A 113497-nucleotide genomic window follows, 5' to 3' on the forward strand; every position below is an offset into this window, starting at 1 on the left:
GCGAACCACTCCGCGCTCAGCACCGCGAACGGGTCGTCCAGCAGCGCCCGCCGCCCGGTGAGCCGCCCGAACGTGAACGCGGTGCCGTAGCGCACCAGGCGGGCCAGGTCGTAGGGGGAGTGGTTGGCGCGCAGCTCGGCCAGCCACCGGTAGCGCAGCGCCGCCGTGTCGCGGAAGGCGGGCAGCCAGGAGGCGGAGTTGGAGTCGCAGATGTACTGGAACCGGTGCGTCACCTGAGCGGCGAGCACGCCGGGACAGCGGCCCGGCGGGTGCTGGGGGTTGAGCGGCTCGTTGACGTAGATCAGCTCGCCGCCGGCGGCCAGCATCCGGCCGGTCCAGCTCGTGCCGCTGCGCGGCAGCCCGGTCACCAGCACGGTCATGCGGTCCGCCGCGGCAGCGAGCCGCGCAGCGCGGGCAGGGTGTGGCGGCCGAACGGGTGCAGGCCGTAGCGGCGGTGCAGCTGCCACAGCGGCAGCAGGTTCTTCACCAGCATCCCGCCCGACCAGCCGGCGACCGCACCGAGAGCGCCGTACGCCGGAATGAGCGCCAGGTCGAGCAGCACCGTGCAGGCGATGGCGGCCAGCAGGTTGAGCAGGCTGATGCCGGTGTGGCCTGCGGCGGTCAGCACGACGTCCACCATGCCGCAGGCCGTCGCCACCATCATCGTGGCGGCCAGGACGAGCGCGATGGGGGCGGCGGCGCCGTACGCGGGGCCGAACGCGCGCAGCAGCCACGGCGCGAGCCCCGCGTACGCGAGCCAGAGCGGCCAGGTGAGCACGACGAGCCACGCGGTGGCGGCCTGGTACAGCTCGCGCGCCCGCTCCCGCTCACCGTCGGCCAGCGCTCTGACCAGCCCCGCCTGTACGGCCTGCGCCAGCCCCTGGTTGGCGAGCTGCCCGACGACCTTGACCCGGGTCGCGGCGGTGTAGACGGCGGCAGGCGCGGGCCCGGCGAGCAGCGCCACGATCACGATGTCCACCCGCTGGAAGACCGCCTGGATGGCGCCCGCGAGCGAGCGCGGCGCGGTGTGCCGCCACAGGTCGCGCGCGGTTCCCGGCAGGTAAGGAGTCCACTCCACCCGCCTGCGCAGCCAGAGGGCCGCGACGACCAGCACCGGCACGTACGGCGCCGCCCACGCCGGCAGCAGCCACCAGCCACCGGCCCCGGCGAGCGCGGCGGCGGACACCAGCACGAGCTGCCCCCCGGGCACGAGCAGCCCGTCGAGCAGCACGGTGGGCCGTACGGACCCGAACCCGCGCCCGGCGGCGAGCAGCACGTCGGCGGCCACGATCACGGGCAGCAGCCCGGCGGCGGGCCCGAGCCGGGGGAACAGCACGATCCCGGCCGCCACCGCCACGACCAGGCAGGGCAGCACGGCGGCCCTGATGTAGCCGGAGATGCCGCGATAGTCGTAGGACCTGGCGCGGGCGATGAAGTAGATGAGCCCGTTGCCGGCGTCGAGCTTGGCGATGCCGGCGGCCATCAGCGCCAGCGCGGTCGCGGTGAAGAACGCGCCCGCCTCGGCCGCCGGGTAGGTCCTGGTCACCACGATCACGAGCACGACCTGCGCCACCGCGCCGAAGGCCGCGCCGGACAGCCCCGCGAGGCCCCTGCGGACGATCACCGCCGCCATGAGGGCTCACCGTCCAGCCAGCGGACGAGCCGCGCGTCGTAGGGCTCGAAGTGGTCGCGCAGCCTCGCCGCCGGCGCGCGGGGCACCGGGCGCGGCAGCGAGCGCCGGTTGTACCGCTCGAACACGGGATAGCCGAGGTGCGGCAGGCCGAGGAACTCCAGCACCCGGTCGTAGGCGGTCTCCGGCTCGGCGAAGAAGCGGTGGCTGTCGAGCACGAGTATGCGGTCGCGGCCGAACAGCGGCTCAAGCCGGTCGAGCTGGTCGGCGTAGCGGCCCCTGGCCAGGTAGGCGTGGTGGCGGTGGGAGTGGTGCAGCGCGTGCGGCGAGGCGCGCAGCCGCTCCTCCGCGCCGGCCAGCCGGCCCTCCTCCAGCTCCAGCGCGTGCTCGAAGTGGGATTCCGTCTCGAAGCCCCTGGCCAGCTCGTGGGCGTGGGCGGAGCAGGCGCGTTCGACGGGGTCGCGGACGAGCACGATCAGCTTGACGCCGGGCAGGTCGGCGGCGATGCGCTGGCCCGCCAGGGGGTGGAACAGGTAGTAGGGGGAGGATTCGTACGCCTGGGGGCGGTGGCCGTACCGGTGGGTGAGCAGCGCGGCGCCCACCCGCAGCGGGAAGTGCCCCTGGTACCAGGGCATGCCGCGCCAGTAGGCCACGTCGAAGTAGTGGACCCCCTTGTGCAGCACGGGTTTGAGCAGCAGCGGATGCTGGGCCAAGGCCCGGTAGAGCGAGGTCGTGCCGCACCGCTGCGCGCCCGCGATCAGGAACGACGGCAGCACGCGGGCGCCCGAGGTGAACCGTCCGGTGACCCGCGACAGCGACAGGACCGAGCGCTTCGTCGTCCTCATGAGAGCAGCTCCTCGTGATCGACGGCCGGGTTGAGCCACGACTGCGGCGGGCCGAGCGGCGTGTGGCCGTCGGCGGCGTGCCGGTCGGCCAGCGCGATGAGGTAACGCAGCGCCGTTTGCCTGGCCGTGGCCGCCGACAGGCCCAGGGGGGCGAGCAGGCGTACGGACTGCGCGACGCAGGCTCTGGCCGCGACCGGCGGGCGCATCCCGCGCAGGGCCCGGTGGAAGAAGTGGTGCAGCAGGTCGAAGCCGAGCGGGACGCCGGTCTCGTAGCGCTCCCAATCCCAGACCAGCAGCCGCCCGCCGGGGCCGCGGCACAGGTTCCAGGGGGCGAGGTCGCCGTGCCAGGCCGGGCGGTTCGCGCCGGTGGCGGCGATCTCCTTGACCGCCTCGAGCAGCAGCGGCGCGGGCACCCGGCCGCGGCGCACCGGCAGCGGCGACAGGGCGAGCACGGACAGCCCGCGCCAGTCGCCGTGGTGCAGCACCTCGGGCACGGTGACCGTGCGCAGGGGGAGCACGGCCAGCCTGCGCAGGGCCGCGGCCTCGGCGGCGACGAGCCGGCGGGCGCGGTCGGTGTCGCCGATCTTGACGAACGCCAGCCGCCGTCCGTCCGCGCGGGCCTCCAGGATGGGCTTGCGGTTGGCGCGGCGCGCGGGACGTACGTGGAGCACGGTCTCGACCGGACGCCCGAACACCTCGCTCAGGTGGGCCGCGATCGACCCCTCGACCGGCACCTGCACCCGCGACCCGAGGTGCCACCAGCGGCGCGGCGCCAGCCTGCGCGGCACGGCGGCGTGGGGCAGCACGGTGTACGGGCGGGGCGAGCCCGGGCCCGGATACAGCAGGCGCACGGTCTCGGCGAGATACCCGAGCCGCACCGCGGCGTCGCTCATGACGTTCCCCCGGCCGGTTGCGCGTTCCGCCACAGAAGGGCGAAGGAGATGAGATAGAGGCTGAGCGGCGTGACGAGCCCGTCGTAGACGAACATGTAGAGCAGCACGAACCCCATCACGAGCACCCCGCCGAGCCCGATCGGGCTGCGGTCGCGCCAGTGGCGGCGGATCGCGCCGAGGAAGAACGTCACATAGAGCGCGGCCCCCGTGAACCCCTGCGTGATGACGAGCAGCCAGAGCTGCCCGTCGCTGCCGAGCGGGGGGTGCCCGCAGGTGCGGCACCAGCCGGTCTTGCCGGTGGTGATCGAGCGGTGGCTGCCCGTGGCGTTGCGGGTGTTGCCGTAGCCGATCACGGGGGAGTGGGTGGCCGCGGCGAGGGTCGCGCTCACCGTGAAGGCCCTGATGTCGTTGGAGTGGGGCCGGTCGAGCCGCTGGGCGAACAGCGGCGCGAGCGGGCTGAGCAGGAACGCCAGCGCCCCGGCCGCGACCGCCGCGCACAGCGCCGCCCTGGTGCGGCCGCCCACCCGTACGATCAGGTAGAGCACGGCCAGCCCGAGCCCGATCCACAGCCCCCGGTTGAGCGAGTAGACGATGGGCACGGCCGCCAGCGCCACCACGACGGCCACGAAGACCTTGTGCCGCGCCCGCCCGTAGACCCACCACCCGACCACGAACCACACCAGCAGCACCGACGCGTTGCTGCCCCAGGCGTTGGCCCACTCGTACGGCGCCTCCGGCCTGGGCAGCGAGAACCCGAGCACCTTCTGGGTCTGCGCGGCCGTCGGGTGGATGAGGTTGCGCACGAACGGGTTTTCGCCGATCCACTCGGGCAGCAGCAGCTCGACCGGCGAGGTGAACGCGAATCCGGGGTGGAGCAGGCCGAGCAGCCCGCCCGCGACGGTGGTGACGAACAGCACCCCCAGCATGCGGACGAGCCGGAGCTGGGGCAGCTCGCGCTCGGTGAGGTTGCCGAGGTAGAGCACCATGATGAGGACCGCGCAGTAGAGCGCGAGCCGCATGCCGTAGCCGATCAGCCGGCCCGCCCCGAACTCGCCGTACGTGCCGGGCGGCGACTCGCCCAGCATCAGGCCGCTGATCAGGTAACCGGCGAGGAGCAGCAGCCACAGCCCGAACCCGCGCGGCACCTTGACGGGCCGCCGCCGCCACAGCAGCACCGCCATGGGCACGGCCAGCACCACGACCGACAGCCCGCCGAACCCGAGCGCCCACCAGAGCGGGTAGCCGACCAGCAGCGCCGCGATGGGCCACGCGGGTCCGATCACGTCGGCCGGCCCGGCCGCCGCTGGTGCAGCGCGTGCAGGGGGCTCGTCTCGTCCTGCGGGCTCTGGGCGAGCCGCAGCTCGCCGGTCGCGACGAGCTTGCCGAGCGAGGCGGGCGGATGCGGCTCCAGCAGCGGGACGAACGAGGGGACGGCGTCGGTGGCGGTCACGACGCCGATGACCGGCACCTCGTGGCGGGCCAGCCGGCGCGTGGCCGCCGCCACGTCGTCCGAGGTGACCTGGCCTAGCCCCACGAGCAGCACGGCGGCGTCGGCCCTGGACAGGTCGCGGACGTCGGAGCCGTCGAGCACGACCAGCGGCGCGCTCACGGCCAGCGGCTCGGCGAGCGAGGAGGCGTAGAGGTCGGCGGGCAGCGACCTGACCAGCAGCCGCTTGCCGGGGCAGGTGGCGACGAGCGCGCTCGCCAGGTCGTGCAGCACCCCGTGCTCGCGCGGTCCTGACAGGTCGCCGAGCACGGGCAGGCCGGTGAGCCTTTCGACGTCGGCGGGCGTGCGCAGGCGGGTGTCGAGGCGGTCGCGGGCGTAGGCGGCGGCCGAGCCGGCCAGCAGGCCGAGCATGAGGCCGGTGCCGAGGAAGAGGGGCAGGCTGGGGGAGCTGGGCGCGGCGGGCGGCACGGGGCGGCTGATGATCGAGCCGGGGGTGACGGCGACCGTGCGCAGGGCGTCGTACCTGACGGCCAGGCCGGCCGCCTGCCGGTTGAGCACGCCTTGACGCTGGACGGCGATCGCGTGCTCGGGGCTGCCTTTGGGCAGCGCGGCGACCTGCTTGATCACCCGGTCGATGCCGGCGTTGACGTGCTTGAGCTTGCTCAGCACCGCCTCCTGCTGCTTGGCCATGGCGGTCAGCGCGCTCTCGCGGCGGTTGGCGAGGTAGGCCTCGGCGTACGCGGCCGAGCGCGCCGCCGCGCCGTCGGGGTCGGCGGCGGTCACCGACAGCAGCAGCACCGAGGAGTTGGGCGGCACGGCCACCTCGACCGGCTCGACGGCGTCGACGCCGAGCGTGCGGGCGGCCCGCGCGGCGACCACCGACGACTGGGCGACCTGGGCCTCGGTGTCGAGGTTGAGCGCCTCGCGCTGGCGGCCGGTCACCTGGTTGGCCGGTTCGCCGATGCCGAGCGGATGGACGAGCACCTGCGTGGTGGCGGTGTAGGCGGCGGGGACGAGCCGCAGCAGCGCCAGCGCGGCCGTGCCGCCGACGACGACGCAGCCCACGAGGGTCAGCCACCGCCTGCGCAGCAGCGAGAGGTGGGCGTCCAGGTCGGTGCCGGAGCTCATGGGGGATGGTCTCCTGAATGTGTACGTTGCGTGGCCGCCTGGCGCCATCGCGTCACCGCCGAAGTGGTGCGCCCACTATAGGGCGGAGGGTGATCACTCCGGATCAATACTTCAAGATTTTTCCTGGATAAGCCGCCGAAGAAATGCCGCGAAAAGGCGATATTTCGGTATTTAAGGAGTGGGCCTTTACCCGCCACGAGCTGGGCAGACTCTCACACTGGCTGAAGTTCCAGGAATGACATGGCAAGGTTCAGGTGTGAGAGCCGGGAGTCGTTCGACGAAGGGGTTGGAAGGCTTTGCAGCTACGGGGAATTTCACGACAAGCAACGTCCGGCGGCACTCTGGTGGCTTTGGCGGCGGCGCTGACCGCCTGCTCCACCGCCGCGGGCTCGCTGGTCCCGGCGCCGGTTCAAGCCCCCGCGGCCAAGCAGGCGGCGGGCTCGCCCGCCTGCACGGCCACCTCCAAGCTGATCCCGTCCTGCGGCGCCTGGTGGGGCATGGCGCCCGAGGTGTTCACCGGGGTGCCGATCGAGCAGGCGCTGCACGGCGCCGAGCTGCGCATGGGCGCGGCGGCCGACGTGCTGCACGTCTATCACCGCGAGCGCGAGCTGTTCCCCACGCCCGCTGAGGTCAGGCTGGCGCGCGACCCCGCGAGGCCGCGGCTGCTCATGGTCAACTGGAAGCCGTCGTTCGACCACACCTGGGCGCAGATCGCCGCGGGCAGGCTCGACCGCAGGATCGACCGGCTGGCCGCCCACATCAGGCGCACGTTCCCCGAGCGGTTCTTCCTCACTCTGCACCACGAGCCGGAGAACGACGTCGACGCCCGATCGGGCTCCGGCATGCAGGCCACCGACTACGCCGCCATGTTCCGCCACGTCGTGCTGCGGCTGCGGCAGCAGGGCGTGCGCAACGCGGTGGTGGTCATGACGTACATGGGGGCGCCCAACTGGGCGGCCAAGCCGTGGTTCGAGGACCTCTACCCGGGCGACGACGTGGTCGACTGGGTGGCGATGGACCCGTACGCCGACGACCGGGTGCAGGACTTCGACGGGCTCGTCAACAAGACCCGCAAGGAATATCCGGAATGGCCGGGCTTCTACCGGTGGATGCAGGCCCGCTTCCCCGGCAAGCCGGTCATGGTGGCGGAGTGGGGCGTGTTCGAGCGCTCGTACGACCGCTCGTTCAAGCGCACGTTCTACGAGACCGTGCTGCGCCAGATCAAGCGCTACCCGCAGATCAAGGCGCTGCTCTACTTCGACTCGCCGCAGGCGCCGCGCGGCGACACCAGCTTCGACTCCGACAGCAGCGCCGACAAGGCGTTCACCCGCCTGGCACGCGACCCCTACTTCCGCTCGACGCCCGTGCCCCGGCCCTGAGAGGGCTCAGCGCACCCAGCCCCCGCTCCTGACCGTGTCGAGCACGCGGGAGACGGCCGCGTCGATCGACAGGTGGGTCGTGTCGATCACCAGGTCGGCGTCGTCGGGCTCCTCGTAGGGGTCGGAGACGCCGGTGAACTCGGGGATCAGACCGGCGCGCGCCTTGGCGTAGAGGCCCTTGCGGTCGCGCCGCTCACACTCCTCCAGCGGCGTGGCGACGTGGACGAGCAGGAAGTCGGCGCCCACCGACTCGACCATCTCCCGCACCTCGTCGCGGGTCGCCGCGTAGGGGGCGATCGGCGCGCAGATGGCCAGGCCGCCGTGCCGGGCCGCCTCGGCGGCGACGAAGCCGATGCGCCGGATGTTGAGGTCGCGGTCGGCCTTGGAGAACGTCAGGCCCTTCGACAGCAGCTGCCGCACGACGTCGCCGTCGAGGTAGGTGACCGTGCGGCTGCCCAGCTCAAGCAGCGCGTCGCGCAGGCCGCGGGCGATCGTGGACTTGCCCGAGCCCGACAGGCCGGTGAAGAAGACGACCAGCCCGCGGCGGTGGGGCGGGCCTGGGATGCGCACGGGGTCGGGGCCCGCGAGGTGCTCGGCGGCGCCATAGGAGGTGGCGACGTGTTCGCGCAGCTCCAGGTCGATCTCCGGCTCGTCGCGCGGCGCCAGCGGCACGGGGACGACCAGCGTGCCCGCGGGCAGCTGCTCCTTGGCGCGCAGCGCGGCGCGCACGACGGCGGGCCCCGCCTCGCCGTACGCGAGCGGCAGCAGCAGGATCGCCGCGTCGAGCTCCTTGGCGGTGGCCGTCACCTCCGACAGGTCGTCGAGCGGCCCCCGCATCGTGACAGCCAGCGCGGGCCGCCCGCCGAGCTCGTCCTTGACCTGGGCGGGAGTGCGCCGCAGCCGGGCGAACGGGCCGTGCTCGGGCGTGCCGAGCGCCTTGACCGGGCCCGAGGTCAGCCCGTCGGGCTCGTGGCCGGTCACGGTGAGCGCCGCCAGCGGCAGCCCCTCGGGGTCGAGGAGGGTGACCTCGTCGCCGGGGGACAGGTGGGCGTGGACATGGAGGGTCACGGGCGCGGGCCACGGGGTGCCGTCGGCCAGCGTGCCGCGCTCGTGCACGGTGTGCAGGTCGTCGTGGCCCAGGAACCCCGTCAGAGGCTCGTACGCGCCCGACAACAGGAGCTCAAGGTCGGCCAGCTCGCGCCGGTCGGGGGTCCACTCCACGATCTGCATCCCAACTGTTCGAGTGTGCACGGTCGCTACCAGTGTGCCGCTCCGCGGCACCTGTCACGACCGTCAGATGAGGCGGGCGAAGTGGTGCTGAGGCTTTCTGATCACCATGGTGATCTCGTCGTGGGAGGCGGGGAAGCGGCCGCTGGTCAGCTTGGACACCAGCGCCACCGCGGCGGCCCCCGGCCGGCGGGCGCGCGCGGGCCCGCTGGTCGTGCGCTCTTCGTCGGTGATCATCAGGCCCCTGCTCAGGCAGAACGCGTGCAGGCCGTCGCTGGAGGCGAGCGGCTCGTACACGGCGGGCAGCGGCCCTGGCGTGCCGGGGCGGACGACGGCCCGCCACAGCAGCCGGCGCAGCCAGCCCGGCGTGACGCGGTCGAGCAGGCCGTAGGCCGAGCGGCGGTCGCGGACCCGCAGCAGCACCAGCCCGCCGGGCCGCAGCGACTGCAGCAGCCGGTCGAACACCAGCTCCGCGTGGCGTACGCGCTCCAGCAGGAACGACAGCTGGATCACGTCGAAGCCGCGCGGCGGCAGCGGCACCGAGCGCAGGTCGCCGAGAGAGTAGGAGACCAGGTCGGCCCGCTCCTCCACCACCCTCCTGACCGCGGGCAGGTCCTCGTCGGCTCCCATGGCCCTGGTCTCGATGTGGTCGAGCACCAGCGGCTCGTCGTGGGCGCACCCGGCGACCAGGACGTCGAGCCGCCGGATCGGCTGCCCGGCGCAGTGCTCGCGGAGCCGCTGACCGAAGAGGTCGCCTCTCTGGGCGACCGATCGCACCTCAGACATGTCACCTACAGTAATCAACCGAGTGGAATCAGTTAGGCATTTCCCTGCTAGCGTCCTGGCCCGTGAGCGATCAGGTTTACGTGGGGAACGCGGGTGCGGACGCGGCCCTCGACCGGGGATGGCTGCTCGGTCACTTCAAACCCCCGGGCGACCCAAGACACAGCGAGGACGTCGAGATCAAGTGGGGTGTCCACGAGGCCGGCGAGGAGCGGGCCGCCTGGGTCGAGGGCGAGGTGCGCACCGCGCTGCTGGTGCTCATCGACGGCAGGTTCCGGGTCGAGCTGCCCGGCCGCAGCGTGCTGCTGGCCGAGCCGGGCGACTATGTGGTGTGGGGCAAGGGCGTCGGCCACTCGTGGCGGGCCGAGGCGCCGTCCACGGTCCTCACCGTACGCTGGCCCTCCGTGCCTGGTTACCGCGTCGGCTGAGCTTTCACGGCGAGTAGGCTTGTCACGAACCCCCGCGACCTGACCCGGCCGGGGGTAGTCGTGTTGCCGTCGTGGGGCTGTGGACGTATCTGATGAGTCTTTCCGGGCTACTTGACCTTGTTCGCGCCGACCCGAAGCTGACCGCCGCTCTCGAAGAGGGCGGCGATGTGGCGCTGATCGCGCCGTCCGCGCTGCGGCCCTTCGGGGTGGCCGCGCTGGCCGGGCACGACCAGCGCACCGTGCTCGCGGTGACCGCCACGGGGCGCGAGGCGGAAGATCTGGCGGCCGCGCTCACCAGCCTGGTCGAGCCCGCGTCTGTGGCGGTGTTCCCGGCGTGGGAGACGCTGCCGCACGAGCGGCTCTCGCCGCGCAGCGACACCGTGGGCCAGCGGCTCGCGGTGCTGCGCAGGCTGGCCCACCCGGTCAAGGGCGACGCCGCCGCCGGGCCGCTCAGCGTGGTCGTCGCGCCGGTGCGCGCGTTGCTGCAGCCCATCGTGAAGGGGCTCGGCGACCTGGAGCCCATCAGGTTGCGGGCCGGCGACGAGGCCGACCTCGACGAGGTGGTGCGCAACCTGGTCGACAACGGCTACCACCGGGTCGACATGGTGGAGCGGCGCGGCGAGGTGGCCGTGCGCGGCGGGCTGCTCGACGTGTTCCCGCCCACCGAGGAGCATCCGCTGCGGCTGGAGTTCTGGGGCGACACGGTCGAGGAGATCCGCTGGTTCAAGGTGGCCGACCAGCGCTCGCTCGAGGCGGCCGAGGAGGGGCTGTTCGCGCCGCCGTGCCGTGAGCTGCTGCTCACCGGCCAGGTGCGGGCCAGGGCGCGGGAGCTGGCCGAGGAACATCCGGCGCTGGCCGAGGTGCTCGACCAGCTCGCCGACGGCACCCCCGTCGAGGGCATGGAGGCGTTCGCGCCCGTGCTGGCCGGGGAGATGGACCTGCTGCTCGACCACCTGCCCGTCAGGTCCGCGGTGTTCGTGTGCGATCCCGAGCGGATCAGGGGGCGGGCGGAGGAGCTCGTACGCACCTCGCAGGAGTTCCTCGAAGCCTCCTGGATCAACGCGGCGGCCGGCGGCGAGGCCCCGATCGACCTCGGCGCGGCCGCGTTCCGCTCGCTGGAGGAGATCCGCGAGCACGCCGACGCGCTCGGCCTGCCGTGGTGGACGATGGCGCCGTTCGGCTCCGGCGTCGAGCTCGACGCCCACGACTCCGAGGCCTACCGCGGCGACACCGCCAAGGCGCTGGCCGACATCAAGAGCTGGCTGGCCGACGACAAGGCCGTGGTGCTGCTCAGCGAGGGCCACGGCCCGGCCGAGCGCATGGTCGAGCTGCTCAAGGGCGTCGACGTCCCGGCCAGGCTGCGGCGCTACCTCGACAAGGCGCCGGAGCCGAAGGTCGTCCACGTCTCGACCGGCCTCATCGAGCACGGCTTCATCACCCCGGGGCTCGCCGTCCTGACCCACCTCGACCTGGTCGGCCAGAAGGCGTCCACCAAGGACATGCGGCGCCTGCCCTCCCGCCGCCGCAACATGGTCGACCCGCTCCAGCTCAAGGTCGGCGACCACGTCGTGCACGAGCAGCACGGCGTCGGCCGCTACGTCGAGATGGTGCAGCGCACGGTCCAGGGCGCGACCCGCGAATACCTGGTCATCGAATACGCCAAGGGCGACCGCCTCTACGTCCCCACCGACCAGCTCGACGAGGTCACCCGCTACGTCGGCGGCGAGGCGCCCACGCTCAACCGCATGGGCGGCGCCGACTGGGCCAAGGCCAAGTCGCGGGCGAAGAAGGCGGTCAAGGAGATCGCCGGCGAGCTGATCAGGCTCTACTCCGCCCGCATGGCCTCGCCGGGCCACGCGTTCGGCGCCGACACGCCGTGGCAGCGCGAGATGGAGGACGCCTTCCCGTACGCCGAGACGGGCGACCAGCTGGAGGCCATCGACGAGGTCAAGCGCGACATGGAGCGCGGCGTCCCGATGGACCGGCTGATCTGCGGCGACGTCGGCTACGGCAAGACCGAGATCGCGGTGCGCGCGGCGTTCAAGGCCGTCCAGGACGGCAAGCAGGTCGCGGTGCTGGTGCCCACGACGCTGCTGGTGCAGCAGCACATGTCCACCTTCGCCGAGCGCTTCTCCAGCTTCCCCGTCGAGATCAGGCCGATCTCCCGCTTCCAGACCGACGGCGAGGTCAAGGGCACCCTCGACGGGCTCAGGACCGGCGCCGTCGACGTGGTCATCGGCACCCACCGGCTGCTCAGCCCCGAGGTCAGGTTCAAGGACCTCGGGCTCATCATCATCGACGAGGAGCAGCGCTTCGGCGTCGAGCACAAAGAGGCGATGAAGCACCTGCGCACCCAGGTCGACGTGCTGGCGATGTCCGCCACGCCGATCCCGCGCACGCTGGAGATGGGGCTGACCGGCATCCGCGAGATGTCCACGATCCTCACCCCGCCGGAGGAGCGGCACCCGATCCTCACGTTCGTGGGGCCGTACGAGGAGAAGCAGATCGCCGCGGCGATCCGGCGCGAGCTGATGCGCGACGGCCAGATCTTCTTCGTGCACAACCGGGTGGCCTCGATCAACCGCGTCGCCGCGCGGCTGCGCGAGCTGGTGCCCGAGGCGCGCATCGCGGTGGCGCACGGGCAGATGAACGAGCACCAGCTCGAGAAGATCATGGTCGGGTTCTGGGAGCGCGAGTACGACCTGCTCGTCTCGACCACGATCGTCGAGTCGGGGCTCGACGTGCCCAACGCCAACACGCTCATCGTGGACAGGGCCGACAATTACGGCCTGTCGCAGCTCCACCAGCTGCGCGGGCGCGTCGGGCGGGGCAGGGAGCGCGGCTACGCCTACTTCCTCTACCCGCCGGAGAAGCCGCTGACCGAGACCGCCCACGAGCGGCTGGCCACGATCTCGCAGCACACCGAGATGGGCGCCGGCATGTACGTCGCCATGAAGGACCTGGAGATCCGCGGCGCCGGCAACGTGCTGGGCGCCGAGCAGTCGGGCTTCATCGCGGGCGTCGGCTTCGACCTGTACGTCCGCCTCATGGCCGAGGCCGTGCAGGAGCAGAAGGCCAAGCTGTCGGGCGCCGAGGTGCAGGAGGAGCAGCAGGACGTCAAGGTCGAGCTGCCGATCAACGCCCACATCCCGCACGACTACGTCACCTCGGAGCGGCTGCGGCTGGAGGCGTACAAGCGCATCGCGGCCATCGCCGCCCCGATCGACATCGAGGAGGTGCGCGCCGAGCTGACCGACCGCTACGGCAAGCCGCCCGCGGAGGTCGAGAACCTGCTGGAGGTGGCGCGGTTCCGCATCAAGGCGCGCGCGGCCGGGCTCACCGACGTCACGCTGCAGGGTCAGAACATCAAGTTCGGCCCCGCGAGGCTCAAGGAGTCGCAGCAGGTGCGCCTCGACCGGCTCTACAAGAAGGCGATATACAAGCAGGCCGCGGAGACGCTGCTGGTGCCGGTGCCCAAGACCAAGCCGCTGGGCGGGCAGCCGTTGCGCGATCTCGACCTGCTCAAATGGTGTGGTGACCTGGTCGAGGCCATGTTCCTCGAACCCGCCCGGGTAAGCTAGCGGCGGTTTTCTGGTCGGAAGGGACGTACGTGAAGTCGATACGAGTGGCTGTGGCCGCCGCGGCGGCCGCCGTGGCACTGTCCGCCTGCTCCTCGCCCATGCAGGCCGGGGCCGCGGCCGTGGTGGGCAACGAGCGCATCTCCATGAACAAGCTCAGCGATGACACCCAGGCCTACGTGGCCGCGCTCAAGCGCGCCCAGCTGGACGAGTCCGCGCTCGGCGTGCCGGCCACCCAGGCCGTGCTGCAGCGGCTGGTCAACGTGAGCGTGTCCAAGCAGCTCATGGCGCGCCACAACGTGCAGGTCACCGAGAGCGAGGTGGACGCCGTGCTCAAGGAGCCGGGCCAGTACCAGTCCGCCGAGGTCAACCTGCTGGCCAACGCCGTCGCGCCGACCGACGCCCGCGACTACGGCCGGGCCATGGTGGGCCTGTCGAAGCTGCAGCAGCAGTTCGGCCAGGCCGGGCAGGAGAAGCTGCTGCAGGAGTTCAACTCCATCAAGCCGGTCTTCAACCCGCGCTACGGCCAGCTCAACCAGCAGCGCTCGCAGGAGAACCCGGCGCTGTTCGTCGACACCGGCAGGTTCGGCAAGGCCACCCAGCAGGCGCCCCAGGCGCAGGGCTGACCGTGCCGCTGATCGTCGTCACCACCTCGCCCAGGGTCGCGCCGGGCCTGCTGAGCCATCAGGCGTGGCAGGCGCTGCGCTCCGGTCCGGTGCTGACCGGCGCGGCCGACCACCCGCACCTGCCCTATCTCGCCGACGCCGGCATCGAGGCCGAGGTCGTCGAGCCCGACCCGGCGGCGCTCGCGCGGCGGGCCGCCGCCGAGACCGTGGTGTGGCTGGCCGAGCACGACGGCGAGGACTTCATGCGGGCCGTCGGCCACGCCGCGCTCTCGCTCGACGAGCCGCCGGTCATCGAGGTGGTGCCCGGCTCCTACGACCTGCCGGGCGCGCGGGTGCTCGACCTGGTGGCGGTGATGGACCGGCTGCGCACCGAGTGCCCGTGGGATCGCAAGCAGACGCACGAGTCGCTGGTGCCGTACCTGCTCGAAGAGGCGTACGAGGTGCTCGAGACGATCGAGCAGGGCGACTATCCTGCGCTGCGCGAGGAGCTGGGCGACCTGCTGCTGCAGGTGGTCTTCCACGCGCGGGTGGCGGGCGACTTCGACATCGACGACGTGGCGGCCGGCATCGTGGAGAAGCTGGTCAGGCGGCACCCCCACGTGTTCGGGTCCGTACGCGCCGAGAGCGCCGACGAGGTCAACGCCAACTGGGAGGCGATCAAGGCGGCCGAGCGGGCGGCCAAGGGCACCGAGTCGGTGCTCGACGGGGTGCCGATGGGGCAGCCCGCCCTGTCGCTCGCGGCCCAGCTGGTGCGCAGGGCCGAGCGGGCGGGTGCGCCCGAGTCGCTGTCGGCGGCGGTCGGCCAGGGGGTGGCCAGGGAGCTGTTCGACCTCGTCAGGCGGGCGGCCGAGGCCGGGCTGGACGCCGAGGCGGAGCTGCGGAGCGCGGCGCGGGCGTACCGCGACCGGGTGCGGGCCTGGGAGTCGTCGGGCTGAGCTGGGCGGCCATGACCTGGAAGCCTGCGCGGGGCAGCCGTACCGATAGGCTCTGATGGCATATCACCTTTCGATTTAGGAGCGCATCCCGTGGCTACCATCGAGGTCGTATACGCTCGCGAGATCCTCGACTCCCGGGGCAACCCGACGGTCGAGGTCGAGGTCGTTCTCGACGACGGCAGCACCGGCCGGGCGGCCGTGCCGAGCGGGGCGTCCACCGGCCAGTTCGAGGCGGTCGAGCTGCGCGACGGCGGCAAGCGTTACGGCGGCAAGGGCGTGGAGAAGGCCGTCCTGGCGGTGACCGATGAGATCCAGGAGGAGATCAGCGGGATCGAGGCCGAGGACCAGCGGATCATCGACCAGATCATGATCGACCTGGACCGCACGCCCAACAAGGCGAAGCTCGGCGCCAACGCCATCCTGGGCGTGTCGCTGGCCGTGGCCAAGGCCGCCGCCGACAGCGCCGACCTGCCGCTCTTCCGCTACCTCGGCGGCCCCAACGCCCACGTGCTGCCCGTGCCGATGATGAACATCCTCAACGGCGGCGCCCACGCCGACACCAACGTGGACATCCAGGAGTTCATGATCGCGCCGATCGGCGCCGAGTCGTTCCGCGAGGCGGTGCGCATGGGCACCGAGGTCTACCACGCGCTCAAGAGCGTGCTGAAGGAGAAGGGCTACGCCACGGGCCTGGGCGACGAGGGCGGCTTCGCGCCCAACCTGCCCTCCAACCGCGACGCGCTCGACCTCATCCTGGTCGCCATCGAGCGGGCCGGCTACGTGCCGGGCGAGGACATCGCGCTGGCGCTCGACGTGGCCGCCACCGAGTTCCACAAGGACGGCGTCTACACGATCGACGGCAAGGGCCTGTCGGCGCAGGAGCTCATCGCCTTCTACGAGGACCTGGTCGACAACTACCCGCTCGTCTCCATCGAGGACCCGCTCGACGAGGAGGACTGGGAGGGCTGGAAGGCCATCACCGCCTCGATCGGCGGCAAGGTGCAGCTCGTCGGCGACGACCTGTTCGTCACCAACCCCGAGCGGCTCGAGCGCGGCATCACCGAGGGCGCGGCCAACGCCCTGCTGGTCAAGGTCAACCAGATCGGCACGCTGTCGGAGACGCTCGACGCGGTCGACCTGGCCCACCGCAGCGGCTACCGCTGCATGATGAGCCACCGCTCCGGCGAGACCGAGGACACGACGATCGCCGACCTCGCGGTCGCGGTCAACTGCGGCCAGATCAAGACCGGCGCTCCCGCGCGCTCCGACCGGGTGGCGAAGTACAACCAGCTGCTGCGCATCGAGGAGCTGCTCGACGACGCCGCCCGTTACGCGGGTCGCGCGGCGTTCCCGCGTTTCCGGCGCTAGTTTCGAGTACGGCTCGCGGCACCCCGATTTCTCCGGCCGCGAGCCGCACTTGAGGGGGTGTGCAGCAAGTGGCGAAGAGACCGCAGCTCACCGGGCGGGCGGCCATCCTGGCCGTCGTGGTGTGCGCGATCGCGATGAGCCTGGCCTACCCTGTCCGCGAATACATCAGCCTTCGCCGCAGCATCTCGGAGCTGCGCGCGGAGAAGGCCAGGGTCGAGGCCGAGAAGCAGGCGTTGCTGGCCCGCGACAGGCAGAGCGACGACCCCAACTGGATCAAGAAGACGGCCAAGGAGCGGCTGCACTACTGCGGGCCAGGCGAGAAGTGCTACGTGGTGATGGAGCCCGAGCAGGGCAGGGCTCAGGCGGCGGTCAAGCAGCCTGCGCAGGTGCCGCCGTGGTACGAGACGCTGTGGGAGTCGGTGCAGGCCGCCGACAAGGGCACGGGCCGCAGGGCCGTCACGGGGCAGCAGGACGTGCCCGACGAGCAGCCCTCGGAAAAGCCCACTGAGCGGCCGACCAAGCAGCCGACCGGGCAGCCCACGAAGCAGCCCACGAAAGAGCCGACGAAACAGCCGACCGGGCAGCCGACCGGGCAGCCGAGCAGCGAACCGACGAAGCAGCCGAGCGGCGGGTCGGTGACAGGAAGGGAACGTGTTGGACAGTAAGGACGTCGAGGCCGTCGAGCAGCAGCTCGGACGGCCGCCCAGAGGGTTGCGCGCGGTCGCGCACCGCTGCCCGTGCGGCAACCCCGACGTGGTGGAGACCGCTCCGCGGTTGCCCGACGGCTCGCCCTTCCCGACCCTTTACTATCTGACCTGTCCCAAGGCGGCCTCGGCCATCGGCACGCTCGAAGGCTCCGGCCTGATGCGGGAGATGCAGGCCAGGCTGGCGACCGAGCCGGAGCTGGCGGCGGCCTACCAGGCGGCTCACGAGGACTACGTGGCCAGGCGCGACCAGGCGGCCCGCGAGGAGGGCCTGACGCCGCTGCCGCGTGACATGCAGAGCACGGGCGGGATGCCGGAGCGGGTCAAGTGCCTGCACGCGCTCGTGGCCCACGAGCTGGCGGTGCCCGGGAGCAACCCGTTCGGCAGGGAGGCGCTGGACGCACTCCCCGACTGGTGGAGTGACGGACCATGCGTGTAGCCGCCATCGACTGTGGCACCAACTCCGTACGCCTGCTCATCGCCGACCTCGGCGACGACACGCTGACCGACGTCGAGCGGCGGATGGAGATCGTCCGGCTGGGCCAGGGCGTCGACCGCACCGGCAGGCTGGCGTCCGAGGCGCTGGAGCGCACGTTCGCGCGGATGAGCGAATACCAGGAGCTCATCGAGCGCCACGGCGCCGTCGCGACGCGCGTGGTGGCGACGAGCGCGACCCGCGACGCGGCCAACCGGCAGGAGTTCGTGACCGGCGTGCGGAAGATCTTCGGGGTGGAGCCCGAGGTGGTGACGGGCGCCGAGGAGGCCGAGCTGTCGTTCACCGGCGCCACCAGGGGCCTTTCCCGGCTGTCGCCGGAGACCGAGGTGGCGCGCGGCCCGCTCGCGCCCTACCTGGTGGTGGACATCGGCGGCGGCTCGACGGAGTTCGTGGTCGGCTCCGTGCATGCGGAGGGCTCGCTGTCGGTCGACATCGGCTGCGTACGGCTGACCGAGCGGCACCTGCGCGACGCCGGCGACCCGCCGTCGGCGCCGGCGCTGGAGGCCGTGGTGGCCGACATCGAGGCCGCGCTCGACCGGGTCGAGGCCGAGGTGCCGGTGCACCGGGCGAAGACGCTGGTCGGCCTCGCCGGCTCGGTGACGACGGTGTCGGGCATCGCGCAGGACCTGCCTTACTACGACCCGGCGCGCATCCACCATTCGGTCATTTCGGCCGAGCAGGTGCACGAGGTGACGCGGCGGCTGCTCGCGATGACCCATGGTGAACGCGCGCAGGTGCCGGTGATGCATCCGGGCCGGGTGGACGTGATCGGGGCCGGCGCTCTCATTCTGGACCGTATCGTCCGTCGTTTCGCGTTTTCGCAGGTCGTCGTGAGTGAGCACGACATCCTCGACGGAATGGCATGGTCGCTAGCGCGATAGCTGAAGAAATCCGGACATTTCATAATCCGCGATCGTGTTGAGCGTGCGATCAGTATTGTGCTTAGGTAAAGGGGCATTACGGGGGCTTTGCCATATCGCCGTGCGCGAAAGGCGCAGGCTTGGCGACCGTTCCCGAGCGCGTCTCTTCCCTCACGGAATGGAGCACTCTCACATGATGTCTGTTGGGTTAGCCCGTAAGGCCGCTGCGTTCGGCGCCTCGACCGCGGCACTGGCGGCGCTGGCCGCGGGCCTGGTCGCCGGGCCCGCCCAGGCGGCCACGGCCGCCAAGCCCGCGTCCAAGGCGAAGGTCTCGGCCACCACGCCGAAGGCCGCGCCCGGCGCCTACGAGGGGTCCTGCCCGGTCAAGGTCAACTTCTCGGCCAAGATCAAGGTCCCGGTCAAGGGCTCCACCAAGGTGGCCTACCGCTGGCTGCACGGCGACGGCTCCAAGAGCAAGGTCAAGACCGTCACGGTCAAGGGCAAGGGCACCAAGACCGTCACGGTCAAGCAGTCCATCACCTTCACCGAGGACGTCAAGAAGGGCTGGGAGGCCGTCCAGGTCCTCGGCCCGAAGAAGGTCACGTCCAAGAAGGGCTACTTCTCGGTCAACTGCCAGTCGCTGAAGGAGGTCGAGCGCACGCATCTCGACCCCACCATCAGCGCCCGCGCGTGGGCCAGCCCGAGCTCCTACGCCGGTCGCTGCGCCCCTGGCGCCAGCATCGGCTTCACCGGCGTGATCAGCTCCTCGCGCCCGGCCTGGGTGCGTTACCGCTGGGTGCTCAACGGTGACGCCGTCGACTACGGCAAGATCAAGGTCCGCGACTCGCGGAAGGTCGGCTTCAGCATCTCCCCGCGTCACAGCCAGCGTGGCTGGGCGCAGCTGCAGGTCCTGAGCCCCGACAGCGCGTCGTCCAACCGGGCCTACTACAAGGTCTGGTGCAAGGACTACGAGGCTCCGAAGCCGCGTACCAAGGTCTCCGCCTCCGCCCACGCCATGACCGGCACCGACTGCACGGTCAAGGCCACCGGCGCCATCACCTCCACGGGTGCCGGCCGGGTCACCTACCGCTGGTCGCTCAACGGCCGGACGGTCAGTGACGGCCAGACCTACTTCGGCCGCAACGGTGGCACCATCGTCGTTCCCGGGTTCTCCACCGCGCTGAGTGGCCACGCCACCAAGGGCGGCGTGGTGACGCTGTCGATCACCGGCCCGGACAACAGCGACTCCTCCAGCGACCGCTACGCGCCCTGCAGGCCGGAGCCCAAGCCGACGACGACCCCGTCGCCGAAGAACGCCGAGCCCGAGCCCGGCCCCACCTTCGGGGACGCGCTCTGACGAGCACGGCACGGACGCTTCTGGTCTGACCACGGCGCTCCACTGATCGGCTGAACCGGGCGGCACCTTCGGGAGCCGCCCGGTTTTTCCGTTTGCCACTACTGTGCATTGCACACTACTGTGTGACGCGTGGACAGCAGCCAGCTTCTCAAGGGCGTGCTCGACCTGGCCGTCCTGGCCGTGCTCGACGAGCGTGACGGCTACGGCTACGACGTCGTACGCAGGCTCAGGGAGGCCGGTCTCGACGAGGTCGGCGACGCCTCCGTCTACGGCACCCTGCGCCGCCTGTTCAAAGCGGGCGCGCTGACCTCGTACGTGGTGGCCTCCGACGAGGGGCCGCACCGCAAGTACTACGGGCTCAACGACACCGGCCGGCGCCTGTACGCCGACTCCGCCAAGACCTGGGCCTCCTTCTCGGCCACCATGGCAGCCCTGCTCAAGGAGGAACGAGCTTGACATCCTCCCCCTCGTCAACGAGGGGATTCCCACGGTCGCCCGTGAGGGTTCCTGCTTCATGGCCGGTCGCCCGTCCGAGAGGACTCTCGTTGAGGTCTTACACCCGCTCCACAGGCGTTTCAGCTCTCCGCCGGCCCGGCGGCGAGCACGTTCCTGGCCGCGTTGACGTCACGGTCGTGGACCGCGCCGCAGGCGATAGAGGCGGTACTTGTAGGCCCGCTTCACCACCTGCGCCACGCCTCACTTCGGCCGCCCCCGTCCCGCTCCGCAGGAGTCCGATTCCTCCCCCGCCTGAAGGCGGGGGTTTCCACGGAGGTATCTGATGACCCCCGACCAGTACGCACAGGCCGTACGCGAGGCCCTGGCCGGCCATCCCGACAGGGAGGAGCTGCTGGAGGACCTAGACGACCACCTGGCGGAGATCGCCGCCGAGTCGGAGCTGCCGCTCGACACCAGGCTCGGCCCGCCGGAGGCGTACGCGGCGGAGCTTTCCGCCGCCTACGGGGCGAGCGGCGTCAGGCGCGGCCCCACGCTCCTGAGCCGGGCCCGCGCCGCCCTGCTGCGCACCGGTTCGAGCAGCGGCCTCGCGGGCTTCCTGCGCGAGCTGAGGCCCGGCTGGTGGGTGCTGCGCGGCTACGCCCTGGGCATGCTCGCCACCCTCATGCTGGCGAGCGAGGCCAGGCTCGTCCCCGCGAACCCGCCCGACTGGGCGCTCGTGGTGCTCGCGATCGTCGCCTCGGTCTGGCTCGGCCGGCGGCCACGGGGGCGCTCCGTCGTGCTGACCGCAGTGGCCGCGAACGCGCTGGCCGCCATGGCGCTGCTCGCGGGCTTCGCGGGGGCGGGCGCCGACCCGTCGCCGCAGGTCCAGACGGCCGCGAACGTGATGCTGGTGGGCGGCGGCACCGCCGAGGGGGTGGCCAACCTGCGGCCGTACGCCAAGGACGGCACCCCGCTGACCGACGTCTACCTCTACGACCAGGACGGCAAGCCGTTCACCACCCGGCCTGAGTCCTTCGGCTTCGAGATCGACAGGTCGTGCGGCGAGCCGGTGCGCAACCGCTACCCGCTGCCGCTGATCGACCGGCGGGAGAGCGCCGGGGCGGCCACGGCGACGCCGTCCGCCTGCCCCGCCGAGGGCGCCGCGGACCCGAGCGCCACGCCGGAGCCCAAGCGCTCCGAGTGATCGGGCACCATCGGTGTCATGAGCTTCGTACCTCCTGGCACCGGCTGGCCCGGCGACCCGGCGACCGCTGACACGCCGGTCGCCCTCGACCCCGCCGACGTGAAACGCATCGCCGCCGCCGGCGGCACGATCGAGGAGCTCACGGCCGCGCAGTCCGTCTGCCGCGCCTGCCCCCGCCTGGTCGAGTGGCGCGAGGAGGTCGCGCGGACGAAGCGGCGGGCGTTCGCGGACGAGACGTACTGGGGCCGTCCCGTCCCCGGATGGGGAGACGAGCGGCCGCGGATCCTGCTGGTCGGGCTGGCCCCGGCGGCCCACGGAGGCAACAGGACGGGCCGCATCTTCACCGGCGACCGCAGCGGCGACTGGCTGTTCGCCTCGCTCCACCGGTGCGGCCTCGCCGCACAGGAGACCAGCACGTACGCCGGCGACGGCCAGCGGCTGATCGGCACCCGCGTGCTGGCGTCGGTGCGCTGCGCGCCGCCGGCCAACAAGCCGACCCCGCAGGAGAAGGCCACCTGCTTCCCGTGGATGTCCAGGGAGATCGCGCTGGTCGCGGGGACCGTGCGGGTGGTCGTGGCGCTCGGCGGCTACGCCTGGCAGGCCATGTGGCCGGCGCTCAAGGAGGCGGGCTACGAGCTGCCGCGCAGCCGCCCGCCGTTCGGTCACGGGGTGGAGGTGGAGGTCGGGCACGGCGGCTCGCCCGTCACGCTCATGGGCTGTTACCACCCCAGCCAGCAGAACACCTTCACCGGCCGCGTCACCGCCCAGATGCTGGACGACGTCTTCTCCAGGGCCAGGTCGCTGGCGGTGTGACGCGTCCCACCACCCCTCGGCTGGCTTCTTTGAGAGCCCTTGACGTAAGCTTGTGAATGCTTTCACAAGCACTCTCCACGAGGGATGGGGCCTCAGGATGAACAAGCACATTGTGATCGTCGGCGGCGGCTACGTCGGCCTCTACACAGCGCTCAGGCTGCAGCGCAAGCTCCGGGGCGAGCTGCGCGGCGGCGAAGCCCGCATCACGATCATCGACCCCCAGTCCTACATGACCTACCAGCCGTTCCTGCCGGAGGCGGCGGCGGGCAACCTCTCGCCGCGCCACATGGTGGCCCCGCTGCGGCGGGTCCTGCCCAAGGTGCACATCCTGAACGGCATCGTGACCAAGGTCGACCACGCCGGGCGCGTCGTCACCTTCCAGCCGGCCGAGGGCGAGCCGCGCGAGATCGCGTACGACGTGATCGTGATGGCCGCCGGGTCGATCTCCCGCACGCTGCCCATCCCCGGGCTCACCGACATCGGCATCGGCTTCAAGACGGTCGGCGAGGCGATCGCGCTGCGCAACCGGGTGCTCCACCTGCTCGACGTGGCCGAGTCGACCGAGGACCCCGAGGTGCGGCGCAGGGCGCTGACGTTCGTGGTGGTCGGGGCCGGCTTCGCGGGCGTCGAGGCGCTGGCCGAGCTGGAGGACATGGCCAAGCACTCGACCCGCTACTACCGCAACATCAAGCCGTCCGACATCCGCTGGGTGCTCGTCGAGGCGACGAACCGGGTGCTGCCCGAGGTCGGGCCCGAGATGGGCCGGTGGACGCTGGAGCAGCTGCGCGAGCGCGGCATCGAGGTCAAGCTCGACACCCGGCTCGAGTCCTGCGTGGGCGGCCACGTGGTGCTGTCGGACGGCACCGAGTTCGACGCCGAGACGCTCGTCTGGACGGCCGGCGTCAAGCCCAGCCCGGTGGTCAACGACAGCGACCTGCCGCTCGACGAGCGCGGCCGGATCAAGACCACGGCCATGCTCACCGTGGCGGGCTCGCCCGGCGCGTTCGCGGCGGGCGACGCCGCGGGGGTGCCCGACGTGACCAACCCCGGCCAGTACTGCGCGCCCAACGCCCAGCACGCCGTCCGCCAGGCGAAGGTGCTGGCCGACAACATCGTCCGCCACCTCCGCGGCGAGGAACTGGTCGATTACCGCCACAAGTACGTCGGATCGGTCGCCGGGCTCGGCCTGCATCAGGGCGTGGCCAATGTCTATGGCGTCAAGCTTCGCGGATTCCCTGCGTGGTTCATGCACCGCACCTACCATCTGTCGCGGGTGCCGACGCTGAACCGCAAGGTCCGTGTGGTCGTCGACTGGACTCTGGCTCTGTTCTTCAAGCGAGAGACGATCTCTCTGGGAGAGATGGAGCACCCCCGCGACGGCTTCAGGGCGGCGGTGGCGACGACTCGCCGCTAGCTCGGGTACGGCAGCGCCCCGGCGATCCATGCGCCGGGGCGTTCTCGGCGCCCATGGAGCAAGCGGAAGGGGTGCCACGGGTGGGTCTGTCAGCGGTGACCGTGCTGGGCGTCGACCGGCCAGGCGTGATCGCCGCGGTAACCGGGTCGCTCGCCGACTGCGGGGTGAACATCCAGGACTCGACCATGACGTTGCTGGGCGGGCACGTCGCGATGATGCTCTTGGTCTCGGGCGACCTCGATCCCGCCGAGCTGACCAAACGGGTGGGTGCTCCCGATCTCGTGGTCACCGCCTCGGCGATCGCCGCCCGCCGCCACTTCTGCGGCGGCTACGGCGGCGGGCTGGGCTACGTGCTGACCGTGCACGGCCCCGACCGTCCCGGCATCGTCTCCGCCGTCAGCGCCGTGCTGGCCGAGGACGGCGGCAACATCACCGGCATGAGCACGCGGCTCACCGGCCGCCTGTACGTGCTCATCGCGGACGTCGAGCTGCCGAAGGACGTCGACGTGGCCGCGCTCATGCGCAGGCTCGCGGCCGTCGGCGCGAGCCTCGACTCCGACATCACCTTCCGTCCCGTCGAACCGGACCTGTTGTGAACCGGCGGGGCCCGAGGCCGGCCGGCACCGTGCGGGACGTGCTCGGCGCTCCGCATCCCGTCCTGTCCGCCGTGGCGGAGCCCGTGGACCCGGGCGACCCCGAGGTGGTGGCCGCCGCGGCCGATCTGCTGGCGACCCTGCGCCGCACGCCCGCCACGACCGGGCTGGCGGCCCCTCAGATCGGCCTCAGCTGGCGACTGATCGCCTTTGACGCCGCTCGCCACCCCAGGAGTCGTTCCTGGGCCGGAGAGACCGTCCTCGTCAATCCCAGGCTCGCGGGGGCGGCCGATTGGGACGAGGGGCGTGAGGGGTGCGCGTCGATCCCCGGGCTGACCGCCGACGTACGGCGAGCGACGCGTATCACCGTACATGGGCATTTGCCAGGATCCGGGGAGACCGTCACCATCGAAGCGGATGCCGTGGAAGCTCGCTGCATTCAGCACCAACTGGACCATCTAGACGGTCTACTCTTCTTGGACAGAGTCCCTGGAGCGCTATCACTTCACCGCAAGCTTCACACTTGTGACGCTTGATGCGAAGTTGTGCTCCTCGGAAGCATGGTCTGTTTCGTATGATTGCGGCGCCCCCGTAGCCCAATGGCAGAGGCAAACCCCTTAAAAGGGTTGACGTGCGGGTTCGAATCCCGCCGGGGGCACTTGCCATCTCCATTGACTCCAGGTCTCTGACCTGGAGGTTTACCGCCATCGCGAGACAGACCATCACTACGGTGTTACCGGCCGATATCGAGTTGTTATCGAGTTTGTCCTGTCACCGTGTGATCACTGCTGGTGGATACCCGGCCACGCGGACGCCGAGCGGCCCCGCCGCCGGTCCTGACCTCCGGTGCGTACGGACCGCCCGACCGCCGCTGTTTGCCCGTCCGAAAAGTTTTCGCCGGCTCCCCGACATTGACAGGCTCCGGGTTTTCTGCTTTCTCCGCGCATTGCGGAGATTCCTTTCTGTGAATGCCTGACTACGCCTGACAACCGCCCTTTCCCGCGGCTGAAAGGGGCCATACTCTTCCCCTGGGCGCATCGGCGCACGTCGATGCCCTGCCGGAGGCCGCCCGCGGGCAATTCGCGACCGCGGGAACTCCGGGGCGGGCCGGATCGTTGTGAACGCAGCCGACATCCCGTATGAACATCCATATGAGCGTCAGTTGACCAAGGTGGCGGCGCGCACCGTAGGCTCGTCGTCACAGGAGGCAGCGATGGAGAGCAAGAACCCCGTATTCAGCAGGTCGCGGCAGCAGGCCGCGGCGGGCTGGGCCGGTCCCACCCCGTCACCCGACCAGTTGCAGAACATGTACGACGCGCCGTCGTACGCACCACCGTCCCGGCCGGCATACCGGACCATGACGCTCGACGACGTCGTGGTCCGAGGGTTCCTGACCCTCGGCGCGCTGGTCGTCGCCGCCGCCGCGGCCTGGATCCTCGACGTCCCCCCGATGGTCGCCATCGGCGCGGCGATCGTCGCGCTGGTCCTCGGCCTGATCGCCTCGTTCACCCAGAGCACCAACCCGGCGCTCATCCTGGCGTACGCGGTGTTCGAGGGCGTCTTCCTCGGCAAGATCAGCTCTGTCTTCGAAGGCATGATCAGCGGCATCGTGCTGCAGGCGGTGCTGGGCACGGCGTTCGCGTTCGGCGCGGTGCTGACCGTCTACGCGCTGCGCATCGTCCGCGTGACACCCAAGCTGGTGAAGTTCACCGTCGCGGCCGGTCTCGCCGCGCTCGGCCTGGTCCTGGTCAACCTGGTCATGGGCATCTGGGTCGACGGCGGCCTGGGCCTGCGCACCGACAGCCCGCTCGGCTGGATCTTCAGCATCGCCATGATCCTGCTCGGCTGCTTCTTCCTGCTGCTCGACTTCGACTCGATCGAGCAGGGCGTCAAGCAGGGCGCGCCGGAGAAGTTCGCCTGGCAGTGCGCCTTCGGCCTCACGCTGAGCCTGGTGTGGATCTACCTGGAGGTGCTGCGGTTCATCAGCTACTTCACCAGTAGCGACTGACCTGCTGCCACCGTCTCGTGAAGGGCTCCGCCGGACCGGCGGGGCCCTTTCGCTCTGCGACGGAAAATCTACCTGCCGTCACAAAATGATGCCGGGCTGAGGGCTTGCCATTCGCACGTCCGTGTTGCAGTGTCAAGCAAAGGACCTTAATCCGCGGAGGTGCCCATGTCCTTGAACCACTCACCGGAGACGCAGACAAAGCTCATCGCAAGGGTCCCGACCATCACGGGACGCGAACTCCCAGAGTGGTTCCAAGCCATCGACAACGGCCCGAGCTTCCTGAGGTGCGACGAACGGGCCAACTGGCTCGCCGACGAGCACGGGCTGACCCACGGCTACGCCGCCGCGATCGTACACGAGCACGAGCGGCACCGCCGTAACCGCATGGGCTTCATCTAAGCCCAACCGCCACGCGCCCGTGCCTCAAGCGCGGGCGCGTCATCATGAGGGCATGGATCTCAACAAGGCCCTCGGTTTCCTCCGCGATCACCACCACGCCGTCCTGCTGACCCGGCACCGCGATGGGCGCCCGCAGATGTCGCCGGTCACGGCAGGCGTGCAGGGTGACCACGTCGTGATCAGCACCCGCGAGACCGCGGCCAAGGTGCGCAACGCGCTGCGCGACCCCCACGTGTCGCTGTGCGTCTTCACCGACCGCTTCTTCGGGGAGTGGATCCAGGTCGACGGCACCGCCGAGATCGTCCACCTGCCCGAGGCGATGGAGCCGCTGATCACCTACTACCGCGACATCTCGGGCGAGCACCCCGATTGGGATGATTACCGCGCCGCCATGGAACGCGAGCGCCGCGTCCTCATGCGCATCACCCCGGTCCACGCCGGCCCCGACCGCCACGGCTGAGGCCGCGCGCCGGGAGGTGTCCCCGGTCGCGCGGCCCGCACTGAGGTCGCGCGCCGGGAGGCGTCCCGGTCGCGCGGCCCGCACGCTCAGCTCAGGCGCTCGATGACCATGGCCATGCCCTGGCCGCCGCCCACGCACATCGTCTCCAGGCCGATGCTCTTGTCGTGGTGCTGGAGGCCGTTGATCAGCGTCGAGGTGATGCGCGCGCCGGTCATGCCGAACGGGTGGCCCACCGCGATGGCGCCGCCGTTGACGTTGAGCCGGTCGATGTCGATGCCCAGCTCCCGGTACGACGGGATGACCTGCGCGGCGAACGCCTCGTTGATCTCCACCAGGTCGATGTCGTCGATCGACATGCCGGCCCTGGCCAGCGCCTGCTTCGACGCCTCCACGGGGCCGAGGCCCATGATCTCGGGCGACAGGCCGGTCACGCCGGTCGAGACGATCCTGGCCAGCGGCGTGATGCCCAGTTCGGCGGCCTTGACGTCGCTCATGATGACGACCGCCGCGGCGCCGTCGTTGAGCGGGCAGCAGTTGCCGGCGGTGACCGTGCCGTCGGGGCGGAAGACGGGCGCGAGCGTGGAGACCTTCTCGTACGTGGTGCCCGCCCTGGGCCCGTCGTCCTTGGCCACCACGGTGCCGTCGGGCAGCGTCACCGGCGTGATGTCCTTCTGCCAGAACCCGTCGGCCAGCGCCTTCTCTGCGAGGTTCTGCGAGCGCACGCCGAACTCGTCCTGCTCCTGACGGGTGACGCCCTTGAGCTGGGCGAGGTTCTCGGCGGTCTGGCCCATGGCGATGTAGACGTCGGGCACCTCGCCGTCCTCGCGCGGGTCGTGCCAGACGTGGCCGCCCTCGGCGAACTCCTTGCTGCGCTCGCGGGCGCCGAGGAAGGCCGGGTTGTGCGTGTCGGGCAGCGAGTCGGAGTTGCCCTTGGTGAAGCGGGAGACGGTCTCGACGCCCGCCGAGATGAACACGTCGCCCTCGCCCGCCTTGATGGCGTGGAAGGCCATCCGGGTGGTCTGCAGCGACGAGGAGCAGTAGCGGGTCACGGTGGTGCCGGGCACGTCGTCGAGGCCCAGCATCACCGCCACGACCCTGGCCATGTTGAAGCCCTGCTCGCCACCGGGCAGGCCGCAACCGAGCATGATGTCCTCGATCGAGGCGGGGTCGAGCTGGGGCACCTTGGCCAGCGCCGCCTTGATCATCTGGACGGTCAGATCATCGGGCCTGATGTCCTTGAGCGACCCCTTGAAGGCTCGTCCGATCGGGGAACGCGCGGTTGCGACGATGACTGCCTCGGGCATGGCCCCTCCTTTGTCGGCGCTAATAGTAGAACTATATTCCAGTTCTCTGCGCAAGGGCCGACGGGGCCGTTCTTACCCGTACATTCCGGGCGAGTTCGCCGTCTGGTCGTTCACCGCGTGCAGGCCGCCCCGCTCGTCCCGCCACAGCCGCCAGCCCTCCTGGCTGCCGGTGAACCAGGGCGGCGGCGTGGATGGGGGAGTGATGCGCTTGCCGGTGCCGAGGTCGTACTCGCAGAGCGCGGCCGTGGAGTAGAAGCCGGGCGGCTGGCCGCGCAGCGGCAGCGGCTTGGGGTCGGTGACGCAGAACGACCAGCCGCGCTCGCCCTCCGCCGGAACCGGACGGCCGGCCGCCAGGTCGAAGGCCGTGCCCTTGGCGCGGTGCTGCAGGAAGCCCAGCTTGTCCATGCGGTCGGGGAAGGCCAGCCACCAGCCGGAGCCGGGCACCTCGGAGGCGGTGATCTGGCCGACCACCCGCCCGCTGGCCGGGTCGAGCCGGGCGAAGCCGCCGTAGGCGCCGTTGGGATCGACGGGGCGGACGACGGGGGCGAGCCCCGGGCTGCCGCTCGGATAGACGCGTACGACCGAGGGCCGCATCCAGTTGATGGTTCCGTCGGCGATCTTGACGCTGAACAGCCCGAACGCCGAGACCTTCTTCGTCCGCGGGTTCGTGTACGGAGCGACGTAGCCCACCAGGTCGTCGCCCGCCGCCCCGAACGCCCAGCCGCCCGACAGGTCGATGCCGGGGCCGAGCGCCTGCTCGATCGGCTGCTGCCACTGCAGCTTGCCGGTCTTCAGCTCGTACGACTCCACCATGGGGTTGGCGGCCAGCCTGAGCAGCAGCACCCGGCTCTTGTCCGACCACTCGACCTCGGAGATGCCGGGCAGCTTCCACAGCTGCTTGCCCGTCGCCGGGTCGAGCACCACCATGCGGGCCTTGGCCAGCGCGGTGTGCTCGGACAGGCACACGTAGGGGCCGCAGCGCTGCGGGCCGAACGTCGAGTGCACGGGCCTGGTCCACTTCTTCGCCCCCGTACGCGCGTCGCGGGCGATGAGCGTGGCGTTCCAGCGGCCCTGCTTGGCGGGATCGAGCGCCACCACCACGCTGTGACCGTCGGCCTGCCGCACGAGCGCGGGGGCCGAGACGCCCATGCCGGGCAGGCGGCCCGCCATGGTGGCCGGATGGGCCCACAGCTGCCGGCCGTCGCGCAGGCTCATGGCGACGGTCTCCAGCGCGCCCTCCGGCCTCATCGAGGTGACGGCGACCACGTCGGCGCCCACCGCCATCCTGCTGACGACGTTGATCCTGGTGTTGTGCCAGGAGGGGTAGGCGGAGGTGGCGGCGTCGCTGCCGGAGCAGCCGGCGACGGCGAGGCCGGCGGTGAGGGTGCCAGCGAGGGCGAGGGACGGTTTCCACGAGGGCCGGCGCACGGGCAATCCACTCCAATGAGGACGGGGAGTGGCGACTCGGGCGCGAAGGGTGACCGGCCGAGGGTGCGCAGGTGTCAGGTGTCGTTGACCGCCTCGCCGAGCCGCCGGCGGAACAACGTCACCCACTTGCCGTGCAGGCCCGTCGCCCGCCCGTCGACCCGGGTCGCGGAGACCTCGGTGCCGGGCTCCTCCGCGGCCGTAGCCGCCGCGAGGTAGATCGGTTGCAGTGCTTCGCCGCGCGCGGGCCGCGGCTCAGGCCACAGCCCCAACGCAGCGCACACCGACGGTAGCACCGCGTAAGCGGCCTGCGCGTAACCTCGGTCAGATGGATGGAAACGATCCGGTCCGAACATTTCTGTCGGATTTGTAGCGAACTCCGGGCCCAGGACGTCGGCGAACGCCACCGTACGGCCGCCCGCGTCCACCACCGCCACCGTCTGCGCCGCGGCGAGCTGCCGGCTCCAGCGCCGCGTCACCCAGCGCAGCGGCTGCGCGATGGGACGCACGGTGCCGAGGTCGGGACACGTGCCCACGACCACCTCCGCCCCCGCGTCACGCAGCCGCCGCACGGCCTTGACCAGATGGCGAACGGCGGTCGCGGGCGGCGTCTGCGTGATGATGTCGTTGGCGCCCACGAAGATCACCGCCAGGTCGGGGCTCATGGGCAGCGCGGCGTCCACCTGCTCGGCCAGCTCCGCCGACGGCGCGCCCGACTTGCCCACCACCTTCAGCTCGACCGGCCGGTCGGCCACCGCGGCCAGGCCGTTGGCCAGCAGCACCGCGGGCGTGTGCGCCGGATCGGTCATGCCCAGGCCGACAGACGTGGAGTCGCCCAGCATGGCCATCCTGATCGGCTCGCCGGGGAACTCGGCGCCGTAGACGCCGTCGGACGGCGGGCCGTCCAGGCCGTGCGGGCGTCCGATGGCCTTGCGTGCCAGCAGCCCTTCGGCGATCAGCAGGCCGTACGCCGTGGCTCCGAGAGCCGTCAGCCCGCCACCTCCGAACGCCGCAGCGGTAGCGATCTTCCTTGCCGCGCGTGCCATGCCAGCCGGCCACACCACGTACGTGCCCTCCCCAGTCGAACTCGGCGGTAGCGTTTGCATGAAACTAGCCGAGGGCCGGCCACCCCCACTGGACCTCGGCCATCGACAAGCTGACCAAGCTTCGGCAAAGAAGGTGAACACCTCGGTGCGCGTTTACGATTCCCTGGTCGACCTGATGGGCAACACGCCGCTCGTCAGGCTGCACAAAGTCACCGCGGGCGTCCCCGCGCAGGTGCTCGCCAAGGTCGAGTACTTCAACCCCGGGGGCTCGGTCAAGGACCGCATCGCGGTGCGCATGATCGAGGCCGCCGAGAAGTCGGGCGCGCTGCGCCCGGGCGGCGTGATCGTCGAGCCGACCTCGGGCAACACCGGCGTCGGCCTGGCCATCGTGGCCCAGCAGAAGGGCTACAGGTGCCTGTTCGTGGTGCCCGACAAGGTGGCCCAGGACAAGATCTCGGTGCTGCGGGCGTACGGCGCCGAGGTGGTGGTCTGCCCGACCGCCGTCTCGCCCGACCACCCCGAGTCCTACTACTCGGTCTCCGACCGGCTGGCCCGCGAGATCCCCAACGCCTGGAAGCCCGACCAATACTCCAACCCGAACAACCCCGACTCCCACTACCACTCGACGGGGCCCGAGATCTGGGAGCAGACCGAGGGCCGGGTCACGCACTTTGTGGCGGGCATCGGCACCGGCGGCACGATCTCCGGCACCGGGCGCTACCTCAAGGAGGTCTCCGGCGGCCGGGTGAAGATCATCGGGGCCGACCCCGAGGGCTCGGTCTACTCCGGCGGGTCCGGGCGGCCCTACCTCGTGGAGGGCGTGGGCGAGGACATCTGGCCGGCCACGTACGACACGGAGATCTGCGACGAGATCATCGCCGTGTCCGACAAGGACTCCTTCAACATGACCCGCAGGCTCGCCCGCGAGGAGGGGCTGCTGGTCGGCGGGTCGTGCGGCATGGCCGTGGTGGCGGCGCTGCGGGTGGCGGCCACGGCGGCGCCCGGCGACGTGGTGGTGGTGCTGCTGCCCGACGGCGGCCGCGGCTACCTGTCGAAGATCTTCAACGACGACTGGATGGCCGACTACGGCTTCCTGACCACGTCCTCCGACGAGGGCACGGTCGGCGACGTGCTGGCCCGCAAGGGGGCGGGGCTGCCGGAGTTCGTGCACGTGCACCCGCACGAGACGGTCGGCACGGCCATCTCGATCATGCGCGAATACTCGGTGTCGCAGCTGCCGGTCATGAAGGAGGAGCCGCCGGTCATGGCGGCCGAGGTGGTCGGATCCATCGTCGAGCGCGATCTCCTCGAAGCCCTCTATCACGGCAGGCTCTCCTCCGACGATCCGATCTCCGATCACATGTCCGCGCCGCTACCCACGATCGGCTCTGGTGAACCTGTGGCCATTGCGGTGGAAGCGCTGGAGAAGGCCGATGCGGCCGTTGTGCTGGAAGACGGTAAGCCGGCCGGGCTGATCACCCGCCAGGACCTGCTCGCCTTCCTGGCCAACCACTGACTGGTTCCCGCTCCCCTGTCAGGAGAGCGGGAACTCGGCGACCACTTCCCACGCGCCCTCGGGGGACGGGCCCGCGTAGAGCCGTCCCCCCAGCGCCTCCACCCGCTCGGCCATGCCCACCAGCCCGAACCCGCCGCCGAGCCGGGACACGCGCGAATCCGGGCCGGAGCCGAAGTTCCGCACCCGCAGCGTCACCAGCTGCTCCAGGCGGCGCAGCTCCGCCTCCACCCAGGCGGTGCGCGCCGCGTGCTTGCGCACGTTCGTCAGCGCCTCCAGGAGCACGCGGTGCAGGGTGGTCATGACCTCGGGCGGCAGCGTACGGTCGTCGATGCCCTGCCCGATCTCGAAGGCCACCTTCGGCCCCTCGGCCGAGAACCGCTCGGTCATCATGCGCAGGTCGGCCAGCGTGACGCCGGGCGTCCTGCCTGCCTCGTCCTCCGCGCGCAGCACGGTGACCATGCGGCGCATCGACGTCAGCGCGTCCGAGCCGGCCGAGGCGATCGCGTCCAGCGCGGGCAGCACGGCCTGCGGGCTGCTCTCGGCGACCGTACGCGCGGCCTGGGCCTGCACCACGATGCCGGTGATGTGGTGGGCGACCAGGTCGTGCAGCTCCCTGGCCAGCTCAAGGCGCTCCGCCCTGCGTACCGAGTGGACCGCCTCGATCCGCCGCTCTTGCTGGAAGCGCAGGTAGCCGCCGACGCCCGCGGTCAGCGACCAGCTCGCGAACAGCAGGAACGAGAACATCAGCCCCGCGTTGTGGTATTCGCGGCCGCCGGCCTCCGCCATCAGGACGGCGAGGCCGAGGCAGGACAGCAGGGCGGCGTTGCGTACCGGCTCGACGTGCCGCAGCACGCCGAGGGTCAGGATGAGCAGCGAGCCGGTCTCCGTCATGCCGGGCAGGCCGCCGTCGCCGATGGCGGCCAGCGTCATCGACGTCACGAACGACAGGCCGAGCAGGGCGAGGTAGCCCTGCGTACGGAACCTGCGCCGCAGCACCAGTGCCGTGATGCCGGCCGCTCCGCAGATCGGGACGAGCCACTGCTGAGGCCCCAGGCCCGCGGCGAACACGAGGTCGATCAGCAGGAGGAGGCCGAGCCAGCCGTACATGGCCAGCTCGCTGAGCCGGCGGATCCAGTACACGACGCGTTTCGAGTCCCCCACGGCGTCGAGCCTAAGCCTGGAGTCGGACAAGGCGTATCGACCGTTCGGCCGACCGGGCGTTCCAGAGACCAGCCCTTCAGGGGAGGTGGCGGGCGGGGGTCCTCGCCGATGCTGGAGAGGTCGGAAAGGGGACAGACATGGTTGCCATCGGGTTCGCCCTCCTGGGCGTCGGGCTGGTCGTCGCGGTGATGCTCGCGCTGGCCGACCCGGTACTGCTCTCGCGCATCAACGGGGAGCACGCGGAGGGCGGCAGCGGCCGATTCATCAACGCGGACCTCAACATGGACAACGTGGACAACGTGGACAGCAACGCGGACGTCGTACGGCTGCCCGCGCGGTCCGGCGGGGACCGGCGCGAGACCAGGGCGGCCTGAGCGGCCCGGCTCGCGCGGGCGGCGTCAGGACCCCGGCCGGGGCGCGGGTGCGGGGCGGCTTGAGCGCGGCGCGCGTCCACTAACGTGGCTGGTATGAGCAACGGTTTTGAGACCCTGGCCATTCACGCAGGTCAGGAGCCCGACCCGCTGACCGGCGCGGTCGTGCCGCCGATCTACGCCACGTCCACCTACAAGCAGGACGGCGTGGGCGGCCTGCGGTCCGGATATGAGTACAGCCGCTCGGCCAACCCGACCAGGACCGCGCTCGAAGCCGCGCTGGCCGCCGTGGAAGGCGGGGCGCGCGGGCTCGCGTTCGCGTCGGGTCTCGCCGCCGAGGACACCCTCCTGCGTACGGTCTGCAAGCCGCAGGACCACGTCATCATCCCCGGCGACGCCTACGGCGGCACCTACCGCCTCTTCTCCAAGGTCCACGAGCGCTGGGGCCTGCACTACGACCCCGTGCCGCTGCACGATCTCGACGCCGTGGCCACCGCCATGACGCAGAAGACCAGGGTCGTCTGGGTCGAGACGCCCACCAACCCGCTGCTCGGCATCGCCGACATCGCCGCGCTGGCGCAGCTCGCCCACGACAACGGCGCGCTGCTGGTCGTCGACAACACCTTCGCCTCGCCCTACCTGCAGCAGCCGCTCGCGCTCGGCGCCGACGTGGTGGTGCACTCGACCACCAAATACGTCGGCGGGCACTCCGACGTGGTGGGCGGCGCGCTGGTGGCCGCCGACGCCGGCCTCGGCGAGGAGCTGGCCTTCCATCAAAACTCCATCGGCGGGGTGGCCGGGCCGTTCGACGCCTGGCTGACGCTGCGCGGGCTCAAGACGCTCGGCGTGCGCATGGACCGCCACTGCGCCAACGCCGAGCGCGTCGTCGACCTGCTGCTGTCGCACCCGAAGGTGACCGAGGTGCTCTATCCGGGGCTGCCCGACCACCCTGGCCACGTGGTGGCGTCGAAGCAGATGCGCAGGTTCGGCGGCATGGTGTCGTTCCGCGTCGCCGGGGGCGAGGCGGAGGCCGTGGCGGTGTGCGACCGCGCCAAGCTCTTCACGCTGGGGGAGTCGCTCGGGGGAGTGGAGTCGCTCATCGAGCACCCCGGCCGCATGACGCACGCCTCGGCCGCCGGGTCGCCGCTCGAGGTGCCCGCCGACCTGGTGCGCCTGTCGGTCGGCATCGAGACCGTCGACGACCTGCTCGCCGACCTCACCCAGGCGCTGGGCTGAGCCGTTCCTGACGGTGGCGCCCTACTCGGGCACCACCATCAGGAAGAGGATCACCAGCCAGATCACCGACAGCAGGCTGCTGATCGCGGCGATCCGCCCGTTCTCGACCTTCGCGTCGTCCTCGGCGCTCTCGTTGGAGAGCGCCTGTACGGCGGCGCGCAGGTCGCGGTCGATGAGGACGAGCAGCACGATGCCCACGATGAACAACGTCATCGACGCCGTCATATACCACCGGCCGAGCAGCCCGTCGCCCATGACGATGCCGAGGATGAGGCCGAACACGAACACGCCGATGCTGCCGATGGCGTAGATCCTGGTCGTGCGCTGGATGAAGCGCAGCGCGGGCACGTTCTTGGTGCGGATGACCCGGGGCGCCGACATCGTCACGGCGGTGATCGGACCGAGCGTGAAGATCGCGAATCCGATGTGCAGCCAGAGAAGCAGGTCCATGCGGGAGAGACTAGTCCCCGATGATCTCGCTGGGGGATTCGACACTCTCTTTGCTCGTGGCCGAGCAATGCATGCACAACTCCATGGCCGTCACCGTGACGACCATGAGCACGACGAGGAGCACGGCGGCAATCATGGGTCCCCCTCCTTCCCCGTCGGGGACGTGAATATCGTCCGTAATGACTAGACGGCTGTGCAACGGAATAAGTTCGGCGCGGGTATGGTTGGGCAACGCCGCTTTTTCCTTACCGTTTGGGCACAAGGAGGTGCCGTCCGTGGCCATCAAGCACGTCGAGCCGTACTCCGACGAGTGGCTGCAGCAGCCGATCAGCTACGTGCAGCGCGTTGTCGAACTGCTCGGGTCAGAGGTCTCGGACTGGTGGGAGGGCCCCTGCGATCCGCGTGACGCCACGGTCAAGCTCACCGACGGCACCGCGCTCGTGTGGGACGAAGAGAGCGGGTGGCGGCTCGGCCGGTTCGTCGCCGGCGGGCGCGGGCAGCACACCGAGCTTTCGGGCGTCCGTTATCTCGGTCATGGGCTGCTGCCGCGCCCCGAGCGGGTGCGCGAGGCGCTGCGCGACGCGCGCGCCGGGGTGGGAGCCAGCTCGGCCTGGCGCCCCTGCTACCGCTCCCACCGCAACTGCCGCGACGGCTTCGACGTCGCCCTCGACTTCTACTCCCGCCTCATAGACGCCTGACCTTCGCGCCTCGCGAGCGCCTGATCCGCGAGCAGCCGTCCCGGTTCTCGCCCGGGGCGCCGTCAGTCCAGGCAGAACTCGTTGCCTTCCGGGTCGAGCATCACGATGTGGCCGCCGCTCATCGGCGGCTGCGGCTCGTACCTCTGGACCCGGGTGGCGCCCAGCTTGAGCAGCCGCTCGCACTCCGCCTCCAGCGCCGCCATGCGCTCGTCGCCCGCCAGGCCGGGAGCCGCACGCACGTCGAGGTGCACGCGGTTCTTCGCGACCTTGTCCTCGGGCACCTGCTGGAAGAACACCCGGGGCCCGGCGCCGTCGGGGTCCTCGATGGCCGAGCTGCTGTTGCGCCGCTCCTCCGGCACGCCCATGCGCTCCAGGAAGTCGTCCCACGCGGCCAGTGGGTCGGCGCCTGCGGGCAGCTCGACCCCGGGAGGCGCGGGGTGGACGTACCCGAGCACGTCGCGCCAGAAGACGGACAGCGCCCGCGGGTCGTGAGCGTCGAAGGTGATCTGAATGTGTCGGCTCATCGCTGGGCGCCTTCCGTGGTTCGCGCGTCGTTCGCCAGGTGGGTGTGCAGGTAGAGATCGCGCAGCAGGCAGACCTCCGACAGGTGGTGGATCAGCTCGCGGTGGATGTGCAGCACCAGATCCGCCATGGGGGCCTCAGGATACGGCTCCTTGTCCCCGACCGGGACGCGCAGCCCGTCCTCGCCCAGACTCTGGACGCCGGCCAGCCACGCCTCGACCTCCCTGTCCAGCTGGTCGAGTGCCTGCGCCGCGGTGCCGGCGTACTCCCAGGTCTCGTACGAGGCCGGCGGCCCCCCGAAGTGGGACGCGGTGCGCGCGGCGAGCACGCCGACGATGACGTGCCCGAGCCGCCAGGCGATGGTGGTGAACGGCGCGGGGACCGGCGTCGGGTAGGCGAAGTCGATGGTGAAGTCTCCCGTCCCGCCCTGGATGGGCGCCGTCGACCGGCCGCGCGGCCACACGTTCCAGGGGTCGGGCACCGGCGACCAGAAGTACTCGTCGTCGGTGAGCCCCGCCAAGCGGGGCCGCAGATGGTTGGTCCAGTGCCAGGCGAACTGCTCGCGCAGCGTCCTGTTCCAGTCGAACGCGGTTGTGCTCATGGCTCCACGATGACACCCCTAGCGGACAGGATCGGTCCGCAATCTCTGGCAGGCTGAGAAAATGACCCTGGCAAGCGAGGACGAACGCGGAACGACGGAGCGGGTGCTCACCCTGCTCGGGCTGCTCCAGCAGCGCCAGATCTGGACCGGGCCCGAGCTGGCCGCCCGGCTCGGGGTGACCTCACGTACCGTGCGGCGCGACGTCGAACGCCTGCGCACGCTCGGCTACCCGGTGCACGCCAGCCAGGGCGTCGGCGGCGGCTACCAGCTCGGCCCGGGGCAGGACCTGCCGCCGCTGCTCCTCGACGACGAGGAGGCGATCGCCACCGCCGTCTCCCTGCTGGTCGGAGCCGGTGGGGCGGTGGCCAGCGCGGGTGACGCCGCGCTGCGGGCGCTCACCAAGCTCGACCGGGTGCTGCCCACGCGGCTGCGGCACGAGGTGCGGGCGCTGGCCGGCTCGGTGGAGTCCTTCGCGGGCGGCGGCCGGGAGCCGATCGATCCGAAGGTGCTGATGACGCTGGCCAGGGCGTGCCGGGACGAGGTGGAGGTCGCCTTCGCCTACCCGTCGCGGGAGGGGCAGCGGACGCGGACGGTGGAGCCGTACCGGCTGGTCGCCTCCTCCCGGCGCTGGTACCTGCTCGCCTTCGACCTCGACCGCGACGACTGGCGTAACTTCCGGGTCGATCGGATGAGCGAGGTGGCCGCGCGGACCCGGCGGTTCCGGCCACGGGAGGCGCCGGACGCGGCGGCGTACGTGCAGGAGAACGTCACCACCCGCGTCTACCGGCACCAGGCGCGCTTCCTCGTGCACGCGCCGGTCGAGGTGGTGCGGGCGCAGGTGCCGGCGGCGGCGGGCGTCGTGCACGACCGGGGGAGCGACGGCTGCGAGGTGGTCGCCGGCGCCGACAACCTCGACTTCGTGCTCATGCACGTGGTGCTGCTCGGACACGACTTCGACGTCCTCGACCCGCCCGAACTGGCCGCCCGCTGCCAAGCCCTGTCCACCCGCCTCCTCGCGGCCGCCCGGCGCGGCGAGGACTGAACGGCGCCTCCCACGTGGCCGATCCGCGGCCGCGGCCTCGGCCGGCGTCGCACGGAACCGGCGCCCTTCCGCCGGCCCTGCCCAGGAGCTGCGGCAGCGCCCCTTCCTCGGGCGCGGGGACTGGGGGTTTGTCGCTTATGGTGTGTTTCGTGAGTGCCAGTCAGCGTCGTCGTGAGCAGCTCAAAGAGTTCCTGCGCGCCAGGCGCGAAGCGCTCGCGCCCCCTGACGTCGGCCTGCCCGCCGCCGGACGTCGCCGCACTCCCGGGCTGCGGCGGGAGGAGGTGGCGGTGCTGGCCGGGGTCGGGGTGTCCTGGTACACGTGGCTGGAGCAGGGGCGCGACATCAAGGTCTCCGGCGCCGTGCTCGACGCCGTCGCCCGTGCGCTGCTGCTGGACGAGGCCGAGCGCTCACACCTGTACGTGCTCGCCGGCCTGAACCCGCCGGACCCCGCAGGACGCCCGGGCGCCCCCGTCAACGATCAGCTCAGGGCCGTGCTGGACGCCTGGATGCCCAACCCGGCCCACGTCCTTGACCGGCACTACGGCCTGGTGGCGACGAACGACGCCTCCAGACGCGTGTTCGGCTTCGACGAGGACGTCAGCAACTGCATGGTCGCGTTCTTCACCCATCCGATCTACCGGGGCAGGTTCACGGCGTGGGACGAGTTCGCGCCCGACATGGTGGCAGATTTCCGGGCATCGGCGGCCCGATATCCGGGCGATCCGGTCTTCGAGGAGATCGCTGATGGGTTGCGTGCGGTCAGCCCGGAATTCGCGGCGTTGTGGGCGCGGAGCGACGTGCGGTCCCGTTCGCAGGGGGTCAAGGCGATCACCCATCCCGAGGCCGGTGACCTGGTGTTCGCGTACTCGTTGTTCCGGCTGCCGGACCGGGCGGACCTGAACGTGGTGCTGCACACGCCCGACCCCGACACCGACACGCAGCGGAAGCTGGAGAGCCTGGTGTCCGTACACCCAGGATGAGCCGGCACTGCCTCGCAGACGGCTCAGCCCGGACGATGGACGGCATGAAGGCAATCACGATTCCCGCATTCGGCGGCGCTGACGTTCTGCGGCTCGACGAGGTCAAGGTGCCCGAGCCAGGGCCCGGCCAGGTTTCCATCGACGTGGCGTACGCGGGTGCGAACTTCGCCGAGATCCTCTACCGGCAGGGGCTGGCCGACGTGCCGCTGCCGTTCGTCCCGGGGATCGAGGTGTCCGGTCACGTCAGGGCGCTGGGCCCGGGTGTCGAGGGGCTGCGGGCGGGGCAGCCGGTCGCCGCGCTCACGATCGTGGACGGCGGCGGGTACGCCGAGGTGGCCGTCACCGCCGCCGACCTGGTGGCTCCGCTGGACGGGCTCGGGCTGGAGCTCGATGTGGCGGCGGCGCTGCCGTCCAACAGCACGACGGCGTTCCTGGTGCTCGACCGGGTGGCCCGCATCGAGCCGGGGGAGAGCGTGCTGGTGCACGCTGCGGCCGGCGGCGTGGGGAGCCAGCTCGGGCAGGCCGCCCGGCTGCTGGGGGCGGGCCGCGTGGTGGGCACCGTGGGCGGCCCGGCCAAGGTCGAGGCGGCCAGGGCGTTCGGGTACGACGAGGTCGTGCTGCGTGCGGCGGCCTCGGGGCGGTTCGACGTCGTGGTGGACATGGTGGGCGGCGCGACCCGCCGCGACAGCCTGGACCTGCTCGCCCCAATGGGCCGGCTGGTCGTCATGGGCAACGCCTCCGGCGCCGGGGACGTCGGCATGCCGGCCAACGAGCTGTGGCTGACCAACAAGACCGTCTCCGGCTTCAATGCGGCCGCCTTCGCCGCCACCTTCCCGGAAACCGCAGGCCAGGCCCTCCGCCGAGCCGTGAACGCCGCCGCGAGCGGCGACCTGCGCGTGCAGATCGACCGGCTCCCCCTGACCCAGGCCGCAGAAGCCCACCGCCGCATCGAGTCCGGGGGCACCACCGGCAAACTGGTCCTGGAAGTGCGGCGCTGAGCAGCACCCGACGACGACGGGGACGCGCCACCGCGAGGTGCCGCCACGCGCGGCGTCGGCGTTTCGCCGGTGGCTAGGGCTCGGGGGCGTGGAGGGCCAGCATGATGTGCTGGTCGTCGCCGTGGTGGAGGGTGCCCTCGCGTTGGAAGCCGTGTTTCTCCAGCAGACGGACTGAAGCGGTGTTGCCCTCGTGGGGGTCGGCGTAGAGCGGCCGGTGGGGCTCCTCGGCGAGGAAGAGCGCGATCGCGCGGCTGCCGATGCCGCGCCCCCAGAACGCGCGCCCGAACCAGTAGCCGAGGAAGCGCCGCTCCTCCTCCCACCACGCCACCAGGTTGCCCGCCAGCTCCCCGTCGACCAGCACGGCCCGCACGTAGACGGTGGGGTCGCCGAGGACGTTGGCCTTCCAGTGGCGCAGGAACGCCTCACGCTCGCGTGGCGCGAACCTCGACCGCCGCGCCGCCTCGGGATCGTGCTCCTGCGCCAGGAACACCTCCAGATCGGCCTCCGTCACGTCTCTCAGCCGTACATCCATGCCGGGCAGTCTCGCAGGCGGCACCGACAACCTCGCGGCCGTCACCGCGTGCGGCGCAACCGCAGGAAGTCGCTCACCACGTATTCGCCCAGCCGGTCGGCGCTCGGCGAGAAGACCCGCCCGCCGTTGCGCCGCGCCACCTCGTCCACGAACTCCTTCAGCCGGTCGTCGGCCGCCAGCATGAAGACGTTGATCGTGGCCCGCCGCCGGGTCATCTTGTCCACCTCGGACAGCGTCAGCTCCAGCGTCTCGTGCGACGGCGGCCACTCGAACGCCGAACGCCCGTTGCGCATGAGGTGGGCGGTCGGCTCGCCGTCGGTGACGACCAGCACCACCGGCTCGAAGTCGGGGTGGCGGTCGAGGTGGCGTCCGGCGATGAGCAGCGCGTGGTGCAGGTTGGTGCCCTGGACCATGTCCCAGTCGAGGCCGGCCAGCTCGTCGGGCTGCAGCACCCGGGCGTAGTTGGAGAAGCCGATGATCTGTACGGCGTCCTGCGGGAACTTCGAGGCCACCAGCGCCTGCAGGGCCAGCGCGGTCTGCTTGGCGGCGGCCCACGTGCCGCGCAGCGCCATGGAGTAGGACAGGTCGACCAGCAGGCAGACGGCCGCCGCGCTGCGCCGCTCGGTCTCGGCCACCTCGAAGTCGTCGACCGACAGCCGCACCCCGACCCGGTCGCCGAGCGTGACGCCGCCGCTGCGCACGCCGTTGACCAGCGTGCGTACGACGTCGATGGGCTGCTCGTCACCGAACCGCCACGGCCGCGACGACCCGGTCAGCTCCCCGGCAGAGCCGGCGTCGTGCTGGTCGTGGTCGCCCCTGCGGCCCGCGTCGAGCGAGGAGAAGACCCGGCGCAGCGCGGTCTCGCCGAGCCGGCGCACGGCCTTGGGGGTCAGCTCCAGCTTGCCGCGCCGGCGCAGGAGGTAGCCCTGCTCCTCGAGCTCGCGTTCGATGCGCTTGAGCGCTTCGAGGTCGTCGACGGCTGAGCGGCCGAGCGCGCGGCGTACGGCGGCCTCGTCGATGTCGTCGAGCCGCGCGCCCGGGTAGTCCTGGCGCAGGGCGGTCTCGAGCTGGGTGAGGTCGGCCAGCTCCTCAAGCGCGGTGACGGCGTCGCCCATGGCGAGCGGCTCTTCGCCGGTGAGGCGCTCGGGGGCGTTCCAGGCGAGGTCGGGGCGGCGGGAGTAGAGGGCCTCGCCGAGCCGGCGCATCTCGTCGGCCAGGCCCGCCTGCTCAAGGGTCTGGTTCATCAGGTTGCCCAGCTCTTCGCGCTGGCGCGGCGTCATCGAGGCCAGCATGCGCTGGGTGGCGGCGGCGCGGCGGGCGAGGATGTCGACCAGCTCGTCGAGGTTGCGCGGCTTCTCGGGGAACAGGTCGCCATATTTCGCCATAAATTGCTCGAAATCGGCTTGGGTGTGCTCGCCGCGGGCGTCCTTGTCGAGCATCGCGTTGAGGTCCGCCATCATCTCGCGGACGCGCTGCATCGCCTCGGGATCGGGGTTGGCCAGCGCGTCGCGCAGCCCCCTGAACTGGCTGTCGAGCACCTCCCTGCGCAGCAGGTCGCGCAGCTCCTCGAAGGTCTGCATGGCCGCCTGGGAGCGCCAGTCGTAAGAGCTCAGCTCCTGGATCGCGCTCGCGGTGTCCTCGGGCAGCGCGTCGAGGCCCGCCTCCCGCAGCCGCGCGTCGTCGGACGGGTCGGGGAACAGCTCGGCCCGCTCCTGCCCGATCGCCTTGTCCAGCAGCGCCCTCGCCCGCTCCAGCGTGCCGTCGAGCCGCCCGCGCTCGCGCAGGTCACGGCGGCGCTTGCGGACCTCCCTGAGCATGTCGTCGAGCCCGCGCCGCTCCTGGGTGCCCGGCAGGCCGCGCTTGAGCAGGTCGCGCAGGGCGTGGACCGGGGTCGAGCCTGACAGGATGGCGTCGCCCATCTCGTCGAGCGCGGCGCGTACGTCATAGGGAGGCGCCAGGGGATCGGGGCCGTCGTGGTACTCGCCATAGCGGAAGGCCATCACGAAACCACGCTAACCCCGAAACAAGCCCCGTGGTGTTACGCCGAGAGCTCAGGCGTCGCCGAAGACCTCCCACACCTGGTTGAGCGCGCCGGAACCGGGCGTGTAGTCGATCTTCGCCAGGACGGGGTACCTGACGGTCTTGAGGGCCTTCGTCAGGTCCGTCCACCTGCACGGCTTCTTGCCCAGGCCGTTCTTGTCCGCGTTGACCGGACGGCCGGTGAGCCAGCCGTCGCCGCAGCGGGCCGTGGTGCGGGAGAACGTGGTCGCGTACGTGTAACCCAGCTTGACCGTCTTTCCGCCGCTCGCGAACAGCACGGTCGTGTCGTTCACCCGCTTGATCGTCCCCGTGGCCGTCCGCGGCTCGGGCCACTCGTTGAGCAGGATCTCGTTGACCCGGGTCGCCGCGCCGCTGCGGTACTCGACCCGCACCGGCACGGGCCCCCGGGTCAGCGAGGCGGTTAGGTCGGCGGGCGCGCAGCGCGTACGGCCCAGCCCGTTGCCGTCGAGCGCGACCCTGCCCTCGGTCTCCTTCAGGTCGCAGGCCGTCGTGACCCGCCCGTACGCGGCCTTGGCGTAGCCGAGCCGCAGCTCCTTGGCCCCGGCGGCGCTCGCCAGCCGGTGGAACTTGGTGCCCTTGACCCGGGCCGCCTTCTTGGGCACGAGCCGCAGGCGGCCCTGGCCGTCGGCCCACGCGTACCCGTACGCGGACGTGGCGGCCTCGGCGGGTGCCGCGAACCCGCCCAGGACGAGAGCGGCGGCGGTGGCGCAGGCAAGCAGGCGCATGACGGTCTCCCCCGGCTAAGTGATGAACTCACCCCCTTTGACGCGGGAGACCGCCGACATGTTCACGTGCGGTAAACGGTCACGCCGTCAAGATCTTCCTTGGACAGCCGCCGCATCAGGTAAAGACCCTCAAGAGCGAACTCCAGCGCCGCCGCCGCGTGCCCGGGCGACTCCTCGCCCGCGCCCATGCCGAGCCGCGACATGACCTTGGCGAGACCGGCGACCGGCCCGATGCGGGTGAGCAGGTCACCGGCGGAGACCAGCTCGCCCGACTCCACCTGGTTGCCCTCGGCGAACTTGTCGGTCACCGGCGACAGGTCCATGCCGCCCAGCCGGCTCCTGAACGTCTCGGCCGTCGCCCGGCGCAGCAGGTGGGCCAGGATCTCGGTCTCCCTGCCCTCCTCGCTGACCTCGAACTCCACCTTGCCCCGCAGGCTGTGGACCACGCAGCCGAGGTCGACCACGCGGGTGACCGGCTGGTCCTCGCCCGTGATGGCGGCACGGCGCACCGCCGAGGCGGCCGCGGTCTCGGCCGCGGCGATCGAGAACCTGGCCGACACGCCGGAACGGGCGTCGACCGCGGTCGACTCGCGGACGAGCCGGGTGAAGCGGGCGATCACCTCGACCAGGTGCTCGGGGACGTCGGCCCCGATGTCCGGCATGGACTCCTGGCGGATGAGCGTCAGCTCGTCCTCGACGGTCAGCGGGTAGTGGGTGCGGATCTCGGCGCCGAACCGGTCTTTCAGCGGCGTGATGATCCGGCCCCTGTTGGTGTAGTCCTCGGGGTTGGCGCTGGCGATGAGCAGCAGGTCGAGCGGCAGGCGCAGGTTGTAGCCGCGCACCTGGACGTCTCGCTCCTCCAGCACGTTGAGCAGCGAGACCTGGATGCGCTCTGCCAGGTCGGGCAGCTCGTTGACGGAGAAGACGCCGCGGTTGGTGCGCGGCACCAGGCCGTAGTGGACCGTCTCGGGGTCGCCGAGCCGCCGCCCTTCGGCGATCTTGATCGGGTCGACGTCGCCGATCAGGTCGCCCACGGAGGTGTCGGGAGTGGCGAGCTTCTCGCCGTAGCGCTCGTCGCGGTGCTTCCACGCCACCGGCAGCTCGTCGCCCAGCTCCCGCGCCAGAGCCTGGCAGCGGGTGCAGGCCGGCGCGTACGGGTGGTCGTTGATCTCGCAGCCCTCGATCACCGGCGTCCACTCGTCGAGCAGGCCCGTGACCGTGCGGATGAGCCGGGTCTTGCCCTGACCGCGCTCGCCCAGCAGAACCAGGTCGTGCCCGGCGAGCAGCGCCCGCTCCAGGTGGGGCAGGACGGTGTCGTCGAAGCCCACGATGCCGGGGAAGCGGGGCTCACCCGCCCGCAGCTTGGCCAGCAGGTTTTCCCGGACCTCGGCTTTGACGCTGCGATGAACGTGGCCGCTCTCTCGCAACTCGCGGAGAATACGTGGCTGATGCACGGGATCGAGACTACGTCCCCTGCGAGGAATGTGGCAGAGACTTTCGCACCTGGCGGAGATTTCGGATCTTGACTATTAGGTGACGGTTCGTGCGCGTGCTTGTCCCTTTAGTGGGGAGAATCGGGCCTAGGGAACTTGGACATGTCGAGGGAGGCGAGATCCGTGGCCTTGATGACAAGCCGCTTCGCCGACGGCCTCGCCGTGGGTTCCGACCTGGTGGAGGCCGCGGAGAACGCCGTCGGCCAGGCACTGTCGAGGCTCAGCGGCCAAGCAGATCTGGTCTGCTTCTTCATTTGCGGCGACGACCCCGACGACGTCGCCAGGGCCGGCGAGGCCGCGATGAAACTCGCGCCCGAAGCGCACGTGATCGGATGCAGCGCCACCGGAGTGATCGGTGACGGTCAGGGGGTGGAGCTGACGCCCGCCGTGAGCGCGTGGGCGGCGACCCTGGAGGGCGCCCGGCTCACCACGTTCGCGCTGGAGACGCTGGCGGCCGAGGACCGGTTCGTGGTCGTGGGGCTGCCGGAGCGCAATGGGGACGACCACGTGGCGATCCTGCTGGCCGACCCGTACACCTTCCCGACCGACGCGTTCGTGGAACGCTCGGTCGACGTGCTCGGCGAGCTGCCGCTCATCGGCGGGCTGGCCAACGGGCTGCAGGGACGCGGGTCCGTACGCCTCTTCGCCGACGGCGAGATCTACACCGAGGGTGCCATCGGCGTGCTGCTCAGCGGGCCGATCAAGGTGAGCACGGTGGTGAGCCAGGGCTGCCGGCCGATCGGCCCCAGCATGGTCGTCACCGCCTCCGAGGACAACCTGCTGCTGGAACTGGCCGGGCAGCCCGCGCTCGCCCGCCTTGAGGACATCGTCAGCGACCTCGACGAGGACGACCGCGAGCTCGTCGCCTCCGGGCTGCAGATCGGCCTGGCCATGGACGAGTACGCCGAACGCCACGAACGCGGCGACTTCCTCATCCGGGGCGTCATCGGCATCGACCCCGACAGGGAGGCCGTCGCCATCGGGGACGTCGTCGAGGTCGGCAGGACCGTACGCTTCCAGGTCCGCGACGCCGCCACCGCCGACGAGGATCTCTACGACCTGCTCGACGCCCACCGGGAGGAGATCGGCAAGGTGGACGGGGCGCTGCTGTTCTCCTGCAACGGCCGCGGCTCCGCCATGTTCGGCACCGCCGACCACGACCCGGTCGCGCTGCGCGACACGCTGGGCCCGATCGGCGTGGCGGGCTTCTTCGCCGCCGGCGAGGTCGGCCCGGTCGCCGGCCACAACCACGTCCACGGCTTCACCGCCTCCGTCCTGGTCTTCTCCAGCCCTTCGAGCACCCCGTGACGCTGCCCGCGGAACGGGGCTCAGGCCCGGCCGTGCCTGTCCTGCGGGCCAGGACTTCGTGATCCTCGCCATCGACGTCGGCGGCACTAAGCTGGCCGCCGGCCTGGTCGGCCGCGACGGGACGGTGACCGGACGGCGGCGGGTCGCGACGCCGCAGGGCGCGGACGCCGAGACCCTCTGGCGTACGCTCATCGCCCTGGTCGAGCCCCTCGCGGGTCACGCGGAGGCGGTGGGGGTGGGCTGTGGCGGTCCGATGAGCTGGCCGGACGGAGAGGTCTCGCCGCTCAACATCCCCGGCTGGCGGCGCTTCCCGCTGCGCGCCCGCCTCGCGGAGCGGTTCCCCTCATCACCGGTACGCCTGCACAACGACGCCGTCTGCCTGGCCGTCGCCGAGCACTGGCTGGGCGCCGGGCGAGGCAGCAGGGACATGCTCGGGATGGTCGTCTCCACCGGCGTGGGCGGCGGCCTGATCCTGGGCGGCCGCCTGGTCCACGGCCGCACCGGCAACGCCGGGCACATCGGCCACGTCGTGGTCGAGCCCCACGACGGCCCCCGCTGCACGTGCGGCGGCCACGGCTGCCTCGAAGCAGTGGCCCGCGGCCCCGCCCTGACCTCCTGGGCCCTGGCGAACGGCTGGCGCCCGAACCCCCGCAAACCCCCGGCTCCCGTCCCCGCGCCGGTCACCGCCCAGCCGGACACCGCTGTGGGATTCGGCGGCGCCGCACGTGGCGAGCCCGGGTGGCCCGGTGGGACGCACGTGCGGACCGCTCAACGGGCCGGCGAGGGCGCGCCTCACGCCGATGCCGCCGGGAGCCGCGTGCTGACCGGGAGCGAACTCGACGGGAAGGGAGTTGCGTTCCGGGAGGGTCGGGCGGCGGCCGGGAGCGGTCTTGGCGGGGAGAGGGTCGCGTTCCGGGAGGGTCGGGAGGCGGCCGGGAGCGGTCTTGACGGGGAGGAGGTCGCGTACCGGGAGGATCGGGAGGTGACGGCGCGGGAGCTGGCGGCGGACGCGCTGGCCGGGGATCCGGTGGCCGTACGGGCGATGCGGCGGGCCGGGCGGGCACTAGGCGTGGCGATCGCCTCCGCCACGCACCTGTGCGACCTCGGCCTGGTCACCGTCGGCGGCGGGCTGGCGCAGGCGGGGGAGCCGCTGTTCGGCCCATTGGAGGAGGCGCTGCGCGAGCACGCCAGGATGGGGTTCGCCCGGCACGTCGAGGTGCTGCCCGCCGCACTCGGCCAGGACGCGGGCCTCGTCGGCGCCGCCGCCCTCCACCTGGCCGCCGACCGCTACTGGTCCACCTGACCCCCGACCCACGAGACCCGGAAAGAGACGCGCACTTCGGCCTGCGGGCCGGGGGAGCGAGGCGGCCTTCGGCCTGTGTGGCTCGGGAAGCGACGCGCGGTTCGATCTGTGAAGCCCGGGGAGCGACGCGCCCTCTGACCTGCGGAGGCCGGAGAGCGGCGCACCCGTTGGCCCGCGGGGACCGGTGAGCCCAGTTCACGCAGCGTGAAGGCCCGGTGCCTCCTCGCTGCTTGGGGAGGGGGCACCGGGCCGAGCCCCGGTCAGGGGTGGGTGGTGGTGAGGGTGGGGCCGTCGTCGGGGTCGGTGCGGGAGTTCGTCGACGGGCCCTCGTCCTGCTGGCCGCCGGACCTGCCCTGGCCGGGAGGCGGCAGGGGGAGGGAGGTGGGCTCGCACGGGGCCACCTGGCCCTCGACGACCTCCAGGGAGGTGGCGGAGGGAGGCGCAGCGTCGCCCTGGGCGCTCTTCGAGACGGTCAGGACCAGCGTGGAGCCCTTGGGGACCTGGCCCTTCTCGATGGTGAAGGCGATGCCGTCGCCGTCCTTGCGGATGCCCGTCGCGAAGGCCCCACCCGCGTCCGCGTGACGGCCGCGCGGCGCCTTGCAGGTCTGGCCCTCAGGCAGGTAGTCCACCGCCGCGGGGACGCCGGCCGCGGCCAGGTCGCGTTCGAGGCCGTCGGGGTCGGTGAAGGCATGGATGCGTACACTCACCCCGCCGTCGGAGCCCTTGCTGACCGCGTACGCGGGCTCCGAGCCCATCCCGGCCAGCACCACCACCACCGTGGCGGCCGCCGCGGCCCCCGCCACCGCGGCGGTCAGCCCCACCAGCCGGCGCGGGCGCCGTGCGGGCCTCGTCACGCCCGGCGCCACTCCCGGCGCCACTCCCGGCGCCACTCCCGGCGCCACTCCCGGCGCCACTCCCGGCGCCACTCCCGGCGCCACTCCCGGCGCCACTCCCGGCGCCACTCCCGGCGTCGTCTCTGTCGCCATCCTCGTCCTCATCTCGTCCTTGAGTGCACTGAGAAGGCGGTCCTCGAAGGTGCTCACGTCTGTCCTTCCACGTACACGGCCGATGGCGAAGCGACGCCGGAGAGTGCACGTCTGGCCCGGTGGAGTCTGACCCGCGCGGTCACCTGCCTGATGCCCAGCGCGGCGGCGGCCTCGGTGACGGTGAGCTGGTCGATCGCGACCAGCTCAAGCACCGCCCGCTCGCCCTCGGGCAGCACCGCCATGGCCTCCAGAGCGCCGCGCATCCGCCGCTCGGCGTCGATGCGCTCCTCCATCCTGGCCAGGTCGTCGTCGTCCATCAGCCGCCGCCCGGCGACGCGGCCCGTGGCCCGCGACTCGCGAGCCGCCCGCCGGTGCTGGGCCGACACCACGTTGCGTGCGATGCCGTACAGCCAGGCGACCTCGCTGCCCCGGCCGGCGCGGTAGGTGTGTGCGGAGTCGAGCACCGCCAGGAAGACGTCGGCCGTCAGGTCCGCGGCCAGGTGGGGGTCGCTGACCCGGCGGACCACGAACCGCTGGACGGCGTCGACGTGGCGGCGATAGAAGGCCTCAAAGGCCCCGGGGTCTTCGTTGAGGCGCACCGGCCTCGCTCCCTTCGTCGTTCGCCCTTACACCCCTACTTGGGCCGGGCGGCGGGAAGCGTTTCCGAGCGCGGTCAGGCGGGACGGCCGGGCTGGAAGAGCCAGGCGTCGAAGAGGGGGCCGAGGTCCTTGCCCGACAGCCGCTCGGCCAGGTCGATGAACTGCTCGGTGGTGACGTTGCCGTAGCGATGCTCGGCCGTCCAGGTCTTGAGCAGGGTGAAGAACGTGGGGTCGCCGATGGTCTTGCGCAGCGCGTGGAGCGTCATGCCGCCGCGCGTGTAGACGGACTGGTTGAACAGGTCGTCGGGCTTGGCGCGGCCGGGTGGGTAGGACCACATGGGGTCGGACGCGGGTCGCGCGTGGAGCTCGTTGAACGTGGCGTCGGCGGTCTTGGTGCCCTTGTGCTCGGACCACAGCCATTCGGCGTAGGTGGCGAAGCCCTCGTTGAGCCAGAGGTCCTTCCACCGCTTGATGGTCAGGCTGTTGCCGAACCACTGGTGGGCCAGCTCGTGCGCGATGATCGACTCGTCGGGCTCGAAGCCGCCGTAAAGGGGCTTGGTCTGGTTTTCCAGCGCGTAGCCGGCGGAGTAGTCGTCGACGACGCCGCCGGTGGAGGAGAACGGGTAGGGGCCGAAGACCGTCGTCCAGTAGTCGGTGATCTCGCCTGAGGCGGTGTAGAGGTGGTCGAGCGAGCGCTTGAACCTGGGGTCGGTGGCGGCGAGGTTGAGAATGCCGGCGGCGGTCTTGCCCTCGCGCAGGTCGAACTTGCCGAGCGTGGCCGTGGCGAGGTAGGTGGCCATGGGGTGGCGCTCGCTCCACCTGTAGGTGGTCAGGCCGCCCTTGGTGGCGGGCTTGGCCGTCATCTCGCCGTTGGCCAGCGCGGTCACCCCGGCGGGCACGGTGATGGTGAAGTTGAAGGTGGCCTTGTCGGCGGGATGGTCGTTGCTGGGGAACCAGGTCTTGGAGCCGTTGGGCTCGGATGCCACGAAGGCGCCGTCGGGGGTGGGGATGAAGCCGTAGGTGCCGAGGTTGGCGCTGTCGTTGGCGGGCCTCGGCCGGCCGGAGTAGGTGACCTTGACGGTGAAGGAGGACGAGGCGCCGATCGCCTTGGCCGGCCGCACGGTCAGCTCGGAGCCCTGCCGGCTGAAGGTGGCCGCCGCGTCGTCGACGGTCACCCCGCGCACGTGCAGGCCGGTGAGGTCGAGGTTGAAGCTGGACAGGTCTTGGGTGGCGGCGGCGCGGATGGTGGCGACCCCGTCGAGGCGCTTGCCCTTGGGCGTGTAGGTGACGTCGAGGTCGTAGTGGGCGACGTCGTAGCCGCCGTTTCCGTCTTTCGGGAAGTCGGGGTCGCCGATGCCGGCCGCCCCCGCGCGCTCGCCCCCGACCACCGAGTTGCCGATCGGCGGCTCGTCGCTCGCCGTGCAGGCCGTCAAGGTGCTGAGCGCCGCCAGCAACGCCACCCCGCTTCTGGTGAAACGCATACGAGCCCCCTTCGTATCGTGACCAGAAGTTTACGCTGCGTCAGGCGATGATGACGACGGTCCTGGCGGCTTTGTCGTGCAGGGCCTGTTTGCGCGGGTCGAAGAGGATCCAGCCGAGATCGAGCAACGCGCCCAGACAGCAGGACCAGACGAGCACGCTCTCCACGGCCTGCCTGACGGCGACCTGCCCCACGCCCATACTGCCGCCGGATTCCGCCACGACACGGATGCCGAAGAGTTTCTTTCCCAGAGTCTGACCATTCCAGAAGGCGTGGAGCAGCCAGAAGTAGAGAAAGGCGACCAGGCCGGCGAAGAAGGTGTGCTCGACGGGATAGCGCGCCCACACGCCCGAGTCCCAGGCGTAGGTCCAGGTCGTCCAGGTGAAGGGGGTGGTGATGACGTTGACGATCAGCCAGTCGAGCACGCCGGCGAACAACCGCCGCCAGCGCCCCGCCAGCCCCGGAGGCGGCAGTCCCATGCGGGGATGGATGACCGCCGCCCTCCCGAGGCAAACCACCGGCTACATCAAAGGTTGCCCCTGCGCTCCTGCTCGCGCTCGATGGCCTCGAACAGCGCCTTGAAGTTGCCCTTGCCGAAGCCGAGCGAGCCGTGCCGCTCGATGAGCTCGAAGAAGACCGTGGGCCTGTCCTGCACCGGCTCGGTGAAGATCTGCAGCAGGTAGCCGTCCTCGTCGCGGTCCACGAGGATCTTGCGCTTCTTCAGCTCCTCGATCGGCACCCGCACCTGCCCGATGCGCTCGCGCAGCTCGGGGTCGTCGTAGTAGGAGTCGGGGGTGTCGAGGAAGCGCACTCCGGCGGCCCGCATGTGGTCGACGGTGGTGAGGATGTCGTTGGTGGCGAGCGCGATGTGCTGCACGCCCGGCCCGCCGTAGAACTCGAGGTACTCGTCGATCTGCGACTTCTTGCGGCTGACCGCCGGCTCGTTGAGCGGGAACTTGACCTTGCGGCTGCCGTCGGCGACGACCTTGGACATGAGCGCGGAGTATTCGGTGGCGATGTCGTCGCCGATGAACTCCGCCATGTTGGTGAAGCCCATGACCTTCCGGTAGAACTCCACCCACTCGTCCATCTTGCCCAGCTCGACGTTGCCGACGCAGTGGTCGACGGCCTGGAAGAGCCGGCCGTTCTTGGTCGCGGGCGGGGCGACCAGCGGCTCGGCGGCGGCGTACCCGGGCAGGTGGGGGCCGCCGTAGTTGGACCTGTCGACCAGGGTGTGCCGGGTCTCGCCGTACGTCGCGATGGCCGCGAGCTGCACCTTGCCGTGCTCGTCCTCCAGCGTGTACGGCTCCGCCAGCCCCCGCGCCCCGTGCGCCACGGCGTGGGCGTAGGCGGCCTCCACGTCGGGCACCTGGATGGCCAGGTCGATGACCCCGTCGCCGTGCGCGGCCACGTGCCGGGCCAGGTCGGTGCCGGGCCGCAGCGACCCGCGGAACTCGAACGTGGCGCCGCCCGAGGTCAGCACGTACGCGGCCGTGTCCCGGTCACCGTTCTCCGGGCCCCGGTAGGCGACGAGCCGCATGCCGAAAGCGGTCGAGTAGTAGTGGGCCGCCTGCCTGGCGTTGCCCACGGCGAACACCACGGCGTCCATGCCGTTGACCGGAAAGACATCACTCATACCACTAACTCTCGATTTCCCTGGACGAGTTGCGCAAGAGTTACTTGTATGAGTGCACAATCTGCCTAGCATCAGCCCGCCATTGGCGGTAAATCTGTACAGCATGACGATCGATGACCTCGACGCCCGCCTCATCGCCCTGCTCGCCGCCGAGCCCCGGCTCGGCGTGCTGGAGTGCTCGCGCCGGCTCGGCGTGGCGCGCGGCACCGTGCAGGCCAGGCTCGACCGCCTCATGGACCGCGGCGTGATCACCGGCTTCGGCCCCGACGTGTCGCCCGCCGCGCTGGGCTACGGCGTGACGGCGTTCGTGACGATGGAGATCAGGCAGGTGGCCGGGCACGACCCGGTGGCCGACCGGCTGGCGGCCATCCCCGAGGTGCTGGAGGTGCACACGATCACCGGCGACAGCGATCTCCTCTGCCGCGTCGTGGCGCGGACGAACGCCGATTTGCAGCGGGTTATCGATGTGATCGTCGATGTACGGGGCGTACTCCGGACTAATTCGATCATCGCCCTTGACACTCCGGTTCCCTACCGAGTGCTGCCTTTGGTCGCCGATGTTCCACGTCGCGAGGGCCGCCGGTCGTAGTATCGCTAGGGACGAGGCACCGTTGTGGATCGTTTACCCTTGGCATTCGCCCAGCTTGCGGGGGTTGGGCGAGGGTCGACGAGGGGGGTGGCCGAAGGGTGCGTAGTGGTGGTGGAAAAGGAATGCGGAAGCGGCGGATTCTCCGGATAGTCCTGATATCCAGCGGCGCGGGAATCCTCGTACTGATCGGGCTTTTCGCCGTTGCGTGGGCACTGACTCCCATTCCGGACGAGACCCAGAAGCAGGCGACCGCACAGGGTTCCGTGATCTATTACCGCGACGGAAAGAGCGTGCTCGCCCGGCAGGGCGTCGACCGCCGGCGGGTCGATCTGTCGCAGGTGCCCAAGCACGTACGCGACGCCGTCATCGCCGCCGAGAACCGCTCCTTCTACGAGGACGCCGGCGTGTCGGTCAAGGGCACCGCGCGGGCCGTCTGGTCCACGCTCACCGGCCGCCAGCTCCAGGGCGGCTCCACCATCACCCAGCAGCTCGTCCGCAACTACTACAGCGGTCTCAGCCAGGAGCGCTCGGTCACCCGCAAGTTCAAAGAGATCCTCATCGCGATGAAGGTCGACCAGTCCAAGTCGAAGGACTGGGTGCTGGAGCAATACCTCAACACGATCTACTTCGGCCGGGGCGCCAACGGCGTCCAGTCGGCCGCCCGCGCCTACTTCGGCAAGGACGTCGAGAAGCTCAGCGTGGCCGAGGGCGCCTACCTGGCGGCGGTGATCCAGCAGCCCAGCCGCTTCGCCGACCCCAAGGGCTCCGACCTCGCGGCGGCCAGGGCGCGCTGGCAGTCGGTGATCAAGGCGATGGGGCAGACCGGCGCGCTGACCCCGCAGCAGGCGGCCGCCGAGCGCTTCCCCGAGCTGGTCGAGCCGAAGAAGCCGTTCGAGCTCAAGGGCCAGGCCCAATACATGCTGGAGCAGGTCACCGCCGAGCTCAACCGGCGCGGCTACAGCGACGAGGACATCAACAGCGGCGGCCTCAAGATCGTCACGACCTTCGACAAGAAGCTCATGCAGGCCGCCAGGCGGGCGGTCACCGAGGTGCTGCCCGACGCCACGCCGAAGAAGGTGCGCACCGGGCTCGCCGCCGTCGACCCCGCCACGGGCGAGGTCGTCGCCTTCTACGGCGGCCAGCCGTCGCAGTCGAAGTACTACGACAGCGCGTTCTCGGCCAAGGTCATGGCCGGGTCGACGTTCAAGCCGTACACGCTGGCCGCCGCGCTCGACAACGGCTTCGACCTGTCCACCAGGGTCGACGGCAACTCGCCGCTGCGGGTCGCCTCGGCCGCGCAGGCCATCCCCAACGACGGCGACCGCTCCTACGGGCAGATCAACCTCATCTCCGCCACCCAGAACTCCGTCAACACCGCCTTCGTCGACCTCGGCCAGAAGGTAGGACTCGACAAGGTGGCCGAGGTCGCCGAGGCGGCCGGCATCCCCGCATCCCAGCTCGACCAGCACAAGCACGCCGCCGCCTTCCCGCTCGGCGTGGCGTCCGTCAGCGCCGTCCAGAACGCCTCGGGCTTCTCCACCTTCGCCAACAAGGGCGTGCACATGGAGGCCCACGTGGTGAAGTCGGTGACCGACGCCGAGGGGCGCGAGCAGGTCGTCGAGCCGGTCGCCACCAAGGTGGTCGGCGAGCAGGCCGCCGCCGACACCACGTACGCGATGCAGCAGGTCGTCAAATACGGCACCGGCACCGCCGCCCGGCTCTACGACCGCCCCGTCGCCGGCAAGACGGGCACCACGGACGAGTCGAAGTCGGTCTGGTTCAACGGCTTCACCCCGCAGCTCTCGGTCGCGGTCGACATGTTCCGCGACGACAACGCCACCGTCACCATCCCCGGCTACGGCACGCAGTTCGGCGGGCAGCTGCCGGCGCAGATCTGGCGGGCGTTCATGACCGAGGCGATGGCGGGCAAGCCCGTCGAGGAGTTCCCCGAGCCTTCCGAGTACGGCTGGTCGTCCGGCTACACCGAGCCCGACCGCGACCGTGACCTGCCCAGGCCCGACTACACCGCGCCGCCCGCCGACCCCGGCTGGGACGACCCCGAGTCCGACCCCGTCCTGCCGCCCACCGACGAGCCGCCGACGGAGGAGCTGCCCGACGACCTGGGCCGCTCGGGCGGGCCGCCCGAGGAGACGGCGCCGCCGGAGACGGACGAGCTCGACCAGCCGTCCATCCAGCAGGACGACCTCCAGGACACCCGCCCGCCGGACGGCCGCAACCGCCAGCCCGTGGCCTGACCGGCCAGCCCGGAAGGCGCCGCGCGGGCCTCAGCCGGCCAGCTCGGCCGTGGGGTGCCGCGCGGGGCTCAGCCGGCCGATTCGGCGGTGGGGGGCTCAGCCGTCCAGTTCGGCCGTGGGGTGCCGTGGGGGCCTTGACCGGCGTGCCGCGGGGGCTCAGCCGGCCAGTTCGGCTTTGAGGTCTTCGACGGTGGTCACGGGCATGCGGCAGGTGAAGCCCCTGCACACGTACGCCGCCGGCGCCCCGCCGACCGGGCCGCGCCCCTCCAGCAGGGCGGGGTAGCCGTCGCCGCCGGGCCGGCCGAGCGCCACCACCAGGCCGGGCGCGTCGGACAGCAGCGCCGCGCGGTGCAGCGCCGCCGTACGCGGGTCGTCGGCCGCGCCCACCACCGCGACCTCCACGGGCCCCGACAGCGCCGCCCGCGCCACGGCCAGCCCCCATCCGGCGAACCTGGCGTGCCCGCCGGCCAGCACCGACACGGTGCCGAGCGCGGCCTGCGCGGCCTCCCGGTGCCGGGCGGACCCGGTCAGGGCGGCGTACGACAGCAGCGCCCCCGCGGCCGCGTACTGGCCTGAGGGGGTCGCGTTGTCGGTCGGGTCCTGTGGACGCTGGAAGAGGCGTTCGGCGTCGTCAGCGGTGTCGTAGAAGCCGCCGGCCCCATCGGAGAACCGGTCGAGCACGGTGTCGAGCAGGGAGCCCGCGAGCCGGAGCCACCTGGGCTCGCCGGTGACGCCGTACAGGGAGATCAGCCCCTCGGCGAGGTCGCCGTGGTCCTCCAGCACGCCGGCGTTCGTGCCGGCCCTGCCGTCCCTGGAGGTGCGCAGCAGCCGGTCACCGTCGACGTGGACGTCCGCCAGCAGCTCGGCCGCCTGCGTGGCCGCCGCGACCAGCTCGGGCCGCTCGAAAGCGACGCCGGTCTCGGCCAGCGCCGCGATGGCCAGGCCGTTCCACGCGGCCACCACCTTGTCGTCGCGGCCGGGACGGACCCGCCGCTCCCTTGCCGCCAGCAGCCGCGCCCGCACGTCGTCGTAGCGGGCCGGATCCTCCGGGTCGCGCAGGAGCTGCAGCACCGACATGCCGTGCTCGAACGTCCCCCGCGGGGTCACCTCGAACAGCCTGGCCGCCCACCGGCCGTCGTCCTCGCCGAGCACCTCGCGCAGCTCGTCCGGCGTCCAGACGTAGAACTTGCCCTCCACGCCCTCGCTGTCGGCGTCGAGCGCGGAGGCGAACCCGCCCTCGGGCGTGCGCAGCTCGCGCAGCATCCAGTCGGCGGTCTCCAGCGCCACCCGCCGCGCCGGCTCGCCGCCGCCGGCCCGCCACCAGTGCGTGTAGACGCGCAGCAGCAGGGCGTTGTCGTAGAGCATCTTCTCGAAGTGCGGGACCACCCAGCGGTCGTCCACGCTGTAGCGGGCGAAACCGCCGCCGAGCTGGTCGTACATGCCGCCGCGGGCCATCGACTCCAGCGTCTTGACGCTCATCTCGCGCTCGCCCGAGCGCAGCAGGAACTCCAGCACCATCGACGGCGGGAACTTGGGCGCGCCGCCGAACCCGCCAGAGGCCGCGTCGAACGACTCCCGCAGGTTCTGTACGGCCTGCCGCAGCGTCTCCTCGCCCGGCTCAGGCCCGCTGGGCAGCGAGGTGTGCGCGTTGAGCGCCTCGACGACCTTGGCGCCCTGATCGACCACGGAGTCGCGGTCGCCCGTCCAGACGCGGTGCACCTCCTGCAGCAGCCTCCTGAACTGGGGCCGCGGGAAGTAGGTGCCGCAGTAGAACGGATGTCCTTCGGGCGTGGCGAACACCGTCATCGGCCAGCCGCCCTGACGGGTCATGGCCTGCGTGGCGTTCATGTAGACGGCGTCGACGTCGGGACGTTCCTCGCGATCGACCTTGACGTTGACGAAGTGCTCGTTCATCGACGCGGCCGTCTCGGCGTCCTCGAAACTCTCGTGAGCCATGACGTGACACCAGTGACAAGCCGAATAGCCCACGCTGATCAGCAGGGGCACGTCACGCCGCCGCGCCTCCGCGAACGCCTCCTCACCCCAGGGCCACCAGTCGACGGGGTTGGCCGCGTGCTGGAGCAGGTAGGGGCTCGTCGCGTCTTTCAAGCGGTTCATCAGGACCTCCCCGAACCACCCTAGCCACCCCGTCGCCGCGGACCTCACGGTGACGTGCGGCATCGCGCAGGCACGCGTAGGTTACGAGGGGTGGATATCAAGTTCGTCTGCGCGCACGCCGGCCGGTCGGCGACGGCCGTGACCCGCAGGGACGTCGCACGTGCCCTGCTCGCCGTCCCCTCGGGCGTGGCGCTCGTGGCGCTGCCCGACCTGCGGCGGGCCATGGTCGCGGCGGGCAACCCGCTGTCGGTGGCCTTCTGGGAGTCGGCCAAGGCGACGCTCAGCGCGATCGAGGCGGGCGTGGCGACGGTGGGCGACGTGCAGCGGTGGGTCGAGTCCACGGGCACCGAGCCGATCCTCATGACGCCCAGCTACTTCGTCTGGCCTGAGGAGGACGAGCGCGGGCCGGTGGCGACCGAGATGTTCGCGCGGCTGGTCGCCTACCTGGAGGACAAGGTCGCGGCGGGCGAGATCGATCCCGACGCGCTGGCGGCCGGCGACCAGGAGGCGCGCTCGGCGTACGAGGAGCTCCAGGAGAGCTGGCTGAGCACGCCGCTGCCCGACGGCCGGGTGCCCGGGTTCGCGGTGAGCGACGAGCTGGACGAGGAGCTGTTCTCGGCCTGGGACGAGGAGGAGGAGTTCGCGCTGTCGGAGCTGCGGCGCATACTCGCCGAGCTGCCCAAGCAGCCCGAGCTGCCGATGGCGGAGCTGGAGACGGCGGCGACCAGGCTGCGCGCCCTGCTGGCCCTGCCCGGCTATCCCTCCAGCGTGCTGCGGGCCTGCGCGGGCTTCGACGAGCGGCCGCTGCCCGACGACGACGTGGAGCTGTGGCTGGCGGTCGCGGCGGGCATCGCGGGGCCGATCTCTGACCTGTCGGAGGGCGCCGACGTGCTGGAGGAGTTCGCCGACCTCGACAAGGAGCTGAGCGAGGAGGACACCGCGCTCGCCAACCTGTGCGCCATCCAGCACGCCGACTGGCTGGCCGGGGTGGCGGCGCTGGTCAGGATGGGGCCCGGCGTGCTGGCCTCGCCCGAGCGGATGGCGCGGCTGATCGCCGAGTCGGAGGACATCGACATCGACGACCAGGACGACGAGGACCTCCACACCACCGAGAGCCTCTTCGCCTCGGTGGTGAGCCTGTGGGGCCTGCTCGGCATCGTGGACGCCGACGACGTGCTGACCCCGCTGGGCTGGTGGGGCCTGCCCAAGGCGCTGGAGCGCGCCTGGTCGGGCGAGGGCTAAGCCTCGGTGTCGACGAGCTCCTGGAACTCGGGGTGCCGCTTGATGTATTTGGCGACGTACGGGCAGAGCGGCTGCACCTTCAGCCCCGTGTCGGCGCTGGCCCGCAGGGCGTGGGCGACCAGCGCCGCGGCCAGCCCCTGCCCCTCGTAGGCGGGCTTGACCTCGGTGTGCAGGAAGACGATCTTCGTGGGCAGCAGCCGATAGTCGGCGAACCCGGCGACCTCGCCGTCCACGCGGATCTCGAAGCGGCTCTCCGCCGGGTTGTCGACGACCTCGCCGGCCATCTATTCGCCGGCCTTGCCGTCGGCGCCGCGCGCCGCCTTGCCCGCTGCCTGGGCCGACGCCTGGGCGGGCTCGGCCTGGTCGGTGTCCTGCTCGTGCTCGCGCGGCACCTGAATCCTCGACATCTGCTTGTTCATCGACTTGATCAGCATGTAGAGCGCGAAACCGAGCCCGGCCACGACGACGAACCCGAGCAGGCCCGGGCTGACTTCACCTGCTGCTAGAACGGTCACGGCTCCAGTCTGCCACCGCGATGCCGTGGTCCGGTCAGTGGCAGGCCGGTTCGACCTCGTCGGCGTGGATGCCGGCGAACAGGTCGTCCTCGGGCACCGCGGTGTCGACCAGCGAGCGGGCCAGGTGGTAGTCCTCGGTCGGCCAGATCTCCTGCTGCAGCTCGCGCGGGCAGACGAACCAGAAGCCGTCGTCGGGGTCGACCTGGGTGGCGTGCGCCAGCAGGGCCTGGTCGCGGATCTCGAAGTAGTCGCCGCACGGCACGCGGGTGGTGACCGGCCACTTGGCGGGGCGGTCCTCCCAGCGGGAGATCCAGTCGGCGTAGGGGGAGCCGAGCCCGCGCTCCATCATGGCCTCGTGCAGCGCCTCGAAGCGCTCCTTGGTGAAGCCCATGTGGTAGTAGAGCTTGAGCGGCTGCCACGGGTCACCGGTGCCGGGGTAGCGGTCGGGGTCGCCGGCCGCCTCGAACGCCTCGACCGAGACCCTGTTGGTCATGATGTGGTCGGGGTGCGGGTAGCCGCCGTCGTCGTCGTACGTGATGATCACGTGCGGACGGAACTCGCGGATCGCGGCGACCAGCGGCGCGGTGGCGTCCTCAAGCTTCTGCAGCGCGAAGCAGCCCTCGGGCAGCGCCTCGTCCTCGCTCTCGGGCAGCCCTGAGTCGACGAAGCCCATGAAACGCTGCTGCACGCCGAGGATCTCGCGGGCCCGCGCCATCTCGGCCCTGCGCACCTCCGCGATGTTGGCCACGACCTCGGGCCGGTCCATCTTCTTGTTGAGCACGGATCCTCGTTCACCGCCCGTGCACGTACAGACCAGCACTTCCACGCCCTCGCGCACATAACGCGCCATGGTGGCGGCGCCCTTGCTCGACTCGTCGTCGGGGTGGGCGTGGACGGCCATCAGCCTCAACGGTGCACTCACGGGCTCGAAGCTCCTCAGTAGGGACCGGTCACTCGCCCAGAGAGGTTAGTTTCTGCTGGGCGGTCGCGAGGGCACACCCCTCGCGGGCGACAATTGTCTCGGATAACGCCGAGGGAGTGCAGGGAGATTCCGCCATGGTCACCAGAGATGCCGGGAACGGGCCCGTTCTCGGCACCCCCGACGACTTCCCCGACCGGCCAAGGAGAGGCGGCCGGCTCGTCGTCCACGTGGTGATAGGCGTGCTGGTGGCCATCATCGCGGGCGGCTGGGGCTACGTGATGTGGTCGATGACGGCGGGCGGGTCGGAGGCGCCGTCGCAGGTGGTGACGTTCGAGGTCACCGGTCCGACGCGGGCGGAGATCACCTTTGAGGTGTACAAGCCCGACGATAGGGTGGCCGTCTGCCGGATCAGGGCGCTGGACGTCGATCACGCGGAAGTGGGCAGCAAGGAAGTAAGAATCCCGGCTGGTGAGGGTAGTAAGCAGCTCAAGGAAAGCCTCGACACGAGCGGTCAGGCGACTTCCGTCCACATCCAGTACTGCAATCTCGTATAGTGAGACATTTGGGGAAGCGTTCGAGCGACGGACTTGTTAGCCTTTCGCAATTCAACCGTATGCAACCTCAAGTGATCTCAGGGCCCCCTAGGCAAGCAAGGAGAACCCGTGGCCGACTCTCGCGATGAGAACGTCACATGGCTGACGCAGGAGGCGTACGACCGTCTGAAGGCGGAGTACGAATATCTCTCTGGTCCCGGGCGCGTCGACATCGCCAAGAAGATCGAGGCCGCTCGGGAAGAGGGCGACCTGCGTGAGAACGGCGGCTATCACGCCGCCAAGGACGAGCAGGGCAAGATGGAGGCCCGGATCTTCCACCTCAGGCAGATCCTCGACAACGCCCAGGTCGGAGAGGCCCCCAAGGCCGAAGGCGTCGTCGGGCCCGGCATGACCGTGACGATCCGGTTCGTCGGTGACGACGACGAGGTCACCTTCCTGCTCGCCTCCCGCGAGGAGAGCGGAGCACCGATCGACGTCTACTCGCCCAAGTCCCCGCTCGGGGCGGCGATCAACGGCAAGAAGATCGGCGAGAAGGCGACCTACTCCATGCCCAACGGACGGCAGAACACCGTCGAGATCCTCGAGGCTGTGCCGTACATCGGCAACTGACCCCACCGAACGACGACCGCCGGGCCCCCGATGGCCCGGCGGCATTTTCGCATGGGTCGGGAATCCGCCAGGATCTGAGCTTCCTGGTCAGGAACCGGCGGCGGCGTAACACGACCAGGCTGGTGCCGTTCATCGTGGTGGCGCTGGTCGCGGTGCTGACCGCCGACGTGCTCTTACTCGCGCAGCCCGAGAGCCTCTTAGAGCCCGGGGTGCCGCGCGCCACGCCGAAGCAGTCGCTGCTGGCGCAGAAGCGGCCGGAGCGCGTCCAGGCGTCGCCGACGGCCTCACCCACGGGGCCGGCCGTCCAGCCGGTGGCGCCGCTGAGCAAGCTGCACAAGCCCAACCTGTTCGTGCTCACCCGCAAGCCCTTCACCCAGGAGCTGCTGCAGAAGGTGGCCAAGGTGCCGGGCGTGCGGGCGCTCGAGCTGGCCGACGCCGCCTCGATCATGCTGGACGGCAAGCGGGTGCAGACGCTGGCGGTCAACCCGTCCACGTTCCGCGCCTACACCCCCAAGGTGACCGCCTCGTCCGACGCGCTGTGGCAGAACGTCGCGGCCGGCGACGTGGCGGTGTCGTTCGTGCTGGGCAACGACGGCGGGCTGCCGCTGCACAGCCGGGTCTCCGCGGGACAGTCGCTGCAACTGCGGGTCGGCGCGTACGCCACCACCGGCTTCGGCGCCGTCGACGCCGTCGTCTCCAAGGACGTCGGCCGCAGCCTGGGCCTGCCGCGCGACAACGCGCTCATCGTCAGCGCGCCCAAGGCCGACTCCGACGTGCTGCGCAGGCGCATACTCGCCAGGCTGCCCAAGGGCACGCAGGTGGCGATGGTCAACCCGGTGCTGCCGCAGCCGAAGCAGAAGGTGACCCAGAACTGGCCCGCCGGGTCGTTCATGACGGGCGAGCAGCTCACGGTGGCGCTCAGGGCGGCCGTGTCGAAGCTGGGCCGCCCGTACGTGTGGGGCGCCGAGGGGCCCGACACCTTCGACTGCTCGGGGCTCGTGCAGTGGGCCTACGCGCAGGCCGGGGTGCGCATGCCCCGGGTGACGCACCAGCAATGGGTGACGGGGCCGCAGGTGCCGTACGCGCAGGCGCAGCCGGGCGACCTGCTCTTCTGGCGAAACGACCCGACAAATCCCGCTTACATTTCCCACGTGGCGATTTATTGGGGTAACGGGAAAATGCTGCATGCGCCACGTACCGGAGACGTCGTGAAGATCGTCCCGGTGAGCACCCGCAACCTGGCCGGAGTCGTCAGGGTCAGCCCGATCACCGCCGCCAAGGTGCGCTGACAACCACCCAGAAGGACCACCCGGAAGAACCGCCCGGAAGAACCACCCGGAAGAACCACCGCCCTCAAGCGCGTGCAAAAGCGCCGCAAGTATGTAATGTTGATTACATGGCAACAGATGACGTGACGGCGCAGGTGCGCGGGTGGTTCACCGGACGGCTGCCCGGCGACTGGTTCACCGGCGCTCCCGAGATCATCATCGACCGCGAGGAGATCGCGGTCCTGGGCCCGCTCCCCGACCCGCCGCAGGACGTGCCGGGGGCCGAGCGGGCCGCGCTGATCGACGGGCTGGCCCGCCGCTTCAGGGAGGAGACCAGGGAGCGGCGCATCGAGATCGCCAGGGAGGCCGAGCACAAGTTCCGCCAGAAGGTCTCCTGGGGCGTGGTGTGCGGCGGCGAGACTGTGATGTTCACCACACTGTCGGTGCCCGTCATGACCCGGTTGCGCCAGGCCGAGCGCCAGGTGCTCGACACGCTCGTGGCCGCCGGCGTGGCCAGAAGCCGCAGCGACGCGCTCGCGTGGTGCGTACGCCTGGTCGGCAGACACACCGACACGTGGCTGGCCGATCTGAGAGACGCGCTGCAGCATGTCGACCGCGTTCGCGCCGCGGGCCCCGACGTCAATTCCTGAGACCCGCCAGCGGAAACGGACCGGCGAATGGACTAAACCACTTCGGAAATTGGTTCAGACCAGCCCTATTGGTCTGGACCACTGCCGAGAATTTCCTCTTTTAAATCTCCCCTTCCTGGGTAGGCTCCCCCAATCGTCAGGGCCGCTGCCTGCGGCGACGGCCTGACCGACAGGTCTATGCCAATTGGCGGGAAAGCCGCTTCGTCGTTAATGATGACTGGGCCCTGGGAGAGTGGAGGAGTCAGCGCCGTGTCCGTTTCCGTAGAAGTAACCGCACCCACCAGCAATAAGGAATTGGCCGCGTGGGTGAACGAGGTCGCCGCCCTTACCCAGCCGGACCGCGTCGAGTGGTGCGACGGGTCTGAGGAGGAGTGGACGCGGCTCACCAACCTCCTCGTCGAGCAGGGGACGTTCACGCGCCTGGCCGCACGGCCCAACAGCTTCTACGCCAAGTCCGACCCGAGCGACGTGGCCCGCGTCGAGGACCGCACGTTCATCTGCTCGGAGCGCGAGGAGGACGCGGGGCCGACCAACAACTGGATCGCGCCCGCCGAGATGCGCCGTACGTTCGGCGAGCTGTTCAAGGGCTGCATGCGCGGCAGGACCATGTACGTCGTCCCGTTCTGCATGGGCCCGCTGGGCGGGGAGATCTCGCAGCTCGGGGTCGAGATCACCGACTCCGCGTACGTCGCCGTCTCCATGCGCGTGATGACCCGCATGGGTGATCGGGCGCTGCGGCTCATCGAGGAGCGCGGCGACTTCGTCAAGGCCGTGCACTCCGTCGGCGCGCCGCTGGAGCCGGGCCAGGCCGACGTGCCGTGGCCGTGCAGCTCGACGAAGTACATCAGCCACTTCCCCGAGACCCGCGAGATCTGGTCGTACGGCTCCGGCTACGGCGGCAACGCGCTGCTCGGCAAGAAGTGCTACGCCCTGCGCATCGCCAGCGTCATGGCCCGCGACGAGGGCTGGCTGGCCGAGCACATGCTCATCCTGAAGCTCACGCCGCCGTCGGGCGAGACCCGCTACGTCGCCGCCGCCTTCCCGAGCGCCTGCGGCAAGACGAACCTCGCCATGCTCCAGCCCACGATCCCCGGCTGGAAGGTCGAGACGATCGGCGACGACATCGCCTGGATGCGTTTCGGCGACGACGGCCGCCTCTACGCGATCAACCCGGAGGCCGGCTTCTTCGGCGTGGCCCCCGGCACCGGCGAGGTGACCAACGCCAACGCGGTGAGGACGCTCTGGGGCAACAGCATCTTCACCAACGTCGCGCTCACCGACGACGGCGACGTGTGGTGGGAGGGGCTCACCGAGCAGCCGCCGGCGCACCTGACCGACTGGAAGGGCCGCTCGTGGACGCCGGACAGCGACGAGCCGGCCGCCCACCCGAACGCCCGCTTCACCACCCCCGCCGCGCAGTGCCCGACCATCGCGCCTGAATGGCAGGACCCCAAGGGCGTGCCCATCTCGGCGATCCTGTTCGGAGGGCGGCGGGCTACCGCCGTCCCTCTGGTGACGGAGTCGCTGAGCTGGGAGCACGGCGTCTTTCTCGGAGCCAACGTCGCCTCCGAGAAGACCGCCGCGGCCGAGGGCAAGGTGGGCGAGCTGCGCCACGACCCGTTCGCGATGCTGCCGTTCTGCGGCTACAACATGGGCGACTACTTCGGCCACTGGCTGGAGATCGGCCGCCGCAAGGGCGCGAAGCCCCCGCGCATCTACTACGTCAACTGGTTCCGCAAGAACGCCGAAGGCAGGTTCGTCTGGCCGGGCTTCGGTGAGAACAGCCGGGTGCTCAAGTGGATCGTGGAGCGCCTCAACGGCGAGGCCAAGGCCGTGCCCACGCCGATCGGGCTGCTGCCCGCCGACCTCGACACCGAGGGCCTGGACCTGTCCGATGAGGACCTGCGCACGCTGCTGAGCGTCGACAAGGACGTCTGGCGCGAGGAGGCGGCGCTGATCCCGGCCCACTTCGAGAAGTTCGGCGACCATCTGCCCAAGGAGCTGTGGGACGAGTACCACGCCCTGCTCGAGCGCCTCGGCTGATCGAGGCCCCTCGGGGCCGCCACCACGGCGCCGGCCGTCACTGCGACGGCCGGCGCCGTTCTTTTGCGCAAAGGCGGGGAGCTAAAGGAGCAGAACCCCGGTTCGAGCGGACCGCCCCTTTACCGTGCAGTTCAGGAGTCACGTCTCAGGACATGACGTTGATCGACCGCACGAGGGGAGGTCGTTCATGAACCTTTTTCTGCTGATCGCCGCGGTGATCCTGGCCCTCTTCACCGCCGCCGCGGCCGCAGGACGGTGGCGGGCCGTTCGCAGCGGGACGCCCATCGAGCTCGGACGCCGCACCGTGGAGCGGTACGAGCTGGCCTACCTGGCGGGCGGCCCGTTGCGGGCCGCCGAGACCGCGATCGCCCTGCTGGTGAGCTCCGGCGCCGTGCGCCTCGGGAGCGGCGGGCGGATCCACAAGGTCAAGCGCGGCCCGGCCGGCGAGGAGTCCGTCGAGAACGTCGTCATCAACCTGGTCGTCGGCCGGTCGGGGCGTAACGTGGCCGTGCTCAAGAGTGAGGTGGCGGGCAGCATCGCCGTCGAGGCGGTCAGGCGCCGCCTCGTGGAGGACGGGCTGGTCGTGGGGGACGACGGCGTGTGGCGGCTGCGCGCCTGGGCGCGCCGGCTGCTGGTGACGGCGGTGGCGGCGGTCATAGGGGCGGCTTTCGCGGGGGTGGGGCTGTCCGTCGAACCCGGCTCGTACGCGCTGCTCGCCCTGCTCGTCTTCGGGGGCACCGCCGTGGCCGCGGGGATCATGCTCCGCGGCCACCGGCGGTCGATGGCGGCGGCGCTCACGCCGGCCGGCCAAGAGGTCCTGGACGCGGCCAGGCGGGCCGCGAACGCCGACGACGAGGCCACGTCCATCGCGCTGCACGGGACGGCGGCACTGCGCGACGACACCCTGCGCAAGGAGCTCCGCCGCCAGTCACGCCGGCCCGTTCAGGCGGGCCGGACCCCCACCCGGAGGTCCAGCGGCGGCTACGTCCCCGGCGGCGCGACCTACGGCGCTTCCTCCGGCTGCGGCGGTGGCGGCTGCGGCGGCGGGAGCAGCAGTTGCGGCGGCGGGAGCGGCTGCGGCGGTGGCGGCTGCGGCGGTGGCGGCAGCTGACCGGACCACGGCTCGCCGCGGCCGGCGCAACGGGAAGCGCTGGCCGTGGCGAGCCGCTTGGAGCGGGACGGGGCTTGGCGGAGTGGGATGAGTCTCGACAAGTCCGGATGCGAAGGATATGGCTGCGGATGAGCCGGGGTGAGGAGGCCGAGGTGGCGCGACTGGGTGTGGGGATCGGGTGGCGATCGGAGCTGGACCTGACGATCGAGCGCATGGACGGTGTCGACTTCGTGGAAGTGGTCGCCGAGAACATCAGGCCCGCCCGCCTGCCGGAGTCCCTGCGTATCCTGCGGGCGAGGGGCCTGCCGGTGATCCCGCACGGCGTGTCGCTCGGGGTCGGCGGGGCGGAGCCGCCCGACCCGGCGAGGCTCGCACATCTGGCGGAATGCGCCGAGGCACTGGTCTCGCCGCTGGTCAGCGAGCATCTGGCGTTCGTACGCGGGGGCGGCGTGGAGGCCGGGCACCTGCTGCCGGTCCCGCGCACCCGCGACTCGCTGAGGGTCGTCATCGAGAACGTGCGCCGCGCCCAGGACGCGCTGCCCGTGCCGCTGGCCCTGGAGAACGTGGCCGCCATCTTCGGCTGGCCGGACGACGAGCTGACCGAGGCGGAGTTCCTGGCCGAGCTGGTGACGGCCACGGGCGTGGGCCTGCTCATCGACGTCGCCAACCTCCACACGAACCAGGTCAACCTGGGCCTGCCCGCCGTGAAAGCCCTGGACGTGCTCCCGCTGGAGCACCTGGCGTACGTGCACGTCGCCGGCGGCTACGAGGCCCACGGCATCTGGCACGACACCCACACCACGACCGCCCCCCAGGAGGTCCTCGACCTGCTCACCGAGCTGTGCGCCCGCGCCACCCCGCCCGGGGTGCTGCTGGAGTGGGACGACGAGTACCCGAGCGACGCCGTGCTGGCGGACGAGCTGACCAGGATCAGGACGGCCATGAGCGTGGCCGGGGACCGGCGATGACCCCTGAGCAGGAGCGGGCCAGGCTGGCGGACATGCAGGCCAGGGTGGTGGCGGCGCTGGTCGCCGGTGGCGAGGTGCCCGGCGGGTTCGACGAGGAGCGGATGCGGGTGCAGGCCGCGAGCCTGCTGGCCAAGCGGCGGGCCATCGTGGCGCGGATCCACCCCGACGTGGCCGCCGCCGCGGGCCAGGGCCTGGCCGCCGAGTTCGAGGCGTACGCGCGAAGCAGGGTCACGCCGCCGGCGAACTACCGGACGGACGCCGCCGGCTTCGCCGCCTGGCTGCGGGGGCGCGGCCTCATGGAGCCGGAGCCCGTACCGGAAAAGCCCTGGTGGAGGCGGTTGACGGCGGGGTTTAGGCGGCATCCGCCCGGAAACTGACAGGGGATGGGAGGACTACGCTGTGTCGACGGCTCTTACCTGACCGTCACTCCTGTCGCGTGCACCGACAGCGTCGGCGCGCCGTACGAGGTCACCCTTGAGCTCCACCGCGACGGCACCCCCTACGGCAGCGTGGGGGAGCGCTGCGGCTGGTTCCTGGCCCGGCTGGCCCGCGGCGTCGACGAGGCCCGCCAGGGCAGGGGCGCGGCCCGCCGCTGGGCCGACCCCGAAGACCGTTTCCCTGGCGACGAGCCCGACGGCGAGCTGTTCTCCTTCCGCTACCGCACCAGGGCCGGCCTGCCGGGCGGCGAGCTGCGCTGCCAGCTCAGGACCATCCCGGTCTGGCAGGCGGGACGCGGCGAGTGGCGGCTGACCCGCAGGGCGTACGTCGAGGCGTGGGCCGCCACCGGCGTCGGCACGAGGGCGGTGCTGACCTCGTCGGAGCTGGCGGGGTTCGTCCGCGGGCTGCTGAATGAGGCGGAAGGGTGTCTGAAAGGTAGAGATATGGCGAGGAATGCGGGAGGCGGAGCAGGCACAGGCGAAACGCGGTGATAATTGCCTGTTGGGTCAATCGACCGAAGGCACAGCACCGCTGGGGAGGCGCTCCGTGGGCCTGCGCGATCTGGTCTACCGGCTGTACGAGCACCGGCTGGAGGCCAAGCTGTCCAAGGACGGCATCCCCCGGCACGTCGGGGTCATCATCGACGGCAACCGTCGCTGGGCACGTGCCAGGGGCATGGGAGACGTGTCCTCGGGCCACCGCAAGGGCGCGGACAAGATCTCCGAGCTGCTCGGCTGGTGCCGGGAGACCGGCGTCGAGGTGGTCACGGTCTGGATGTTGTCCAACGACAACCTCAACCGGCCGCGCGAAGAGCTGGAGCCCCTGCTGCGCATCATCGAGGACGTGACGCAGGAGCTGGTGGCCGAGGGCTGGCGGATCATCCCCGTCGGAGCGCTCGACCTGCTGCCGGACCGCACGGCGAATGTCCTGAAGAACGCAAAAGAAGCGTCATCACACCGTCCGGGCCTGATTGTGAACGTTGCAGTTGGGTATGGAGGAAGGCGTGAGATTGCCGATGCGGTGCGCTCACTGCTCCAGGAGCACGCGAGCAGGGGAGCGAGCATCGAGGACCTCGTCGAGGTGCTCGATGTGGAGCACATCGCGGAGCATCTTTACACTCGCGGCCAGCCCGACCCGGACCTCCTCATCCGGACCTCGGGCGAGCAGCGTCTGTCGGGCTTCATGCTCTGGCAGAGCGCTCATTCCGAGTTCTACTTCCACGAGGCCTACTGGCCTGACTTCCGCAGGGTCGACTTCCTGCGGGCGCTGCGCGATTACGCTGCGAGACACCGACGTTACGGTTCCTGACGCGACAATCGGGTATCTAGGACGTAACGTTGGAAATGTCCGGCCACAGGTCGGACATTTCGGAGAGGGCCCGCCTTTGCACCATCACATGCCGAGGGGGCCGGACTCCGGCGCCGACGGCGTGAAGCGGTCGGGGACGCGGGTCCGGTCCGATTCCCACCTCGTCTGCAGGGTGCCCGCACCAAGGGGCACCCGGGGGAGAACGTGTGGCAGTGTCCTCGAGCAACCCTAATTCCCAGCCGGCGAAGCGCACGTACGTGCTGGACACCTCGGTCCTGCTGGCCGACCCGGCGGCCATGACCAGGTTCGCCGAGCACGACGTCGTCCTTCCGATCGTGGTCATCACGGAGCTGGAAGGTAAGCGGCATCATCCAGAGCTCGGCTATTTCGCCAGGAAGGCTCTGCGTTACCTCGACGAGCTTCGGGTCACGCACGGCCGGCTGGACGAGCCGATGCCCACGGGGGACGGCACGATCAGGGTTGAGCTCAACCACAGCGACCCGTCCATTCTGCCGGTCGGATTCCGCCTGGGCGACAACGACACGCGCATACTCACGGTGGCCCGCTCGCTGGCCGGCGAGGGGTGCGACGTCGTCCTGGTCTCCAAGGACCTGCCGATGCGGGTCAAGGCGGCCTCGATCGGCCTGGCCGCCGAGGAGTACCGCGCCGAACTGGTGCACGAGTCGGGCTGGACGGGGATGGCCGAGGTCCAGGTGACCGCGGAGGACGTCGAGACGCTCTTCGACGCGGGCACCGCCGACCTTGAGGAGGCCAGAGACCTGCCCGCCCACACCGGCCTGCGGCTGCTGTCGGCCAAGGGCTCGGCGCTCGGGCGGGTGCAGCCCGACAAGTCCGTCAAGCTGGTCCGCGGCGACCGCGAGGTCTTCGGTCTGCACGGCCGCTCGGCCGAGCAGCGCATCGCGCTCGACCTGCTGATGGACCCGGAGATCGGCATCGTCTCGCTGGGCGGCAGGGCCGGCACGGGCAAGTCGGCGCTGGCGCTCTGCGCGGGCCTGGAGGCGGTCCTGGAGCGCCGCCAGCACCGTAAGGTCGTCGTCTTCCGCCCGATCTACGCGGTCGGCGGGCAGGAGCTCGGCTACCTGCCCGGCACCGAGGGCGAGAAGATGGGCCCGTGGGCGCAGGCCGTCTACGACACGCTCGGCGCCATCACCTCGCCCGAGGTGATCGAGGAGGTGCTGGATCGGGGCATGCTGGAGGTGCTGCCGCTCACGCACATCCGCGGCCGGTCGCTGCACGACGCGTTCGTGATCGTGGACGAGGCCCAGTCGCTGGAGCGCGGCGTGCTGCTCACCGTGCTCAGCCGCATCGGCGCCAACTCGCGGGTGGTGCTCACCCACGACGTGGCCCAGCGCGACAACCTGCGGGTCGGCAGGCACGACGGCGTGGTCGCGGTCGTGGAGAAGCTGAAGGGCCACCCGCTCTTCGCCCACGTCACGCTGACCAGGTCCGAGCGCTCGCCCATCGCCGCGCTGGTCACGGAGATGCTCGAGGACATCACCATGTGATCATTTGAGCTCGCCGCAGGTGTACCGCCCCTCGACCTTCGGGGGGCGGTTCGGGTTGTCGCGAATGATCTTCACCTGCTCGAACGCCGCGTCCTGCTGCGCGGTGCAGACGATCTGCGCGACGCCGATCCTGGTGAGCGTGCCCTCGCCGCGGATGTAGACGGTCAGCGTCGAGGTGCGCGGGAGCTGGATCTCGTCCCGCTGCGGCGGGTTGACGGAGTTCTTGGTCCGCAGGTACGTGAACCCGCGCAGCGCCGTGTCCCGCCCGTCGAGCAGCGGCTGCCTGGAGGCCCCGAAGAGCGCGCCGAGCAGGCTGTCCACGGTGTCGTCCTCGACGTCGGCCGGCTCCAGGGTGAGCTTGCCGTCCCTGATGAGGTAGATCGTCTTGGACGGCGGCGGGATCTTCACGGTGGGGGCGTTGCCGCGGTCCTGCACGTCGGTGGGTGAGATGCCGCAGGCCGCCCCGGCCAGCAGGGAGACGACGGCGAGCACGCGGATGGTCTTCATGAGTGCGGCAGCCAGACGGTGAAGAGAGTGCCGGGGGTCTGGGGGCGTACGGAGATCGTGCCGCCGTGCAGCAGCACGTTGGACCGGGCGATGGCCAGGCCCAGCCCGCTGCCCTGGCTGCGGGCGCGGCCCGCGCCCGCCTTGAAGAAGCGGTCGAACACGTGCGGCAGCGCCTCGCGCGGGATGCCCTTGCCGTGGTCGCGCACCTTGACCTCCAGGCCGTTCTCGGTGGCCCTGGCGCTGACCAGCACCGGGGGCAGGCCGTGCTTGAGCGCGTTGCCGACCAGGTTGGCCACGATGACGTCGAACCTGCTGGGGTCGAGGTGGGCGGTCAGGCCCTGCGACGCCTTCACCGTCACCTGGTCGCTCCAGCCGCGCACCTCCAGGCAGTCGGCGATGCTGTCGGCCACGTTGACCGGCTCCAGGTTGAGCGTGGCGGTGCCGGCGTCGAAGCGGCTGACCTCGATGAGGTGCTCGACCAGCTCGCGCAGCCGTTCGATCTCCCTGAGCACCAGCCTGACGGCCTCGGCGGGCGCCTCGGGCAGGTGGTCGGCCTCCTCCAAGAGCATGTCGGCGACGGCCGTCATCGCGGTCAGCGGGGTGCGCAGCTCGTGGGAGACGTCGGCCACGAACCGGCGTGACATGGCCTCCAGCGAGCGCAGCTCGGCCACGCTCAGCTCCAGCGCGGCGGCGGCGTCGTTGAACCTGGCGGTCAGCCCGGCCAGCTCGTCCTGGCCGTGGACGGGCAGGCGGGTGTCCAGGCGGCCCTCGCCGAGCGCCTGCGCGGCGGCGCTGAGGCGGCGTACCGGCAGCAGCACCTGGCGGGCCGAGAGCAGGGCCACGACCAGCGCGATGAGCACGATGACGATGCTCGTCCTGGTGAGCGCGTTCCGCAGGGTGGCGAGCTGGGCCTCGTCGTCGTGCAGTGGGAAGAAGGCGAACGCGCGCAGCCCCGTGGCCTCGGGCACGCCGGCGTTCGCGCGGTAGACCTCGGCACCGACGATGAGATACAGCTCGTCCCTGATGATCTTGCGCTGGGTGACGACGCTCTGCTTGGCGCGGCCGTGCAGCTCGTTGGGCACGTCGCTCATCGACAGCGGGCCCTCGGCGGCGACCATGTTGCGGTATTCGACGAAGACGCTGCGGCCTGGCCCGCTCAGCGCGTGGGCCACGCGCTGCAGGTCGCGCTGCGACGGCGGGGCCTCGCCCGGCCTGAGTTTGCCGACCGGGAACGTGATGCTGCTGAGCTCCCTGGTCACCACGTCGAGCGCGGTGGTCTCCGCCCTGGAGACCAGCGCGGACTTGGCGAGCTCGTAGCCGATGGTCGCGACCAGCAGCGCCGCGCCGACGGCGACGAGGGTGAAGGTGATGACCAGGCGGGCGCGCAGCCCGGTGGGGCGAGGGATGCGGGGGATCCTCACGGCGGGCTGAACCGGTAGCCGAAGCCGCGCACGGTGTGGATGAAGACGGGCTCACCCGGCTTGGGCTCGATCTTGGCCCTGATGCGCTGCACGCAGGCGTCCACCAGGCGCGAGTCGGCGATGTGGGTGTGGTCCCAGACCGCGCGCAGCAGGTAGCGGCGGTTGAGCACCTGCCCGGGGTGGCGGACGAGCTCCAGCAGCAGCCGCAGCTCGGTCGGCGTCAGGTGGATCTCCTTGCCGGACAGCGTGACCTTCAGCGCGCCCCGGTCGATCACGAGCTCGCCGAACGTGATGCGGTCGGACGCGGCCGACTCCGCCCTGCGCAGCACGGCGCGGATGCGGGCGTCGAGCACGCGCGGCTCGACCGGCTTGACCACGTAGTCGTCGGCGCCGGCCTCGAGGCCCACCACGACGTCGAGGTCGTCGCCGCGGGCGGTGAGCAGGATGACGGGGAGCTGGTCGAGCTTACGGACGCGGCGGCACACCTCGATGCCGTCGATGCCGGGGAGCATGACGTCGAGGATCGCGATCTCCGGGCGGCGGGCTCTGATGTGGTCGAGCGCCTCCTCACCCGTCGCGTACGACGTGACGGAGTGTCCCTGCCGGGTCAGCGCCAGCTCCAGAGCCGTGCGCACCGAGGGATCGTCTTCTACAAGGAGGATGCCAGCCACGCGCACATTATTGTTCCATGTCCTGATTACCCGGGTTGTGTCACCGAACTGTGACATGTCGTAGATGAGATCCGGAAGTACGCACGGAACGCTGTAAGCGGCTTCCCTTCCGTTACGGGCGCCTGAAGGGCAGCCATCCTTATTGTGACCAACATCACAATATTTCGGAAATCCGGAGCCAACCAGGTGGTTGGTGAAATTTACGGCAAGCAATTCCCGCGTTTCGGTTGCGGAGCACCCCCTAGGACAGGGCAAGCTCATGCATCGTGAGCCCCGGTCCGAAGCTGAGCGAGCGCCCCCCGAAGGAAGACCTTCCGCCGAGGCGCCGGCCTTCGCGCGTCACCCCCAAGCGGGTGATCATCACCGTGCTCTCGGTGGCCGTCGTCGCCGGCGGCGGCGGGTTCGTCGCCTACCGCGCCGTCGAGAACGCCAACAAGCCGCCGCAGTCCTTCACCATGGAGGACCTCGGCAAGCTGGCCAGCGGCGACCTCTACGCCCCGGACCCCGAGGCCGACCTCCTCAAGGCCGAGGCCGAGCAGGCCTACCGGGCCGACGAGCTCAAGAAGAAGCGCACAGGCGCCGAGGGCAAGGGCCTCGACTGGGTGGTGCCCAAGCGGGCGCCGGGCGGTGACGGCTTCCCCGCCGCGAACTTCCCGCCCGGCAGCAACCCCTCGCCCGGCAGCAACAAGGCCACCGCGAAGTCGATGATGGCCTCGTTCGGGTTCGGCGCCGACCAGTGGGGCTGCCTGGAGCGGCTCTGGCAGAAGGAGAGCGGCTGGAACGAGCGGGCGATGAACCGCTACTCCGGCGCGTACGGCATCCCGCAGTCGCTGCCCGGCAGCAAGATGGCCAGCGCGGGCGCCGACTGGCAGGTCAACGCCGCCACCCAGATCAAGTGGGGTCTCGGCTACATCAAGGGCCGCTACGGCTCGCCCTGCGGCGCCTGGGGCCACTCTCAGTCCGTGGGTTGGTATTAGCGGGTCAACTTTCCTTCTCCAATCGGCAAGCCGTCGCGCCTCATCCTGTATACGGGCGCACGCTGGGCCGCATGGGTGTGAAGGTCAGTGTGATCGTCGATGTCCACAATCCGGGTGACACCGCCGATGCGTGCATCCGCTCCGCGCTGGAGCAGACGATGCCCGCGGACGAATACGAAGTGATCTTCGTGGACGACGGGTCCACGGACGGGATCGCCGAGCGCCTCGACGCCATCGCCGCGATCAGGCAGAACGCTCGCGCGCTCCACCTGCCGCACACGGGCTCGCCCATGCGCGGACGCAACGTGGGCCTCGCCGCGGCCGCCGGCGACTACGTCTTCTTCCTCGGCCAGCACGACCGCCTGGAGCGGGACGCCCTGGCCCGCATGTACGAGCGCGCCGTGGAGAGCGACGCCGACGTGCTGGTGGGCCGCCTGGTACGCGACTGGGGCCCGCCGATGACCGCCTTCGAGCGCAGCACCTCGCGGGGGGACATCCTGCGCGACCGGCTGCTGACCGTGCTGACGCCGCAGCAGCTCTACCGGCGCGCGTTCCTGGAGGAGCACGAGCTGGGCTTCCCTGTGCCGGGCAGCCGCATGGGCGAGCAGGCGTTCGTGACGCGGGCGTACCTGCACGCCAAGGTCATCGCGGTGCTGGCCGAGCACGTCTGCTGCCACCTGGGGGAGCGGCCGCGCACCGAGGAGGACCCCAGGGCCATCGTCAAGGAGCTGCACCGGCTGCTCGACGACGTGGACATGTACCTCGGCGAGGGCCGCCAGCGCGACCGCGTCTACGCGCACTGGTTCCGCCAGGCGGTGCTGCGCCCGCTGGTCACCAGCAAGTTCGCGGACTCCTCGGTCGATCGGGGCGCGCACTTCAGGGTCGCCCAGGAGCTGACCGAGCGCCGCTTCCCCGAGCGGCTCGACCGCCACCTGCCGGTGCAGCTGCGCGTGGTGGCCGCGTACGTGCGCGCGGGCCGCCTCGACCAGATCGTGCTCATGGCGAACGCCACCAGGAAGGCGGGCCTGCGCGCCGACCTCACCGAGGTGCGCTGGGACGCCCACGTCCTGGTGCTGGGCCTGAGCGTCGAGGTGGTGACCGGCGACGGCACGCCCGACCGCTACCGGGTGGACGGCGACCGCCTGCACTGGATCCCGCCGCGCGCGCTCGACACCAAGAGGCTGCCCGACGACATCACCGACATCACCGAGGCCGTCGAGCGGGCCCGCGTCGAGCTGTACGTCCGCCACACCGAGACCGGGCTCGTGCACTTCCTGCCGCTGACCCAGGAGGTCGAGCGGATCGAGGACGGCCGCCGCAGGATGCGGGTGCGCATCAAGGGCGAGACCCGGCTGGACGTCACCCAGGCGGCCCTGGGCGAGCCGCTGCGGCCAGGCCAGTGGGAGGTGCACGTCCGCATGTTCTCCGGCGCCAACCAGGCGAGGAGCCGCGTCAGCCGCCCCGAGGGGCCGCTCAACTGCCTGGGCGTGCTCGCTCAGCGGCCCAGGATGCGGCTGGTGGTGCCGTGCTGGAGCGACCAGGGCGAGCTGGGCCTGGCCGTCGAGCCGCGCTCGTTCTCCGAGTCGATCGCGCTGGTCTCGCCGGGCGTGGAGGTCAAGCACATCGGCGGGCACGCGTACGTGGTGCTGCCGGTGCCGTACGTGCCGCCGAGCGGCGGGCCGCCCCTGGAGCTGGTGATGCGCGGCACCGGCAAGCGGGCCCGCGAGGTGTGCGCGCCCGCCCTGGTCGAGGCCGGGGTGCCGGGCAGGATCGCGGGCCAGCTCGTCGCCAAGGTGCCGGTCAAGCGGCTGCTGCCGGGCGTCGAGCACCTCGGGCCAGGCGCCTGGATGTGCTCGCTGCGCTCGTCCGAGGAGGAGGTCGGGCTGCGCTTCGCGCTGGAGATGCGCCGGGGCAGGATCGAGGCCAGGCCGGCCGCCGCCGCGGACCCCGAGCACTCGCCCATGGGCCGCGACACGGCGCTGCACCGGCTCGGCAGGAGGCTGCCCGGCGCGCGGCACATCGTGCGCCTGGCACGCGCGGGCGGCCATCGCTACCTCAAGGACTGACCCAGCGCTCCAGCTCGCCGAAGGCGTTCCTGAAGGCCGGCAGGATGGGCTTGAGCCGGTCGGGGTAGAGATCGACGAGACTGTCGAGGTGGTTGCCGCCCTCGATGCGGTGATAGCGGAAGGGGCGGTGCGGGCCGACCATCTTCGCGTAGACGTCGGAGTCGCGCGTGATGGGCAGGAGCGTGTCCAGCGTGCCGTGCAGCGTGATCAGCGGCTTGGTGATGCGGCCGGTCAGCCCGATCTTCGCCATGGCCGCGTACGGCCGGCGCGCGTCGTAGTCGTAGTCGGCCGGCGCGCCCGCGTACGCCGGGTCCAGCTCCTTCTGGTAGAGCTTCTGGGTCAGCTCCCAGTAGTAGTCCCGGTGGAACGGCCAGAGGAACTCCGACCCGGCCGCGAACCCGGCCGCCCGCACCCCCTGCTCGTCCGGATACGCCTTGAGCGCCTGCGGCAGGAAGTTCAGCAGGTTGTCGCCCTTGACCCGCCAGAGCGTGCCCTCCCAGTCGATGCCGCCGTCGTAGAGCCACCCGCGGTTCTCCAGCTGCCACCTGACGAGGTAGCCGCCGTTGGAGATGCCGGCCGCGAACGTGCGCTTGGCCGACCGGCCGTAATGCCGCTTGACCACGGCCTTGGCGGCCACCGTGAGCTGGGTGAGCCGGTCGTTCCACTCGGCGATGGCGTCGCCAGGGCGGCGGCCGTCGAGGTGGAAGTCCACGCCCACGTTGCCCTTGTCGGTGGCGGCGAACGCGTAGCCCTTCGACAGCACCCAGTCGGAGATCGTGTAGTCGTTGGCGTACTGCTCCCTGTTGCCCGGCGTGCCGCTGACCACGAGGCCGCCGTTCCACTTCTTCGGCAGCCTGATGACGAACTGGGAGTCGTGGTTCCAGCCGTGCGTGGCGTTGCCGGTGGAGGTGTCGGGGAAGTAGCCGTCGATCTGCGTGCCGGGCACGCCGGTGGGGTTCACGGTGGCGGCCGAGTGCAGGCCCGCCCAGTCGGCGGGGTCGGTGTGGCCGCTCGCGACCGTGCCCGCCGTGGTCAGGTCGGCCAGCACGGCGACCTCGACGTGTTCCGCGCCCGGCACGGTGAGCTTCGGCACCGGGGTGAGCAGGCTCGCGACGAGCGTGAGCGCGACGAACATCTACGCCTCCCCGAGGTGCTCGGCCAGCACACGGCGGAAGTCCTCAGGGCGTTCGATGTGCGGGCTGTGGCCGCAGTCGTCCAGCACCACCTCGCGGTAGTCGCCGTAGCGCTCCAGCACCGCCCGCATCTGCGTCACCATGGGCTGCGCGGGCGTGCCGGGCGAGCCCGGCACCGCGCCGATCGCGCCCAGGTGGGCGAGGTCGAGCAGCGAGGTGTCGGAGACGATCACGTCGTCGGCGCCCCTGAGCCACAGGATCGGCGGCTTCGGGTCGATCTCGGGCAGGTCGTCCAGGCGGAAGTGGACGGGGGAGATGGCGTTCAGCACGCCGGTCTTGCCCGGCGCGACGCCCGGCCAGGTGCCGGAGGCGACCGCGTCGCCCGGGTAGTGCGACTCGCCGACCCGGGTGGTCAGCATCGAGCGCAGGTAGAAGTCCTCGTCGGGGACCGGGTTCTTGACGTACGTGCTCCTGAAGACGTTGCGCGGCGACGTCGGCGACTCCTCCGACAGGTCGCCCGCCTTGAGCCTGGCCACGAAGTCGGGGTTGGCCGCGCCCGCGCCGGAGCCGGTGCCGTCCTGGTGCGTCAGGCGGCCCTCAGGGCCCTCCGTGCCGCCCCAGCCGTACGGGGAGACCGGGTTGACCAGCGTGACGCTCCCGACCAGGCCCGGCCGGTCGCGCAGGAGCTGCAGCACCACGCCGCCGCCCAGGCTCCAGCCGACCAGGTGGACGCCGCCGAGGTCGAGCGCCTCGATCAGCTCGATGAGGTCGTCGGAGTAGTCGCGCAGGCCCCTGGTGGCGTCCACCGGCGCGGGGTCGCTGTCGCCGAAGCCGCGCAGGTCCACCGCGAGCGGCCGGAAGCCCTCGGGCAGCGCCGGCAGCGTGTCGCGCCAGAACGCCGACGAGGAGACGTTGCCGTGCACGAACAGCACCGGCGTGCCGGTGTCCCTGCCCTCGACGGTCATGACGTGCTGGGTGAGCCTGGATGTGGTGACCCTCATCGCGTGGTGGTCCTTTCCGCGAGGTCGCTGCCCTGAGTTTCGCGCGCCGCGTACACGGCGGCCAGCGTGAGCACCGCCGCGAGCGCGAGGTAGATGGAGATCGGCACGCTGCTGGCGTACTCGCGCAGCAGGGCCACCGCGATGATCGGGGCGAGGGCGCCCGCCACGATGGCCGACAGCTGCGCGCCGATCGAGACGCCGGTGTAGCGGGTCCTGGTGCCGAACAGCTCGGAGAAGAAGGCGGCCTGCGGGCCGTACATCATGCCGTGGAAGAGCAGGCCGACGGTGACCGCCAGCGTGATCGCGAAGAAGTTGCCGGTGCCGACCAGCGGGAAGAACGCGAAGATCCACACGCCGATCCCCGCCGCGCCGGCGAGGTAGATCGGGCGGCGGCCCACCCGGTCCGACAGGGCGCCCCACATCGGGATCGTCACGAAGTGGATGGCCGAAGAGACGAGCACCGCGTTCAGCACGGTCGAGTTGTCGATGCCGCTCTGCGTGGCGTACGTGATGACGAAGACGGTCAGCAGGTAGAAGGAGATGTTCTCGGCCAGCCGGGCGCCGATCGCCACCACCACGTCCTTGCCGTGATGGCGCAGCACCCCGACGATCGGCGCGCGCGCCTCCGGCGGCGCCGCCTGGAACACCGGCGACTCGGTGATCGTCAGCCGGATCCACAGGCCGATCAGCACCAGCACCCCCGACAGCAGGAACGGCACCCGCCACCCCCACGACAGGAACGCCTCGTCCGACTGCCAGGCGGCCAGGGCCGCCAGCACGCCGGTGGCCAGCAGGTTGCCGCCCGGCGCGCCCGCCTGCGGCCAGGAGGCCCAGAAGCCGCGCCGTGCCGTGTCGCCGTGCTCGGAGACGATCAGCACCGCGCCGCCCCACTCGCCGCCGAGCGCGAAGCCCTGCACGAGCCGCAGCGCCGTCAGCACCAGCGCGGCGGCCGGCCCGAGCGTCTCGTACGTCGGCAGGCAGCCGATCAGGAACGTCGCCGTGCCCATCATCAGCAGGCTGACGACCAGCAGCGTCTTGCGGCCGATCCGGTCGCCGAAGTGGCCGAAGACCAGACCGCCGAGTGGCCGGGCGACGAAGCCGACCGCGTAGGTGAGGAACGACAGCAGCGTGCCGGTCAGCGGGTCGGAGTCGGGGAAGAAGAGCTTGTTGAACACCAGGGCGGCTGCCGAGCCGTACAGGAAGAAGTCGTACCACTCGATGGTGGTGCCGATCAGGCTCGCGGCGACGATCTTCTTGATGGAAGTGGCCATGCCGGTCACCGTAGGGTGTGACCGGAGTCACTCATATGGTGCGAGAGCCCACAGTCTTCCGCTCAGCTGTGTGGGTCGTCGGTGCGGCCCAGCCGGTGCAGGCGCAGCGCTAGCTGGATCTCCAGGGCCCGCTCGGGGTCCGTCCAGCCGTCGCCGAGCAGCTTGGCGACGCGGTCGAGCCGCTGCGTGACGGTGTTGACGTGGATGTGCAGCGCCTCGGCCGTCCGCGAGGGCGAGCCGCCGGTCCCGAAGTACGCGGTCAGCGTGTCGGCCAGCGCGGTGCCCCGGCGCGCGTCGTAGTCGATGAGCGGGCCGAGCACCCGCGTGACGAAGCCGCGTACGTCGCGGCCGTCGCCCATGAGCAGCCCCACGAAGCCCAGCTCGACCGCGCCCGCCCCGTCGCCCGCGCGGCCGAGCGCGATCAGCGCGTCCGCGCACCTGCGCGCCTCCTGGTAGGCCGCCGCGACCTCGTGCGCGCCGGCCTGCTGCCGGGAGTCCGCCCATGATCCGCCCACCCGGGCCGCGCCCGCCGTCGCCGGGCTGTGCAGCGAGGCCGTCAGCTCCGCCGCCACCCGCCTGGCCACGCCGCCCGCGTCGTCGCCCGGCAGCAGCAGCACCACCTCGTCGCCGCGGCCCGCGGCCAGCCCGTGGCGCACGGCGGCCTGCGAGGACGCCCAGAACGCGGCCCGCTCGCGCTGACCCCCGTGCTTGACCACCACCACGATGTGCGGCGCGCCCAGGTCCATGCCCAGCCTGCGGGCACGGTCGGACAGGCCGGGCGACTCCGGCCGGGAGATCAGGTCGTCGAGCAGCTCGCCCCTGACCCGGCCCTCGGCCTCCGCCACGCTCCTGCGGAACAGCAGCAGCAGCGCGCACACCAGCGCCGCCCGCTCCAGGATCCGCTCGTCGGCGTCGTCGCTGCGCAGGAGCAGCGTGCACAGCGGCTCGCCGCCGACGTCCACGGAGGCGATCAGCAGGTCGCCCCTGCGCACCGTACGCCCCAGCGCCCGCGACGCCTGCGCCGCCTCGAACACCCCCGCGTCAAGCTCGCCCACGTCACCGCTGATCGCCCTGCCCAGGTCGTCGAGCACCGCGAGCGACCCGCCCAGCACGTCGGTCACCACGGCCGCCACGTCCTCGATGCCGCCGCCGCGCAGCACCAGCGAGGTCATGCGGTCGTGCGCCAGCGCGGCCCGCTCGACCGCCTCGCCGTGCTCCCTGGCCGTCCTGTGCGCCTGGGACAGCTCCTCCAGCGCGTTCCTGGTCTCCTGCAGCAGCCTGGCGTTGTCGATCGCCACCGCGGCGTGCGCCGCCAGACTGGCCAGCAGCGACACCTCCTCCTGGTGGAACGGCCGCGCGCTGCGGTTGGCCGCCATCAGCACGCCGATCACCCGCTGGCCGAGCCGCAGCGGCACGCCCAGGATCGCGACCAGGCCCTCCTCGGTGACCGCCTCGTCGATGTGCTCCTTGTGGCGGAAGCGGGCGTCGGCGAAGTAGTCGGCCGTCGCGTACGGCGTCGCCGTCTGCGCCACCAGCCCGCCCAGCCCGTGTCCCATCGCCAGCCGCAGCGCACGGAACTTCGCCGAGATCGACCCGTCGGTGACCCGCATGTACGTGTCGCCGCGCTCGGGGTCGTGCAGCGTCATGTACGCGATGTCGGTCGCCAGCAGCTGCCTGGCCCGGTGCACGATGGCCTCCAGCACCGCGTCGAGGTCGCGCAGGGCGGCGAGGTCGCCGGCGGTGTCGTACAGGGCCGACAGCTCCGCCTCGCGCCGCGCCCGCCGCTTGAGCAGGTCGCGCACCTTCAGCGCCTCGACCTTGGCCTGCTCCAGCTCCTCGATCGCCGCCGGGTCGGCGCCCGCCGCCCGCGCCTGGATGATCGGCCCCTCGAACTCGACCGCCGACGCCTCCCTGGCCAGCAGCTCGAGAAACCGCCTGACCACTACCGCGCCGTCCAGCCGCCGTCCACGGGCAGCGACACGCCCGTGATGAACGACCCGCCTGGACCGCACAGGTAGGCGACCATGTCGGCCACCTCCTCCGGCTCGATCAGCCGCTTGATCGCGGCCGGCGCGAGCATGATGTCCGTCACGACCTGCTCGGGGTCGATGCCGTGCACCCGCGCCTGGTCGGCGATCTGCGCCTCGACCAGGCCGGTCCGCACGTACGCGGGGCAGACGCACACCGAGGTCACCCCATGGGGCGCCCCTTCGAGCGCCACCACCTTGGAGAACCCCTCCAGCGCGTGCTTGGCCGTCGTATAAGCCGACTTGTACGGCGAAGCCCGCAGCCCGTGCACCGACGAGATGTTCACGAACCGGCCCCAGCCCCTGGCGTACATGCCGGGCAGCACCTTCCGCGCGATGAGGAACGGCGCCTCCACCATGACTTTGAGCATCGTGGCGAACACCTCGGGCGGGAACTCCTCGATCGGCGCCACGTGCTGGAAGCCCGCGTTGTTCACCACGATGTCCACCGGGTCGCCGGGCAGCGCCGCCACGAAGCCGGGATCGCTCAGATCGGCCACCACGGCCGTGCCGCCCACCTCGCCCGCCACCTTCTCGGCGGACTCGGCCCGCACGTCCACGACCAGCACCCTGGCCCCCGCCGCGGCCAGACGCCGGGCGCAGGCCGCCCCGATGCCGCCGCCGGCGCCCGTCACCAGCGCCGTCCGCCCCGTCAGCTCCTTCGCCATACCTCGCACCCTAGGCGCTCGACCCCCGCGGGCAGCATGGGGCCGAGCGACATAGATGCGCGGCGTCCTATGTGGATCAGCGGCGTCTGCTATGTTGGAGGGCATGATCGCGTATTCGTCCCAGTGGTGGTCCGCCTCTTAGGCGGTCCTCCCGGCGCGATACGCACACGGCCGCCTCGACGAGGCGGCCGTCACCGTGTGGTGGGTGTCCCCCCGTCGAGCACAGACGAGAAGGGGAACCCATGACCTCCACCTGGCCGCAGCTCCTCACCACGCTGCTCGACGGCGTGTCGCTCACCTCCCGCCAGGCCGCGTGGGCGATGGACCAGATCATGTCAGGGCGCGCCACCGACGCCCAGATCGCCGCCTTCGCCGTCGCGCTGCGCGCCAAAGGCGAGAGCGTCGCCGAGGTGTCGGGCCTGGCCGACGGCATGCTGGCCAGGTCGGCGGCCATCCGGGTGCCCGGCGACCCCGTCGACCTGGTCGGCACCGGCGGCGACCGCGCGGGCACCGTGAACATCTCCACCATGGCCGCCGTCGTGGCCGCCGCCGCGGGCGCCAAGGTGGTCAAGCACGGCGGCCGCGCCGCCTCCTCCATGGCCGGCTCTGCCGACGTGCTGGAGGCGCTGGGCGTGGTCGTCGACCTGCCGCCCGCCGCCGTCGTACGCGTGGTGGAGGAGACCGGCATCACGTTCTGCTTCGCGCCCGCCTTCAACCCGGCGCTCAAACGCACCTCGGCGCCGCGCCGCGAGCTGGGCGTGCCGACCGTCTTCAACTTCCTGGCCCCGCTCACCAACCCCGCGCTGCCGCCCGCCCAGGCCGTCGGCGTCTACCATCCGTCGATGGCGCCCGTGATCGCGGGCGTGCTGGCCGAGCGCGGCTGCTCCGCGCTCGTCTTCAGGGGCGACGACGGGCTCGACGAGCTGACCACCTGCGGCCCCTCCACGATCTGGCTGGTACGCCGCGGCGCGGTCACCCGCACGACCTTCGACCCGCTCGACCTGTCGATTACCCGGGCGCGTCCCGACGACCTGCGCGGCGGCGACGCCCGGCACAACGCCGAGGTCGCCCGCGCGGTGCTCGCCGGCGAGCCGGGGCCCGTGCGCGACGTCGTCCTGCTGAACGCCGCCGCCGCGCTGGTGGCCGCCGACGGCACGCCGCCCGCCGCCGAGCTGACGCCCGCGCTGGCCGCCGCCGTCAAGCGGGCCGCCGACGCGGTCGACTCAGGCGCGGCGCTGTCGCTGCTCACCCGCTGGGCGCACGCCACCCAGGAGACCGCCGCCCGGCTGCGGCCCGTCAGCTCCGGCTGAGCGTCACGGCCTGGTCATCGACAGGACGTCGAGGGCCGCGTCGAGCTGCTCCTCGGTCAGCGTGCCGGCGGCGACGTGGCCGCGCTCGACGACGACCTCCTTGATCGTCTTGCGCTCCGCCAGGGCCTGCTTGGCGATCTTCGCGGCCTCCTCGTAGCCGACGTAGCGGTTCAGCGGGGTCACGATGGACGGGGACGACTCGGCGTACTCACGGAGCCTGTCCACGTTCGCCGTGATCCCGGCGACGCAGCGGTCGGCGAGCAGCCGCGACACGTTCGCCAGCAGCTTGATCGACTCCAGGATGTTGCGCGCGATCACCGGCAGCTGCACGTTCAGCTCGAAGGTGCCCGACGCGCCCGCGAACGTGATCGCCGCGTCGTTGCCGATCACCTGGGCCGCGACCATCGCCGTGGCCTCGGGGATCACCGGGTTGACCTTGCCCGGCATGATCGACGAGCCGGGCTGCAGGTCGGGCAGGTTGATCTCGCCCAGCCCCGCCCGCGGCCCCGAGCCCATCCAGCGCAGGTCGTTGGCGATCTTGGTGAGCGACACCGCCACCACCTTGAGCTGCCCCGACAGCTCCACGATCGAGTCCTGCGCGCCCTGCGCCTCGAAGTGGTCGCGCGCCTCCAGGAACGGGATGCCCGTCGCCTCGCGCAGCTTCGCGATCGCCCGCTGCGCGAACCCCTGCGGCGTGTTGATGCCCGTGCCCACCGCCGTGCCGCCCAGCGGCAGCTCCAGGACGTGCTCCAGCGCCGCCGTCACCCGCACCACCGCGTGCTCAAGCTGCGTGGCGTACCCGCCGAACTCCTGGCCCAGCGTCACCGGCGTGGCGTCCATGAGATGCGTACGGCCCGACTTCACCACCCCGTCGAACTCCACCGCCTTCTCCCTGAGCGCCTCCGCCAGATGGCGCAGCGAGGGCAGCAGGTGGTACGTCACCTCCGTGGCCGCCGCCACGTGGATCGACGTCGGGAACACGTCGTTGGACGACTGCGAGGCGTTCACGTGGTCGTTCGCGTGCACCGGGCGGCCCAGCCGCTCCTCGGCCAGCATCGCGATCACCTCGTTGGCGTTCATGTTGGACGAGGTGCCCGAGCCGGTCTGGAAGACGTCGATCGGGAACTGGGCGTCGTGCTCGTTCTCCGCCACGTCCGCCGCCGCCTGGGCGATGGCCTCCGCCATGTCCTTCTCGATCACGCCCAGCTCGCCGTTGACCTCCGCCGCCACCGCCTTGACCAGTCCGAGCGCCGCGATGTGGGACGGCTCCAGCGTCCGCCCCGAGATCGGGAAGTTCTCTACGGCCCGCTGCGTCTGCGCCCGCCACTTGGCGCCGGACGGCACGCGTACCTCACCCATGGAGTCATGTTCGATCCTGAACTCACTCATGCCGTCCAGTCTTACCCACCGCGTACCGCTCCCGCCGAACCCCACCGGCGTTTCCCCGGGGAGGCGTGGGTGGTGCTCCGGAGCGGGTCAGCTGGAGAAGAGGGCCACGATGAGGACGGCGATCACCACGGCGGCCGCGGCGGCCACCGCCATCAGGACCAGCATGCCGTTGCGGTTGCCGGCCGGTTGCTTCTCCTCAGGGCCGGCGATCGCGAACAGGTCCGTGCCGAGGCCGTGGCTCTCGCTGATGCCCTGCTGCGGCCCGACCGGCTGCGGCCGGCCCGGCTGCTGGCCCGGCTGGGGTGGGGGCACCGGATAGACCTGCTGGCCGGGTGGGTTCTTGGGCGGGGTAGGGATGCGGGTGGTGACCACCGTGCTCTCGTCCCCAGGACCCTGGGGTGGCTGGCCGCCCGTGCCCTGGTCCGGTGCCGACGGGAAGGGGCCCTTGGGGCGCGAGATGCTCACCGTCCGCTCGGGGTCGTAATCGTCGCCCGCACCACCGCGCGGCCCACCCTGAACGCCTCCCTGACCACCAGCCTGCGGCGCGCCTGGCCCGCCCTGGGCGAACCCGTGCGGTCCGGTGGGTGCCTGAGGACCAGTCTGGGCACCGCCGCGCGATCCGCCGTAGGGCCCGCTGCCCGGGCCGCCCGGCGTGTTGCCGTGCGGGTCGCCTGGCGCGTTCCCCTGCGGGCCGTTTCCCGGCCGGCCCGGTGCGCCGCCCGGGGCCGGGGAGGCGAAAGCCTGCTGCCGGCCCGGTGGGGGATAGCTGGGAGGGGTGACCTGGGGCATGGTCGGCGAGTTCGCACCCCGCGCGCCACCCTGCGGCCCTGAAGCAGCATGCGGGCCCGTGGCACCCCGAGACCCGGGAGCACCTTGCGGGCCTGTGGCACCGTGAGGGCCTGATCCGGGAGCGCCCTGCGGGCCTGTGGCGCCGTGTGGGCCTGATGCCGGGTGCGCACCCGACGCGGGACCACGGCCGCCGGCCGCAGCGGCCGGCCGCTGGCCAGGCCCCGGGGGGACCTGCCCGCCACCAGGGCCACCCTGCCTGCCGGGGGCACCTGGACCACCAGGGCCACCCTGCCCGCCAGGGGCGCCTGGACCGCCGGAGCCGCCGGGCATGCCGGGGCCCTGCGCGCCCGGTCCGGCGGGGCCGACCGGCATCCCTGGGCGCTGTCCGCCCGGGCCGCCCTGCACACCCGGTCCTCCCGGCCTGCCCTGGCCGCTCGGTCCGCCCTGGCCGCCCTGTGCGCCTGGGCCCTGGCCTGCTGCGCCGGGGTGCTGGGAGCCGCGTCCCTGAGATTGGGAAGTTGTGGATTGGGGGGCGAACGGGTCGGGCAAAGCGGCCTCCTGCGCCTTAAGAGCCTCGGCCGTCAGCGCCGGCATCTCGCTCGTGGGGGTGTCGGCGACCATGCGCAGCAGGGTCTCCGCTTTGGCGGCGCCGAGGCGCTGCCGGTAGTCCTTGTTGAGCAGCCCGTTCAGCACCGGACGCAGCCGCCCCGCCTGCGTGGGCGGGTCGGCGTTCTCGGTGAGCAGCGCGGCCAGCGTCTCGGCGATCGTGGACCGCTCGTACGCGGGCCGCCCCTCGACGGCGAAGTACAGCGTCGCCCCGAGCGACCAGATGTCGGACTCGGGCCCGGTGTACTCGCCACGGGCCCGCTCGGGAGCGGTGTAGCCGGGTGAGCCGATGACCATGCCGGTCTTGGTGAGCCGCGAGTCGCCCTCCGCCTTGGCGATGCCGAAGTCGGTGAGCACGACGCGCCCGCTCTCGGTGATGAGCACGTTGGCCGGTTTGACGTCGCGGTGGGTGATGCCCTGGGCGTGCGCGGCGCGGAGGGCGCCGAGCAGGTCGACGCCGATCTCCGCCACGAGCCGCGGCGGCAGCGGCCCCTCCTCCTCGATCACCTGCTCAAGGGAGCGGGCCTCGATGAGCTCCATGATGATCCACGGGCTGTTGTCCTGGATGATGACGTCGTGGATGGAGGCCACGGACGGATGGTTGATCCGCGAGGCGATACGTCCTTCGCGGACCATGCGCTCGCGCAGCTCGGCCCGCTGTTCCTCGGTGAGCCCGGGGTCCTGGCGGATTTCCTTGACCGCCACCTCGCGCCCGAGCGCGCGGTCGCGGGCGCGCCACACGGTTCCCATCGTGCCCCGGCCGAGCGGGACGATGAGCTCGTAGCGCTCCGCGAGCAGGCGTGTCTGCTGTTCCGGCATGAGAAGAAGATATCGATTCTCGCTTGGGAAGTGCTTTACCCTCGCTTGCGAAGTTCTCTTGGCCAGAACCGCCGAGGAAGGAACAACTTTATCACCGTCGCTTTGAATCGGGCATAAGCGGACGGCGTGGGCCGCTGTTCGACACGCCTCCTGTGGACGCCTTCGCCGGATTTACGTTCGAGCCTGGGCGAGGGCACGGTGAACGGCGCGGCGGGCGGGTCGGCCCTGTGCATCCCCCGGTGCGAGGGCCGGCGTACGAAAGAGGGCTGCGGGATCGGCGCCGGGGCCCTGCCGGTGGCTTTACCTGTGGTTTTCCCGGGGCTTTTACGCGGCGGCAGCGGCTCCTCCGCCGAGCCGCCCGCGGCCACCCTGGCCAGCATGAGCGAGGCGCGTACCGAATCGAGCCTGGTCGCGGGGTCGATCCTGAGCAGCGCGTCGAGCACGGGCGCGAGCGGCCCCGCCTTGGTCATGGGGATCGGCTCGCCGCTGGTGAGCGCGGCCAGGGCGGCGGCGGCCGTACGCCTGCCGCTCAGGCCCCTGCCCTCGACGGCGGTGTAGAGGGTCGCGCCGAGCGACCACAGATCGCCGGCGGGGCTGGCCTTGGAGCCGAGCACCCGCTCTGGAGCGATGTATCCGGCGGAGCCCAGAACGATGCCCGCCTGGGTGATGGAGACGTCACCTTCGAGTGCGGCGAGGCCGAAGTCGGTCAGGACCGCGCGGTCCTCCGTCACCAGCACGTTGCTCGGCTTGACGTCGCGGTGCAGGATGCCCTTCGCGTGCACGGCGCGCAGCGCGCCGAGGATCTGCCGGCCGATCTCGGCCACTTTGCGGGGGTGGAGCGGTCCCTCTTCCTTGATGAGCTGCTCAAGGGACCTCGCGTGGAGCAGCTCCATCACGATCCACGGCCGGTCGTCCTCGGTGACGACGTCGAAGACGGTGATGACGGACGGGTGCGCGACCATCGCGGTGGCCCGGCCCTCGCGCTCGGTGCGCGCGCACAGCTCGGCGCGCAGCTCCTCGTCGAGAACGGTGGGCAGCCGCACCTCCTTGACCGCCACGTCACGGTCGAGCAGCTCGTCATGCGCCCGCCAGACGGTGCCCATGCCGCCACGACCAACCGGCTCAAGAAGCCGATAGCGCGCGGCGAGGAGGTATCCGGAAGGCGCACGCATGGCAGGCAGCTTACCTATTTGTGTAAACCGACCAGTAGAGGCAGGGCCGATTAATTGTTGCGAACTTAAGTCAACCCGTATGACTTGTGACGTCAGCAAACCCCCTGGTCACATCCGCGCGCCGGGGTGCTCGCGGTGCTCGCGACCCGTCTCCGGTAGCCCAGCGTACGCGATCACCTGCGGTTCGTCGCAACCCCTGCCCGGAGTGGCAGGGCGTTTTCGCAGGTCATACGCCGTATGTGTCGATCGGCACAACGTTCGGCGGATTGGTTGTGCATGATGCCTGGTAGGGGACTACCAGCAGTACGGCAGGCTGGCTGACAGGAACCACGGGGGTGCCGTCAGCGAGTTGAAAGGGTGCCGTAAGAGGACGGGGGCACGGTGAAGGCACAGAAACCCGGCGAAGCGCCCAGGCGAACTCACCGGAAACTGTCGGTTCCCGACGTCAGACTGAAGTCCTATCCACCGAAGACGGACCGCCGAAGGATGTGAGGAAGATGCGCCAGACGCAGGTGCGCCGCCGGCCGAGGAAGCCGGTCAAGGTGGCGCTCGACCTCCGCACTCCGTCAGGGCGCCATCTGCCCTTCTGACCGACCAGCAACCAGGAGCGCCATCTGAGAGGTGCGCGATGTGCAGTCACTACCCCGTTTGCCCGAGTGCCGACTCTCCCGACCGTGAGCGGTCGCACGTGATCGCCTCCCACCCCGACCAGGGTTGGAGCCTGCTCTGCAACGGCGTCGTGCTGTTCGACGACACCGGCCTGCTGCTGCCCGACGGCACCGTCGTGGCCCCGCACCGCGCGCCGCTGGCCGCCTGAGCTCCTGACCGCCGCGCCGCCGGGGCACAGGAGCCCCAGCGGCGGTGACCCGTCCGATGAGGAGCCTCAGCGGCGGCCGATGCTCAGCACGGGGCCCGTCTTGTCGGTGAAGAAATCCTCGCAGCTTCCTCGGCCGCATACCCGAGGCCAGTGGCGAGCTTCTGGGGCAGCACAACGTCAGCACCTGTGCTGACGACAACCATGTGCAATGCGAGGCCCCAGCACCCAAGCTGTACGGCTGTGATCTGGAGCCTTCGGGTTCGCCACGGAAGAGTGCTACAGCTTGGGCGAACGTGTAGGGATGCCGACGAAGGTGGCTCCGCCGTCAAGTTGCCGTTGATCAAAGAAGTCGGCGCCCTTGTCGTCCACGACGATGAACGCGGGGAAGTCGACGACCTCGATCTTCCACACCGCCTCCATGCCGAGCTCCGGATATTCCAGCACCTCGACCTTCTTGATGCAGTCTTGTGCCAGCCGGGCCGCGGGGCCGCCGATCGAGCCCAGGTAGAAGCCGCCGTACTTCTGGCAGGCCTCGGTGACCTGCTTCGAGCGGTTGCCCTTGGCCAGCATCACCATGGAGCCGCCGGCCGCCTGGAAGCGCTCGACGTAGGAGTCCATGCGCCCGGCCGTGGTCGGGCCGAACGAGCCGGAGGCGTAGCCCTCCGGCGTCTTGGCCGGTCCGGCGTAGTAGACCGCGTGGTCCTTGAGGTATTGCGGCATCTCGCCGCCGTTGTCGAGCAGCTCCGCGATCTTGGCGTGCGCGATGTCGCGGGCCACGACCAGCGGGCCGGTGAGCGACAGGCGGGTCTTGACCGGGTATTTCGACAGCTCGGCCAGGATCTCGGGCATCGGCCGGTTGAGGTCGATCTGCACGACGTCGTCGGAGAGGTGCTCGTCGGTGGTGTCGGGCAGGAAGCGGGCCGGGTCGGTCTCCAACTGCTCCAGGAAGACGCCCTCCGGCGTGATCTTGGCGAGCGCCTGGCGGTCGGCCGAGCAGGAGACCGCGATGGCCACCGGGCAGGACGCGCCGTGGCGGGGCAGGCGGATCACGCGGACGTCGTGGCAGAAGTATTTGCCGCCGAACTGCGCGCCGATGCCCAGCTTCTGGGTCAGCTCGAAGACCTTGGCCTCCATCTCCAGGTCACGGAACCCGTGGCCGGACGGCGAGCCCTCGGTGGGGATGGAGTCGAGGTAGCGGGCGCTGGCGTATTTGGCGGTCTTGAGCGCGTACTCGGCGGAGGTGCCGCCCACGACGACGGCCAGGTGGTACGGCGGGCAGGCCGCCGTGCCGAGCGACCTGATCTTCTCTTCCAGGAAGGCCATCATGCGCTTCTCGTTGAGCACGGCCTTGGTCTCCTGGTACAGGAACGACTTGTTGGCCGAGCCGCCGCCCTTGGCCATGAACAGCAGCTTGTACTCGTCGGGGTGGCCGTGGGGGTCCTCGGCGTAGAGCTCGACCTGGGCGGGCAGGTTGTTGCCGGTGTTCTTCTCCTCCCACATGGTGATCGGGGCCATCTGGGAATAGCGCAGGTTGAGCTTGGTGTAGGCGTCGTACACGCCGCGCGAGATGTGCTCGGCGTCGCGCCCGTCGGTCAGCACGTGGCGGCCGCGCTTGCCCATGACGATGGCGGTGCCGGTGTCCTGGCACATCGGCAGCACGCCGCCGGCCGAGATGGAGGCGTTCTTCAGCAGGTCGAGGGCGACGAAGCGGTCGTTGCCGCTGGACTCGGGGTCATCGACGATCTTCCTGAGCTGGGCGAGGTGCGAGGCGCGCAGGAAGTGGGAGATGTCGTGGACGGCCGCCTCGGTCAGCAGGCGCAGCGCCTCCGGCGACACTTCGAGGAACGTACGCCCGGCCGCTTCGACCTTCCGCACCCCCTCCGAAGTGATCAGCCGGTATTCGGTGTCGTCGGCTCCAAGCGGAAGCAGGTCGGTGTAGTCGAACTCGCCCATGTCCATCCTTTCGGTCGCTCCAAGAGATTACGCGCCCTTGAAGCGGGCCAGGGACCGGCTCAGGCCTCCGACGGCCGGACGGCGGGCTCGGGGCCGCCGGTGCGCGCCGCGGTGAGGCCCACCATGATGCCGGTGACCACCAGTCCGGCCCCGACCAGGTCGTACGCGGACGGCGTGGCGACGCCGAGCACCGCGCCCGTGACGATCGCCGCCACCGGGATGAGCCCGGCGAACAGCCCGGCCCTGCCGGGGCCCAGCTTGGGCAGCGAGCGGTACCACAGGAAGAACGCGATCACCGTCACCACGATCGCGAGGTAGCCGAGCCCGAGCGCCTCGGGCAGGGTGGGCGTCCGCAGCATCGCGGGGCCCTCGCTCACCCAGCCGACCAGCGCCAGCATGGGCACGGCCAGCGTCGTCGAGTACGCCGAGACCCTGATCGCGCCGAGCCGGGGCAGCAGCGGGATGGCCAGCAGCGAGAAGCTGATCTCGCCGACGAGCGCGCCGAGCGCCCACAGCAGGCTCTCGGTGGTGCCGCTGCCGAGCCCGGTGGCCAGCGTCGCGCCGGTCACCACGACGGCGGCGCCGAGCAGCAGCCGGGGCGCCGGCCGGCCGCCGGCCAGCGCGAGCGCCAGCGGCACGGTGCCGAGCACGGTGCCGACCAGGGCGGGGCCGGAGGCGCGGGTGGACTCGATGACGCAGACGTTGAAGAACACCAGCCCGAGCAGCGCGAGCCCGGCCAGGCAGAGCACCTCGCGGCCGGTCATCCTGACGAACCGCAGGCCGAGCACCCGCGTGATGACGAGCAGAACGACCGCCGCGACGAGATACCTGACGGCCTGTCCGCCGTATATGGGGTAAGCGCCGATCAGTCCCGCGACTCCGGCCAGGGTCCCCACCAGGAACATGGCCGCGGCGGCGCCCAGGATGCCGTTTCTCATCATGCGAAGGATGCTAGGGAGACAATGGTTCGGGAAAACAGTCCAATCTGCCGCTGGAAGACAGGACCAATATGGCCGACCTCCATATCCGGATAGACCGCGGGAAGGGAGGCATCGCCGGGCAGATCGCGTCGGAGCTGCGCGAGTCCATCCGCGGCGGGCGGCTCGCGCCTGGCACCCGCCTGCCCGCCACCCGCGACCTCGCCACCGACCTGCAGGTCTCCAGGGGCGTGGTGGTGGAGGCGTACGAGCAGCTGGTGGCCGAGGGCTTCCTGGTCTCCAGGGTGGGCGTCGGCACTCAGGTGACGCCGAAGAACACCCGGCAGCGCGCCGCCGCGCCGCCCAAGCCGCAACAGGTGCGGCGCAGGACGCCGAGCACCGTCTCCTACCATGGCCATCGCCCCACTTCCCCCGACCTCAGCCACTTCCCCCGTGAACGCTGGCTGGCGGCCGTCAGGCACGTGCTGACCACCGTACCCTCGGACGCCCTCGATTACGGGGACCCCGGCGGCGTGCCTGAGCTGCGGGAAGAGCTGGCCGGCTACCTCAGGAGGGTCAGGGCGGCCGACGTGCGCCCCGAGAACCTCGTCGTCGTGGGCGGCGTCGCCCAGGGGCTGAGCCTGGCGCTGCACGTGCTCACCGACCAGCGCCCGCTGCGGCTGGCCGTCGAGGACCCGACGAGCCACCGGCAGGTGCCGCTGCTCAGGCGGGCGGGCGCGCACGTCGTGCCGGTGCCGGTGGACGAGGAGGGCCTCGACGTGCGGCGCATCGGCGGTGACGCGGCGCTGGTGACGCCGGCGCACCAGTTCCCGACCGGGGTGGTGCTCTCGCCGCGGCGCAGGGCGGCGCTCATGGAGTGGGCGTACGCGGGGCACCGGCTGATCATCGAGGACGACTACGACGCCGAGTTCCGCTTCGACCGCGACCCCGTCGGCTGCCTGCAGGGGCTCGCACCCGACCGGGTGATCCTGTGCGGCAGCGTGAGCAAGGCGCTCGCGCCCGGCCTGCGTCTCGGCTGGGTGGCGGCGCCGCCCGACCTGGCCGAGGGCATCCGCAGGGCGCGCGGCGAGCTGGACCTCGGCTCGCCGGTCATCGAGCAGCACGCGCTCGCGCACTTCCTGCGGACCGGCGGCTACGACCGGCACCTGCGGCGGATGCGCAGGGAGTACCGCCGCCGCCGTGACGCGCTGGTGGGCGCGCTGGCCGCGGAGCTGCCCGCCGTACGGGTGCGCGGCATCGAGGCCGGGCTGCACGTCTACCTGGAGCTGCCCGCCGGGTGGGACGAGCCGCGTACGGTGCGGGCCGCCCAGGAGCTGGGCCTGTCGGTCGAGCCGGTCGGTCCGATGCGGGAGTCCGCGGGGCCGCCTGCCGTGGTCATGGGGTTCGCCCGGCTGCCCGTGCACAAGGCGGAGGAGGCCGTACGAGGCTTGAAGGTCAGAATGTCTGGACAAATCTTGACTGGAGGGGGCAGGCGTGCCTAGAAAGAGAATCTGATTCCAGAAGCAGGGAGGCGTCATGCGGGTGGGATTGCTGGGTCTGGGCCGGATCGGCGCCTTCCACGCCGCCACCCTCGCCGCGCACCCGCTGGTGGACGAGCTGATCGTGGCCGACCCCGTGCGCACGTCCCCGTACGGCAGGCCGGGCGACCCCTTCGAGGCGGACGCCGTCGTCATCGCCACGCCGACCGGCACCCACGCCGAGCTGATCGTCGTGGCCTGCGAGCGGGGCATCCCGGCCTTCTGCGAGAAACCGGTGGCGGGCACGGTCGCCGAGACCGTCAAGGTGCTGGAGGCGCGCGGGGACAATCGGGTGCAGATCGGATTCCAGCGGCGGTTCGACCCCGGCTACGTGGCCGCCGCCGCGGCGTTGCGCGCCGGTGAGCTGGGGGAGCTGCACCGCGTCCACATGGTGACGGCCGATCCGGCGCCGCCGCCCGCCGAGTACCTGCCGATGTCGGGCGGGATCTTCCGCGACTGCCACATCCACGACTTCGACATCCTGCGCTGGGTCACCGGCCGGGAGGTGGCGTCGGTGTACGCGCGCGGCGCCAACCGCGGCGCCGCCTTCTTCGCCGAGGCCGGCGACGTGGACAACAGCGCCGCGCTGCTCACCCTCGACGACGGCACGCTCGCCACGCTGCAGGGCTCGCGCTACAACGGCGGCGGGTACGACGTCCGCATGGAGCTGGCCGGCACCCGGCGCACGCAGGCCGTGGGCCTCGGCCCGCGCGCCCCGCTGCACTCGGCCGAGCAGCCCGCGAGCGGCGCCGAGCCGTGGCCCGACTTCGTCACCCGCTTCGAGGCCGCCTACCGCGCCGAGATCGACGCCTTCCTCACCGGCGACCGCAGCCCGTGCTCGATCGAGGACGCCCTGGAGGCCCTGTACGTCGCCGAGGCCGCCGACCTCTCGCTCCGCGAAGGCCGCCCGGTGGAGGTGGCGGAGGTCCGCCGCTGACGCTGATGAGGCCGGTCAGGTGGTGGCCGGGGTGCGCTTGGGTTCGAAGCCGGGCGCCAGGGCGATGATCGCCGCCGCCAGCACCAGCGGCGCGGCGAACGCCACCCGCATGTCCACGGCGTCCGCGATCCCGCCCACGAGCGCCGCGCCCACGATGAACCCGACGTAGTTGAAGAGGTTCACCCGGGCGATGGCGACGCCGGTGCCCGCCGGGTCGAGCCGCCCGGCCGCCGAGAACGACTGCGGCGCCACCACCGACAGCCCCACCCCGGTCAGGCCGAACGCGACGATGCCGAGCGGCTGGTTCGGCGCCAGCACGACGCCGAGGAACCCGATCGTGGCGATCACCCCGCCGATCCTGACGATGGCGGCGGGCCCGTAGCGGCGCACGGCCAGGTCGCCGGCGAGGCGGACGGCCAGCGTGGTCGCCTGGTAGGCGACGTAGGCCAGCGGGATCACCCGGGGGCCGGCCGCCAGCACATCCTTCATGAACACGGTGTTGAAGTTGGAGACGGCCGCGTCGCCGACGTACAGGAAGCCCATGGCCAGGCAGAGCGGGATGATCGGCCGCCAGGGGAAGCGGCCGGCGACCGTCTCCGCGGGCGTCTCCACCTTCTCCTCGGCGGGCCCGCACAGGTGCCGCCCCGCGTAGAGCGAGCCGGCCAGCGCGAACACCATGGGCGCGCCCATGACGACCGGCAGCGGCAGGTCGGCCGCCGCCGACGCCCACAGCGCGCCGAGCATGCTGAGCACGCTCCACACGCAGTGGAAGCCGTTGAGCACCTGTATGCCGTACCGGCGCTCGACCGCCACGCCCTGCATGTTCATGCCCGCGTCCACCGCGCCCACGGCCACCCCGAACAGCAGCAGCACCGGCACCAGCAGCGGCACGTTCGGGGCGAGCCCGGCCAGCACAACGGCGGCGGCCACGGCCGGCTGCGCGACGCGCAGCAGCAGCCTGCTGCCCCAGCGGGCGGCGAACGCTCCGGCCGCCACGCTGCCCGCGCCCGCGAACACGGGCACGATGAGCAGCAGCAACGTCAGGCTGCCCTCGTCGAGGCCGTGCTTGGACTGCAGGTTCGCGACCTGGATGAGCAGCGAGGCGAAGGACAGGCCCTGGACGCCGTAGACGACGTACGTGGCGATGCGGGCCTGGCGATCACGTGAGGACGGCACGGCGGCCTCCTGGTGGGGGGAGTCAAACGTGAGGCGGAGTCAGGTTAGCGGCTGCCCCGGCCCACCACCAGCACGAGATCGGCACGTTTACGTCGAGCTCTCCACCGCCACGCCGCCCGGCCGCTCCTCCCGCTCCCGTACGTCGATCCGCCCTGCCGCCGCCCACACCCCCAGCGCCAGCAGCGCCGCCACCTCCGTCACGGCCAAACCCCGCTCCACCAGCCCCAACGGCATGACGCGATACCACGGCAGCCCCTCGGCGGACGCGATGAACATCATCGTGCCGATGCCCGCCACCCACAGCAGCGAGCACACCCCGAACCCGAACGCCACCAAGGTCGCCCGCGACCGCTGCCGGTGCCACGGCCTGGCGATCAGCAGCGCGGCCAGCGGCAGGCTGAGGAAGGCCACGAAGCTGCCCACCCGGTGGATGCTGCCGCTCATGCTCGGCCCCACCGACCAGTCGTGCTTCTCGAACCAGGCCGTCACGAACAACCCCAGGCTCCACCCCATCAGCGCGATCGTGCCGAGCACCCCGGCCAGCTTCTTCCTGGCCAGCGACACGCCGATGGCGAGCGACCCCGCCGCCAATAAGCCCACCCCGAGGCCGAAGACCCAGCCGCCGGGCCCCAGCCCGTGCTCGCTGATGGTCCGGCGGAACGGATCCATCTCGTCCAGGCTGGAGATCTCCAAGCCGATGATCACCGCTATGCCGGCGCCTGCCGCGCCGAGTCCCCACCGCGCCGGTCGATGCACGTACGCCTCCCTTTAAGCGGATCAACGGCCGTACGGACGCCTGGATTCCGCGTCATCGGCGGAGAAAACAGGACACGCGCGGCACGCCGCCGTTCGCCGGGGTCCTCGGACACCTCACCTCCAGGGGCGAGCGAATCCGCCGACCGCCGGATATCGTCGGAGATGTGAACGAACGCGCGGGCTCGTGGTTGCCGAAGCTGCAGGAAGTCGGGGAGCGGCTGGCCGAGGAGTGGGTCTCCGCCCGCCGGCCGCAGCCATCGGGCGACGTGCCGCAGCCGCACGAGCTGCGCGCCTCCGACGCCGACCGCGAACGCATCGCCCAGGTGCTCCAGGACGCCCACGCCGACGGCCGGCTCATGCTCGACGAGCTCGAAGAGCGGCTCGGCGTGCTCTACTCCGCCCGCACGCTCGGCGAGCTGGCCGAGCTCACCACCGACCTGCTGCCGCCCGACCAGCAGCCGCTCAACCTCGACGGACGGCCCGTCTCCGCGATCTTCAAGCAGGAGAAGCGCGGCGGGCGCTGGGTGGTGCCCGCCGAGCTGGGCGTGACCGCCATGTTCGGCACCACCAAACTCGACTTCCGCGACGCCATCCTGCAGAACCGCCGGATCATCATCAACGCCACCCTCGTCTTCGGCGGCCTGGAGATCCACGTGCCCGAGGGGCTCGAGGTGATCAGGGTGGCGAAGGACAAGACCGTCCGCCTGACCAAACAGCCCACCGAGCCGGACGCGCCGGTCGTCGAGGTGCGCACCACGAACTTCGCGGGCGAGGTCAAGGTCAAGGAGCCACCGCGCCGCAAGCGCCGCCGCTGACCTCTCGTCTCGAAGATCAGCCGGCGGTGCCTGCTTGCCGGCTCAGCCGGCGGCGCCTGATTGCCGGCTCAGCCGGCGGTGTCGAAGTTGATCGCGCTGTACGCCCGCAGCTTCCAGAGCTGGTGCTCGCTCTCGATCTTCCTGATCGTGCCCGACCGCCCGCGCATCACCAGTGACTGCGTGACCGCCGAGCCGGCGCGGAACCGTACGCCCTGCATCAGCTCGCCCTGCGTGATGCCCGTCGCCGCGAAGAACACGTCGTCGGACTTCACCAGGTCGTTCGTGGTGAGCACCTGGCTCAGGTCGTGACCCGCGTCCACGGCGCGGGAGCGCTCGGCGTCGTCGCGCGGCCACAGCTTGCCCTGGATGACGCCGCCCAGGCACTTGAGCGCGCACGCCGCCACGATGCCCTCGGGCGTGCCGCCGATGCCCAGCATCAGGTCGATGCCGGTGCCCTGGCGGGCCGCCATGATCGCGCCGGCCACGTCGCCGTCGGTGATGAACTTGATCCGCGCGCCCGTCTCCCTGATCTCCTTGACCAGCCGCTCGTGGCGCGGCCGGTCGAGCACGACCACGGTCACGTCGGAGGGCGAGCAGTGCTTGGCCCTCGCCACCGCGTCGATGTTGACCGCGACCGGGGCCTCGATGTCCACCACGTCGGCCGCCTCGGGGCCGGTGACCAGCTTCTCCATGTAGAAGACGGCCGACGGGTCGTACATCGAGCCGCGCTCGCTCACCGCGATCACCGACACCGCGTCGGGCATGCCGAGCGCGGTCAGCCGGGTGCCGTCGATCGGGTCGACCGCCACGTCGCAGTCGGGGCCGCTGCCGTCGCCCACCTGCTCGCCGTTGTAGAGCATCGGCGCGTGGTCCTTCTCGCCCTCGCCGATGACGACCACGCCGTTCATGGAGACCGTGCTGATGAGCTGGCGCATGGCGTTGACGGCGGCGCCGTCCGCGCCGTTCTTGTCGCCGCGGCCGACCCACCGGGCCGCCGCCATCGCGGCCGCCTCCGTGACACGGACGAGTTCCAGCGCCAGGTTGCGATCAGGGGCGTGCTCGCTGGTGGCGAGCGCCGGCGGCACGGAAGTCTGGTCGGACATGATGGCTGGCCTCCTCGTGGGACGTCTCCCTCGATCGTAGTTGCCGGTCTATTCCCGGTCGGAGGGGGATAATCTGCAAATGGTGCGTGGATTTTGTGCCATACGCTGTGCGCGCCGGGGATCGCGCCTCCAACATGGTGCGTGGCCCCCGCCGTGGAGGAGATCCCTGATGAGCGAAGTGGACAGCGACGTCAACGGCGACGTTCCCGCCGGCGCGAGCAGCGACGGGGCCGTCGTCACCCAGCCGCGTACGTCCGAGCGCGGCGCGGCCACCCGCAGCTCACTGCTCGCCGCCGCCCGCGAGGTCTTCATCTCCAAGGGGTTCGCCGAGGCCGGCGTCACCGACGTGGTCGCTCGGGCCGAGGCCAGCGTCGGCAGCCTCTACCACCACTTCTCCGGCAAGGCCGACCTCTACCTCACGCTGTGGGAGGAGTTCCAGGCCCGGCAGACCCAGCGCACGAAGGAGGCCGCCCGCGCGGCCCGCGCCGCCGGTGAGAGCGACCCCATGGGGGTGTTCGTGCGTGCCGCGCGCGCGTACCTCGACGGGTGCCTTGAGGAACGCGAGCTGGCCGCGTTGTTCCTGCGCGGTGACGGGCCGCCCGGGTTCGACGTCATCATGCGGGACCGGCTCCGTACGTGGGCGCAGCGCAACGCCGCGCTCTTCGAGGACGACCGCGCCCTCGTCGTGGTGATCACCGGCGCGCTCGCCGCGGCCGTCTCCGAGATCGTCCTCACCGACAACCGGGGCCTGGCCGAGGACGTTCTCGCCATCATCGGCGGCATCCGCCCGGCCGCTTCTGCGACCGGCCGCTCCAACGGGTAACCTCGCCAAGTGTGCGACGGTTCACCCAAGGTCTCTACGGCTACGCGGTAGCCCTCTTCGTCTGCCTCGCCGGGGCCGGGCTGTTCCTGCTGGTCACCCCGCAAAGCCGCGATGAGCACATTCCGCGGTTCGACTACTCCATCACCGTCGCCAACTTCGGCCACGGCGTGCCGTACGGTGTGTGGGCGCCGCAGCAGGACCCGCCTGGTTGGGTGCCCAACAGCAACAGGATCGCCGACGGCGAGAACGGCGCCAAGGTCCTCTACCTCGGCTACGCCACCGCCAAGCGCGAGCACGCGATGTTCGTGCAGAGCGACGAGCAGCCCGCCGCCGGGTTCGCCAGCCGCATGGCCAACAGCGACAAGGCCGTCGGCACCCAGCAGATCGGCGGCGTCGCCTGGGAGCAGCGCTTCCGCGAGGACAAGAACCAGCGCTCGCTCGTCCGCGTCCTGCCCGATGTCACGCTCGTCGTCACCGGCACCGCCGACTGGCCCGAACTCGCCGACCTCGCCGGCCGCCTCCAGCAGCGGCCGAAAGGCTGAGCACGGGCGCCGGCGCGTCTAGGCTGGACGGCGTGGCAGACGAGAAGGCGCCCGCGGGCGAGAAGACACTCTCCTACGAGCAGGCCCGCGAAGAGCTCACCGAGGTGGTGCGGCGGCTGGAGACCGGCGGGCTGACGCTGGAGCAGTCGATCGAGCTGTGGGAGCGGGGGGAGAAGCTGGCGGCCGTCTGCGAGGAGTGGCTGCAGGGCGCCCGCGTCAAACTCGCCGCCGCCATGGCCCGCCGCACCGACCCCACCGCGTCCGACGACACCCCCTTCTAACCCCCGACCCCCGAGCCGCTGGCCTCGGCCTCCGGCCCCCGCTTTCAGGAGGCGGTGCGGGTGAGGGCTATGACCGGGATGCGGCGGGTGGTCTTTTTCTCGTACTCGGCGAAGCCTGGGGCCTGCTCCACCATGCGGGCGTAGAGGCGGTCGCGTTCCACGTCGTCCACGAAGTCCGCCTTGGTCACGAAGGTCTCCTTGCCCACCTCGATGGTGGCCTCCGGGGTGGCGCGGAGGTTGTGGTACCAGGCGGGGTTGTTGTCGGCGCCGCCGTTGGAGGCGATGACGACATAGCGGTCGCCGTCCGCCAGATACACCACGGGCGTGGTGACGTCCCTGCCGCTCTTGGCGCCCTTGGTGGTGAGCAGCAGCAGCGGCTGGCCCTCGAACATGCCGCCGACCCGGCCCTCATTGGCCCGGAACTCCTCGATGATCTTCGCGTTGAAGTCGTTCACGATTCTCGGCTCCTCGTCGCACTAATCGGAGAATTCTCCGCTTGAGGCAGCCTAACCGGAATTCTCTCCGCTTGTCATCGGTATGCTCGACCCCGTGTGGGAACGCCGCCTTCTGCCCGTCATCAGCCAGCCGCAGCCGGAGCGAGCCGACGCCGTACGCAACCGGCGCAAGATCCTCGACGTGGCGGCCAGGATGATCACCGAGCACGGCGCCGACGGCCTGTCGCTCGACGAGGTGGCCCGCGCCGCGGGGGTCGGCGTGGGCACGGTCTACCGGCGCTTCGGCGACCGTACGGGACTGCTCATGGCCCTGCTGGACGAGCACGAGCGACGCTTCCAGGAGGCGTTCCTCGCCGGCCCGCCACCGCTGGGCCCCGGCGCGCCACCCGATGAGCGGGTGATCGCCTTCCTGCACGCGCTCGTGGAGCGCATCGTGGCCCAGGAGGACCTGTACGTGCTGCTGGAGCGCAGCCGCAAGGCGAACATCGGGATGGGCCCGTACGGGCTGCACCACGTCCACCTGGCCGCGCTGCTGACCCAGGTGCGGCCGGGCACGCCCACGGCCTACCTGGCCGACGCGCTGCTCGCCCCCGCCAACGCCTGCCTGATCGCCTACCAGCGCCACGAACGCGGCATGACCGTCGACGACATCAAGGCGGGACTGACCCTGCTGGCCGAGTCGGTCATGCGCTGAGGTCAGCCGGACTCCTCCGCCCGGACGTTCAGGCGGTCGTCGCTCAGCCGGATCGTCAGGCGGGAGCCGGGAGCGACGTCCTTGGCCAGGCGGACGACGTCGCCCGACGGGTGCTGGACGATCGCGTAGCCGCGTTCGAGCGTCGCGGCGGGGGACAGGGAGATCAGCCGGGCCCGCAGATGGGCCAGGTCGTCGGCGGCCCGGTCGAGCGAGCTCGACAACGACCGCCTGGCCCGGTCGCGCAGCGCCTCCGCCTGCTCGGCGCGGCGCTCCAGCTCGCGTACGGGGTCGGCGAGCGACGGCCGCGAGCGTACGGAGGTGAGCCAGGACATCTCGCGGTCGAGCCAGCCGCTCATCACCCGGCGGCCACGGTCGCGCAGCTGGCGTACCAGCGACAGCTGCTCGCCCACGTCGGGCACCACCTTCTTGGCGGCGTCGGTGGGCGTCGATGCGCGTACGTCGGCCACCAGGTCGAGCAGCGGGCTGTCCTGCTCGTGGCCGATCGCGCTGACCACCGGGGTGCGGCAGGCGGACACGGCGCGTACCAGCGTCTCGTCGGAGAACGGCAGCAGATCCTCTAGCGAGCCGCCGCCCCGGGCGATCACGATGACCTCGACCGAGGAGTCGGCGTCGAGTTTGCGCAGCGCCTCGGTCACCTCGCCCACCGCGTACGGCCCCTGCACGGCGACTTCCTCGACCTTGAACGTCACCGCCGGCCAGCGCCGCCGGGAGTTCTCCAGCACGTCGCGCTCGGCCGCCGACTCGCGCCCGCAGATGAGCCCGATCGTGCCGGGCAGGAACGGCAGCCGCCGCTTCCTGTCGGCGTTGAACAGGCCCTCGGCCGCCAGCAGCTGCCGCAGCCGCTCCAGCCTGACCATCATCTCGCCCACCCCGACAGGGCGCATCTCCAGCGCGGTGAAGGCGAACGAGCCCCTGTTGACCCAGAAGTCGGGCTTGACGTGCAGCACCACCCGCGAACCGTTGGCCGGCCGCGGCACCGTGGCCTCGTAGACGCCGCGCGGAGCGGTGACCCTGGCGGACACGTTGGCGATGGGGTCGCGCAGGGTCAGGAACACCGTGCCGCCGCGCGCGCTCAGGTCGGTGATCTCGCCCTCGACCCAGACCGTGCCGAGTCTGCCGATCCAGCCGCCCACCATCTGCAGGACCGTGCGGATCGGCAGGGGAGACTCGGGCGAGGTCTTCGAGGTCATGCTCGGAAGACTACGGGGTCCTGTAGGGGTTACTCCGCGGCCTGGAGCTTGGCGAGGCGGTTCTCGAACATCTTGATGACCTCGGGACGCGCCGTCGTCGCCCTCTCGTACGCCAGGTAGTCGCCGATCTGCTCGGCCGTCTTGCCGCGCATCCTGGCGCGCAGGGACGCGACGGTGAGCTGCCCGTAACCCGGCAGCGGCTCGGTCATGTCCACCTTGGCGGGGGAGGCGGCCGGCTCGGGAGCGGCGGCGGGCTCGGGCGCCGGCGCGGGCTCCTCGGTGGCCGCGACGGGCTCGGGCGCCGCGACCGGCTCAGCGGCCTTCGACTCGGTCGCCTTCGGCTTGGCGGCCTTGGAGGTCTTGGAGGTCTTGGCCGGCTTCTCGGCGACCGGCTTCTTCACGACCGGCTTCTCGGCGACCGGTTCCTCGGCGGCGGGCTCCTCGGCGGCGGGCTTCTCGGCGGCGGGCTTCTTCGCGACCGGCTTCTCGACGGCGGGCTCGGCCACGGCCTTGGGCGCGGCGGGGGCGACCACCGGAGCAGCGGGCTCCTGAGCAGCCTCAGCGGCGGCGGCCTCGGACTTGGGCGGGTCGGTCTTGGCGGGGGCGAAGATGACCGGGTCGGGCTTGGTCTTGGCGACGCCGTTCGGCTCGGGCCGCGGCGCGAAGATGACCGGCTCCTTGCGGGCCGGCTTGTCGTCGTCGCCGGTCTCGGCGGGCTTGGCGGTGACCTGCTCGGCGGCGGAGGGACGGGAGTCGTACTCCTCCTCGCGCTCCTCCTTGCCGCCCATCCCCTTGATCGAGTTCTTCATGCGATCGACGAGCAGCAGCGCCTGCCCGGCGGCGCTCAAAGTGGTCTGGACGACGAGCAGCGGCAGGTCCTTGGCCTTCTCCTTGAGCTCGTCCTTGTTGGTGACGGTTTTAGCGATGTTGCGTAGCACGTCGCTGAAGGACATGTACGTCTCCCTGGGAGGTCAGTTTTGGACGGCCAGTCTGGCGCACCGCGGGCGGGCACGCACGCGCAGGCCGATGGGCCGCTCCACGTAGCATAAGAAGTATGGAGCCCCAGACCCCCACTTCCCGCCGAGTCCTCGTAGCCAAGCCACGGGGCTACTGCGCCGGAGTCGATCGAGCCGTCGTCGCGGTCGAGAAGGCGCTGGAGCAGTACGGCGCGCCGGTCTACGTCCGCAAGCAGATCGTCCACAACACGCACGTGGTGAAGACCCTTGAGGCCAGGGGCGCCATCTTCGTCGACGAGACCGAGGAGGTGCCGGAGGGCCAGATCGTGGTCTTCTCGGCCCACGGCGTCTCGCCCGCGGTGCACGAGGAGGCCAGGCAGCGCAACCTGCGCACGATCGACGCCACCTGCCCGCTGGTGACGAAGGTGCACAACGAGGCCAAGCGGTTCGCCAAGGACGACTACGAGATCCTGCTGATCGGCCATGAGGGCCACGAGGAGGTCGAGGGCACCTCGGGTGAGGCGCCCGAGCACATCAGGCTCATCGACGGCCTCGACGCGGTCGACCAGGTCGAGGTGAAGGACCCGAGCAAGCTGGTGTGGCTGTCGCAGACCACGCTGTCGGTCGACGAGACCACCGAGACCGTGGCGCGGCTCAAGCAGCGCTTCCCCAACCTGCTCGACCCGCCGAGCGACGACATCTGCTACGCGACCCAGAACCGGCAGGTCGCGGTGAAGGAGATCGCGGCCGAGGCCGAGCTGGTCATCGTCGTCGGCTCCGACAACTCCTCCAACTCCAAGCGGCTGGTGGAGGTGGCGAAGGACTACGGCGCGCAGGCGGCGTACCTCGTCGACAACGCCGACTTCATCCGCGACGAGTGGCTCGACGGCGTCACCACGGTGGGCGTCACGAGCGGCGCGTCGGTGCCCGACGAGCTGGTGCAGGAGGTGCTCGCGCGCCTGGCCGGCCACGGGTTCGGCGACGTGACCGAGGTCGAGCCGGTGCAGGAGAGCATGCGCTTCGCGCTGCCCCACGAGCTGCGCAAGGACCTGCGGGTCTCTTAGTCCTCGCCGCGCGGGGTGCCGTACACCTTGGGCTCGAAGTATCCCTCGGGCTCGGGCACGAACGACTGGCGCGGGCGCGCGGCCTCCGCGCCCGCCTTCAGTTCTTCGCGCAGCTCACGCACGTTGTCGCGCAGGCCGCGCCGCCAGGCCACGCCGAGCACGATGGCCGAGCCGGCGAACAACCAGGGCGCGCCGCGCGTCATCGACGTGTAGAGGCCGAGCGCCAGCGACTGCACGATCGACACCGAGCCGAACGCCCGCCCGAGCTCGACGAACAGCGTGGCGCAGAAGAACACCAGCGGCGGCGTCACCACCAGCGACAGCAGCTCGCGCCGGTTGACCAGCAGCACGCCGAGCGTGCTGGCGAGCACGAACGCGGCCCCCACGACGTGTTCGACGTCGAGCAGGGCGGCGAGCACATAGCCCGCCAGAGTGGCGACCAGGGCGAGCGCGATGGCACCGCGAGCCGTCAGCCTGACGGCAGAACGCCTGCCCTTCTCACCCACGTGGCCCACCCCCATTTACTGCGACCCGTTGGCCAACTTACCGTTCGCGTGGGTTATCAGAGATGAGGTTTCGAGCAGTTCGGGGGAGGCCAAAGGCCTGGGCAGCCCTTCGAGCATCTCCGGGGCGTCGAGTTCGCCCTCGACCACGCCCAGATCGTTAAGTTTGCGCGCGGTGACCAGGACGCGGCTTTCGAGAGATCCGACCGACTTGTTGTACGCCTCCACGGTCCGCGTCAGCGCCCGGCCGAGCGACTCGACGTTCCTGCCCAGTGACGACAGCCGCTCGTACAGCTCCTTGCCCAGCTCGAACACCGTGCGCGCGTTCTCGCTGAGCGCCGCCTGCTGCCAGGCGTAGTGCGCGGTGCGCAGCATGGTGATGAGCGTGGTGGGGGTGGCGATGTGCACCCGGCGGGTCATCGCGTACTCCAGCAGCCCGGGGTCGCGTTCGAGCGCCGGCGCGAGGAACGCCTCCCCGGGGATGAACAGCACCACGAACTCCGGCGACGGGTTGAACCCCTGCCAGTACGCCTTGGCCGCCAGCCGGTCGATGTGCTCGCGTACGTGCCTGGCGTGGGCGTCGAGCCGGACGGACGCGAGCGACTCGTCGGCCGCCTCCGCCGCCTCCAGATAGGCCGCCAGCGAGACCTTGGAGTCGACCACGATGTTCTTGCCGCCGGCGAGCCTGACGACCATGTCGGGCCGCATGGAGCCCTCGGTGACCTGCTCGTCGAAGTCGCAGAAGCGCTGCATCCCGGCGATCTCGGCGACCCTGCGCAGCTGCAGCTCGCCCCACCGCCCCCGCGCCTCGGGCCGCTGCAGCGCCCTGACCAGCGCGGTCGTCTGCGAGCGCAGCTGCTCGTTGCTCTGCCGGACGAACTCCATCTGCTTGGCCAGCTCGGCCCGCGCCACCTTCTGGCCCGTCTCGGTGTCGCGCAGCTGCTCCTCGACCCGGGCGAGCGCGTCCTTCAGCGGCTCGACCAGGTGCTCGACGGCCTGCCTTCGCTGATCGAGGTCGCCGGCCGCCTCGGCGCGGGTGGCGGCCAGGCGCGTCTCGGCGAGCTCAAGGAAGCGGATGTTGTTGACGTCGAGCGCGCGCGTGGACAGCGCCTGGAACCGCTCGGCGAGCTGCTCCTCGACGTAGACGAGCTTCTCCGCGGACGCCTTCGCCCTGGCGTCGGCCTCGGCGACCCGCACCGCCGCCCGCGTCCGCGCGATGAGGAACCCGACGAGCAACCCGACGGCCAGACCGATGACAAGCGAGACGACGTCCACTCCAGCGATGATGGCAAAACGTGGGGCCGCGCTTCTTCCCGACACGCTTGGGCGTTCCGCTTGTGCGGCCCATCGGTGGTCACGCAGAGTACAGGGATGGACACGCTCCCGAAGGTGGCGGCCGCCTGCGGCGCCCTGGCGCTCACGCTGATCGCGCTGGCCGGGGCCGTCATCGCGGGCTCGCGGACGGGCGTACGCGAGACCGGGCCGCGTCCCGTGCTGCGCTGGTCGCCCGGCGCGTGCGTGACGGCCGACTACGCGCTCACCGCGTGCAACGGCGGCCGTTCCGAGGTGGTGGCGCTGGCCTCCGACCCGCCCGGGCCGGGCGAGTGCCCGGTGGACACCGACGACGTGCTGCGGGTGGGCGAGGGCAGGACGGCGTGCGTACGCAACTTCCTCGAACCCCACCCGGGCGCGCCCGGCGGGGGCGGCGGCCTGCTCAGGCCGGGCGACTGCGTCTCGCTCGACGGCCGCGAGCACCCCTGCGCCGGCTCCGGCTGGTACGGCCGCGCACTCGCGCTCGCCCCCGCCCCCGCGACCTGCCCTGACGGCACCCTCGACACCCTCCAGGCCGGCGACCGGGTCCTCTGCCTCGGCCGGGGCGGTCAGGTGCTCGACGAAGGCGCCTGCGTGGCCGAGCCGCCCGCGGACGTGACCGCCAGGTCCGCCCTCACCCGCGTGCCGTGCGACGCGCCGCACGCCTGGGGGAAGGTGCTCGCGTTCACGTCCTCGCCCGATGACTGCCCGAAGCGCGCGCGCCGCTACCTCCGCGCCGACGGCGGCTATCGTCCGGTTACCTGTCTGTACGTCGCCAGCCAGTAAACTCGCTGACCGTGAACGAGCGCAGCGAGGCGACAACCAGCAGTCAGAGACTTCCGCGAGAGACGGAGCCGCTCCGATGAGTCTGTCCATCGGCATCGTCGGTTTGCCCAACGTCGGCAAGTCCACGCTGTTCAACGCGCTGACCAAGACCGGCAACGCGCTCGCGGCCAACTACCCGTTCGCCACCATCGAGCCCAACGTCGGCATCGTCGGCGTGCCCGACGACCGGCTGCCCGTGCTGGCCGAGATCTTCGGCTCGGCCCGCATCCTGCCCGCCAAGGTCGAGTTCGTCGACATCGCGGGCCTGGTCAAGGGCGCGTCCGAGGGCCAGGGCAGGGGCAACCAGTTCCTCGCCAACATCCGCGACACCGACGCGATCTGCCAGGTCATCCGGGTCTTCAGCGACCCCGACGTGACCCACGTCGACGGTGAGATCTCCCCCAAGCGCGACATCGAGACCATCAACACCGAGCTGATCATGGCCGACCTGCAGACGGTGGAGAAGGCCGTGCCGCGCCTGCAGAAAGAGGCGCGCAACAACAAGGACAAGAAAGCCGCGCTCGAGGCCGCGGAGGCCGCGCTGGCCGTCCTGGAGACCGGCAAGACCATCTTCGAGAGCGGTCTCGACCGTGACGAGCTGCGCGAGCTCCACCTGCTCACCGCCAAGCCGTTCCTGTACGTCTTCAACCTCGACGCCGACGAGCTGACCGACACCGCGCTCAGGGAGCAGCTGTCCACGCTGGTCGCGCCCGCCGAGGCGGTGTTCCTCGACGCCAAGATCGAGTCCGAGCTGGTCGAGCTCGACGAGGAGGAGGCGCTCGAGCTGCTGCAGTCGGTCGGCCAGGAGGAGTCGGGGCTGCGCCAGCTCGCGAGGGTCGGTTTCGAGACGCTCGGCCTGCAGACCTATCTGACGGCCGGCCCGAAGGAGACCAGGGCCTGGACGATCCGCAAGGGCGCCACCGCGCCAGAGGCGGCCGGCGTGATCCACACCGACTTCCAGCGCGGCTTCATCAAAGCCGAGGTGGTCTCGTTCGACGACCTGGTGGAGGCCGGCTCCATCGCCAGCGCCCGCTCGGCCGGCAAGGCCAGGATCGAGGGCAAGGACTACGTCATGCGCGACGGCGACGTCGTGGAGTTCCGCTTCAACGTCTGAGCGCCCCGCCGTCCGCCAATCACGCTCGGTGATCTTCGCTTGCGGTAGGTTACCGACGGCGGACGGCGGTGCAGCCCGTCTGGCGTGCTCATTCCCGGCGGCCGTCGATCGCTTGCCGCCGGGACAACTGATGCGTCAACCATTGCGGGCCTCCGCGCGTCGAATCGTCACGGCGTTCACGCTGACTCGGGAGGCCCTCATGATCCGTCGCATCATCCGGAAACGACGCCCGGCGCCCACCCTCACCGGCATCAGCCTGGAGGAGGAGCTCGCCCTCATCAGGGTCGAGCTGATGTACGGCCTGCGCGTCAACCGCGAGGAGTACCTCCGCAGGAAGGTGGACGAGCGCAACGAGATGGCCACGCGCATGCGCGAGCGCGAGCCCGCCGAGATGCTGGCCGATCTGCGCCACTCGCTCGAGCGGTCGGTGCGCCCGACCGTCGTCGACCTCCACAGCAGGCGCCAGGCGCGGGCGCACCAGGACCCAGAGCCCGCCTGAGCACAGGTTTCCATCCTGCCCGGCCGTGACCTCCGGCGCGCGAGCCATGCCGATTCCGCAGGTCGGGACAGTCCATGCCTGTTTTGGACAGGAATCCGTGGCCGCCGCGCTACCCGATTTTAGGCGTCTGGCCTGGTCAAAAGCTGTTTCTACCGGGAACTGACAGGAATCGGCACTGTGGCCTGCCATACGGGCCCGGTTTGCCGTGTGGACGGTCATGCCGCAGCATGGGCGTGGCTTTCCTGGAACAATGGCGGAGACCGGATAGGGTGGCTACTTCACCGCGGATGATGGGGATCGGCAACGGACGACACCGCGCCAGCCGGGGGGATCGGCGCGAGCGGAGGCGTGATGGCTCGTAGGTCTACCGTCCACGATCCTCGGATCGCTGACGGCCCCGGGCTTTCCGCAACCCTTGACACGGCTGACTTCGACGCGCCGCCGCCGCGCCGGCCGCGGCGTGGCGGCTGGTCGGGTGGCGGCGGACGCTGGCTGGTATGGACCGGCCGCGTCATTCTCTGGGCGCTTATTGTGGTTATCGTGGTGAATGGGATTCGTGCCCCATTTGAGCGGTTTACCCAGCAAGAGCCTGCGACGCCCAATGGCGCCGTGCAGGCCGACCATGGATTCCCGACCGAGCGCGGCATGGCATTCGCCGCCCAGTTCGCCGGGGTCTATCTCAATTTCAGCCCGGAAGACGCGGCGAGCAGGTCGGGCAAGCTCGCCGCATTCCTCGCGGCGGGCATGGACCAGCAGATGGGCTGGGACGGCTACGGCAAGCTGGCCGCCGTCGCGATCCAGCCGTACGACATCGAGGTCACCGACGCCCAGAACGCCGTGGTCAGCGTGGCCTTCCAGTCGGGGCCCAAGCGCATGATCCTCACCGTGCCCGTCTACTTCTCCGGCGACGACGCCGGGCGCTTCGTGGTCTCGGGCCGCCCCGCCATCCTGCCCGCGCCGGCTCCCGCCGACCTGCCCCAGGTCGCCGCGCCCGAGACGGACGACGCCGCGGCGGCGGAGCTGAAGCCGCAGCTCGAAGGCTTCTTCAAGGAATACGCGTCCGGCGACTCCGCCGGGCTGCAGCGCTACGTCGCCGCCGGCAAGAGCCTGCCGAGCTTCGGCGGCACGTTCACCTTCTCGCAGCTCAAGGAAGTCGTGGTGCCTGTGGGGGGTGCCACAAGAGAGATCCAGGCGGTCGTGGTGTGGGCCGTGCAGAGCGGTGACCCATCACCATCTCCCGATGCCACCGACCCGGCCGTGGTCGGCGGCACGCTCGAGCAGGCCTACCGGCTGACCGTCGAGAAGCAGGGCGACAAGTGGTTCGTCGCCGACATCCGCGGCGGCGGCCGGTCCGTTGGATAGACGCACGGCCGCGCTGCTGAACGGTACCCCCCGGGAGGACAAGAAGTGACCTTGAAGATCATATTGCTCACCTTGATGGAGATGACGCCCACGCCGACTCCCACGGGCATCGACACCGGGGGGCTCGCCAACTTCCTGCGGGCGTTCTTCGCCCCGCTGTTCCTCGTCGTCGTCTCCGTCGTGGCGCTGTTCTTCCTCTTCACGCGGGAGATCACCCGTTTCGTACAGTTCCTGATCTTGGCCGTGGCCATCGGAGTGATCTTCTACGTTCCCAACATCATCGAGGTGACGGCGAGGGCGATCGCGGGCGCACTGGGCATCAAGTAAGGGTTGAGACCGCTTTCCCGCGGTCATGTACGAGCGGGTGGAGAGGAGGACCGCGTTGGACCTGCCCACGTATACGAACATCTGGCGTATCGAGAAGCGGCTCTACAAGCTGTACGACCTACGGCTGCCCATGCCGCTGCCCATCGTCTGGATCGGCGTGTTCGTCGGGGTGTTCGTCCCGTGGTCCCTCCTGCTGGTCCTGGTCGGCGTGCCGGTGGAGATGCCCTGGCACGTGCTGTTCCTGGTGCCGCCCGGCATCGTCACGTGGCTGTCCACCCGGCCCGTCATCGAGGGCAAGCGGCTCACCGAGCTGCTGGAGTCCCAGCTGCGCTACCTCGGGCAGCCCAAGGCCTGGTACCGCCTCGCGCCCTCCTCCGAGCCCGAGGTCGTCGCCTTCTCCGGCCGGGTCTGGCGGGCCGCGCCCGCGCGGGTCAAGGCCACCAAGGCCACGCGGGCGGGCAAGGCCGCCAAGGCGCCGCGGAAGGAACGCAGGACGCAGCGGCGCCGCGAGGGTCAGCTCACCGGGCCGCGGCAGGTCCGTCCCGCCGTCGCCGCCGCGGCGGCCGCCGCCTCACAGGCGCCCGTCGCCGAGCCGGCGTCCGGGCGTACGGGGTGGGGGTCCCGCAGGGGTACAGCGCCCGCTCTCAAGGCCCCGGCCCTGCCGGCGGGCACCGGCGCCCCGGGCGGGGGCGTACGCCGCGAGGAGGGCCTCTCAGGCGGCTCTGGACGCGGCCAGGAACCTGTGCCCCTCATGGACGAGGTCATCGGCACCGCCCGCCGCGCCACCACCGACCGCGTCGTCCTCCACCCGGACGTACGAGACGGGGGCGACGTACGGGACGGGGGCCCTGACTCCCGCCGCCGCCCCACCCCCGCCGACGAGCCTTTGGCCTCCGCCGCCCCCGGCGCCCCCGCCGCCCCCGACCGCACGGCCGACGAGCCCGCCGCATCCGAGAGCTCCGCGCCGAACGACCGCGGGGCGGACCGCACCGCGGACGGTCTGGTGACCGATGGGCATGGCACCGATGGTGTGGTGAGCGGCGTGGCGGGCAAGCCGATCGACACCGAGGCGCTGCGGCGGCTGCGCAAGCTGGCGGCCAGCGCCGACGCACCGGCCGAGCCGGCGGGCCGAGCCGACGCACGGCAGGACGCACGGGCCGAGGCGGCCTCGCACGCCGAGGGCGGCGCATCTCCGGAGGACGCACGCCACGAGGACGAGATCGCCCGCGACCAGCACAGAAAGGGCCAGCCACCCCGGCTCGCCCCCGGTCTGCTGCTGTCGGGCACCCACCGCGTCTGGCCCCCGCTCAACCCGAACACCAAGCCCACCCCGCGCCCCGCACCCCGCAAGGACGACACCCGGGAAAAGGACCGCACCCAGCGCACCACCCAAGCCCCGGAGGCCGCCCACGACCTTCCGGCCGACCCCACTCCGTCCCGGACCGACGGCACGAGTGCCCCGGCAGGCGTGAGGGAAGCCACCTCGCCAGAGTCATCGGCCACGGCGTCCGCGTCGGAGGCGGGGCCGTCGGCGCCCGCCTCACGCCCGGCCGCCGATCCGCCCCAGGCCGACGACCTCCGCCCGCTCCCCAAGATGCCCGCCACCGACCCGGCCGGGCATGCGACCGCAGGCGGGGAAGCCCCGGCGCAGGACACCGTCCAGGCGAGCGGTGAGGACACAGGCGACGCCGCCGGACCGCAGGTCGATGACCGACAGGACGCGTCCGGTGATCGGCCGGCCGACGGTCCTCAGGAGGTCTCCGCTGCCGGGCCGGAAGGCCACGTTCAGGAGGAAAGGTCCGCGGCCGAGCCGGAGCCGGCCACGGCCGATGCGGACGAGCCCCGGACCGAACCGGCGGTCGCGGAGGCCGCGCAGAGCGCCCCGGCCGTTGCCGGTGCGCCGGAGGCGGCTGAGGGACAGGTCATTCCGCTCGGCCGGGAGCGCCGGGAGCGCAAGGAGGCCGCCGCTGCGCGTCCGAGCGAGGCGGCGGGTTCGTCGCAGCCGGGGCGGGAGGTCGCGCGGCGGGGTGGGGCGGAAGGTCGGCGCGCCGGAAGCGGTGAGGAGCGGCCGGGGCGGGAGATGGCGGCGCGGTTGCCTCGGTGGGATGTGGCCGAGCGTGACGGTGATGAGGCCGGGCGGCGGGCGGCTGACGTGCCGGTGCCGGGGCCTCGGGGTGGCGAAGGGCGGGTGCGGAGGGTCGAGTCCGTCGTGGGACGCGACTCCGGCGGGTGGCGGCGGATCGCTCAGGTCGTCGTCGGCGGTGGCGGGGTGCGTACCGACGGGTCGGAGCTGGACGAGGCGCGGGCCCGCGCGGTGTTCAGCGGCAGCCGCAGGGTCGTCGTGCTGGGGTGCACCGGTGGGGCGGGGCAGAGCACGACGGCGCTCATGCTGGGGCACACCTTCGCCCAGTACAGGGACGACAGGGTGGTGGCGGTCGATGCGAGCACCGGCGGCGGCACCCTGACCAGCAAGATCGAGCCGGAGACCCCCGAGACCCTGACGTCGTTGCTGTCGGGTCTCGACCGGGTCAGCGGCTACCTCACGATGCGGGGATACACCACGCGGACCGCCTCGGGACTCGAGGTGATCAGCGCGGACACCGACGCGGGCGCCGAGCAGCGGCTCGCGGACCGGTCCTTCTTCTCCGACCGCCGGATCGGCGAATCCATGCGCCTGCTCGACCGCCACTACAAGCTGGCCGTCATCGACCCGGCCGCCGCGCTGGCGGCCAGGTTGCTGCCGTACGCGGACCAGCTCGTCCTGGTGGTGCCGGCGAGCGAGGAGGCGCCAGAAGCGGTGGCGATGACGTACGAGTGGCTCGACGGGCACGGCTGCGCGGAGCTGCGCAGGCGGGCGGTGATGGTGGTCAACGGCGTCAGCAGGCGTTCGATGACCGACGTCGAGCAGGCGGAGTCGGTGGCCAGGGGCAGGTGCCGGGCCATCGTCAGGGTCCCCTGGGAGGACGACCTGGCGCCTGGCGGCGCGGAGGTGGTCGATCCCGGGCAGTTGCGCGCGGCCGGGCGGCGGGCCTACCTCGCCCTCGCCGGTGTGGTGGTCGCGGGCTTCGCGGCGCAGACCGTACGACCGAGCG

The 113497-nt window shown here is 71.3% G+C and carries 110 protein-coding genes, 1 tRNA gene and 1 pseudogene (2 of these 112 only partly in view); 61 read left to right on the forward strand and 51 right to left on the reverse strand.

Going from position 1 to position 113497, the window contains the following annotated elements:
• The 6 genes in view from AB0K12_RS24200 to AB0K12_RS24225 are tightly spaced (each overlapping or abutting the next) and all read right to left on the reverse strand, a layout consistent with a single transcriptional unit that may run on beyond the window.
• A protein-coding gene (locus tag AB0K12_RS24200) for a sulfotransferase (protein WP_364565302.1) crosses the window boundary here: on the reverse strand, positions 1-380 show its start. Its footprint begins 502 nt before the window's first position; only the first 380 of its 882 coding nucleotides appear in the window; its start codon is at positions 378-380; the stop codon falls past the left edge of the window.
• Positions 377-1633: a polysaccharide biosynthesis C-terminal domain-containing protein gene (locus AB0K12_RS24205; RefSeq protein WP_364565305.1), complete on the reverse strand. Its 1257-nt coding sequence runs from the start codon at positions 1631-1633 to the stop codon at positions 377-379. Before AB0K12_RS24205 ends, AB0K12_RS24200 begins: the two co-directional genes overlap by 4 nt.
• Entirely contained in the window at positions 1621-2475 is an 855-nt protein-coding gene (locus tag AB0K12_RS24210) for a sulfotransferase domain-containing protein (protein ID WP_364565307.1), read from the reverse strand. The genes AB0K12_RS24205 and AB0K12_RS24210 overlap by 13 nt, the downstream gene beginning before the upstream one ends.
• Positions 2472-3368, reverse strand: a complete 897-nt coding sequence (locus AB0K12_RS24215) for a hypothetical protein (RefSeq protein WP_364565310.1) — start codon at positions 3366-3368, stop codon at positions 2472-2474. The genes AB0K12_RS24210 and AB0K12_RS24215 overlap by 4 nt, the downstream gene beginning before the upstream one ends.
• A complete protein-coding gene (locus tag AB0K12_RS24220) occupies positions 3365-4651 on the reverse strand; it encodes a hypothetical protein (protein ID WP_364565313.1) in 1287 nt (428 codons plus the stop codon). The genes AB0K12_RS24215 and AB0K12_RS24220 overlap by 4 nt, the downstream gene beginning before the upstream one ends.
• The gene (locus AB0K12_RS24225; protein WP_364565316.1) at positions 4648-5943 is read right to left on the reverse strand and encodes a Wzz/FepE/Etk N-terminal domain-containing protein; all 1296 of its coding nucleotides are present in this window, start codon (positions 5941-5943) and stop codon (positions 4648-4650) included. Before AB0K12_RS24225 ends, AB0K12_RS24220 begins: the two co-directional genes overlap by 4 nt.
• 344 nt (positions 5944-6287) lie before the next feature.
• Here AB0K12_RS24225 and AB0K12_RS24230 point away from each other — a divergent pair, with 344 nt between their 5' ends.
• Positions 6288-7322: a hypothetical protein gene (locus tag AB0K12_RS24230; RefSeq protein WP_364565319.1), complete on the forward strand. Its 1035-nt coding sequence runs from the start codon at positions 6288-6290 to the stop codon at positions 7320-7322.
• A gap of 6 nt (positions 7323-7328) precedes the next feature.
• On the opposite strand, the gene cysC is transcribed toward AB0K12_RS24230, so the two are convergent.
• The gene (gene cysC, locus AB0K12_RS24235; protein ID WP_364565321.1) at positions 7329-8552 is read right to left on the reverse strand and encodes an adenylyl-sulfate kinase; all 1224 of its coding nucleotides are present in this window, start codon (positions 8550-8552) and stop codon (positions 7329-7331) included.
• A 63-nt stretch (positions 8553-8615) separates the two neighbouring features.
• Positions 8616-9335, reverse strand: a complete 720-nt coding sequence (locus AB0K12_RS24240) for a methyltransferase domain-containing protein (RefSeq protein ID WP_364565322.1) — start codon at positions 9333-9335, stop codon at positions 8616-8618.
• A gap of 62 nt (positions 9336-9397) precedes the next feature.
• Here AB0K12_RS24240 and AB0K12_RS24245 point away from each other — a divergent pair, with 62 nt between their 5' ends.
• The 10 genes from AB0K12_RS24245 (at position 9398) to AB0K12_RS24290 (ending at position 20140) form a co-directional block, all read left to right on the forward strand.
• The gene (locus tag AB0K12_RS24245) at positions 9398-9760 is read left to right on the forward strand and encodes a signal peptidase I (protein ID WP_364565323.1); all 363 of its coding nucleotides are present in this window, start codon (positions 9398-9400) and stop codon (positions 9758-9760) included.
• A gap of 92 nt (positions 9761-9852) precedes the next feature.
• Positions 9853-13341: a transcription-repair coupling factor gene (gene mfd / locus AB0K12_RS24250; RefSeq protein WP_364565339.1), complete on the forward strand. Its 3489-nt coding sequence runs from the start codon at positions 9853-9855 to the stop codon at positions 13339-13341.
• Positions 13342-13370: 29 nt separating this feature from the next.
• On the forward strand, positions 13371-13964 hold the full coding sequence (locus AB0K12_RS24255) for a SurA N-terminal domain-containing protein (protein WP_364565347.1): 594 nt from the start codon (positions 13371-13373) through the stop codon (positions 13962-13964).
• Between the two features lie 2 nt (positions 13965-13966).
• Positions 13967-14899, forward strand: a complete 933-nt coding sequence (locus AB0K12_RS24260) for a MazG family protein (protein WP_364371677.1) — start codon at positions 13967-13969, stop codon at positions 14897-14899.
• A 90-nt stretch (positions 14900-14989) separates the two neighbouring features.
• Entirely contained in the window at positions 14990-16267 is a 1278-nt protein-coding gene (gene eno / locus AB0K12_RS24265) for a phosphopyruvate hydratase (RefSeq protein WP_364565351.1), read from the forward strand.
• Between the two features lie 68 nt (positions 16268-16335).
• Positions 16336-16932, forward strand: a complete 597-nt coding sequence (locus tag AB0K12_RS24270) for a PT domain-containing protein (protein WP_364565354.1) — start codon at positions 16336-16338, stop codon at positions 16930-16932.
• Positions 16919-17410, forward strand: coding sequence for a DUF501 domain-containing protein (locus AB0K12_RS24275; protein ID WP_364565357.1), 492 nt, complete (start codon positions 16919-16921; stop codon positions 17408-17410). The genes AB0K12_RS24270 and AB0K12_RS24275 overlap by 14 nt, the downstream gene beginning before the upstream one ends.
• Positions 17401-18348: a Ppx/GppA phosphatase family protein gene (locus AB0K12_RS24280; protein WP_364565360.1), complete on the forward strand. Its 948-nt coding sequence runs from the start codon at positions 17401-17403 to the stop codon at positions 18346-18348. Before AB0K12_RS24275 ends, AB0K12_RS24280 begins: the two co-directional genes overlap by 10 nt.
• Before the next feature lie 172 nt (positions 18349-18520).
• On the forward strand, positions 18521-19684 hold the full coding sequence (locus AB0K12_RS24285) for a hypothetical protein (RefSeq protein ID WP_364565363.1): 1164 nt from the start codon (positions 18521-18523) through the stop codon (positions 19682-19684).
• A gap of 129 nt (positions 19685-19813) precedes the next feature.
• Positions 19814-20140 (forward strand): PadR family transcriptional regulator, encoded by a 327-nt coding sequence (locus AB0K12_RS24290; protein WP_355416582.1) that lies wholly within the window; start codon positions 19814-19816, stop codon positions 20138-20140.
• A gap of 15 nt (positions 20141-20155) precedes the next feature.
• Here AB0K12_RS24290 and AB0K12_RS24295 read toward each other — a convergent pair.
• Positions 20156-20331 (reverse strand): annotated as a pseudogene (locus tag AB0K12_RS24295) (RNA-guided endonuclease TnpB family protein); the annotation flags it as partial.
• A 131-nt stretch (positions 20332-20462) separates the two neighbouring features.
• On the opposite strand from AB0K12_RS24295, the gene AB0K12_RS24300 reads away from it, so the two are divergent.
• The 9 genes from AB0K12_RS24300 (at position 20463) to AB0K12_RS24340 (ending at position 27010) form a co-directional block, all read left to right on the forward strand.
• The gene (locus AB0K12_RS24300) at positions 20463-21323 is read left to right on the forward strand and encodes a hypothetical protein (RefSeq protein WP_364565367.1); all 861 of its coding nucleotides are present in this window, start codon (positions 20463-20465) and stop codon (positions 21321-21323) included.
• Positions 21324-21341: 18 nt separating this feature from the next.
• Positions 21342-22136, forward strand: coding sequence for a uracil-DNA glycosylase (locus AB0K12_RS24305; protein WP_364565370.1), 795 nt, complete (start codon positions 21342-21344; stop codon positions 22134-22136).
• Positions 22137-22233: 97 nt separating this feature from the next.
• Entirely contained in the window at positions 22234-23550 is a 1317-nt protein-coding gene (locus AB0K12_RS24310; protein WP_364565373.1) for an NAD(P)/FAD-dependent oxidoreductase, read from the forward strand.
• A gap of 80 nt (positions 23551-23630) precedes the next feature.
• Entirely contained in the window at positions 23631-24146 is a 516-nt protein-coding gene (locus AB0K12_RS24315) for an ACT domain-containing protein (protein ID WP_345390223.1), read from the forward strand.
• Between the two features lie 38 nt (positions 24147-24184).
• Entirely contained in the window at positions 24185-24679 is a 495-nt protein-coding gene (locus tag AB0K12_RS24320) for a peptide deformylase (protein ID WP_364565377.1), read from the forward strand.
• A 49-nt stretch (positions 24680-24728) separates the two neighbouring features.
• Positions 24729-24801: transfer RNA gene (locus AB0K12_RS24325), tRNA-Leu, on the forward strand.
• 555 nt (positions 24802-25356) lie between these two features.
• Positions 25357-26151: a Bax inhibitor-1/YccA family protein gene (locus tag AB0K12_RS24330; RefSeq protein ID WP_364565380.1), complete on the forward strand. Its 795-nt coding sequence runs from the start codon at positions 25357-25359 to the stop codon at positions 26149-26151.
• Positions 26152-26316: 165 nt separating this feature from the next.
• Positions 26317-26550 (forward strand): DUF4287 domain-containing protein, encoded by a 234-nt coding sequence (locus AB0K12_RS24335; RefSeq protein WP_080045101.1) that lies wholly within the window; start codon positions 26317-26319, stop codon positions 26548-26550.
• A gap of 52 nt (positions 26551-26602) precedes the next feature.
• Complete coding sequence (locus tag AB0K12_RS24340; RefSeq protein WP_364565383.1) at positions 26603-27010, forward strand: PPOX class F420-dependent oxidoreductase; 408 nt, start codon at positions 26603-26605, stop codon at positions 27008-27010.
• A gap of 86 nt (positions 27011-27096) precedes the next feature.
• On the opposite strand, the gene AB0K12_RS24345 is transcribed toward AB0K12_RS24340, so the two are convergent.
• The 3 genes from AB0K12_RS24345 to AB0K12_RS24355 all read right to left on the reverse strand — a co-directional run bounded on the left by AB0K12_RS24345 (position 27097) and on the right by AB0K12_RS24355 (position 30785).
• Entirely contained in the window at positions 27097-28314 is a 1218-nt protein-coding gene (locus AB0K12_RS24345; protein WP_364565386.1) for an acetyl-CoA C-acetyltransferase, read from the reverse strand.
• A 72-nt stretch (positions 28315-28386) separates the two neighbouring features.
• The gene (locus AB0K12_RS24350; protein WP_364565389.1) at positions 28387-29742 is read right to left on the reverse strand and encodes a PQQ-binding-like beta-propeller repeat protein; all 1356 of its coding nucleotides are present in this window, start codon (positions 29740-29742) and stop codon (positions 28387-28389) included.
• A 74-nt stretch (positions 29743-29816) separates the two neighbouring features.
• Entirely contained in the window at positions 29817-30785 is a 969-nt protein-coding gene (locus AB0K12_RS24355; RefSeq protein WP_364565392.1) for an SGNH/GDSL hydrolase family protein, read from the reverse strand.
• 145 nt (positions 30786-30930) lie between these two features.
• On the opposite strand from AB0K12_RS24355, the gene AB0K12_RS24360 reads away from it, so the two are divergent.
• Positions 30931-32301, forward strand: a complete 1371-nt coding sequence (locus tag AB0K12_RS24360) for a cystathionine beta-synthase (RefSeq protein WP_364565394.1) — start codon at positions 30931-30933, stop codon at positions 32299-32301.
• An 18-nt stretch (positions 32302-32319) separates the two neighbouring features.
• Here the strand turns inward: AB0K12_RS24360 and AB0K12_RS24365 are convergent, their stop codons facing one another.
• Positions 32320-33462: a histidine kinase gene (locus AB0K12_RS24365; RefSeq protein ID WP_364565399.1), complete on the reverse strand. Its 1143-nt coding sequence runs from the start codon at positions 33460-33462 to the stop codon at positions 32320-32322.
• Between the two features lie 137 nt (positions 33463-33599).
• Here AB0K12_RS24365 and AB0K12_RS24370 point away from each other — a divergent pair, with 137 nt between their 5' ends.
• Complete coding sequence (locus tag AB0K12_RS24370; protein WP_364565402.1) at positions 33600-33836, forward strand: hypothetical protein; 237 nt, start codon at positions 33600-33602, stop codon at positions 33834-33836.
• 93 nt (positions 33837-33929) lie between these two features.
• Positions 33930-35069, forward strand: a complete 1140-nt coding sequence (locus AB0K12_RS24375) for a cystathionine gamma-synthase (protein ID WP_364565405.1) — start codon at positions 33930-33932, stop codon at positions 35067-35069.
• Between the two features lie 21 nt (positions 35070-35090).
• Here the strand turns inward: AB0K12_RS24375 and AB0K12_RS24380 are convergent, their stop codons facing one another.
• Together AB0K12_RS24380 and AB0K12_RS24385 are read right to left on the reverse strand one after the other, a co-directional pair.
• Positions 35091-35519: a hypothetical protein gene (locus AB0K12_RS24380; protein ID WP_364565408.1), complete on the reverse strand. Its 429-nt coding sequence runs from the start codon at positions 35517-35519 to the stop codon at positions 35091-35093.
• A gap of 10 nt (positions 35520-35529) precedes the next feature.
• Entirely contained in the window at positions 35530-35655 is a 126-nt protein-coding gene (locus AB0K12_RS24385; RefSeq protein ID WP_364565411.1) for a hypothetical protein, read from the reverse strand.
• 139 nt (positions 35656-35794) lie between these two features.
• On the opposite strand from AB0K12_RS24385, the gene AB0K12_RS24390 reads away from it, so the two are divergent.
• Positions 35795-36217, forward strand: coding sequence for a DUF6292 family protein (locus tag AB0K12_RS24390; RefSeq protein WP_364565414.1), 423 nt, complete (start codon positions 35795-35797; stop codon positions 36215-36217).
• Between the two features lie 62 nt (positions 36218-36279).
• On the opposite strand, the gene AB0K12_RS24395 is transcribed toward AB0K12_RS24390, so the two are convergent.
• Together AB0K12_RS24395 and AB0K12_RS24400 are read right to left on the reverse strand one after the other, a co-directional pair.
• On the reverse strand, positions 36280-36741 hold the full coding sequence (locus AB0K12_RS24395; RefSeq protein WP_364565417.1) for a VOC family protein: 462 nt from the start codon (positions 36739-36741) through the stop codon (positions 36280-36282).
• On the reverse strand, positions 36738-37340 hold the full coding sequence (locus AB0K12_RS24400; RefSeq protein WP_364565420.1) for a DinB family protein: 603 nt from the start codon (positions 37338-37340) through the stop codon (positions 36738-36740). Before AB0K12_RS24400 ends, AB0K12_RS24395 begins: the two co-directional genes overlap by 4 nt.
• A gap of 61 nt (positions 37341-37401) precedes the next feature.
• On the opposite strand from AB0K12_RS24400, the gene AB0K12_RS24405 reads away from it, so the two are divergent.
• The 3 genes from AB0K12_RS24405 to AB0K12_RS24415 all read left to right on the forward strand — a co-directional run bounded on the left by AB0K12_RS24405 (position 37402) and on the right by AB0K12_RS24415 (position 40360).
• Positions 37402-38382, forward strand: a complete 981-nt coding sequence (locus AB0K12_RS24405; RefSeq protein ID WP_364565423.1) for a YafY family protein — start codon at positions 37402-37404, stop codon at positions 38380-38382.
• A 149-nt stretch (positions 38383-38531) separates the two neighbouring features.
• Positions 38532-39362: a helix-turn-helix transcriptional regulator gene (locus AB0K12_RS24410; RefSeq protein WP_364565426.1), complete on the forward strand. Its 831-nt coding sequence runs from the start codon at positions 38532-38534 to the stop codon at positions 39360-39362.
• A 44-nt stretch (positions 39363-39406) separates the two neighbouring features.
• Positions 39407-40360 carry a zinc-binding dehydrogenase gene (locus AB0K12_RS24415; protein ID WP_364565429.1) on the forward strand — a complete coding sequence of 318 codons (954 nt, stop codon included), beginning with the start codon at positions 39407-39409 and terminating at the stop codon, positions 40358-40360.
• Between the two features lie 73 nt (positions 40361-40433).
• On the opposite strand, the gene AB0K12_RS24420 is transcribed toward AB0K12_RS24415, so the two are convergent.
• The 4 genes from AB0K12_RS24420 to AB0K12_RS24435 all read right to left on the reverse strand — a co-directional run bounded on the left by AB0K12_RS24420 (position 40434) and on the right by AB0K12_RS24435 (position 45132).
• Entirely contained in the window at positions 40434-40892 is a 459-nt protein-coding gene (locus AB0K12_RS24420; protein WP_364565432.1) for a GNAT family N-acetyltransferase, read from the reverse strand.
• 41 nt (positions 40893-40933) lie between these two features.
• On the reverse strand, positions 40934-42892 hold the full coding sequence (locus AB0K12_RS24425) for a hypothetical protein (RefSeq protein WP_364565435.1): 1959 nt from the start codon (positions 42890-42892) through the stop codon (positions 40934-40936).
• A 51-nt stretch (positions 42893-42943) separates the two neighbouring features.
• Positions 42944-43678, reverse strand: coding sequence for a hypothetical protein (locus AB0K12_RS24430; protein ID WP_364565437.1), 735 nt, complete (start codon positions 43676-43678; stop codon positions 42944-42946).
• A gap of 62 nt (positions 43679-43740) precedes the next feature.
• Positions 43741-45132, reverse strand: coding sequence for a sigma 54-interacting transcriptional regulator (locus AB0K12_RS24435; RefSeq protein ID WP_364565440.1), 1392 nt, complete (start codon positions 45130-45132; stop codon positions 43741-43743).
• Positions 45133-45303: 171 nt separating this feature from the next.
• Between AB0K12_RS24435 and AB0K12_RS24440 the strand changes: the two genes are divergently transcribed.
• Both AB0K12_RS24440 and AB0K12_RS24445 read left to right on the forward strand, forming a co-directional pair.
• Positions 45304-46479 carry an FIST N-terminal domain-containing protein gene (locus AB0K12_RS24440; protein WP_345409397.1) on the forward strand — a complete coding sequence of 392 codons (1176 nt, stop codon included), beginning with the start codon at positions 45304-45306 and terminating at the stop codon, positions 46477-46479.
• A gap of 58 nt (positions 46480-46537) precedes the next feature.
• Positions 46538-47782 carry an ROK family protein gene (locus AB0K12_RS24445; RefSeq protein WP_364565443.1) on the forward strand — a complete coding sequence of 415 codons (1245 nt, stop codon included), beginning with the start codon at positions 46538-46540 and terminating at the stop codon, positions 47780-47782.
• A gap of 260 nt (positions 47783-48042) precedes the next feature.
• On the opposite strand, the gene AB0K12_RS24450 is transcribed toward AB0K12_RS24445, so the two are convergent.
• From AB0K12_RS24450 to hppD, 5 genes are all read right to left on the reverse strand, one after another.
• Positions 48043-48768 carry a hypothetical protein gene (locus AB0K12_RS24450; protein ID WP_364565446.1) on the reverse strand — a complete coding sequence of 242 codons (726 nt, stop codon included), beginning with the start codon at positions 48766-48768 and terminating at the stop codon, positions 48043-48045.
• Between the two features lie 53 nt (positions 48769-48821).
• Positions 48822-49367 carry an RNA polymerase sigma factor gene (locus AB0K12_RS24455; protein WP_345390162.1) on the reverse strand — a complete coding sequence of 182 codons (546 nt, stop codon included), beginning with the start codon at positions 49365-49367 and terminating at the stop codon, positions 48822-48824.
• A gap of 74 nt (positions 49368-49441) precedes the next feature.
• Positions 49442-50848: a M1 family metallopeptidase gene (locus AB0K12_RS24460; protein ID WP_364565449.1), complete on the reverse strand. Its 1407-nt coding sequence runs from the start codon at positions 50846-50848 to the stop codon at positions 49442-49444.
• Between the two features lie 40 nt (positions 50849-50888).
• Positions 50889-51326 carry an RDD family protein gene (locus tag AB0K12_RS24465; RefSeq protein ID WP_364565452.1) on the reverse strand — a complete coding sequence of 146 codons (438 nt, stop codon included), beginning with the start codon at positions 51324-51326 and terminating at the stop codon, positions 50889-50891.
• Positions 51327-51373: 47 nt separating this feature from the next.
• On the reverse strand, positions 51374-52483 hold the full coding sequence (hppD, locus tag AB0K12_RS24470; RefSeq protein ID WP_364565454.1) for a 4-hydroxyphenylpyruvate dioxygenase: 1110 nt from the start codon (positions 52481-52483) through the stop codon (positions 51374-51376).
• A 103-nt stretch (positions 52484-52586) separates the two neighbouring features.
• Here hppD and AB0K12_RS24475 point away from each other — a divergent pair, with 103 nt between their 5' ends.
• Positions 52587-53072, forward strand: coding sequence for an Lrp/AsnC family transcriptional regulator (locus tag AB0K12_RS24475; RefSeq protein WP_364565457.1), 486 nt, complete (start codon positions 52587-52589; stop codon positions 53070-53072).
• Positions 53073-53335: 263 nt separating this feature from the next.
• Positions 53336-55327, forward strand: coding sequence for a transglycosylase domain-containing protein (locus AB0K12_RS24480; RefSeq protein WP_364565460.1), 1992 nt, complete (start codon positions 53336-53338; stop codon positions 55325-55327).
• Positions 55328-55483: 156 nt separating this feature from the next.
• Here AB0K12_RS24480 and AB0K12_RS24485 read toward each other — a convergent pair whose 3' ends face one another.
• Complete coding sequence (locus AB0K12_RS24485) at positions 55484-57445, reverse strand: thioredoxin domain-containing protein (protein ID WP_364565463.1); 1962 nt, start codon at positions 57443-57445, stop codon at positions 55484-55486.
• Positions 57446-57535: 90 nt separating this feature from the next.
• On the opposite strand from AB0K12_RS24485, the gene AB0K12_RS24490 reads away from it, so the two are divergent.
• Complete coding sequence (locus AB0K12_RS24490; RefSeq protein ID WP_364565465.1) at positions 57536-58687, forward strand: hypothetical protein; 1152 nt, start codon at positions 57536-57538, stop codon at positions 58685-58687.
• Here the strand turns inward: AB0K12_RS24490 and AB0K12_RS24495 are convergent.
• From AB0K12_RS24495 to mca, 3 genes are read right to left on the reverse strand one after another with little or no spacing between them, the layout of a single operon-like run.
• A complete protein-coding gene (locus AB0K12_RS24495) occupies positions 58684-58971 on the reverse strand; it encodes a GNAT family N-acetyltransferase (RefSeq protein ID WP_364565468.1) in 288 nt (95 codons plus the stop codon). The two genes, AB0K12_RS24490 and AB0K12_RS24495, sit on opposite strands and share 4 nt — an antisense overlap.
• Positions 58972-59202 (reverse strand): hypothetical protein, encoded by a 231-nt coding sequence (locus AB0K12_RS24500; RefSeq protein WP_364565471.1) that lies wholly within the window; start codon positions 59200-59202, stop codon positions 58972-58974.
• Between the two features lie 34 nt (positions 59203-59236).
• A complete protein-coding gene (mca, locus tag AB0K12_RS24505; protein WP_345390128.1) occupies positions 59237-60124 on the reverse strand; it encodes a mycothiol conjugate amidase Mca in 888 nt (295 codons plus the stop codon).
• A gap of 134 nt (positions 60125-60258) precedes the next feature.
• Between mca and AB0K12_RS24510 the strand changes: the two genes are divergently transcribed.
• The 11 genes from AB0K12_RS24510 (at position 60259) to AB0K12_RS24560 (ending at position 70599) form a co-directional block, all read left to right on the forward strand.
• Positions 60259-60678, forward strand: coding sequence for a DUF4307 domain-containing protein (locus AB0K12_RS24510; RefSeq protein ID WP_364565474.1), 420 nt, complete (start codon positions 60259-60261; stop codon positions 60676-60678).
• Positions 60679-60786: 108 nt separating this feature from the next.
• Positions 60787-61287, forward strand: coding sequence for a transcription elongation factor GreA (gene greA, locus AB0K12_RS24515; RefSeq protein WP_148437100.1), 501 nt, complete (start codon positions 60787-60789; stop codon positions 61285-61287).
• A gap of 122 nt (positions 61288-61409) precedes the next feature.
• Positions 61410-62576: a C40 family peptidase gene (locus tag AB0K12_RS24520; RefSeq protein WP_364565477.1), complete on the forward strand. Its 1167-nt coding sequence runs from the start codon at positions 61410-61412 to the stop codon at positions 62574-62576.
• A gap of 107 nt (positions 62577-62683) precedes the next feature.
• Positions 62684-63205 (forward strand): hypothetical protein, encoded by a 522-nt coding sequence (locus tag AB0K12_RS24525; RefSeq protein WP_364565480.1) that lies wholly within the window; start codon positions 62684-62686, stop codon positions 63203-63205.
• Positions 63206-63418: 213 nt separating this feature from the next.
• Entirely contained in the window at positions 63419-65248 is a 1830-nt protein-coding gene (locus tag AB0K12_RS24530; RefSeq protein WP_364565941.1) for a phosphoenolpyruvate carboxykinase (GTP), read from the forward strand.
• A gap of 187 nt (positions 65249-65435) precedes the next feature.
• The gene (locus AB0K12_RS24535) at positions 65436-66359 is read left to right on the forward strand and encodes a TIGR04222 domain-containing membrane protein (protein WP_364565482.1); all 924 of its coding nucleotides are present in this window, start codon (positions 65436-65438) and stop codon (positions 66357-66359) included.
• Positions 66360-66487: 128 nt separating this feature from the next.
• On the forward strand, positions 66488-67327 hold the full coding sequence (locus tag AB0K12_RS24540) for a DUF692 domain-containing protein (protein ID WP_364565485.1): 840 nt from the start codon (positions 66488-66490) through the stop codon (positions 67325-67327).
• Positions 67324-67704, forward strand: a complete 381-nt coding sequence (locus AB0K12_RS24545) for a hypothetical protein (RefSeq protein WP_364565487.1) — start codon at positions 67324-67326, stop codon at positions 67702-67704. Before AB0K12_RS24540 ends, AB0K12_RS24545 begins: the two co-directional genes overlap by 4 nt.
• A gap of 6 nt (positions 67705-67710) precedes the next feature.
• Entirely contained in the window at positions 67711-68256 is a 546-nt protein-coding gene (locus AB0K12_RS24550) for a hypothetical protein (protein WP_364565490.1), read from the forward strand.
• A gap of 55 nt (positions 68257-68311) precedes the next feature.
• The gene (locus AB0K12_RS24555; protein WP_364565493.1) at positions 68312-69073 is read left to right on the forward strand and encodes an isoprenyl transferase; all 762 of its coding nucleotides are present in this window, start codon (positions 68312-68314) and stop codon (positions 69071-69073) included.
• 206 nt (positions 69074-69279) lie between these two features.
• Positions 69280-70599 carry a PhoH family protein gene (locus AB0K12_RS24560; protein ID WP_364565496.1) on the forward strand — a complete coding sequence of 440 codons (1320 nt, stop codon included), beginning with the start codon at positions 69280-69282 and terminating at the stop codon, positions 70597-70599.
• On the opposite strand, the gene AB0K12_RS24565 is transcribed toward AB0K12_RS24560, so the two are convergent.
• From AB0K12_RS24565 to AB0K12_RS24575, 3 genes are read right to left on the reverse strand one after another with little or no spacing between them, the layout of a single operon-like run.
• Positions 70600-71106 (reverse strand): hypothetical protein, encoded by a 507-nt coding sequence (locus AB0K12_RS24565; protein WP_364565499.1) that lies wholly within the window; start codon positions 71104-71106, stop codon positions 70600-70602.
• On the reverse strand, positions 71103-72527 hold the full coding sequence (locus AB0K12_RS24570) for a HAMP domain-containing sensor histidine kinase (RefSeq protein ID WP_364565502.1): 1425 nt from the start codon (positions 72525-72527) through the stop codon (positions 71103-71105). The genes AB0K12_RS24565 and AB0K12_RS24570 overlap by 4 nt, the downstream gene beginning before the upstream one ends.
• Positions 72524-73198, reverse strand: a complete 675-nt coding sequence (locus AB0K12_RS24575; RefSeq protein ID WP_355431278.1) for a response regulator transcription factor — start codon at positions 73196-73198, stop codon at positions 72524-72526. The genes AB0K12_RS24570 and AB0K12_RS24575 overlap by 4 nt, the downstream gene beginning before the upstream one ends.
• A gap of 353 nt (positions 73199-73551) precedes the next feature.
• On the opposite strand from AB0K12_RS24575, the gene AB0K12_RS24580 reads away from it, so the two are divergent.
• Positions 73552-74175: a lytic transglycosylase domain-containing protein gene (locus AB0K12_RS24580; RefSeq protein ID WP_364565505.1), complete on the forward strand. Its 624-nt coding sequence runs from the start codon at positions 73552-73554 to the stop codon at positions 74173-74175.
• A gap of 71 nt (positions 74176-74246) precedes the next feature.
• Positions 74247-76241, forward strand: a complete 1995-nt coding sequence (locus AB0K12_RS24585; RefSeq protein WP_364565507.1) for a glycosyltransferase family 2 protein — start codon at positions 74247-74249, stop codon at positions 76239-76241.
• Here AB0K12_RS24585 and AB0K12_RS24590 read toward each other — a convergent pair.
• The 5 genes from AB0K12_RS24590 to AB0K12_RS24610 form a co-directional block, all read right to left on the reverse strand.
• Positions 76231-77376, reverse strand: coding sequence for a tannase/feruloyl esterase family alpha/beta hydrolase (locus tag AB0K12_RS24590; RefSeq protein ID WP_364565510.1), 1146 nt, complete (start codon positions 77374-77376; stop codon positions 76231-76233). The genes AB0K12_RS24585 and AB0K12_RS24590 overlap by 11 nt on opposite strands.
• Entirely contained in the window at positions 77377-78375 is a 999-nt protein-coding gene (locus AB0K12_RS24595) for an alpha/beta hydrolase (protein WP_364565513.1), read from the reverse strand.
• Positions 78372-79646 (reverse strand): MFS transporter, encoded by a 1275-nt coding sequence (locus AB0K12_RS24600; protein ID WP_364565516.1) that lies wholly within the window; start codon positions 79644-79646, stop codon positions 78372-78374. The genes AB0K12_RS24595 and AB0K12_RS24600 overlap by 4 nt, the downstream gene beginning before the upstream one ends.
• A 62-nt stretch (positions 79647-79708) precedes the next feature.
• Positions 79709-81589, reverse strand: coding sequence for a helix-turn-helix domain-containing protein (locus tag AB0K12_RS24605; RefSeq protein ID WP_364565519.1), 1881 nt, complete (start codon positions 81587-81589; stop codon positions 79709-79711).
• Complete coding sequence (locus AB0K12_RS24610; protein WP_364565521.1) at positions 81589-82341, reverse strand: 3-hydroxybutyrate dehydrogenase; 753 nt, start codon at positions 82339-82341, stop codon at positions 81589-81591. Before AB0K12_RS24610 ends, AB0K12_RS24605 begins: the two co-directional genes overlap by 1 nt.
• A 242-nt stretch (positions 82342-82583) precedes the next feature.
• Here AB0K12_RS24610 and trpD point away from each other — a divergent pair, with 242 nt between their 5' ends.
• Positions 82584-83651: an anthranilate phosphoribosyltransferase gene (gene trpD / locus AB0K12_RS24615; protein WP_364565524.1), complete on the forward strand. Its 1068-nt coding sequence runs from the start codon at positions 82584-82586 to the stop codon at positions 83649-83651.
• Between the two features lie 3 nt (positions 83652-83654).
• On the opposite strand, the gene AB0K12_RS24620 is transcribed toward trpD, so the two are convergent.
• The 3 genes from AB0K12_RS24620 to AB0K12_RS24630 form a co-directional block, all read right to left on the reverse strand.
• Positions 83655-85040 carry a class II fumarate hydratase gene (locus AB0K12_RS24620; protein ID WP_364565527.1) on the reverse strand — a complete coding sequence of 462 codons (1386 nt, stop codon included), beginning with the start codon at positions 85038-85040 and terminating at the stop codon, positions 83655-83657.
• 87 nt (positions 85041-85127) lie between these two features.
• Positions 85128-87254 carry a protein kinase gene (locus tag AB0K12_RS24625; protein WP_364565530.1) on the reverse strand — a complete coding sequence of 709 codons (2127 nt, stop codon included), beginning with the start codon at positions 87252-87254 and terminating at the stop codon, positions 85128-85130.
• A 35-nt stretch (positions 87255-87289) separates the two neighbouring features.
• Entirely contained in the window at positions 87290-88426 is a 1137-nt protein-coding gene (locus AB0K12_RS24630) for a serine/threonine-protein kinase (RefSeq protein ID WP_364565533.1), read from the reverse strand.
• 628 nt (positions 88427-89054) lie between these two features.
• Between AB0K12_RS24630 and AB0K12_RS24635 the strand changes: the two genes are divergently transcribed.
• Positions 89055-89243, forward strand: a complete 189-nt coding sequence (locus AB0K12_RS24635) for a DUF5999 family protein (RefSeq protein ID WP_345390070.1) — start codon at positions 89055-89057, stop codon at positions 89241-89243.
• A gap of 276 nt (positions 89244-89519) precedes the next feature.
• On the opposite strand, the gene AB0K12_RS24640 is transcribed toward AB0K12_RS24635, so the two are convergent.
• Positions 89520-91196, reverse strand: coding sequence for a fumarate hydratase (locus AB0K12_RS24640; RefSeq protein ID WP_364565536.1), 1677 nt, complete (start codon positions 91194-91196; stop codon positions 89520-89522).
• 59 nt (positions 91197-91255) lie between these two features.
• Complete coding sequence (locus tag AB0K12_RS24645; RefSeq protein ID WP_364565539.1) at positions 91256-92137, reverse strand: DMT family transporter; 882 nt, start codon at positions 92135-92137, stop codon at positions 91256-91258.
• A gap of 68 nt (positions 92138-92205) precedes the next feature.
• On the opposite strand from AB0K12_RS24645, the gene AB0K12_RS24650 reads away from it, so the two are divergent.
• Both AB0K12_RS24650 and AB0K12_RS24655 read left to right on the forward strand, forming a co-directional pair.
• A complete protein-coding gene (locus AB0K12_RS24650) occupies positions 92206-93615 on the forward strand; it encodes a PLP-dependent aminotransferase family protein (RefSeq protein ID WP_364565542.1) in 1410 nt (469 codons plus the stop codon).
• Positions 93616-93649: 34 nt separating this feature from the next.
• Positions 93650-94588, forward strand: coding sequence for a Gfo/Idh/MocA family oxidoreductase (locus AB0K12_RS24655; RefSeq protein ID WP_364565545.1), 939 nt, complete (start codon positions 93650-93652; stop codon positions 94586-94588).
• A gap of 15 nt (positions 94589-94603) precedes the next feature.
• Here AB0K12_RS24655 and AB0K12_RS24660 read toward each other — a convergent pair whose 3' ends face one another.
• Complete coding sequence (locus AB0K12_RS24660; protein WP_364565548.1) at positions 94604-95764, reverse strand: MFS transporter; 1161 nt, start codon at positions 95762-95764, stop codon at positions 94604-94606.
• 87 nt (positions 95765-95851) lie between these two features.
• Complete coding sequence (locus AB0K12_RS24665; protein ID WP_364565551.1) at positions 95852-96520, reverse strand: DUF998 domain-containing protein; 669 nt, start codon at positions 96518-96520, stop codon at positions 95852-95854.
• 164 nt (positions 96521-96684) lie between these two features.
• Here AB0K12_RS24665 and AB0K12_RS24670 point away from each other — a divergent pair, with 164 nt between their 5' ends.
• Entirely contained in the window at positions 96685-97335 is a 651-nt protein-coding gene (locus tag AB0K12_RS24670) for a DUF1707 domain-containing protein (protein ID WP_364565553.1), read from the forward strand.
• Positions 97336-97403: 68 nt separating this feature from the next.
• On the opposite strand, the gene glpX is transcribed toward AB0K12_RS24670, so the two are convergent.
• Positions 97404-98438: a class II fructose-bisphosphatase gene (gene glpX / locus AB0K12_RS24675; RefSeq protein ID WP_345390048.1), complete on the reverse strand. Its 1035-nt coding sequence runs from the start codon at positions 98436-98438 to the stop codon at positions 97404-97406.
• Between the two features lie 178 nt (positions 98439-98616).
• Here glpX and AB0K12_RS24680 point away from each other — a divergent pair, with 178 nt between their 5' ends.
• From AB0K12_RS24680 to AB0K12_RS24690, 3 genes are read left to right on the forward strand one after another with little or no spacing between them, the layout of a single operon-like run.
• Complete coding sequence (locus tag AB0K12_RS24680) at positions 98617-99261, forward strand: TetR/AcrR family transcriptional regulator (RefSeq protein WP_364565944.1); 645 nt, start codon at positions 98617-98619, stop codon at positions 99259-99261.
• A gap of 11 nt (positions 99262-99272) precedes the next feature.
• Positions 99273-99803 carry a DUF4245 domain-containing protein gene (locus AB0K12_RS24685; RefSeq protein WP_364565556.1) on the forward strand — a complete coding sequence of 177 codons (531 nt, stop codon included), beginning with the start codon at positions 99273-99275 and terminating at the stop codon, positions 99801-99803.
• Positions 99804-99835: 32 nt separating this feature from the next.
• Positions 99836-100084, forward strand: a complete 249-nt coding sequence (locus AB0K12_RS24690) for an exodeoxyribonuclease VII small subunit (RefSeq protein ID WP_364565559.1) — start codon at positions 99836-99838, stop codon at positions 100082-100084.
• Positions 100085-100128: 44 nt separating this feature from the next.
• On the opposite strand, the gene AB0K12_RS24695 is transcribed toward AB0K12_RS24690, so the two are convergent.
• Entirely contained in the window at positions 100129-100539 is a 411-nt protein-coding gene (locus tag AB0K12_RS24695; RefSeq protein ID WP_364565562.1) for a nitroreductase family deazaflavin-dependent oxidoreductase, read from the reverse strand.
• Positions 100540-100633: 94 nt separating this feature from the next.
• Here AB0K12_RS24695 and AB0K12_RS24700 point away from each other — a divergent pair, with 94 nt between their 5' ends.
• A complete protein-coding gene (locus tag AB0K12_RS24700; protein ID WP_364565565.1) occupies positions 100634-101233 on the forward strand; it encodes a helix-turn-helix domain-containing protein in 600 nt (199 codons plus the stop codon).
• Positions 101234-101235: 2 nt separating this feature from the next.
• Here AB0K12_RS24700 and xseA read toward each other — a convergent pair whose 3' ends face one another.
• Both xseA and AB0K12_RS24710 read right to left on the reverse strand, forming a co-directional pair.
• Positions 101236-102444: an exodeoxyribonuclease VII large subunit gene (gene xseA / locus AB0K12_RS24705; protein ID WP_364565568.1), complete on the reverse strand. Its 1209-nt coding sequence runs from the start codon at positions 102442-102444 to the stop codon at positions 101236-101238.
• A 29-nt stretch (positions 102445-102473) separates the two neighbouring features.
• Positions 102474-103397, reverse strand: coding sequence for a hypothetical protein (locus AB0K12_RS24710; protein WP_364565571.1), 924 nt, complete (start codon positions 103395-103397; stop codon positions 102474-102476).
• Between the two features lie 101 nt (positions 103398-103498).
• On the opposite strand from AB0K12_RS24710, the gene AB0K12_RS24715 reads away from it, so the two are divergent.
• Positions 103499-104464: a 4-hydroxy-3-methylbut-2-enyl diphosphate reductase gene (locus AB0K12_RS24715; RefSeq protein WP_364565574.1), complete on the forward strand. Its 966-nt coding sequence runs from the start codon at positions 103499-103501 to the stop codon at positions 104462-104464.
• Here the strand turns inward: AB0K12_RS24715 and AB0K12_RS24720 are convergent.
• Both AB0K12_RS24720 and rmuC read right to left on the reverse strand, forming a co-directional pair.
• Positions 104461-104970 (reverse strand): DUF6542 domain-containing protein, encoded by a 510-nt coding sequence (locus AB0K12_RS24720; protein ID WP_364565577.1) that lies wholly within the window; start codon positions 104968-104970, stop codon positions 104461-104463. The genes AB0K12_RS24715 and AB0K12_RS24720 overlap by 4 nt on opposite strands.
• Before the next feature lie 15 nt (positions 104971-104985).
• Positions 104986-106251, reverse strand: a complete 1266-nt coding sequence (rmuC, locus tag AB0K12_RS24725; protein ID WP_364565947.1) for a DNA recombination protein RmuC — start codon at positions 106249-106251, stop codon at positions 104986-104988.
• 87 nt (positions 106252-106338) lie between these two features.
• On the opposite strand from rmuC, the gene AB0K12_RS24730 reads away from it, so the two are divergent.
• The 6 genes from AB0K12_RS24730 to AB0K12_RS24755 form a co-directional block, all read left to right on the forward strand.
• Positions 106339-107064, forward strand: a complete 726-nt coding sequence (locus AB0K12_RS24730) for a hypothetical protein (protein WP_364565580.1) — start codon at positions 106339-106341, stop codon at positions 107062-107064.
• 76 nt (positions 107065-107140) lie between these two features.
• A complete protein-coding gene (gene ychF / locus AB0K12_RS24735; RefSeq protein WP_355424235.1) occupies positions 107141-108217 on the forward strand; it encodes a redox-regulated ATPase YchF in 1077 nt (358 codons plus the stop codon).
• Positions 108218-108416: 199 nt separating this feature from the next.
• Positions 108417-108716: a hypothetical protein gene (locus AB0K12_RS24740; protein WP_345390029.1), complete on the forward strand. Its 300-nt coding sequence runs from the start codon at positions 108417-108419 to the stop codon at positions 108714-108716.
• 645 nt (positions 108717-109361) lie between these two features.
• Entirely contained in the window at positions 109362-110078 is a 717-nt protein-coding gene (locus AB0K12_RS24745; protein ID WP_364565582.1) for a conjugal transfer protein, read from the forward strand.
• A gap of 75 nt (positions 110079-110153) precedes the next feature.
• Complete coding sequence (locus AB0K12_RS24750; protein ID WP_345409394.1) at positions 110154-110405, forward strand: hypothetical protein; 252 nt, start codon at positions 110154-110156, stop codon at positions 110403-110405.
• 55 nt (positions 110406-110460) lie between these two features.
• Positions 110461-113497, forward strand: the 5' portion of a protein-coding gene (locus tag AB0K12_RS24755; protein ID WP_364565585.1) for a TcpE family conjugal transfer membrane protein. Its footprint extends 50 nt past the window's final position; only the first 3037 of its 3087 coding nucleotides appear in the window; the start codon lies at positions 110461-110463; its stop codon lies beyond the right edge, outside the window.

Source organism: Nonomuraea sp. NPDC049419, from assembly GCF_040676995.1.
GTDB classification, from domain to species: domain Bacteria; phylum Actinomycetota; class Actinomycetes; order Streptosporangiales; family Streptosporangiaceae; genus Nonomuraea; species Nonomuraea salmonea.

Coding starts and splice junctions, on each gene's coding strand:
- AB0K12_RS24205 (WP_364565305.1), bottom strand. CDS start 1,633: ATGGCGGCGGTGATCGTCCGCAGGGGCCTCGCGGGGCTGTCCGGCGCG.
- AB0K12_RS24210 (WP_364565307.1), bottom strand. CDS start 2,475: ATGAGGACGACGAAGCGCTCGGTCCTGTCGCTGTCGCGGGTCACCGGA.
- AB0K12_RS24215 (WP_364565310.1), bottom strand. CDS start 3,368: ATGAGCGACGCCGCGGTGCGGCTCGGGTATCTCGCCGAGACCGTGCGC.
- AB0K12_RS24225 (WP_364565316.1), bottom strand. CDS start 5,943: ATGAGCTCCGGCACCGACCTGGACGCCCACCTCTCGCTGCTGCGCAGG.
- cysC (WP_364565321.1), bottom strand. CDS start 8,552: ATGCAGATCGTGGAGTGGACCCCCGACCGGCGCGAGCTGGCCGACCTT.
- AB0K12_RS24240 (WP_364565322.1), bottom strand. CDS start 9,335: ATGTCTGAGGTGCGATCGGTCGCCCAGAGAGGCGACCTCTTCGGTCAG.
- mfd (WP_364565339.1), top strand. CDS start 9,853: ATGAGTCTTTCCGGGCTACTTGACCTTGTTCGCGCCGACCCGAAGCTG.
- AB0K12_RS24280 (WP_364565360.1), top strand. CDS start 17,401: ATGCGTGTAGCCGCCATCGACTGTGGCACCAACTCCGTACGCCTGCTC.
- AB0K12_RS24285 (WP_364565363.1), top strand. CDS start 18,521: ATGATGTCTGTTGGGTTAGCCCGTAAGGCCGCTGCGTTCGGCGCCTCG.
- AB0K12_RS24300 (WP_364565367.1), top strand. CDS start 20,463: ATGACCCCCGACCAGTACGCACAGGCCGTACGCGAGGCCCTGGCCGGC.
- AB0K12_RS24305 (WP_364565370.1), top strand. CDS start 21,342: ATGAGCTTCGTACCTCCTGGCACCGGCTGGCCCGGCGACCCGGCGACC.
- AB0K12_RS24310 (WP_364565373.1), top strand. CDS start 22,234: ATGAACAAGCACATTGTGATCGTCGGCGGCGGCTACGTCGGCCTCTAC.
- AB0K12_RS24330 (WP_364565380.1), top strand. CDS start 25,357: ATGGAGAGCAAGAACCCCGTATTCAGCAGGTCGCGGCAGCAGGCCGCG.
- AB0K12_RS24335 (WP_080045101.1), top strand. CDS start 26,317: ATGTCCTTGAACCACTCACCGGAGACGCAGACAAAGCTCATCGCAAGG.
- AB0K12_RS24340 (WP_364565383.1), top strand. CDS start 26,603: ATGGATCTCAACAAGGCCCTCGGTTTCCTCCGCGATCACCACCACGCC.
- AB0K12_RS24345 (WP_364565386.1), bottom strand. CDS start 28,314: ATGCCCGAGGCAGTCATCGTCGCAACCGCGCGTTCCCCGATCGGACGA.
- AB0K12_RS24355 (WP_364565392.1), bottom strand. CDS start 30,785: ATGGCACGCGCGGCAAGGAAGATCGCTACCGCTGCGGCGTTCGGAGGT.
- AB0K12_RS24370 (WP_364565402.1), top strand. CDS start 33,600: ATGGTTGCCATCGGGTTCGCCCTCCTGGGCGTCGGGCTGGTCGTCGCG.
- AB0K12_RS24375 (WP_364565405.1), top strand. CDS start 33,930: ATGAGCAACGGTTTTGAGACCCTGGCCATTCACGCAGGTCAGGAGCCC.
- AB0K12_RS24380 (WP_364565408.1), bottom strand. CDS start 35,519: ATGGACCTGCTTCTCTGGCTGCACATCGGATTCGCGATCTTCACGCTC.
- AB0K12_RS24385 (WP_364565411.1), bottom strand. CDS start 35,655: ATGATTGCCGCCGTGCTCCTCGTCGTGCTCATGGTCGTCACGGTGACG.
- AB0K12_RS24395 (WP_364565417.1), bottom strand. CDS start 36,741: ATGAGCCGACACATTCAGATCACCTTCGACGCTCACGACCCGCGGGCG.
- AB0K12_RS24400 (WP_364565420.1), bottom strand. CDS start 37,340: ATGAGCACAACCGCGTTCGACTGGAACAGGACGCTGCGCGAGCAGTTC.
- AB0K12_RS24405 (WP_364565423.1), top strand. CDS start 37,402: ATGACCCTGGCAAGCGAGGACGAACGCGGAACGACGGAGCGGGTGCTC.
- AB0K12_RS24415 (WP_364565429.1), top strand. CDS start 39,407: ATGAAGGCAATCACGATTCCCGCATTCGGCGGCGCTGACGTTCTGCGG.
- AB0K12_RS24420 (WP_364565432.1), bottom strand. CDS start 40,892: ATGGATGTACGGCTGAGAGACGTGACGGAGGCCGATCTGGAGGTGTTC.
- AB0K12_RS24425 (WP_364565435.1), bottom strand. CDS start 42,892: ATGGCCTTCCGCTATGGCGAGTACCACGACGGCCCCGATCCCCTGGCG.
- AB0K12_RS24430 (WP_364565437.1), bottom strand. CDS start 43,678: ATGCGCCTGCTTGCCTGCGCCACCGCCGCCGCTCTCGTCCTGGGCGGG.
- AB0K12_RS24440 (WP_345409397.1), top strand. CDS start 45,304: ATGACAAGCCGCTTCGCCGACGGCCTCGCCGTGGGTTCCGACCTGGTG.
- AB0K12_RS24450 (WP_364565446.1), bottom strand. CDS start 48,768: ATGGCGACAGAGACGACGCCGGGAGTGGCGCCGGGAGTGGCGCCGGGA.
- AB0K12_RS24460 (WP_364565449.1), bottom strand. CDS start 50,848: ATGCGTTTCACCAGAAGCGGGGTGGCGTTGCTGGCGGCGCTCAGCACC.
- AB0K12_RS24465 (WP_364565452.1), bottom strand. CDS start 51,326: ATGGGACTGCCGCCTCCGGGGCTGGCGGGGCGCTGGCGGCGGTTGTTC.
- hppD (WP_364565454.1), bottom strand. CDS start 52,483: ATGAGTGATGTCTTTCCGGTCAACGGCATGGACGCCGTGGTGTTCGCC.
- AB0K12_RS24475 (WP_364565457.1), top strand. CDS start 52,587: ATGACGATCGATGACCTCGACGCCCGCCTCATCGCCCTGCTCGCCGCC.
- AB0K12_RS24485 (WP_364565463.1), bottom strand. CDS start 57,445: ATGAACCGCTTGAAAGACGCGACGAGCCCCTACCTGCTCCAGCACGCG.
- AB0K12_RS24495 (WP_364565468.1), bottom strand. CDS start 58,971: ATGGCCGGCGAGGTCGTCGACAACCCGGCGGAGAGCCGCTTCGAGATC.
- AB0K12_RS24510 (WP_364565474.1), top strand. CDS start 60,259: ATGGTCACCAGAGATGCCGGGAACGGGCCCGTTCTCGGCACCCCCGAC.
- AB0K12_RS24525 (WP_364565480.1), top strand. CDS start 62,684: ATGGCAACAGATGACGTGACGGCGCAGGTGCGCGGGTGGTTCACCGGA.
- AB0K12_RS24530 (WP_364565941.1), top strand. CDS start 63,419: ATGACTGGGCCCTGGGAGAGTGGAGGAGTCAGCGCCGTGTCCGTTTCC.
- AB0K12_RS24535 (WP_364565482.1), top strand. CDS start 65,436: ATGAACCTTTTTCTGCTGATCGCCGCGGTGATCCTGGCCCTCTTCACC.
- AB0K12_RS24540 (WP_364565485.1), top strand. CDS start 66,488: ATGAGCCGGGGTGAGGAGGCCGAGGTGGCGCGACTGGGTGTGGGGATC.
- AB0K12_RS24545 (WP_364565487.1), top strand. CDS start 67,324: ATGACCCCTGAGCAGGAGCGGGCCAGGCTGGCGGACATGCAGGCCAGG.
- AB0K12_RS24550 (WP_364565490.1), top strand. CDS start 67,711: ATGGGAGGACTACGCTGTGTCGACGGCTCTTACCTGACCGTCACTCCT.
- AB0K12_RS24565 (WP_364565499.1), bottom strand. CDS start 71,106: ATGAAGACCATCCGCGTGCTCGCCGTCGTCTCCCTGCTGGCCGGGGCG.
- AB0K12_RS24585 (WP_364565507.1), top strand. CDS start 74,247: ATGGGTGTGAAGGTCAGTGTGATCGTCGATGTCCACAATCCGGGTGAC.
- AB0K12_RS24590 (WP_364565510.1), bottom strand. CDS start 77,376: ATGTTCGTCGCGCTCACGCTCGTCGCGAGCCTGCTCACCCCGGTGCCG.
- AB0K12_RS24595 (WP_364565513.1), bottom strand. CDS start 78,375: ATGAGGGTCACCACATCCAGGCTCACCCAGCACGTCATGACCGTCGAG.
- AB0K12_RS24600 (WP_364565516.1), bottom strand. CDS start 79,646: ATGGCCACTTCCATCAAGAAGATCGTCGCCGCGAGCCTGATCGGCACC.
- AB0K12_RS24610 (WP_364565521.1), bottom strand. CDS start 82,341: ATGGCGAAGGAGCTGACGGGGCGGACGGCGCTGGTGACGGGCGCCGGC.
- trpD (WP_364565524.1), top strand. CDS start 82,584: ATGACCTCCACCTGGCCGCAGCTCCTCACCACGCTGCTCGACGGCGTG.
- AB0K12_RS24620 (WP_364565527.1), bottom strand. CDS start 85,040: ATGAGTGAGTTCAGGATCGAACATGACTCCATGGGTGAGGTACGCGTG.
- AB0K12_RS24625 (WP_364565530.1), bottom strand. CDS start 87,254: ATGCCGGAACAGCAGACACGCCTGCTCGCGGAGCGCTACGAGCTCATC.
- AB0K12_RS24630 (WP_364565533.1), bottom strand. CDS start 88,426: ATGCGTGCGCCTTCCGGATACCTCCTCGCCGCGCGCTATCGGCTTCTT.
- AB0K12_RS24635 (WP_345390070.1), top strand. CDS start 89,055: ATGTGCAGTCACTACCCCGTTTGCCCGAGTGCCGACTCTCCCGACCGT.
- AB0K12_RS24640 (WP_364565536.1), bottom strand. CDS start 91,196: ATGGGCGAGTTCGACTACACCGACCTGCTTCCGCTTGGAGCCGACGAC.
- AB0K12_RS24645 (WP_364565539.1), bottom strand. CDS start 92,137: ATGATGAGAAACGGCATCCTGGGCGCCGCCGCGGCCATGTTCCTGGTG.
- AB0K12_RS24650 (WP_364565542.1), top strand. CDS start 92,206: ATGGCCGACCTCCATATCCGGATAGACCGCGGGAAGGGAGGCATCGCC.
- AB0K12_RS24655 (WP_364565545.1), top strand. CDS start 93,650: ATGCGGGTGGGATTGCTGGGTCTGGGCCGGATCGGCGCCTTCCACGCC.
- glpX (WP_345390048.1), bottom strand. CDS start 98,438: ATGTCCGACCAGACTTCCGTGCCGCCGGCGCTCGCCACCAGCGAGCAC.
- xseA (WP_364565568.1), bottom strand. CDS start 102,444: ATGACCTCGAAGACCTCGCCCGAGTCTCCCCTGCCGATCCGCACGGTC.
- AB0K12_RS24710 (WP_364565571.1), bottom strand. CDS start 103,397: ATGTCCTTCAGCGACGTGCTACGCAACATCGCTAAAACCGTCACCAAC.
- AB0K12_RS24715 (WP_364565574.1), top strand. CDS start 103,499: ATGGAGCCCCAGACCCCCACTTCCCGCCGAGTCCTCGTAGCCAAGCCA.
- AB0K12_RS24730 (WP_364565580.1), top strand. CDS start 106,339: ATGGACACGCTCCCGAAGGTGGCGGCCGCCTGCGGCGCCCTGGCGCTC.
- ychF (WP_355424235.1), top strand. CDS start 107,141: ATGAGTCTGTCCATCGGCATCGTCGGTTTGCCCAACGTCGGCAAGTCC.
- AB0K12_RS24740 (WP_345390029.1), top strand. CDS start 108,417: ATGATCCGTCGCATCATCCGGAAACGACGCCCGGCGCCCACCCTCACC.
- AB0K12_RS24745 (WP_364565582.1), top strand. CDS start 109,362: ATGGCATTCGCCGCCCAGTTCGCCGGGGTCTATCTCAATTTCAGCCCG.
- AB0K12_RS24750 (WP_345409394.1), top strand. CDS start 110,154: ATGGAGATGACGCCCACGCCGACTCCCACGGGCATCGACACCGGGGGG.